Source organism: Chromobacterium sp. IIBBL 290-4, from assembly GCF_024207115.1.
Taxonomy (GTDB): Bacteria; Pseudomonadota; Gammaproteobacteria; order Burkholderiales; family Chromobacteriaceae; genus Chromobacterium.
In genome coordinates, this window is the sequence record NZ_CP100128.1 from 1364432 (window position 1) to 1475761 (window position 111330).

General features: G+C 63.5%; 114 protein-coding genes (2 of these 114 only partly in view). 63 read left to right on the forward strand and 51 right to left on the reverse strand.

Translation table 11 applies throughout. From position 1 onward, the window contains the following. The 6 genes in view from NKT35_RS06335 to NKT35_RS06360 are tightly spaced (at most 60 nt apart) and all read right to left on the reverse strand, a layout consistent with a single transcriptional unit that may run on beyond the window. Positions 1-773: the 5' portion of an EAL domain-containing protein gene (locus NKT35_RS06335; RefSeq protein WP_254299903.1), read on the reverse strand. It extends 7 nt beyond the left edge of the window; 773 of the gene's 780 nt are visible here — the first part of the coding sequence; its start codon is at positions 771-773; its stop codon lies off the left edge, out of view. 60 nt (positions 774-833) lie between these two features. Continuing rightward, entirely contained in the window at positions 834-1604 is a 771-nt protein-coding gene (locus NKT35_RS06340; RefSeq protein ID WP_254299904.1) for a DeoR/GlpR family DNA-binding transcription regulator, read from the reverse strand. Between the two features lie 44 nt (positions 1605-1648). Continuing rightward, complete coding sequence (locus NKT35_RS06345; protein ID WP_254299905.1) at positions 1649-2740, reverse strand: NAD(P)/FAD-dependent oxidoreductase; 1092 nt, start codon at positions 2738-2740, stop codon at positions 1649-1651. Positions 2741-2751: 11 nt separating this feature from the next. Further along, on the reverse strand, positions 2752-3267 hold the full coding sequence (locus tag NKT35_RS06350) for a GNAT family N-acetyltransferase (RefSeq protein ID WP_254299912.1): 516 nt from the start codon (positions 3265-3267) through the stop codon (positions 2752-2754). Further along, positions 3264-4688 (reverse strand): aminotransferase-like domain-containing protein, encoded by a 1425-nt coding sequence (locus NKT35_RS06355; RefSeq protein WP_254299913.1) that lies wholly within the window; start codon positions 4686-4688, stop codon positions 3264-3266. The genes NKT35_RS06350 and NKT35_RS06355 overlap by 4 nt, the downstream gene beginning before the upstream one ends. A 4-nt stretch (positions 4689-4692) precedes the next feature. Then, the gene (locus NKT35_RS06360) at positions 4693-5022 is read right to left on the reverse strand and encodes a DHCW motif cupin fold protein (protein ID WP_254299914.1); all 330 of its coding nucleotides are present in this window, start codon (positions 5020-5022) and stop codon (positions 4693-4695) included. A gap of 134 nt (positions 5023-5156) precedes the next feature. Between NKT35_RS06360 and NKT35_RS06365 the strand changes: the two genes are divergently transcribed. From NKT35_RS06365 to NKT35_RS06395, 7 genes are all read left to right on the forward strand, one after another. Beyond that, entirely contained in the window at positions 5157-6362 is a 1206-nt protein-coding gene (locus NKT35_RS06365; RefSeq protein ID WP_254299915.1) for a benzoate/H(+) symporter BenE family transporter, read from the forward strand. 94 nt (positions 6363-6456) lie between these two features. Continuing rightward, on the forward strand, positions 6457-7845 hold the full coding sequence (locus NKT35_RS06370; RefSeq protein WP_254299916.1) for an aminopeptidase P family protein: 1389 nt from the start codon (positions 6457-6459) through the stop codon (positions 7843-7845). Positions 7846-8104: 259 nt separating this feature from the next. Beyond that, the gene (locus NKT35_RS06375) at positions 8105-9652 is read left to right on the forward strand and encodes a 3-hydroxyacyl-CoA dehydrogenase NAD-binding domain-containing protein (protein WP_254299917.1); all 1548 of its coding nucleotides are present in this window, start codon (positions 8105-8107) and stop codon (positions 9650-9652) included. An 11-nt stretch (positions 9653-9663) separates the two neighbouring features. Beyond that, on the forward strand, positions 9664-10875 hold the full coding sequence (locus NKT35_RS06380; protein WP_254299918.1) for an acetyl-CoA C-acyltransferase: 1212 nt from the start codon (positions 9664-9666) through the stop codon (positions 10873-10875). Between the two features lie 17 nt (positions 10876-10892). Next, entirely contained in the window at positions 10893-12104 is a 1212-nt protein-coding gene (gene hemA, locus NKT35_RS06385; RefSeq protein ID WP_254299920.1) for a 5-aminolevulinate synthase, read from the forward strand. Beyond that, a complete protein-coding gene (locus NKT35_RS06390) occupies positions 12101-13273 on the forward strand; it encodes an MFS transporter (RefSeq protein ID WP_254299922.1) in 1173 nt (390 codons plus the stop codon). Before hemA (NKT35_RS06385) ends, NKT35_RS06390 begins: the two co-directional genes overlap by 4 nt. After that, positions 13266-14000, forward strand: coding sequence for an enoyl-CoA hydratase-related protein (locus tag NKT35_RS06395; RefSeq protein WP_254299924.1), 735 nt, complete (start codon positions 13266-13268; stop codon positions 13998-14000). Before NKT35_RS06390 ends, NKT35_RS06395 begins: the two co-directional genes overlap by 8 nt. A 55-nt stretch (positions 14001-14055) precedes the next feature. Here NKT35_RS06395 and NKT35_RS06400 read toward each other — a convergent pair whose 3' ends face one another. After that, complete coding sequence (locus tag NKT35_RS06400; RefSeq protein WP_254299926.1) at positions 14056-14631, reverse strand: type 1 glutamine amidotransferase family protein; 576 nt, start codon at positions 14629-14631, stop codon at positions 14056-14058. A 229-nt stretch (positions 14632-14860) separates the two neighbouring features. Between NKT35_RS06400 and NKT35_RS06405 the strand changes: the two genes are divergently transcribed. From NKT35_RS06405 to NKT35_RS06430, 6 genes are all read left to right on the forward strand, one after another. Next, complete coding sequence (locus tag NKT35_RS06405; protein ID WP_254299928.1) at positions 14861-15130, forward strand: hypothetical protein; 270 nt, start codon at positions 14861-14863, stop codon at positions 15128-15130. 176 nt (positions 15131-15306) lie between these two features. Beyond that, positions 15307-15720, forward strand: a complete 414-nt coding sequence (locus tag NKT35_RS06410) for a putative periplasmic lipoprotein (protein WP_254299930.1) — start codon at positions 15307-15309, stop codon at positions 15718-15720. 293 nt (positions 15721-16013) lie between these two features. Then, on the forward strand, positions 16014-16631 hold the full coding sequence (locus NKT35_RS06415; RefSeq protein WP_254299937.1) for a glutathione S-transferase family protein: 618 nt from the start codon (positions 16014-16016) through the stop codon (positions 16629-16631). 4 nt (positions 16632-16635) lie between these two features. Further along, positions 16636-17100, forward strand: coding sequence for an NUDIX domain-containing protein (locus NKT35_RS06420; RefSeq protein WP_254299940.1), 465 nt, complete (start codon positions 16636-16638; stop codon positions 17098-17100). Then, positions 17093-17761, forward strand: a complete 669-nt coding sequence (locus NKT35_RS06425) for an O-methyltransferase (protein ID WP_254299942.1) — start codon at positions 17093-17095, stop codon at positions 17759-17761. Before NKT35_RS06420 ends, NKT35_RS06425 begins: the two co-directional genes overlap by 8 nt. 97 nt (positions 17762-17858) lie before the next feature. Continuing rightward, positions 17859-18503, forward strand: a complete 645-nt coding sequence (locus NKT35_RS06430; protein ID WP_254299944.1) for a hypothetical protein — start codon at positions 17859-17861, stop codon at positions 18501-18503. A 137-nt stretch (positions 18504-18640) separates the two neighbouring features. Here the strand turns inward: NKT35_RS06430 and NKT35_RS06435 are convergent, their stop codons facing one another. From NKT35_RS06435 to NKT35_RS06470, 8 genes are all read right to left on the reverse strand, one after another. Further along, entirely contained in the window at positions 18641-19714 is a 1074-nt protein-coding gene (locus NKT35_RS06435; RefSeq protein WP_254299946.1) for an alginate lyase family protein, read from the reverse strand. 72 nt (positions 19715-19786) lie between these two features. Further along, a complete protein-coding gene (locus tag NKT35_RS06440) occupies positions 19787-20608 on the reverse strand; it encodes a class I SAM-dependent methyltransferase (protein ID WP_254299948.1) in 822 nt (273 codons plus the stop codon). A 431-nt stretch (positions 20609-21039) separates the two neighbouring features. Then, positions 21040-21708 (reverse strand): META and DUF4377 domain-containing protein, encoded by a 669-nt coding sequence (locus NKT35_RS06445; RefSeq protein ID WP_254299951.1) that lies wholly within the window; start codon positions 21706-21708, stop codon positions 21040-21042. A gap of 51 nt (positions 21709-21759) precedes the next feature. Next, complete coding sequence (locus NKT35_RS06450; RefSeq protein WP_254299953.1) at positions 21760-22434, reverse strand: META domain-containing protein; 675 nt, start codon at positions 22432-22434, stop codon at positions 21760-21762. A gap of 67 nt (positions 22435-22501) precedes the next feature. After that, positions 22502-23875: an NAD(P)(+) transhydrogenase (Re/Si-specific) subunit beta gene (locus NKT35_RS06455; protein ID WP_254299955.1), complete on the reverse strand. Its 1374-nt coding sequence runs from the start codon at positions 23873-23875 to the stop codon at positions 22502-22504. Positions 23876-23877: 2 nt separating this feature from the next. Beyond that, positions 23878-24177: a proton-translocating transhydrogenase family protein gene (locus tag NKT35_RS06460; RefSeq protein ID WP_254299957.1), complete on the reverse strand. Its 300-nt coding sequence runs from the start codon at positions 24175-24177 to the stop codon at positions 23878-23880. After that, positions 24170-25336 carry a Re/Si-specific NAD(P)(+) transhydrogenase subunit alpha gene (locus NKT35_RS06465; RefSeq protein WP_254299961.1) on the reverse strand — a complete coding sequence of 389 codons (1167 nt, stop codon included), beginning with the start codon at positions 25334-25336 and terminating at the stop codon, positions 24170-24172. The genes NKT35_RS06460 and NKT35_RS06465 overlap by 8 nt, the downstream gene beginning before the upstream one ends. A gap of 391 nt (positions 25337-25727) precedes the next feature. Continuing rightward, entirely contained in the window at positions 25728-26489 is a 762-nt protein-coding gene (locus NKT35_RS06470; protein ID WP_254299963.1) for a substrate-binding periplasmic protein, read from the reverse strand. A gap of 132 nt (positions 26490-26621) precedes the next feature. Between NKT35_RS06470 and NKT35_RS06475 the strand changes: the two genes are divergently transcribed. The 10 genes from NKT35_RS06475 (at position 26622) to NKT35_RS06520 (ending at position 34029) form a co-directional block, all read left to right on the forward strand. Then, positions 26622-27605 carry a sensor histidine kinase gene (locus NKT35_RS06475; protein ID WP_254299965.1) on the forward strand — a complete coding sequence of 328 codons (984 nt, stop codon included), beginning with the start codon at positions 26622-26624 and terminating at the stop codon, positions 27603-27605. A 20-nt stretch (positions 27606-27625) separates the two neighbouring features. Continuing rightward, positions 27626-28216, forward strand: coding sequence for a TMEM175 family protein (locus tag NKT35_RS06480; RefSeq protein WP_254299967.1), 591 nt, complete (start codon positions 27626-27628; stop codon positions 28214-28216). Between the two features lie 63 nt (positions 28217-28279). Next, positions 28280-28459 carry a DUF3460 family protein gene (locus tag NKT35_RS06485; RefSeq protein WP_254299969.1) on the forward strand — a complete coding sequence of 60 codons (180 nt, stop codon included), beginning with the start codon at positions 28280-28282 and terminating at the stop codon, positions 28457-28459. Positions 28460-28519: 60 nt separating this feature from the next. Beyond that, a complete protein-coding gene (locus tag NKT35_RS06490) occupies positions 28520-29185 on the forward strand; it encodes a class I SAM-dependent methyltransferase (protein WP_254299972.1) in 666 nt (221 codons plus the stop codon). A gap of 113 nt (positions 29186-29298) precedes the next feature. Further along, a complete protein-coding gene (locus tag NKT35_RS06495) occupies positions 29299-29712 on the forward strand; it encodes a biopolymer transporter ExbD (RefSeq protein ID WP_254299974.1) in 414 nt (137 codons plus the stop codon). Continuing rightward, positions 29709-30599 carry a cell envelope integrity protein TolA gene (tolA, locus tag NKT35_RS06500; protein WP_254299976.1) on the forward strand — a complete coding sequence of 297 codons (891 nt, stop codon included), beginning with the start codon at positions 29709-29711 and terminating at the stop codon, positions 30597-30599. The genes NKT35_RS06495 and tolA overlap by 4 nt, the downstream gene beginning before the upstream one ends. Before the next feature lie 28 nt (positions 30600-30627). Continuing rightward, positions 30628-31914 carry a Tol-Pal system beta propeller repeat protein TolB gene (gene tolB, locus NKT35_RS06505; protein ID WP_254299978.1) on the forward strand — a complete coding sequence of 429 codons (1287 nt, stop codon included), beginning with the start codon at positions 30628-30630 and terminating at the stop codon, positions 31912-31914. Positions 31915-31929: 15 nt separating this feature from the next. After that, positions 31930-32451 (forward strand): peptidoglycan-associated lipoprotein Pal, encoded by a 522-nt coding sequence (pal, locus tag NKT35_RS06510; protein WP_254299980.1) that lies wholly within the window; start codon positions 31930-31932, stop codon positions 32449-32451. A gap of 121 nt (positions 32452-32572) precedes the next feature. Further along, positions 32573-33319: a tol-pal system protein YbgF gene (gene ybgF / locus NKT35_RS06515; RefSeq protein WP_254299982.1), complete on the forward strand. Its 747-nt coding sequence runs from the start codon at positions 32573-32575 to the stop codon at positions 33317-33319. 158 nt (positions 33320-33477) lie between these two features. Continuing rightward, positions 33478-34029, forward strand: a complete 552-nt coding sequence (locus tag NKT35_RS06520) for a hypothetical protein (RefSeq protein WP_254299988.1) — start codon at positions 33478-33480, stop codon at positions 34027-34029. A 53-nt stretch (positions 34030-34082) separates the two neighbouring features. Here NKT35_RS06520 and NKT35_RS06525 read toward each other — a convergent pair whose 3' ends face one another. Together NKT35_RS06525 and edd are read right to left on the reverse strand one after the other, a co-directional pair. Beyond that, positions 34083-34709 carry a bifunctional 4-hydroxy-2-oxoglutarate aldolase/2-dehydro-3-deoxy-phosphogluconate aldolase gene (locus NKT35_RS06525; protein WP_254299990.1) on the reverse strand — a complete coding sequence of 209 codons (627 nt, stop codon included), beginning with the start codon at positions 34707-34709 and terminating at the stop codon, positions 34083-34085. A 65-nt stretch (positions 34710-34774) separates the two neighbouring features. After that, on the reverse strand, positions 34775-36607 hold the full coding sequence (edd, locus tag NKT35_RS06530) for a phosphogluconate dehydratase (RefSeq protein WP_254299992.1): 1833 nt from the start codon (positions 36605-36607) through the stop codon (positions 34775-34777). A 255-nt stretch (positions 36608-36862) separates the two neighbouring features. Here edd and zwf point away from each other — a divergent pair, with 255 nt between their 5' ends. From zwf to NKT35_RS06620, 18 genes are all read left to right on the forward strand, one after another. Further along, positions 36863-38341, forward strand: coding sequence for a glucose-6-phosphate dehydrogenase (gene zwf, locus NKT35_RS06535; protein WP_254299993.1), 1479 nt, complete (start codon positions 36863-36865; stop codon positions 38339-38341). A gap of 204 nt (positions 38342-38545) precedes the next feature. After that, positions 38546-39223 carry a 6-phosphogluconolactonase gene (pgl, locus tag NKT35_RS06540; protein ID WP_254299995.1) on the forward strand — a complete coding sequence of 226 codons (678 nt, stop codon included), beginning with the start codon at positions 38546-38548 and terminating at the stop codon, positions 39221-39223. After that, positions 39204-40250 carry a glucokinase gene (locus NKT35_RS06545; RefSeq protein ID WP_254299997.1) on the forward strand — a complete coding sequence of 349 codons (1047 nt, stop codon included), beginning with the start codon at positions 39204-39206 and terminating at the stop codon, positions 40248-40250. The genes pgl and NKT35_RS06545 overlap by 20 nt, the downstream gene beginning before the upstream one ends. After that, positions 40243-41091 (forward strand): transcriptional regulator HexR, encoded by an 849-nt coding sequence (gene hexR / locus NKT35_RS06550; RefSeq protein WP_254299999.1) that lies wholly within the window; start codon positions 40243-40245, stop codon positions 41089-41091. Before NKT35_RS06545 ends, hexR begins: the two co-directional genes overlap by 8 nt. Positions 41092-41102: 11 nt before the next feature. Continuing rightward, the gene (gene pgi / locus NKT35_RS06555; protein WP_254300001.1) at positions 41103-42749 is read left to right on the forward strand and encodes a glucose-6-phosphate isomerase; all 1647 of its coding nucleotides are present in this window, start codon (positions 41103-41105) and stop codon (positions 42747-42749) included. Positions 42750-43082: 333 nt separating this feature from the next. Then, a complete protein-coding gene (gene hemL / locus NKT35_RS06560; protein ID WP_254300003.1) occupies positions 43083-44360 on the forward strand; it encodes a glutamate-1-semialdehyde 2,1-aminomutase in 1278 nt (425 codons plus the stop codon). A gap of 136 nt (positions 44361-44496) precedes the next feature. Then, positions 44497-45807 (forward strand): hypothetical protein, encoded by a 1311-nt coding sequence (locus NKT35_RS06565; RefSeq protein ID WP_254300005.1) that lies wholly within the window; start codon positions 44497-44499, stop codon positions 45805-45807. Positions 45808-45965: 158 nt separating this feature from the next. After that, positions 45966-46787, forward strand: a complete 822-nt coding sequence (locus tag NKT35_RS06570) for a CPBP family intramembrane glutamic endopeptidase (RefSeq protein ID WP_254300007.1) — start codon at positions 45966-45968, stop codon at positions 46785-46787. Positions 46788-46912: 125 nt separating this feature from the next. Further along, a complete protein-coding gene (purE, locus tag NKT35_RS06575; protein ID WP_254300009.1) occupies positions 46913-47401 on the forward strand; it encodes a 5-(carboxyamino)imidazole ribonucleotide mutase in 489 nt (162 codons plus the stop codon). Then, a complete protein-coding gene (locus NKT35_RS06580) occupies positions 47401-48531 on the forward strand; it encodes a 5-(carboxyamino)imidazole ribonucleotide synthase (protein WP_254300011.1) in 1131 nt (376 codons plus the stop codon). Before purE ends, NKT35_RS06580 begins: the two co-directional genes overlap by 1 nt. Before the next feature lie 133 nt (positions 48532-48664). After that, entirely contained in the window at positions 48665-49357 is a 693-nt protein-coding gene (locus NKT35_RS06585) for a DNA alkylation repair protein (RefSeq protein ID WP_254300013.1), read from the forward strand. Next, the gene (locus tag NKT35_RS06590) at positions 49357-50235 is read left to right on the forward strand and encodes a phosphoribosylaminoimidazolesuccinocarboxamide synthase (protein ID WP_254301356.1); all 879 of its coding nucleotides are present in this window, start codon (positions 49357-49359) and stop codon (positions 50233-50235) included. Before NKT35_RS06585 ends, NKT35_RS06590 begins: the two co-directional genes overlap by 1 nt. A 217-nt stretch (positions 50236-50452) precedes the next feature. Then, positions 50453-50683 carry a hypothetical protein gene (locus NKT35_RS06595; protein ID WP_254300016.1) on the forward strand — a complete coding sequence of 77 codons (231 nt, stop codon included), beginning with the start codon at positions 50453-50455 and terminating at the stop codon, positions 50681-50683. 50 nt (positions 50684-50733) lie between these two features. Further along, a complete protein-coding gene (locus NKT35_RS06600) occupies positions 50734-51282 on the forward strand; it encodes a CPBP family glutamic-type intramembrane protease (RefSeq protein ID WP_254300018.1) in 549 nt (182 codons plus the stop codon). 53 nt (positions 51283-51335) lie between these two features. Next, a complete protein-coding gene (locus NKT35_RS06605) occupies positions 51336-51917 on the forward strand; it encodes a GNAT family N-acetyltransferase (RefSeq protein WP_254300020.1) in 582 nt (193 codons plus the stop codon). A gap of 67 nt (positions 51918-51984) precedes the next feature. After that, positions 51985-52566: a GNAT family N-acetyltransferase gene (locus NKT35_RS06610; protein WP_254300021.1), complete on the forward strand. Its 582-nt coding sequence runs from the start codon at positions 51985-51987 to the stop codon at positions 52564-52566. Between the two features lie 11 nt (positions 52567-52577). Beyond that, positions 52578-53498: an alpha/beta fold hydrolase gene (locus NKT35_RS06615; protein ID WP_254300024.1), complete on the forward strand. Its 921-nt coding sequence runs from the start codon at positions 52578-52580 to the stop codon at positions 53496-53498. A 19-nt stretch (positions 53499-53517) separates the two neighbouring features. After that, positions 53518-54129 (forward strand): glutathione S-transferase family protein, encoded by a 612-nt coding sequence (locus NKT35_RS06620; protein ID WP_254300027.1) that lies wholly within the window; start codon positions 53518-53520, stop codon positions 54127-54129. A 70-nt stretch (positions 54130-54199) separates the two neighbouring features. Here the strand turns inward: NKT35_RS06620 and NKT35_RS06625 are convergent, their stop codons facing one another. Beyond that, positions 54200-54766, reverse strand: coding sequence for a carbonic anhydrase (locus NKT35_RS06625; protein ID WP_254300029.1), 567 nt, complete (start codon positions 54764-54766; stop codon positions 54200-54202). 210 nt (positions 54767-54976) lie between these two features. Here NKT35_RS06625 and NKT35_RS06630 point away from each other — a divergent pair, with 210 nt between their 5' ends. The 4 genes from NKT35_RS06630 to NKT35_RS06645 all read left to right on the forward strand — a co-directional run bounded on the left by NKT35_RS06630 (position 54977) and on the right by NKT35_RS06645 (position 60197). Further along, positions 54977-56998, forward strand: coding sequence for an NADPH-dependent 2,4-dienoyl-CoA reductase (locus NKT35_RS06630; RefSeq protein WP_254300032.1), 2022 nt, complete (start codon positions 54977-54979; stop codon positions 56996-56998). Between the two features lie 188 nt (positions 56999-57186). After that, positions 57187-58446 (forward strand): deoxyribonuclease II family protein, encoded by a 1260-nt coding sequence (locus tag NKT35_RS06635; RefSeq protein WP_254300034.1) that lies wholly within the window; start codon positions 57187-57189, stop codon positions 58444-58446. Positions 58447-58599: 153 nt separating this feature from the next. Next, positions 58600-59013 carry a carboxymuconolactone decarboxylase family protein gene (locus NKT35_RS06640; protein WP_254300037.1) on the forward strand — a complete coding sequence of 138 codons (414 nt, stop codon included), beginning with the start codon at positions 58600-58602 and terminating at the stop codon, positions 59011-59013. A gap of 188 nt (positions 59014-59201) precedes the next feature. Continuing rightward, the gene (locus NKT35_RS06645) at positions 59202-60197 is read left to right on the forward strand and encodes an extracellular catalytic domain type 2 short-chain-length polyhydroxyalkanoate depolymerase (RefSeq protein ID WP_254300040.1); all 996 of its coding nucleotides are present in this window, start codon (positions 59202-59204) and stop codon (positions 60195-60197) included. A gap of 72 nt (positions 60198-60269) precedes the next feature. Here the strand turns inward: NKT35_RS06645 and aroG are convergent, their stop codons facing one another. The 16 genes from aroG to NKT35_RS06725 all read right to left on the reverse strand — a co-directional run bounded on the left by aroG (position 60270) and on the right by NKT35_RS06725 (position 70999). Beyond that, positions 60270-61334, reverse strand: a complete 1065-nt coding sequence (gene aroG / locus NKT35_RS06650) for a 3-deoxy-7-phosphoheptulonate synthase AroG (RefSeq protein WP_254300042.1) — start codon at positions 61332-61334, stop codon at positions 60270-60272. 144 nt (positions 61335-61478) lie between these two features. Continuing rightward, positions 61479-61889 (reverse strand): RNA polymerase-binding protein DksA, encoded by a 411-nt coding sequence (gene dksA, locus NKT35_RS06655; RefSeq protein WP_043627703.1) that lies wholly within the window; start codon positions 61887-61889, stop codon positions 61479-61481. Between the two features lie 538 nt (positions 61890-62427). Beyond that, on the reverse strand, positions 62428-62733 hold the full coding sequence (locus NKT35_RS06660) for a c-type cytochrome (RefSeq protein WP_254300044.1): 306 nt from the start codon (positions 62731-62733) through the stop codon (positions 62428-62430). Positions 62734-62808: 75 nt separating this feature from the next. After that, the gene (locus NKT35_RS06665; protein ID WP_254300046.1) at positions 62809-63393 is read right to left on the reverse strand and encodes a YggT family protein; all 585 of its coding nucleotides are present in this window, start codon (positions 63391-63393) and stop codon (positions 62809-62811) included. A gap of 9 nt (positions 63394-63402) precedes the next feature. Continuing rightward, positions 63403-64206: a pyrroline-5-carboxylate reductase gene (proC, locus tag NKT35_RS06670; RefSeq protein WP_254300048.1), complete on the reverse strand. Its 804-nt coding sequence runs from the start codon at positions 64204-64206 to the stop codon at positions 63403-63405. Between the two features lie 36 nt (positions 64207-64242). Beyond that, positions 64243-64938 (reverse strand): YggS family pyridoxal phosphate-dependent enzyme, encoded by a 696-nt coding sequence (locus NKT35_RS06675; RefSeq protein WP_254300049.1) that lies wholly within the window; start codon positions 64936-64938, stop codon positions 64243-64245. A gap of 884 nt (positions 64939-65822) precedes the next feature. Further along, positions 65823-65996, reverse strand: a complete 174-nt coding sequence (locus NKT35_RS06680; protein ID WP_254300050.1) for a hypothetical protein — start codon at positions 65994-65996, stop codon at positions 65823-65825. A gap of 70 nt (positions 65997-66066) precedes the next feature. After that, positions 66067-66234: a hypothetical protein gene (locus NKT35_RS06685; protein ID WP_254300051.1), complete on the reverse strand. Its 168-nt coding sequence runs from the start codon at positions 66232-66234 to the stop codon at positions 66067-66069. Positions 66235-66306: 72 nt separating this feature from the next. Next, positions 66307-66792: a hypothetical protein gene (locus tag NKT35_RS06690; RefSeq protein ID WP_254300052.1), complete on the reverse strand. Its 486-nt coding sequence runs from the start codon at positions 66790-66792 to the stop codon at positions 66307-66309. A gap of 1126 nt (positions 66793-67918) precedes the next feature. Continuing rightward, positions 67919-68380, reverse strand: coding sequence for a CYTH domain-containing protein (locus NKT35_RS06695; protein ID WP_254300054.1), 462 nt, complete (start codon positions 68378-68380; stop codon positions 67919-67921). 19 nt (positions 68381-68399) lie between these two features. Next, positions 68400-68855 (reverse strand): hypothetical protein, encoded by a 456-nt coding sequence (locus NKT35_RS06700; protein WP_254300055.1) that lies wholly within the window; start codon positions 68853-68855, stop codon positions 68400-68402. 13 nt (positions 68856-68868) lie between these two features. Continuing rightward, the gene (locus NKT35_RS06705; RefSeq protein WP_254300057.1) at positions 68869-69285 is read right to left on the reverse strand and encodes a CopD family protein; all 417 of its coding nucleotides are present in this window, start codon (positions 69283-69285) and stop codon (positions 68869-68871) included. A 7-nt stretch (positions 69286-69292) separates the two neighbouring features. Beyond that, on the reverse strand, positions 69293-69475 hold the full coding sequence (locus NKT35_RS06710) for a VOC family protein (protein WP_254300059.1): 183 nt from the start codon (positions 69473-69475) through the stop codon (positions 69293-69295). A gap of 162 nt (positions 69476-69637) precedes the next feature. Beyond that, positions 69638-69997, reverse strand: coding sequence for an MmcQ/YjbR family DNA-binding protein (locus NKT35_RS06715; RefSeq protein WP_254300061.1), 360 nt, complete (start codon positions 69995-69997; stop codon positions 69638-69640). A 5-nt stretch (positions 69998-70002) separates the two neighbouring features. Next, on the reverse strand, positions 70003-70830 hold the full coding sequence (locus NKT35_RS06720; RefSeq protein ID WP_254300064.1) for a M48 family metallopeptidase: 828 nt from the start codon (positions 70828-70830) through the stop codon (positions 70003-70005). Positions 70831-70834: 4 nt separating this feature from the next. After that, complete coding sequence (locus NKT35_RS06725) at positions 70835-70999, reverse strand: rubredoxin (protein WP_043627301.1); 165 nt, start codon at positions 70997-70999, stop codon at positions 70835-70837. 74 nt (positions 71000-71073) lie between these two features. Here NKT35_RS06725 and thiD point away from each other — a divergent pair, with 74 nt between their 5' ends. Beyond that, positions 71074-71919 (forward strand): bifunctional hydroxymethylpyrimidine kinase/phosphomethylpyrimidine kinase, encoded by an 846-nt coding sequence (gene thiD / locus NKT35_RS06730; RefSeq protein ID WP_254300066.1) that lies wholly within the window; start codon positions 71074-71076, stop codon positions 71917-71919. Further along, on the forward strand, positions 71903-72523 hold the full coding sequence (gene thiE / locus NKT35_RS06735) for a thiamine phosphate synthase (protein ID WP_254300068.1): 621 nt from the start codon (positions 71903-71905) through the stop codon (positions 72521-72523). The genes thiD and thiE overlap by 17 nt, the downstream gene beginning before the upstream one ends. 4 nt (positions 72524-72527) lie before the next feature. Here the strand turns inward: thiE and NKT35_RS06740 are convergent, their stop codons facing one another. From NKT35_RS06740 to NKT35_RS06760, 5 genes are all read right to left on the reverse strand, one after another. Continuing rightward, positions 72528-73538, reverse strand: coding sequence for an ATP-grasp domain-containing protein (locus NKT35_RS06740; protein WP_254300069.1), 1011 nt, complete (start codon positions 73536-73538; stop codon positions 72528-72530). A gap of 112 nt (positions 73539-73650) precedes the next feature. After that, the gene (locus tag NKT35_RS06745) at positions 73651-73878 is read right to left on the reverse strand and encodes a hypothetical protein (protein WP_254300071.1); all 228 of its coding nucleotides are present in this window, start codon (positions 73876-73878) and stop codon (positions 73651-73653) included. Positions 73879-73959: 81 nt separating this feature from the next. Continuing rightward, the gene (locus tag NKT35_RS06750) at positions 73960-74175 is read right to left on the reverse strand and encodes a hypothetical protein (protein WP_254300073.1); all 216 of its coding nucleotides are present in this window, start codon (positions 74173-74175) and stop codon (positions 73960-73962) included. 284 nt (positions 74176-74459) lie between these two features. Next, positions 74460-74675 (reverse strand): hypothetical protein, encoded by a 216-nt coding sequence (locus tag NKT35_RS06755; RefSeq protein ID WP_254300074.1) that lies wholly within the window; start codon positions 74673-74675, stop codon positions 74460-74462. Continuing rightward, positions 74656-75075 (reverse strand): hypothetical protein, encoded by a 420-nt coding sequence (locus NKT35_RS06760; protein ID WP_254300076.1) that lies wholly within the window; start codon positions 75073-75075, stop codon positions 74656-74658. The genes NKT35_RS06755 and NKT35_RS06760 overlap by 20 nt, the downstream gene beginning before the upstream one ends. A gap of 714 nt (positions 75076-75789) precedes the next feature. On the opposite strand from NKT35_RS06760, the gene NKT35_RS06765 reads away from it, so the two are divergent. Further along, on the forward strand, positions 75790-77055 hold the full coding sequence (locus NKT35_RS06765; protein WP_254300078.1) for an HlyD family secretion protein: 1266 nt from the start codon (positions 75790-75792) through the stop codon (positions 77053-77055). Position 77056: 1 nt separating this feature from the next. Then, positions 77057-79225: a peptidase domain-containing ABC transporter gene (locus NKT35_RS06770; RefSeq protein WP_254300086.1), complete on the forward strand. Its 2169-nt coding sequence runs from the start codon at positions 77057-77059 to the stop codon at positions 79223-79225. Here NKT35_RS06770 and NKT35_RS06775 read toward each other — a convergent pair. Next, positions 79222-80850: a methyl-accepting chemotaxis protein gene (locus tag NKT35_RS06775; protein WP_254300088.1), complete on the reverse strand. Its 1629-nt coding sequence runs from the start codon at positions 80848-80850 to the stop codon at positions 79222-79224. The genes NKT35_RS06770 and NKT35_RS06775 overlap by 4 nt on opposite strands. A gap of 197 nt (positions 80851-81047) precedes the next feature. Between NKT35_RS06775 and NKT35_RS06780 the strand changes: the two genes are divergently transcribed. Further along, the gene (locus NKT35_RS06780; protein ID WP_254300090.1) at positions 81048-81869 is read left to right on the forward strand and encodes an HDOD domain-containing protein; all 822 of its coding nucleotides are present in this window, start codon (positions 81048-81050) and stop codon (positions 81867-81869) included. A 46-nt stretch (positions 81870-81915) separates the two neighbouring features. Here the strand turns inward: NKT35_RS06780 and NKT35_RS06785 are convergent, their stop codons facing one another. Then, positions 81916-83577, reverse strand: a complete 1662-nt coding sequence (locus NKT35_RS06785; RefSeq protein ID WP_254300092.1) for an AMP-binding protein — start codon at positions 83575-83577, stop codon at positions 81916-81918. 344 nt (positions 83578-83921) lie between these two features. Beyond that, positions 83922-84929, reverse strand: coding sequence for a zinc-dependent alcohol dehydrogenase family protein (locus NKT35_RS06790; RefSeq protein WP_254300094.1), 1008 nt, complete (start codon positions 84927-84929; stop codon positions 83922-83924). Between the two features lie 73 nt (positions 84930-85002). Between NKT35_RS06790 and NKT35_RS06795 the strand changes: the two genes are divergently transcribed. The 3 genes from NKT35_RS06795 (at position 85003) to NKT35_RS06805 (ending at position 86957) form a co-directional block, all read left to right on the forward strand. Next, on the forward strand, positions 85003-85362 hold the full coding sequence (locus NKT35_RS06795) for a MerR family transcriptional regulator (protein ID WP_254300102.1): 360 nt from the start codon (positions 85003-85005) through the stop codon (positions 85360-85362). 68 nt (positions 85363-85430) lie between these two features. Next, positions 85431-86015 (forward strand): TetR/AcrR family transcriptional regulator, encoded by a 585-nt coding sequence (locus tag NKT35_RS06800; RefSeq protein ID WP_254300104.1) that lies wholly within the window; start codon positions 85431-85433, stop codon positions 86013-86015. A 78-nt stretch (positions 86016-86093) separates the two neighbouring features. After that, positions 86094-86957, forward strand: a complete 864-nt coding sequence (locus NKT35_RS06805) for an NAD(P)-dependent oxidoreductase (RefSeq protein WP_254300106.1) — start codon at positions 86094-86096, stop codon at positions 86955-86957. 64 nt (positions 86958-87021) lie between these two features. Here NKT35_RS06805 and NKT35_RS06810 read toward each other — a convergent pair whose 3' ends face one another. Continuing rightward, complete coding sequence (locus NKT35_RS06810) at positions 87022-88896, reverse strand: ribonuclease catalytic domain-containing protein (RefSeq protein WP_254300108.1); 1875 nt, start codon at positions 88894-88896, stop codon at positions 87022-87024. 117 nt (positions 88897-89013) lie between these two features. On the opposite strand from NKT35_RS06810, the gene NKT35_RS06815 reads away from it, so the two are divergent. Next, positions 89014-90606, forward strand: coding sequence for a GGDEF domain-containing protein (locus NKT35_RS06815; RefSeq protein ID WP_254300110.1), 1593 nt, complete (start codon positions 89014-89016; stop codon positions 90604-90606). A 95-nt stretch (positions 90607-90701) separates the two neighbouring features. Here NKT35_RS06815 and NKT35_RS06820 read toward each other — a convergent pair whose 3' ends face one another. From NKT35_RS06820 to NKT35_RS06840, 5 genes are all read right to left on the reverse strand, one after another. Next, positions 90702-91490, reverse strand: a complete 789-nt coding sequence (locus tag NKT35_RS06820) for an outer membrane protein OmpK (RefSeq protein WP_254300112.1) — start codon at positions 91488-91490, stop codon at positions 90702-90704. 247 nt (positions 91491-91737) lie between these two features. Then, positions 91738-92055, reverse strand: a complete 318-nt coding sequence (locus NKT35_RS06825; RefSeq protein WP_254300114.1) for an MGMT family protein — start codon at positions 92053-92055, stop codon at positions 91738-91740. Further along, positions 92055-92705, reverse strand: a complete 651-nt coding sequence (locus NKT35_RS06830) for an MBL fold metallo-hydrolase (protein WP_305883468.1) — start codon at positions 92703-92705, stop codon at positions 92055-92057. Before NKT35_RS06830 ends, NKT35_RS06825 begins: the two co-directional genes overlap by 1 nt. A gap of 302 nt (positions 92706-93007) precedes the next feature. Next, positions 93008-94918, reverse strand: a complete 1911-nt coding sequence (locus NKT35_RS06835; protein ID WP_254300117.1) for a B12-binding domain-containing radical SAM protein — start codon at positions 94916-94918, stop codon at positions 93008-93010. Positions 94919-95003: 85 nt separating this feature from the next. Next, on the reverse strand, positions 95004-95360 hold the full coding sequence (locus NKT35_RS06840; RefSeq protein WP_254300119.1) for a carboxymuconolactone decarboxylase family protein: 357 nt from the start codon (positions 95358-95360) through the stop codon (positions 95004-95006). A 138-nt stretch (positions 95361-95498) separates the two neighbouring features. On the opposite strand from NKT35_RS06840, the gene NKT35_RS06845 reads away from it, so the two are divergent. From NKT35_RS06845 to NKT35_RS06860, 4 genes are all read left to right on the forward strand, one after another. Then, on the forward strand, positions 95499-95816 hold the full coding sequence (locus NKT35_RS06845; RefSeq protein ID WP_254300127.1) for an ArsR/SmtB family transcription factor: 318 nt from the start codon (positions 95499-95501) through the stop codon (positions 95814-95816). Continuing rightward, positions 95816-96244, forward strand: coding sequence for a YeeE/YedE family protein (locus tag NKT35_RS06850; RefSeq protein ID WP_254300129.1), 429 nt, complete (start codon positions 95816-95818; stop codon positions 96242-96244). Before NKT35_RS06845 ends, NKT35_RS06850 begins: the two co-directional genes overlap by 1 nt. A 2-nt stretch (positions 96245-96246) precedes the next feature. Next, the gene (locus NKT35_RS06855; protein WP_254300131.1) at positions 96247-96660 is read left to right on the forward strand and encodes a YeeE/YedE family protein; all 414 of its coding nucleotides are present in this window, start codon (positions 96247-96249) and stop codon (positions 96658-96660) included. 91 nt (positions 96661-96751) lie between these two features. Continuing rightward, a complete protein-coding gene (locus tag NKT35_RS06860; protein WP_254300133.1) occupies positions 96752-97954 on the forward strand; it encodes a hypothetical protein in 1203 nt (400 codons plus the stop codon). Between the two features lie 155 nt (positions 97955-98109). Here NKT35_RS06860 and prfA read toward each other — a convergent pair whose 3' ends face one another. Beyond that, positions 98110-99186: a peptide chain release factor 1 gene (prfA, locus tag NKT35_RS06865; RefSeq protein WP_254300135.1), complete on the reverse strand. Its 1077-nt coding sequence runs from the start codon at positions 99184-99186 to the stop codon at positions 98110-98112. Further along, entirely contained in the window at positions 99186-100439 is a 1254-nt protein-coding gene (gene hemA, locus NKT35_RS06870; protein WP_254300137.1) for a glutamyl-tRNA reductase, read from the reverse strand. Before hemA (NKT35_RS06870) ends, prfA begins: the two co-directional genes overlap by 1 nt. 396 nt (positions 100440-100835) lie before the next feature. Here hemA (NKT35_RS06870) and NKT35_RS06875 point away from each other — a divergent pair, with 396 nt between their 5' ends. Together NKT35_RS06875 and NKT35_RS06880 are read left to right on the forward strand one after the other, a co-directional pair. Beyond that, positions 100836-103481: a TonB-dependent receptor gene (locus tag NKT35_RS06875; RefSeq protein WP_254300139.1), complete on the forward strand. Its 2646-nt coding sequence runs from the start codon at positions 100836-100838 to the stop codon at positions 103479-103481. Positions 103482-103833: 352 nt separating this feature from the next. Further along, entirely contained in the window at positions 103834-106473 is a 2640-nt protein-coding gene (locus NKT35_RS06880) for a TonB-dependent receptor plug domain-containing protein (protein WP_254300141.1), read from the forward strand. Positions 106474-106542: 69 nt separating this feature from the next. Here the strand turns inward: NKT35_RS06880 and NKT35_RS06885 are convergent, their stop codons facing one another. Continuing rightward, the gene (locus NKT35_RS06885) at positions 106543-107004 is read right to left on the reverse strand and encodes a GNAT family N-acetyltransferase (protein WP_254300143.1); all 462 of its coding nucleotides are present in this window, start codon (positions 107002-107004) and stop codon (positions 106543-106545) included. A 96-nt stretch (positions 107005-107100) separates the two neighbouring features. Here NKT35_RS06885 and parC point away from each other — a divergent pair, with 96 nt between their 5' ends. The 3 genes in view from parC to NKT35_RS06900 are tightly spaced (each overlapping or abutting the next) and all read left to right on the forward strand, a layout consistent with a single transcriptional unit that may run on beyond the window. Next, on the forward strand, positions 107101-109452 hold the full coding sequence (gene parC, locus NKT35_RS06890) for a DNA topoisomerase IV subunit A (RefSeq protein WP_254300145.1): 2352 nt from the start codon (positions 107101-107103) through the stop codon (positions 109450-109452). Beyond that, on the forward strand, positions 109452-111005 hold the full coding sequence (locus NKT35_RS06895; RefSeq protein ID WP_254300147.1) for a two-component system sensor histidine kinase NtrB: 1554 nt from the start codon (positions 109452-109454) through the stop codon (positions 111003-111005). Before parC ends, NKT35_RS06895 begins: the two co-directional genes overlap by 1 nt. Further along, a protein-coding gene (locus NKT35_RS06900; protein ID WP_254300149.1) for a sigma-54-dependent transcriptional regulator crosses the window boundary here: on the forward strand, positions 110998-111330 show its 5' end (the start). The gene runs 990 nt beyond the window's last position; 333 of the gene's 1323 nt are visible here — the first part of the coding sequence; its start codon is at positions 110998-111000; the stop codon falls past the right edge of the window. The genes NKT35_RS06895 and NKT35_RS06900 overlap by 8 nt, the downstream gene beginning before the upstream one ends.

Here is a 111330-nt window from a genome sequence, read left to right on the forward strand (position 1 = left end):
TGGCGAGCCACGGCCAGCTCGCCCGGCCTGCCCAGGTAAAAGCCCTGATACAGCTCCACCCCGAGCGCGCGCATCGCTTCCAGCTGCTCGGCGGTTTCCACCCCTTCCACCAGCATGCGGCAGCCTATCTGCCAGCCCTGCCCCAATAGCGCCGGCAGGCGCTGGGTTTCGCCCGACATGTAATCGAGCAGCAGGCTGCGGTCTATCTTGAGGATGTCCGGGCACAGCTCGCTGGTTTTGCCATGGCGCGAGCCCAGCGCGCCGAAATCGTCCACCGCCAGGCCGAAGCCCATTTCCGAGGCGTGGCGCAGGCCGTCCAGCAAGGGCTGGCCGTGCTGCTCTACTTCAAACTCAGGGATTTCGAAGATCACCCCGCCGCTGTCCAGCTCCACGCTCTGCAGCAGGCTTTTCAGCATCGGCAGATGGGTGCGGCCGCGATGGTCTTCCTGCACGGTGGCGGCCAGCAGGTTCAGCGTCAGGCAGCACTCCAGGCGGCTTTGGGCGAAATTGCGCACATGGATCAGCCGCGCCAGCCGGTCCGCCACCTGGGCCTGCTCCGCCGAGAGATTGCCCAGGTAACGATCCGGCGGCTGCCATTCTCCCCCTTCGTCCACCACTCTCAGCAAGGCCTCGTAGCCGAACAGGCTGCCGCCCTTATAAAAGATGGGCTGGAAGGCGCTGAAAAAACGGTGGCCGCCCAGGCTGGCGCAATAGCGGCCGGAGGCGTCGCGGAACAGCATGCCGTCCGCCAGAGGAAGCGTGGAAAGTTGCATGAAGCATCAGCCGATGAGGAGTGGAACGATGCTTCAGCATAGTATTGCGGAAAATACTTATCAGTACGATTCGGCGATATGCAGCTGGGTGCCGCACTCCTGCATGATGCGGGCGATGCCGGCCGGCACCGGCTTGTCGGTGAACAGCGCGGCCACCTGGGAGAGCCGGCCCAGCTCCACCAGCGCCGGCCGGTCGAACTTGCTGTGGTCGGCGGCCAGGAACACCTGGCGCGACTGCTGGATGATGGCTTCGGTGGTGCGCACTTCGCGGTAGTCGTAATCGCGCAGCGTGCCGTCGGATTCGATGCTGGACACGCCGATGATGCCGTAGTCGACGCGGAACTGGCGGATCATCTGCACCGTCGCCTCGCCGGTGAGGCCGCGGTCGCGTTTCCTGAGCGAGCCGCCCAGCACGATCACTTCGCAGTCCGGGTAGTCGCACATCTGCTCGGCCACATGCAGATTATTGGTGATCACCCGCAAGCCGCGGTGGCGGTGCAGCGCCTTGGCCACCTCCTCGGTGGTGGTGCCCAGATTGATGAACAAGGACGCGTTGTCCGGGATATGCCGCGCCAGGCAGGCGGCGATGCGGCGCTTTTCCTCTATGCACAGCACCTGGCGCGCCTGGTAGGCGACGTTCTCCACGCTGGACAGCACGCTGGCGCCGCCGTGATAGCGCTGCAGCTGCTGATGCTCGGCCAATAGGGCGATGTCGCGGCGTATGGTCTGGCGGGTGACGGCGAAGTGCTCGGCCAGCTTCTCCACGCTGACATAGCTTTCGCGCTTCACCATATCCAGCAGTTCTTGTTGACGTTGATTCAAGATCAGCATGCTTGTTGTTTTCTCCCTTTGCCGGCGATTGTAAGCGATTTGCTCTAATCCAGCAGCGCGGCCGCCGCGTCGGCGATGGCCAGGCAGCTGGTCAGCCCCGGCGACTCGATGCCGAACAAGTTGACCAGGCCCGTCACGCCATGCGCTGGCGGACCCTGGATGAGGAAATCGGCGTCCGGCTCGCCCGGGCCGGCAATCTTGGCGCGGATGCCGGCATAGCCGGGCGACAGCGCGCCGTCGGCCAGCTGCGGCCACCAGCGCCGCACCGCTTGGTAAAACGCGGCGGCGCGCGCGGGATCGACGCGGTAATCGACGCCGTCCACCCACTCCACGTCCGGGCCGAAGCGCGCCTGGCCGCCCAGGTCCAGCGTCAGATGGCTGCCCAGGCCGCCCGGCTCCGGCAGCGGATAGATCAGCCTGGAGAACGGCGCGCGGCCCTGCAGCGAAAAATACACGCCGCGCGCGTAGCGCGCCTGGGGGATGGCCTCTGGCGGCACGCCCGCCAGCGCGCGGGCGACATCGGGCGCGAACAGGCCGGCGGCGTTGACCACGCGGCGGGCCAGGATCTCCATGCCGGCGATGCGCAGCACGATGCCGTCGGCGGTGATCTCGCCGCCCTCCAGCGGCGAGCCCAGCGCCAGCTGCGCGCCGGCGGCTTCGGCGTCGGCCAGCAAGGACAACATCAGCGCGTGGCTGTCTATGATGCCGGTGGACGGCGACAGCAGCGCGGCGGCGCAATCCAGCGCCGGCTCCAGCGCATGGGCCTGGTCGGCGGAGAGCCGCTGGACATCATTCACGCCATTGACGCGCGCCTGCTTTTCCAGCGCGTCGAGCTTGGCCAATTGCCCTGCGTGGCTGGCGACGATCAGCTTGCCCAGCCGCTGGTGCGGAATCGCCCGCTCAACGCAATAGCGGTACAACCGGTCGCGGCCGGCCAGGCATAGCTTGGCCTTCAAGCTGCCGGCCGGGTAATACAAGCCAGCGTGGATCACCTCGCTGTTGCGGCTGGAGGCGTGCTGGCCTATGGCCTGCTCGGCTTCCACGATCAATACTTCGCGCCCTGCCTCGGCCAACGCCTTGGCGACGGCCAGGCCCACCACGCCGGCCCCGATGATGACGGTATCGATTTTATCCATCAGCCTTCTCCTCAAAGTGAGCGCAAGACGCGACGCATGGCGATGCGCTGGCGCAAACCAGCCAGCGCTTCCGACTTCAGCCGTTGTTCCAGCTGCGACGCAGTCGTCGGCACATAGGGTTCAAAACCATGGCGTCGATAAAACGGCGCGTTCCACGGCAGATGCGCAAACGTGGTCAGCGTGACGGCGGCGAAACCGGCTGCCGCGCCATGGGCGGCCACCTTGGCCAGCAAGGCCGCGCCTATGCCGCGGCGGGCATGCGCCGGGTCCACGTCCATCTCGGCCAGATGCAGCTGGCCGTCCAGCATTTCCGCCAGCGCGAAGCCGGCGGCCTGGCCGTTCCGCTCGGCCACCCACAGCAGGCCGGCCGCGGCCGCCTCGCGCAGCAGCGCCTCCGGCAGCGTCTGCCCGCTGAGCGCCGCAGGCAGATCGTCCGGCGAAAACAGCGCGGCGGCGCGGCGCTCTATCTGCGCCAACAGCGCCAATTCGCCCGCCAGCGGCGGGCGGATCGAGACAGCGTCGCTCATGTCGGCGTCCTCAATTGTTCGGCGGCCAGCTGGCCCAAGCGGGCGATGGCCTGTTGTTGCGCCGCGTTCCAGGGCTGGCCGAAGTTCAGCCGCAGGCAGCGGCTGAAACGCGGCTCGGCCGAGAACAGCATGCCGGGCGCGAAACTGATCGACTCCCGCAGCGCCGCTTCCAGCAGCCGGCCGCTGTCCAGCCCCTCCGGCCCTTCCACCCATAGCAGCAACCCGCCCTGCGGCCGCCGCAAGCGGGTGCCCTTGGGAAAGGCCGCCAGCACCGCGTCCGCCACTTGCTCCATCTGCCTGGCCAATTGCTTGCGCAGCCGCTGGCTGATGCGGGCGTAGTCGCCGCTGGCCAGCAGATCGCTCAGCGCGCCCAAGAGCAGGGCCGGGCTCACCAGGCTGCTGCTGGCGCGCAAGCGTTCCAGCGCGGCGTGGTGGCGGCCGCCGGACAGCCAGCCCAGCCGGAACGACGGCGCCAGGCTCTTGGTGAAAGACGCGCAGTAGATCACGTCGCCGTCGCGGTCCCAGGCTTTCAGCGGCGTCGGCCGCGTCTCGCCGAAATACAGCTCGCCGAACACGTCGTCCTCGATGATGGCGACGCCATGGCGGCGCGCCAGCGCCAGCAGCCGCTTTTTATGGTCGTCCGGCATCCGCGCGCCGGTGGGGTTCTGGAAGTTGGTCACCGTCACCAGGCAGCGCACCGGCGGGCCGTATTGCAGCGCGAATTCCAGCGCCTCCAGCGACAAGCCGGCATCGGGCGTGCAGGGGATTTCCAGCGCCTTCAGCCCCAGGGCGGACAGCGTTTGCAGCAGGCCGAAATAGACCGGCGTTTCCACCGCCACGGTGTCGCCGGGACGGGTCAGGTGGCGCAGCGCTAGGCTGATGCCCTCGGTGATGCCGTTGCAGAACAGGATCTCTTCCGGCTTGGCATCCAGCCCCCAGCCGGCGGCCAGCTGGCGCAGCTGATCGCACAGCCGGTCATGCTGCTTGGCCGGCAAATAGGCGCCGATCAGCTCCGGCCGCTGCTGCAAGGTGGCGTGCAGGCGGCGCGCCAGTTCGGCGGAGGGGTACAGGCTGTGATGGGCTTCGGCCATGTGCAGCTGCACCGCCACGTCGGAAGAAGACAGCGCCAGCAATTGCGACATGCGGCTGTCCACCTGCACCAGCGTGGCCGGCGAGGGCAGCGCTTTGTCAGGCCGGCAGTCGGGTGCGACGGCGGGCAAGGCGGCGAAGAAACCGGCGCGCGGCCGCGCCACCACCCGCTGTTTCTGCTCCAGCCAGCGATAGGCGGCCAGCGCGGTCAGGCTGTTGACGCCGTGGCGCTCGGCCAGTTGCCGCACCGAAGGCAGGCGGCTGCCGGGCGGAAACTCGCCGGCGTCGAGCCGGGCCTGCAATTGGCGGGCGATGTCCTGGTATTGCGGCATGGGCTCAATCGACGATGAACAGCTTGGCGCCGTCCGGCGCGCGGGAACGGTGGGCTTCGGCGTGGTCCGCCACCTGGTAGCTCATGCCGGGCTTGAGGATGAACACGCGGCCGTCGTCCAGCTCGGTGTGCAGCTCGCCTGCCAGGCACAGCAGGATATGGCCCTTCTCGCACCAGTGGTCGGCCAGATAGCCGGCCGTGTATTCCACCATCCGCACCCGGATGTCGCCGAACTGGCGGGTGCGCCAGTAGGCGCGGCCCTGTTCGCCGGGGTGTTCGACGGCGGGAAGCTCGGACCAGTCGGTGATGCCGAAGGGGATATCGCGCAGCTGCATGGAAGGTTCCTGTGGGATTGACTGTTATATAGAACAGATACGCCTCAGCATAAACTGTTTGGCCGGCTTGTGGGAGCGCGCCGGCCATCCGCCGTGGCACGCTGGCGACAATTCGCATTGATAGGAGTTTCGCCATGTGGCAGACCTTGCGGCGCGACGCCGCCCCTTCCGCCCTGCTGGCCGCCGTGCTGGCCTTATTGGTCGGATTTTCCGGCCCCTTCCTGATCATCGTCCACGCCGCCCAGTCGGCCGGGCTGTCTTCGGCGCAGCTGGCGTCCTGGGTGTGGGCGGTGTCCATCGGCTCCGGCGTGGCCGGCCTGTGGCTGAGCCTGCGCTGGAAGGCGCCGGTGATCACCGCCTGGAGCACGCCCGGCGCGGCGCTGCTGCTGGCGGCGCTGCCCGGCGTGCCTTATCCCGAGGCGGTGGGCGCTTTCCTGGCCGCCGCCTCCATCGTCACCCTGGTGGGCGCGAGCGGCTTGTTCGATAAGCTGATGGCGCTGTTTCCGCCGGCTTTGGCGGCGGCTTTGCTGGCCGGCATCCTGTTTCATTTCGTCGGCGAAGTGGTGAGCGAGGCGGCCGGCCATCTGGGCCTGGTGCTCGTCATGGCGGGCCTGTTCTTCATCGGCCGGCGCTGGTTTCCGCGCTATGCCTTGCTGGCGGCCATCGCGGCGGGCGCGGCGCTGTCGGCCGGCGAGCTGCATGCGCCGGCAGCCAGCGCCCTGCCTATCGTCGCCATGCCGCTGTTCACCTGGCCGGCCTGGTCGTGGGCCGCTTTCGTCAATCTGGCCCTGCCGCTGGCGCTGTTGGCGCTGACCAGCCAGTTCCTGCCCGGCATGGCGGTGCTGCGCACCTTTGGCTACGACATTCCGGCGCGCTCGCCGGTGACCGCGCTGGGCGTCGCCTCGCTGCTCACCGCGCCCCTGGGCGGCCACGGCGTGACGCTGGCGGCCATCATCGCCGCCATCTGCACCGGGCCGGAAGCCCACCCCGACCGCAGCCGCCGCTATGTGGCCGGCGTGTTTTGCGGGCTGATCTACATCGTCATGGGCATGCTGGGCGGCGCGCTGGCGGCGTTGGCGCTGGCCTTGCCCAAACCGCTGCTGGTGACGGCGGCCGGCCAGGCGCTGTTCGGCACGCTGGCCTCGTCCTTGAGCGCGGCGCTGGCCGACGCCGAGCATAGAGAATCGGCGCTGCTGACTTTTGTGGTGGCGGCCTCCGGCATCAACTTTGCGGGTTTGGGCGCGCCCTTGTGGGCGATGCTGGCGGGCGGCCTGCTGTGTCGGCTGTTGACCCCGGCCAAACCCATGGCGCGAAAGGCGGAAACGGCGGCGGCGCGCTAGACTCGCGGCTGGCCGGCCGGCGCGGCGCATGATAACTTAGAGAATTGTATACAATGCGCGCGGCCTCGACGCGGCGCGCGGCCAAGGAGAAATCATGTTCGCCCCTTCCGTCTACGCCCAGCGCCGCGCCGGCCTGAAACAAGCGGGTTTGTCCGGTTTGCTGCTGTTTGTCGGCAATGTCGATTCGCCGATGAACTACCACGACAACATCCTGCCCTTCGTGCAGGACTCCAGCTTCCGCTATTTCTTCGGCCTGAACGAGCCGGGTCTGGCCGGCGTGATCGATGCCGAAAGCGGCGAAGCGGTGTTGTTCGGCAATGACCCGGATGTGGCGGACATCGTCTGGACCGGCCCCTTGCCGTCCTTGGCCGAACGCGCCGCGCAAGCCGCCGTGACGCGCAGCCGCCCTTACGCCGAACTGGCGCAGGCGCTGGCCGAAGCGCGCGCCTCCGGCCGCGCCGTCCATTACACCGCGCCGTATCGCGGCGAAACCATGATAGAGCTGGGCCGCCTGCTGGACGTCCATCCGGCCAAGGTGAAAGAAGGCTTCTCCGCCGCGCTGACCCGCGCCGTGGTGGCGCTGCGCGAAATCAAGGGCGCGGAAGAGATCGCCGAGATGGAAGCCGCGCTAGGCGTGACCCACGCCATGCACATCGCCGCGATGCAAAACGCCAAGCCGGGCGTGGTGGAATACCAGGTGGTGGGCATCATGGAAGGCATCATGCGCCGCCACGACTGGCAACTGGCCTACCCGTCCATCTTCTCCAAGCGCGGCGAAGTATTGCACAACCATCACCACGACCACGTGCTGCAACAGGGCGACCTGGTGCTGAACGACACCGGCTGTGCCAGCGGCGCCGGCTACGCCAGCGACATCACCCGCACCTTCCCGGTGGGCGGCAAGTTTTCCACCCGCCAGCGCGAGCTGTATGAAATCGTACTGGAAATGCAGGAAGCCGCCATCGCCGCCGTCAAGCCGGGCGTCAAGTATCAGGACATCCACAAGCTGTCCGCCGCCGTGATGGTGGAGCGGATGGCCGCGCTGGGCTTCTTTAACGGCGACGTGGACGCCATCGTCGAATCCGGCGCTTACGCCATCGCCTTCCCGCATGGCCTGGGCCACCAGATCGGCATGGACGTGCATGATATGGAAGCGCTGGGCGAAGACCTGGTGGGCTACGGCGACGACGCCGAGCGCAGCAAGCTGTTCGGCCTGGGCTATCTGCGCTTGGGCAAGACCCTGAAGGCCGGCATGGTGCTGACCGTGGAGCCGGGCGTTTACTTCATCCCGGCGCTGATCGAAGCCTGGGAAAAGGAAGGCCGCCACAGCCAGTACATCAACTTCGCCAAGTTCCGCGAATACGCCGACTTCGGCGGCATCCGCATCGAAGACAATGTGCTGGTGACGGCGGACGGCAGCCGCGTGCTGGGCGAGCCGATTCCGAAAACCGTGGAAGAAGTGGAAGCCGTGATGGCGGTATAAGCCCGCCGCGCTTGGCCCCCAAAAGAAAACCCGCGCTGTTTTGGCGCGGGTTTTTTCATGCCTGCAGCGCTTTCGCTTAGCTGTCCGATGGCTGGCGGCGCGGCTTTCCCTGCACGCTGATAAGCACATGAAAATTCATTATAAGTAATATATACATTAATTAAATGCTAATGTCAATTAGCCTACCGGACAGTAGCCTGAAAATGCCGAACGAATAGATATTTGTCGTTCGTACATTTCAACCTACATGGTGGCAGCCATGACTGACATTTCGACGCCGGAGGCCTTGGCGGCTTTCAACAGAATCGCCGTGATCGGGGCGGGAACCATGGGGCGCGGCATCGCCTATCACTTCGCCTTGCAAGGCTTTGACACCCTGCTGATCAACCGCGGCGAAACCGGGCTGGCCGCCGCCCGCGAAACCATCGCGCGCGACTTGGAAAAGAAAGTGGGCCAAGGCCGGCTGGCGGCGCAACAGGCCGCCGCCGTCCTGCAGCGGATCGCCTTCACCACCCGGCTGGCGGACGCCGCCGACGCGGGCCTGATCATCGAAAGCGTCGCCGAGGACGCAGCGATCAAGACTGCCTTGCTCGCCGAACTATCCCGCCTCGCGGCGGCGGACGCCGTCATCGCCACCAATACTTCCTCGCTGTCCTTGAACAAGCTGGCCGCCGCGGTGGAACATCCGGCCCGCTTCATCGGCCTGCACTTTTTCAACCCGGCCCAGCTGATGAAGCTGGTGGAGATCATTCCCTCGTTTTTCACCGCCGACAGCGTGATCGCGCGCTGCCAGCGCCTGCTGGCGCAAAGCGGCAAAGCGACGGTGCGCTGCCAGGCCACGCCCGGCTTCATCGTCAACCGCATGGCCAGGCCGTTCTATCTGGAAAGCTTCCGCTTGCTGGAAGAGAACGTCGCCTCGGCGCGGCAGATCGACCGCGCGCTGAAGGCGACCGGGCTGTTCCGGATGGGGCCGCTGGAGCTGACCGATCTGATCGGCCAGGACATCAACTTCCAGGTCAGCACCCAGATCTGGCAGTCCTTGCAATTCGATGCCCGCTATACCCCCGTTTATCTGCAAGGCGCGCTGGTGGATGCCGGCCTGCTGGGCCGGAAAAACGGCCGCTCCTATTTCGCGGCCAGCGGCGATCCGGCGGAAACCGCAGCCGGCGCCGAAGACGCGCCGGACAGCCTGATCCTGTTCGGCCATGACCCGCTGGCGCGCCAGCTGGCCGAGGCGGTCCAGGCCCGCTGGCCCGCGGTCAGGCTTGAGCGCCGCGGCGACGACGCCGAGCTGGGCAGCCATCTGCTGGTGAACCAGGCCTTCATCATCAAGGCCAGCGATGGCCGCACCGCCGCCCAGCTTGCCGCGGCGGCGGGACGCGATGTCTTCGTGGTGGACGTGTCGCTGGACTACGCCGCCGCCGACTATCTCGTCGCCGCCCACAGCCCCGCGCCCGCGCCGGCGCATCTCGCGCTGTTCGGCGCCGCGCTGCGCGCGCTGGCCCCGGTCTTCGACTGGGTCAAGGACTCGCCCGGCCTTATCGTCGCCCGCGTGCTGTGCAGCCTGATCAATGAGTCGGTCGTCATGGTGGAGGGCGGCGTGTGCGCCAAGGCCGATATCCAGCTGGCCGCCACCAGCGGCGTCAATTACGCCAGCAGCCCCTACGACTGGCTGGACGCGCTGGGCGAGGCGCGCGCGCGGACGATACTCGGCCACCTGGCCAGCCAGCTGCACCCCTACCGTTACCGCCCTCATTACGCCTTGCAAAGAAACCCACCCCTCGCCGAACCGGCTGCGGCCGCTTGAAGGATGCCGATATGAGTCTGCATGACGAAAAAATCTACCTGATCGACGGCGCGCGCAGCGCCATCGGCAACTATGGCGGCAGCCTGGCCCTGACCCGGCCGGACGATCTGGCGGCCGCGCTGATCCGCGAGCTGGTCTCGCGCCGCGACGCCATCCGCGACGATATCGACGAAGTGATACTGGGCTGCGCCAATCAGGCCGGCGAAGACAATCGCAACATCGCGCGGATGGCGCTGCTATTGGCCGGGCTCGATCCCAGCGTGCCGGGCATCACCGTCAACCGGCTATGCGCCTCCGGCCTGGACGCTGTGATCTACGGCGCCGCGCGCATACGCAGCGGCGCCAGCGACCTGGTGCTGGTGGGCGGCGTGGAAAGCATGAGCCGGGCGCCATATGTGCTGGCCAAGGGCGAGAGCGCCTTCGACAAAGGCCAGCAGCTGCATGACTCCACGCTGGGCTGGCGCTTCATCAATCCGCGCATGGCCGAACAATATGGTTGCGATCCGCTCGGCGTCACCGCCGAGAACGTGGCGCGCGAGCATGGCGTATCGCGCGAGGCGCAAGACGCCTTCGCCCTGCAGTCCCAACAGCGGGCCGCCGCCGCCATCGCGCGCGGACGTTTCGCCCGCGAAATTGTCCCGCTGGAGGTGAAGATCGATCGCAAGCGCGTCGACCGCTTCGCCCAGGACGAATTCCCCCGCGCCACCAGCCTGGAAAAGCTGGCCGCGCTGAAACCGGCCTTCCAGTCCGGCGGCACGGTGACGGCGGGCAACGCCTCCGGCATCAACGACGGCGCGGCCGTCCTGCTGCTGGCCTCGGGCGCCTATGCGAAACGCCGCGGCCTGCAGCCCCTGGCCGAGATCGGCCCCGCCGCCGCGGCCGGCGTCGCGCCCTCGGTGATGGGCATAGGCCCGATCGCCTCGACCGAGCGCCTGCTGTCGCGGACCGGATTCGCGCTGAGCGATTTCGACCTGTTCGAAATCAACGAGGCCTTCGCCTCGCAAGTGTTGGCGACTCTGCGGCACTGGCGCGTCGCCGCCGACGACGCCCGCGTCAATCCCAATGGCGGCGCCATCGCGCTGGGCCATCCGCTGGGCATGTCGGGCGCGCGCCTGGCGCTGACCGCCGCGCTGGAACTGTCCGAACGGCAGGCGCGCCATGCCCTGGTGACGATGTGCGTGGGCGTGGGCCAAGGCGTATCCCTGATTCTGAAATCCGTCTGAACGACAAGGAAACCCCGATGAGCATTCTGAATATCTTGGAAGCCAAGTTGGATGAAACCAAAAAGCAAGGCCGCTTCCGCGACTATCTGCACCTGGAGCGCAGCGCGCAAGACAAACCCTGGGCCATCCAGCATGGTCCGGCCGGTGAGCGGCGCTTGAATGTGTGGTGCTCCAACGACTATCTGGCGATGAGCCATCACCCCGTGGTGATAGACGCCACCATCGAAGCGGTGAAACGCGTGGGGCTCGGCACTTGCGGCGCGCGCAGCATCTCCGGCACCTCCATCTACCACGCGGAACTGGAGTCCGCGCTGGCCCAGGCCTACGGCAAGGAATCCGCGCTGCTGTTCAGCACCGGCTTCGGCGCCAACGACGCCGCCTTGTCCACGCTCAGCGACGCCATTCCCGGCCTGATCGTCTATTCCGACGAGCTCAATCACGCCTCGATGATCTACGGCATCCGCTACAGCAAGGCGGAGAAGAAAATCTTCCGCCACAACGATGTGGCGCACCTGCGCTCGCTATTGGAGCAGGACGATCCGCAGCGGCCCAAGCTGATCGCCTTCGAATCCTTGTACTCTATGGACGGCGACTTCTCGCCGCTGCAGGACATCATCGAACTGGCAGAAGAGTTCGGCGCGCTGAGCTATCTGGACGAAATCCATTCCGCGGGGATCTACGGCGAGCAAGGCCTGGGCTACGCGGAGCAGCTCGGCCTGCTGGACCGCATCGACATCATCCAGGGCGGCTTCGGCAAATCCTACGGTTCGGCCGGCGGCTATATCGCCGCGCCGCGCGTGGTCACCGAGGCGATACGCAGCTGGGCGCCCGCTTTCGTCTTCAGCACCTCGTCCCCCGCGCCGGTGGTAGCCGCGTCGCTGGCCAGCTTCAACTACAATTTGCGCCACGACACCCAGCGCAAGCACTTGCTGGACATCATCAGCCACCTGAAGGACGGGCTGCGCCGCCTGGGCATCCCGCTGGCCTCAGAAGACAGCCACATCCTGCCGGTTCTGGTCGGCGATCCGCACAAGAACAAGCTGCTGAGCCAATACCTGCTCAAGGAGTTCCACATTTACGTGCAACCGGTCAACGCGCCAACCGTGCCGGCCGGCACGGAGCGGCTGCGCGTGACGCCGACCTCGGCCCACAGCCACGACGATGTGGAGACCTTCCTGGCCGCGCTGGACCAGGCCTGGCAAGCGCATGCGTTGCGGAGAGCGGGATGAGCGCCCTTCAGTCAAACAGCCGCCTGATTCCGCTGGGGCTGATGGCGGCCGGCACCTTCGCCATCGGCACCGACGCCTTCATCGTCGCCGGCGTCTTGACGGAAATCGCGGCGGCGCTACGCGTCGGCCCGGCCGAGGCCGGACAGCTGATTTCGCTGTTCGCCCTGTCCTATATGGTCTTCGCGCCGCTGTCCGCCTGGCTGCTGGGCAATATCAACCGCCGGCGCATCTTGCAGCTCGCCCTGGTCCTGTTCATCGCCGGCAATCTGGCCTGCGCCTGGGCCGACAGCTATCTGCAATTGGCCCTGGGCCGCGTGCTGGCCGCGCTGGGCGCGGCCTCGTTCACCCCGCAAGCCGCCGCGGCCGCCGGCACGCTGGTTGAGGAAAAGCGCAAGGGGCTGGCAATCTCCATCGTCTACGGCGGCATGACCCTGGCCATCGCGCTGGGCATCCCGTTCGGCACCTTCCTGGCCCATGTGATCGGTTGGCGCGACATCTTCCTCGGCATCGCCGCGCTGGGCGGCGTCGCCCTGCTCGGCCTGTCCTGGGTGCTGCAAGACCTGCCGGCGCCGGGCAAGCACAGCTTGCGCGAACGACTCGCCCCGCTGCGGCAAAGAGCGGTGCTGTCGACTTTGCTGATCACCTTTTTCGCGGTCAGCTCGGAGCATATCGTCTACAGCTACGTCAGCGTGTTGCTACGGGACACCCGGCTGGGCGTGGAAGCCATCCTGCCGCTGGCGCTGCTGGTTTTCGGCGTCGGTGCCGTGATAGGCAACGCGGTCTCCGGCGTATTGACCGATACACTGGGCAGCCGCCTCGTGCTGCTGGTTTCGATAGGCATCCAGACGCTGTCGTTGTTCCTGCTGGCCTTCTACGCGCATTCGCCGTGGTGGGTGCTCGGCATCTTCCTGATCTGGGGCGTCACCGGCTGGATGTATCTGGTTCCGATCCAGCACCGGCTGCTGTCGCTGTCCAAACGCTTCGGCGCCCTGACTGTATCGCTCAACAGCGCGGTGCTGTACGCCGGCATCGCCGCCGGCGGCATGCTGGGCGGACTGACGCTCTACAGCCTGTCGGTCACCGTCCTCCCCTGGCTGGCCTTGCCGCTTGGCCTGGCGGCGCTGTTGCTGACCGCGGTGTGCTTCCGCAAGGAGCCCGAGCATGGCTGAGGCCTCGCCTCCGGTTACGCTGGAGCGTCTGGAAGGCGGCGTGGCCCTGATCCGGCTGAACCGCCCCGAGAAGAAAAACGCCATCCACCTGCCGATGGCGCAAGGGCTGCAAAGGCATTTGCGCGCAATCGAAGCCGATGGCGAGGTGCGCGCCGCCGTGTTGACCGGCCACGCCGGCTGCTTCTGCGCCGGCATGGATGTCCAGGCCTTCGCGGCTGGCGAGCTGCCCATCGTCGAACCTGAGGGCTTCGCCGGCATTGTCAGAGCGCAAAGGCGCAAGCCGCTTATCGCGGCGGTGGACGGCATCGCGCTGGGCGGCGGCTTTGAAATCGCGCTGGCCTGCGACCTGATCTTCGCTTCGCGCGAAGCGCGCTTCGCCTTTCCCGAGGCGGGGCGCGGCCTGGTCGCGGCCCAGGGCGGCTGCGCCAGGCTGCCGGCGCGGATTTCGCCCTATATCGCCCTGGACTGGCTGCTGACCGGCCGCCTGGTCAGCGCCGAAGAGGCGCATCGCAGCGGCGCGATCTCCCGCCTCTGCCAGGGCAGCGCGCTGGACGAGGCGCTGGCGGCCGCCCGCGAGATCGCCGCCAAACCCTCTTGGGCGATAGAAGCGGCCAAGGCCATCGTCAGCGGCGAATGCGATCTGAGGGACGCGCCCGCCTTCTCTCGACAAGAGCCCTGGGTGCAATCCGCGCGCAGCCAGGCGCGAGAGGCCCTCGCCCGATCCTGACCGCATCGCCCCCCTCGCGGGGGGCTTCTATCTCGCCTGGTTTGCCCAGGCGCGCCTATTGCGCCACGCGCCTATGCTCGGCCGCATGCTGCGCCAGATAAGCGTCCAGATCCGCCCCGCCAATGCCCAGCTCGCGCAGGATCTCCGCCATGAAACTGACCGGCGCGGTGCCAGACGCCGTCACCACGCCGCGCTCGCCGACCGCGTGCGGCACATCCTGGTAATGGGCGGCGCCGGCATAGCCGGCAACGGCCAGGTTATCCGCGGCATTGGAGGTATGCCGCACCGAATCCAGCACGCCGGCCTGCGCCAGCGCGCGCGTGCCGTCGCAGATGCCGGCCACGACCACGCCTTGCGCATGGGCGGCGGTCACCAACTGACTGACATCGGGCGCTTGCGGCGTGCGCCAGATCGTGCCGCCGCACACGATCAACAGGTCCAGGTCCGACAACTCAATCGCCTCTATCGCCAACTGCGGCGTGACCCTCAAGCCGCCCGATGAGGTGACCGGCGCGCCGCCTGGCGAGGCATATTGCACATCGAAACCGTAATACCCGCGGCAGCAGGAATTGATCAGGGCGGTTTCCCAATCGGAAAAGTTTTCGGTCAGAACTGTAATGGCGCGTTTCATAAGACTCCCAGGCTGTGTCAGTCGTAAACGCCGACTGCGGTGTTTGGAAGTCCGCAAGATAATCCAGCGCGTTGACAGGTCCTGTCAGGAGCATCGACGCAGACCCGGCTTTTGCTTGGGGCGGATGCGCAGCGCCGCTGCCGCGCCCAACACGGCAATCCCTCCGCGATAAACCCGCTACACTCAAATTGACCGTCTGTTTCCGCTTTAGCGACAGGAGGAGGCCGCCATGAACGCGCTCAGCCGTGAAAACCTGCTGTGTCTGGTAGAGGATGTGGAGGCCGAGGACCCAATCGACTATGCCGATCTGCCTTTTGATGAACACAATCTGCGAGAGCTGATTGTCGATTCGCTGCTGGAGCGGGAACTGACTTTCCGCGCCGAAGAGCCGGACGAGGCCAAGCGCATGCTGGTCTACCTGGCCGCCACTGCGCGGCTGACGCTGGAAAATCTGGTGCTGCATGCCCGGCTGCTGCGCATCGGCCGCGAAGAAGGCTAAGTGCCGGCCGGCCGCGCCCACCTGTTGCGCAAACGGGAAAAACTAGTCATTTCAAATACTTGATTGACATTCCAAATTAAGTATCGGCGTCTCCGGTTAGGAAAGTCAGGATAAGATGCGCCCTTTCGCGCCGCGGCTGGCTTGGCCTCGGCGCTTCCTCTTAGCCGTTTACGCCCATGCACAAGATTTTCATCCCCTTATTGTCCGCGCTGGCCCTGGCTGGCTGCGCCGCCCATTCCACCTCCACCATGAGCAGCGCCTCCCTGCATGGCGAAGTGGCGATCTACGACCAGCAGCATGTGACGCGGCAAGCGCTGCCGCACACCCGCGCTTACGACAACACCAGCCTCAGCCGCTACGAATTCAAGGCCAGCGGCGAAGGCAAGCCGGCGCTGTACGGCGTGCTGCCCTTGCAGATCAATACGGCCAATATGGTTTCCGGCGTGCTGCTGTTTCCGCCGGCCTTGCTGGCCGCGCGCGGAGTCTATGCCTTTTACGACTTCGACCTGGATCGCGGCGTCGTCCGCTACCGTGAGCGCGAAGCCGACGCCTGGGCGGAATATCTGCCGCCGGCCGCCGCCGCGCGCTGACCCGAAACAGCGCCGGCGTCTCGACGCCCCGCTCTGAAGACCGCATCCAACCTGACCGCCCGCCTGGCGGCGGTGTGTTGCCAGCGGCGGATCTCTGCCCGCTCCCGCCTTTTCTCCTTGCGCGGCCTGGGGCGGCGCGTCTTGGCTCTGGCTCGTTTCCAGGTTTTATCCGCGACGCGACAACCGCGCCGCGCGGAACCGCACTCCGCAAACGCGCTGCAAAACCAAATGGAATAAACATTTGGCATGGCCGGGATTATACTGTCGCTTCCTCCCACTTTCAGGATGCCGCCATGCTCCGCCTGCTTGGACGCGCCAACTCCATCAATGTCCGCAAAGTGCTGTGGACCTGCCATGAAATCGGCCTGGACTATCAACGCGAAGATTGGGGCCGCGGCGTACGGCCGGTTTCCGATCCGGAATTCCAGGCGCTCAACCCGCTGTCGCTGATCCCGGTACTGGTGGACGGCGACACCCCGCTGTCCGAATCCAATACCATCTGCCGCTATCTGGCGGCCAAGCATGGCCGCCATGATCTATTGCCGGCATCGCCAATCGAGCGGGCGCGCGTCGAGCGCTGGATGGATTGGCAGCTTGGGGATTTGAATCCGGCCTGGGCCTATGCCTTCCATGCGCTAAGCCGCAACAGCCCGGATCATCAGGACCCCGCGCGCATCGCCGAAAGCGTGGCGGCCTGGAGCAAGCAAATGGCCGTACTGGAATCGCAGATCGGCGATGGCTGGCTGCTGGGCGCAACCTTCACGCTGGCCGACATCGTCTTGGGCCTATCCATTCAGCGCTGGCTGCTGACCCCGTTCGACAAGCCCTCCCTGCCGAAAACGGAGGCATATTTCGAGCGGCTGCGCCAACGCCCGGCCTATCGCGCCCATGGCGGCGGCGGCATTGCCTGAGTCCATGATCCATCGCTGCGCGGCTGCCGCCTTGATACGCGGCGGCCAAGTATTGCTGGGTCTGCGCGCGCCGGATCGCGCCTTTTATCCCGGCGTATGGGATGTGTTCGGCGGCCATCTTGAGTCCGGCGAAAGCGCCGAGGCGGCCTTGATGCGCGAGCTGCGCGAAGAGCTGGACATTGATATAGATGATCCGCGGCCGCTCGCCACGCTGCCCTTGCCGGGCGGAGAAGGCGACTGCCGGCTGTTCCTGGTCACACGCTGGCGCGGCGAGGTCCGCAATCTGCAGCCGGCGGAACACCAGCGCATCGCCTGGTTCGCGCCCGAGGAACTGCCGGGCCTGCCGCTCGCCGACCCGGCGTATCTGCCCTGGCTGCTCCCTTTGCTCGCCCCCCGATACGATCCGGATGCCTCTCGCCGCTCGTTTGCGAGCGCGCCACCCACCCTTGAGGAGAAACACCATGACTGACACCAATTGGACCCGCTTGGATGCGTATTACAGCGAACAGCTGGTCAAACAGGACGATGCGCTGCAAGCGGCGCTGGACGACAGCGCCGCCGCCGGCCTCCCCGCCATCCAGGTGCCGCCGAACCAGGGCAAGTTTCTGAATCTGCTGGCGCGCATCCATGGCGCCAAGCGGATTCTGGAAATCGGCACGCTGGGCGGCTACAGCGCCATCTGGCTGGCGCGCGCGCTGCCGGCGGACGGCAAGCTGGTGACGCTGGAATTCGAACCGCGCCATGTGGAAATCGCCGCCGCCAATCTGCGCCGCGCCGGCGTGGCGGACAAGGTGGAGATCCTGCAGGGCGACGCGGCGGCCTCGCTGCGCCGCTTGATCGAACAGCAGGCCGCGCCGTTCGACTTCATCTTCATCGATGCCGACAAACCCAATAATCCGCTGTATCTGGAACTGGCGCTGCAGCTGTCCCGTCCCGGCACCGTCATCGTCGGCGACAATGTGGCGCGCCAAGGCGAGGTCGGCAACGCCGCCAGCGCCGATCCGGCCATCCAGGGCATCCGCCGCTTTATCGAATTGATGGGCGATAACCCGCGGCTTTCCGCCACCGCGGTGCAAACCGTCGGCGCCAAGGGCTACGACGGCTTCGCCCTGGCCATTGTGGAGGCATAGCCGCTGGCCATCCGGCCAGGGACGCGGCTAGCGTTTTGGGCTGAAATGCAAGAGTCGGCCTGAAGGCCGGCTCTTTTCATTTTCAAAGGGGAATCGCATGAGCGGAATCATCGGCTATTGGGCGCAAACCTGGCTGGGCGAACCGCCGCACCCGCCGACCAATGCCAATGTCGGCATCGCGTTCAGCGGCTGGACCAACGTCGACAACGCCTTGTCGGAAAGCGCAGCCATCCATGACAGCCTGCAGGGCGCGAAGTACATCAGCCTGGGCGGCGGCAACGAAAACGGTTCTTTCAGCGCCGCGGCGGTGCAAAACATTACCGCCGCCATCCAGGCCGGCCGTTTCAGCGCTTACGACGGCATCGCCTACGATGTGGAAGAGGGCGAGGGCGGACTGTCGCAGTGGTTTGCCGAATCCTTCTCCGTCGCCAAGGCCAAGGGGCTGAAGGTCATCGTTACGGTCAGCCACTCGGCGCCCTACGGCGTGCCGGATGCCGCCGCGTTGATGCAGTCTTTCTTCACCGACAGCAATATCGACTACCTGTCTCCGCAGCTCTATACCTCCGGCTCGGAAACCGAGAACGACTTCACGCCGGGCGTGGTGCCATGGAGCGACTACGCCAAGTCCAGGGCGCCCATCGTTCCCAGCATCGTCACTGCCAATCTCTACCCCAGCGCGCAACAGTTCTTCGCCGACCTAGGCATCGCCACTGCCGGCTTCATTCAGTGGAATAACGGCTGAGCAGCCCGCCCGGCGGCAGTTCCCAGGGCCGCGAGCAAAAACCCGCGGCATGCCTGCGCCAAGCCGCGCCGACGCGGACCGCAGCCGTGGCGCGGCAAGAAGGCGCAGGGAAGCATCCAGGGTTTTGTGGGCGGCGCTTAGCCGGGCAGCCGTGAAATCAGCCAGCGCAAATGCGGGCGGCCGCCCGACAGCTTGAGCGCCAGATCGGCGTAGCCAGGCTCAAAGGCGGCGGCCAGCTCCAGCGTCGCAGCGGCGTTGCGCGGATCGTAAGCGGCGCCGATCACATGGCCGGCCTCGTGGTGGTCGGAGCGGGCCTTGTCGAAAGGCACGGCGCTGCCGACGAATTCCGCGTGGGTGCGGCTGCCGTCCAGATAGGGCCGCAGAAAGGCCACGCTTTTTTGCAGCGATGCGCCCGACGGCGCTTGCAGCCGGTAGAAGTCCTCGCCGCGCTCGGCGAAGGCCAGGGCCAAGGTCAACAAGGGCTGCAAATCGTAAGTGTGGTAGGACAGCGCGTCGCGCTCCTGAAAATCTATGCTTGAGCCATCCGGCAGCAGGTTGTCGCTCAACTGCTGTTTCAAACCATCGCGCGCATAGCGGATCAAAGCCTGGTCATTCAGCGCGAAGCCGATCAGGCCGACGATTTTCAGCCTGTGACTATGCCAGTTATTGGTGGCGGTTTTGCGCTTCATATTGCGAGAGGCGATTTCGGCCCGCGCCACCTCGCGCAGCCAGCCGTCTATCTTGTCCCGTTGAGCCTTGGGCAGATGATCACGCAGCAAGCGATAGCCAAAGATGGCCGGCTCCAAGCCGGTTTCGTCTATGGGATCGCCAGTGGGGCGGTTAGTCTCGGCCCAGGCCTGCAGATAAGCGCCAGCTTGCTTGAGATAGCGCGCGTCGCCATCCAGCGTCCACGCAATCGCCAGCGCCTGGATCTTGGCCATGTCGCGCAGCGCGGCTTCGGTCTGAACCTTCACCGGATCGCCGGCCAGCCGGCCTTCGGTGGACAAGGCCGCCACCGCTTGCGGCCCATCGCGCAGAGCAGCGTCGGCGATGCGTCGCTGCGCCTGGAAAACGGCGCTGGCATCCGCATCGCTCTCGGTCTGTCGCTGCAAAGCCTGCCATTGCTGGGTCGATGGCCACAACGTTTCAGCAGCGTGAAGGGGGAGTGAGAACGCGCCCAGCAACAGGGCGGCGGCGAGGCGTGGCTTCATGAGCGGCACCGGCGGCGGCGAAAGGCCCAAGTTAAGCCATCGCCGCGCGCCGGTCTAGCGCCGCGGCATGAATCAGTAGGCGAAACGCTCGCGCAGATCCATCAGGTTCAGCTCGTCCAGGATGGCCAGCTGGCGTTCGCGGGCGCTGCTCTTGCCCTTGCCGGTCTTCTTGGCGATGATCAGCTCGTTCTTCATCGAATGCTCCCAGCCCACCAGCTCGGTCACGGTCAGCTGATAGCCGCGCGCTTCCAGCTGCAGGCAGCGCAGCACATTGGTCAGCTGGCTGCCGAACTCGCGGGTGTGGATGGGGTGGCGCCACAGCTCGGACAACGGCGTCTTGCCGAAAGTCTCGTTCTTCTTCTGGCGCAGCACCGAGGCCACCTCGGCCTGGCAGCACGGCACCAGCACGATGTACTGCGCGTCCTTGGCCAGCGCGAAGCGGATGGCGTCGTCGGTGGCGGTGTTGCAGGCGTGCAGCGCGGTGATGATGTCCACCTGCTCCGGCAGCTCGGTGGAGGTGATGGACTGCTCCACCGTCAGATTCAGAAAGCCCATGCGCTCGAAGCCGAGGCGGTCGGCCAGCTCGCGCGACTTGTCCACCAGCTCCTGCCGCGTTTCCACGCCGTAGACGTGGCCGGCGGCCTTGTCCTTCAGGAACAGGTCGTAGAGGATGAAGCCGAGGTAGGACTTGCCGGCGCCGTGGTCGGCCAGCGTCATCGCGCCCTTTTTTTCCAGCACGTCGGCCATCAAGGGCTCGATGAACTGGTACAGGTGGTAAACCTGCTTCAGCTTGCGGCGGGTGTCCTGGTTGATCTTGCCGTCGCGGGTGAGGATGTGCAGCTCTTTGAGCAGCTCCAGCGATTGCTGGGGTTTGATTTCGGGAATCAGGCTCATGGCGGCCTCCTGCAAATTCAATCCAGCGATTGTAGCAGAGCGGCCGCCATGACCTATCTTGCAGACGCTTTAGCCACGGTCATGTCGTGGCTGCGTATTCTCAGGCAATGAAAACACGTATGCGACGCGCCCCATCTCCCCCTTCTGCGCGCGCCGCGAAAAATGCGGCGGGCAAGGTTTTAAGCCGCCGCTCTGTTCGATTGCCGCGCGACGGTAGCGCGCACTGCTGAGCGAATCAAAGATTTCGCACGCATGTAGTTTCGGCGGCGCCTTGCCTGGCGCATGTTTCTCGCGGTTTCGCGTGCGGCAGGGGCGTCCTGGGCTTGCAAGGGGCTGGCCGCGCAGCCCCCTTGTCCGTCCGCCGGGCGGAATCGGCACTCAAATCATCATCCGCGCAGCGGATTCAAAATCTGCCGCGCCGGAACAGCCGCTCAAGGCTTCTTCACGACTTCCTGCTCCACCACCAGATCCAGAATCCAGCGGATGGACGAGGCGTCGGCCGGCGGATTGTCCACCTTCACCTCCTTGATGCGCAGACGGTAGGCCACGCCCGGCTCGGGCTTGAAGCCTTCGATCTCGCCGTAATGGAGCTGCCAGGGCTTGGCTTTGTCGTCGCGCACCTGCAGGCATTGCATAGGCGCCACGCCGCTGCACGGCTTGCGTTCGGCGGCGACATAGATGAACTTGATCTCGCCCTGCGGCTGACGCTCGAAACGCAAGGTCTGCTCGCCGTCCGACAAGCGCAACTCATCGCCGACCAGGCGGGCGCTCATGCCGGCTTCCAGCTGATGCCTGAGCTTGGCGTCGCGCTGCATCGCCTCGGGCGGGCACATCATCAGCGTGGCGGCCAGCCGTTCGGAGCGGATCGCACCCTGGCTCAGGGAGAAAGGCCCGAACATGCCGTTGCAGCCGGCCTTGGCGAACAAGCGCTCTTGGTCGATGCGCAGCAGGATGGCCTGCTCGCCCGCACCGGCCTGCTTCCATTCGCCCTGCAACTGGGCCGCGGTGGGAACCACGCCCTCGGCGACCGGCGTGGAGGAAGTGGCGCAGCCGGCCAACAGCGTGGCGGCCAGCGCAAGCGGGAGCAATCGTTTCTGCATCGTCATGTCCTGATAAATAAGCTTGGACGCGCCGCGCCGGCCAGGGTTCCGTCAATCCGCCAAGGGCGCGACGTTTTCCTGGTACACCACCTTCAGCAATTGCAGCGCCAGGCGGCCGTCATTGGCCTCGCCCTGCAGCTTCAGGTAATAGCTGCTGCCGGCCTCCGGCGCGAAGCCGGCAATGGCGCCGCGGTATTCGCGCCACGGACCGCTCTCGCTCTCGCGCACCTGCAAACAGCCTGCCGCCTGGCCGGCGCAGGGTTGGCTCGCCACATACCAGTACTGTTCGCCCAGCCGCGGCTGCGCCGCTTCGGCCTGCGTCGCGGCGGGTTTGAATGGGGGCGGGATGTCGGCGGTGGGCTGGCTGCGGGCGAAACGGTATTGCTGCTTGCCGGCGCGCAGGGTCAGATGCTGCAGCTTTTCATCCGGCAACAGCTGGAAAGGCGCGGACAACAGCTTGAGCAGCGCATGCTCGCGCTGCATCACTTCCGGCGCGCACAGCTTGCGGGTGGACGCCACTTGATGCTTGCCGTCGCCGTCCAGGCCAAGGGTAAAACGGTTGCAGCCGGAGAAGCCGCTGATCTGGTTGTCGGCGATGCTCAAGCTGGGGCGGGGATCGGGCTGGGAGGGCGACTCCAGCAGCCATTCGGTGTGTTGCAGGTCAGGCATGGCCTGGACGGGCAGCATCATGCTGCCGCTGATCAGAATGGCGCTGAGCGCGGGCATACGGTCTCCTTTATGGATGTGAAGGGCCGGACCGCCAGCCGGCGGCCGGCCCAGACCTGCTGTCCGCTCAATGTACTGCGTTTTTCAGCAAGTCCTCCACTACCTTTTTAGCATCGCCGAACACCATCATGGTTTTGTCCATGTAAAACAGCTCGTTATCCAGGCCGGCATAGCCGGCGTTCATCGAGCGTTTCACCACCACCACATTGCGGGCCTTGTGCGCCTCCAGAATGGGCATGCCGTAGATCGGGCTGGCCTTGTCCTTTTGCGCCGCCGGATTGACCACGTCGTTGGCGCCTATCACCAGCACCACGTCGGTGGTGGAGAAGTCGGCGTTGATCTCCTCCATCTCCAGCACATGCTCGTAAGGCACTTCGGCCTCGGCCAGCAGCACATTCATATGGCCCGGCATGCGGCCGGCCACCGGGTGGATGGCGTAGCGGACGTTGACGCCCTTCTCGTGCAACAGCTCGGCGAACTCCTGCAAGGCATGCTGCGCCCGCGACACCGCCAGGCCATAGCCCGGCACGATCACCACCTGGTCGGCGTTGGACATCAGGAAGGCCGCGTCTTCGGCGCTGCCGCTCTTGTAGGGCTTGGCCTCGGCGGAGACCGCCGCGCCGCCCGCCGCCGCCTCGGCGCCGAATCCGCCCAGGAGCACGCTGACGATGGAGCGGTTCATCGCCTTGCACATGATGTAGGACAGAATCGCGCCGGAGGAACCGACGCAAGCGCCGGAAATGATCAGCACTGGGTTGTTCAGCGTGAAGCCGATGCCCGCTGCCGCCCAGCCGGAATAGCTGTTGAGCATGGACACCACCACCGGCATGTCCGCGCCGCCGATCGGGATGATCAGCGTCACGCCCAAGGCCAGCGCCACCGCCACCATGGCCAGGAAGGCCGCCTGGCTGTCGGTGAAGAAATAGGCCAGGCCGAATCCGACCATGGCCAGCGCCAGGATCAGGTTGAGCGGATGCTGGCCGGCGAAGTGTATGGCCTTGGCGCCGAAGCGGCCGGACAGCTTGCCGTAGGCGATGACCGAGGCGGTGAAGGTGATCGCGCCGATAAAAGCGCCGATGAACAGCTCCACCTTCTGCACCGGCGTATGCTCGACGCCGCCGTGGAAGATGGCGGCCACGGCGATCAGCACCGCCGACAGGCCCACCAGCGAGTGCATCGCCGCCACCAGTTCCGGCATGCCGGTCATTTCCACCGTGCGCGCCTTCCAGCCGCCGATGAGCGCGCCGGCGGCGATGGCGCCGATGATCAGCGTCAGCACCGGCTTGTCCAGGATGGCGAAGGTGGTCAGCACCGCGATGGCCATGCCGACGATGCCGTAAAGATTGCCGCGCCGCGCCGACGCCGGGCTGGACAGCCCTTTTAACGCCAGGATGAACAAAACGGCGGCGACCAGATAAAGAACCGCTGAAACATTCTGCATCGTTATCCCCTGTTCTTTTTCTTGAACATGTCCAGCATGCGCTGGGTCACCAGGAAGCCGCCGAAGATGTTGATGCTGGCCAGGAAGATGGCGATGGCGCCCAGCACCGAGGTGACGGTGATCTGCTGGCCGTTGATGTCCACCACCTGCAGCATGGCGCCGACGACGATGATGCCGGAGATGGCGTTGGTGACGGCCATCAGCGGCGTGTGCAGCGCCGGGGTGACGTTCCATACCACGTGGTAGCCGACGAAGACGGCCAGCACGAAAACGGTGAGGCTGGCGATGAAGGGATCAACCATGTTGCGGCTCCTTGTCTTGTTGAACGGCGGCGGCCGGGGCCGGCGCGGCGCCGAAGCGCTGCTCGCCCTGATGCGTGATCAGGGTGGCGGCCAGCAAATCGTCGCTCAGATCGATGTTCAGCCCCTCCGGCGTCAGCAGCAGGCCGAGGAAAGTCAGCAGATTGCGGGCGTACAGGCTGGAGGCGTCGGCCGCCAGCATGGCCGGCAGATTGGTCAGCCCCACCACGTGCACGCCGTTGTCGGACAGATGGGCTTCGCCCGGGCAGGTCATTTCGCAGTTGCCGCCGGCTTCGGCCGCCAGATCCACGATCACCGAGCCCGGCCGCATCGCCGCCACCGCCGCGGCTTGCAGCAAGATGGGGGCCGGCTTGCCGGGGATCAGCGCGGTAGTAATGACGATGTCGGCGGCGGCGGCGCGCTTGGCCAGCAGCTCGTTTTGCCGCGCCAGGAACTCGGGCGTCATCTCGCGGGCGTAGACTCCGGAGCTGGCCGCTTTTTCCTCGTCGCTCATCGGCACCTCGACGAACTTGGCGCCCAGCGACTCCACCTGCTCGCGGGTGGCGGGGCGCACATCGTAGGCCTCCACCACCGCGCCCAGCCGTTTGGCGGTGGCGATGGCCTGCAGGCCGGCCACGCCTACGCCCAACACCAGCACGCGGGCGGCTTTCACCGTGCCTGCGGCGGTCATCAGCATGGGCATGAAGCGCGGGTAATATTGGCCTGCCAGCAGCACCGCCTTGTAGCCGGCGATATTGTTCTGGCTGGAGAGCACGTCCATGCTTTGCGCGCGGGTGGTGCGCGGCAGCAGCTCCAGAGAGAAAGCCGACACCCCGCGCGCCGCCAGCGTGGGCAGCAGGGGGTTGTGATAGGGGGACAGCATGCCGGCCACGATCACGCCGGGTTTCAGCGCGTCCAGATCAGCCTCTTGCGGCGAACGCACGCACAAGACGATGTCGGCGCTTTCCAGCAGGGCGCGCCGCGAGTCGACCACGCGGGCGCCCGCGTCTTCATAAGCGGCGTCGGGAATGGCGGCCGCCAGGCCGGCGCCGCGCTCCACCGCGACGGCATGGCCGGCGCCGACCAGCTTTTTCACCGTTTCCGGCGTCGCCGCCACACGGTGTTCGCCGGACAGCCGCTCGGCTGGGATGACGATCTGCATCTCAATACTCCTGCTAACTAATGGGATAAGGAAAATCAGGAATCGGAATGGCCGTGCGCGGCTGTGTGTAACGGCCGTTTGAAAAACATTAAAAGCATGTTGCAGTGCATTATGCAAGCCATATATTGACTACCGTATATCGTCGGACAAACCTGTCTCAACTGGGCGATAGGACATGCCAATGCAAGGGCGAACCACTAGCAGGGAATTGCAGCAGAAGCAGATGAAAGGCGTATGACAGTTCATCGACGGCCTTGGAGAAAGCGGCTGGTCCGGACCCGCGACAGCGCCGCGCATTTGTTGCCATGCAGCAACGCTAGCGCGGCGGCAAGCCGGAACCTAGTCGGGAAAACCGCACAATCGCAGGCTGTTTGCGCCAGATCAGCGCCGGCTACTGTCCCATGCCGCTGCCGCGGTACAGATCCAGCCGGAAACGCTCCAGCGTGCCGTCGGCGCGCAGCTTGGCCAGGCCGGCGTTGAAGCGGGCCATCAGCTGGGCATTGGCCGGCGAGCGCCGCATCAGCAAATGGCCGTATTGCACGCTGAAGGGCTTGGTTTCGGTGGTGATCAAATCATGCGCGCCGCGCGGAAACGCGTCGGACGCCAACAGCTGCCAGCCGGTGAACTCGTCAAGCGGAAACAAATCAATTCGTCCCGCCAGCAGCTTGAGCAGATTGACGCGGTCGTCGTCGGCCTCCTCAACGGCCAGCAAACCTTGGCGGGCCAACTGGCGGAATTCGACGGTATAGCTGTAGCCGCGCGTCGAGCCGAAGCGCAGGCTGTTCAGGTCGGACAGCTTTTGCCAGTTCGGCACCGCCCTATCCTTGCGATGAAACAACACCTCCCGGTGCTCCGATATCGGCGCGCTGTACAGAAACTCCTTGGCCTTGACCGGGTCGTCGAACCAGAAGGAGCTGGCCTGCACGCTGCCGTTGCGCAGGGACTCCAGCGCCCGCGCCCAGGGCAGATAGTCGAAACGCACCGCGATGCCCTCACGGGCGAAAGCCTCGCGCACCACGCGGTTGACGAAGCCATCGCCCTGCAGTTTCTCGCCGCTCCATGGCGCGTATTCGCCGGTGGAGATCAATAACTCGACCGCCGCCGCCCAGCCCATCCAGCACAGCAACAGCGCACCCGCCAGCCAACGTTTCATCGAGCGCCTCCCTGGTCTAGCGCCATCAGGCCGCCGGCCAGGCGCAAGGGCCCTCGCCGACACTCCGTTATACACTGCGCCTCGCGCGGCGGCTTGCTATGATGGCCCCATTCCCCAGCCCGCGACTCCATCATGGCTCCTGCCGATGCCCGCCCGTCCACGCTGCCCGATTTCCGCAATCAGGGCATCATGCTGCGCGTCTTGCTGCTGCCTTTGCTCTTGCTGTTCGCGTCCGGCTTGCAGGCCCTGGCCTCGCCCGATCCTTGGTGGCGCTGGCTGCAAACCGCCATGGCGCTGCTGCCCGGCAGCCTGTTGACGCTGGCGGCGCTGGCCTGGCTCTCGCCCTGGCTGGCCCGGCGCAGCCGCGGCCCGCTGTGGGTGGCGGGGTTAACCGGCCTGTGTTTCGGCCTGTGCCAGTGGCGGCTGTCTCTGGACGGCCGGCTGGGCTGGCCCACGCCGGCGCTGGCCATGCTGGCCGCGCTGCTGCTGCTGCATTATCTGGCCTTGCGCCAGCGCGCCCTGTCGCCCGCGCTGGCCGAAGCCCGCCTCACCGCGCTGCAGGCGCGCATCCGTCCGCACTTTCTGTTCAACAGCCTGAATGCGGCCATCGCCCTGATCCGCGCCCAGCCGCAAAAGGCGGAAACCGTGCTGGAAGACCTGGCCGAACTGTTCCGCGCCCAGATGGCCGAGCCCGATCGCGCCTCCACGCTGGCGCGCGAGATCGAGCTGGCCAAGATGTACCTGGCCATCGAAACCGAGCGGCTGGGGCCGCGGCTCAAGGTGGTCTGGCGGATCGACGCCCCGCTGGACGCGCTGCTGCCGCCGCTGATTCTGCAGCCCTTGGCGGAAAACGCCGTCTGCCATGGCGCGGAACGGATGCCCGGCGAGGCGGAGATCGTCATCGCCGCCCGCTTGAAGGCCGGCCTGCTGGAACTGACGCTGGACAACCCGGCCCCGCCCGGCGCCGGCCGCGAGGGCGGTAGCGGCATGGCCTTGAGCAATTTGCGCGAACGGCTGGCCTTGTTCTTCGACGCCGAAGCCTCGATGGAAACAGCAGAAGAGTACGGCCGCCACCTGACCCGAGTCCGGCTTCCCTACCGCCGCGATACGCGCTAAACCGAATAGGGAGGCTAGACATGGAAAAGAACCGGCTGGAGGCGTTCAGCGACGGCGTGATCGCCATCATCATCACCATCATGGTGCTGGACCTGCACATTCCGCACGACACCACGTTCGGCGCGCTGCTGCAGCTATGGCCCATCTTCCTGTGCTATCTGCTGAGCTTTGTCTACGTCGGCATTTACTGGAACAATCATCATCACTTCTACCACGCCACCTGCCGCATCGACGGCCGGGTGCTGTGGGCCAATCTGCACCTGCTGTTCTGGCTGTCCTTGATTCCCTTCGTCACCGGCTGGATGGGCGAGAACCATTTCCAGCCGCTGCCGGTGGCCTTGTACGGCGTGGTGTTGCTGATGTGCTCCCTGGCCTGGTGGCTGATGCAGGCGGCGCTGCTGTGCCTGCCGGGCAACCGCACCCATTTGTCGGAAGCGCTGGGCAATGACATCAAGGGCAAGATCTCGCCGCTAGGCTATTTGCTGGCCATCGCGCTGGCCTGGGTCGCGCCATGGCTGTCCGGCCTGCTCTATCTGGCCGTGGCCCTGCTGTGGCTGGCGCCGGACCGCCGCATCGAAAAGCTGTTGCAGGAAGAACGGGATGCGGCCTAAGCAGCATGGCGGCATGGCCGCGAATCGATTAAAATTGTCCGATCAGCAACCGAGGAGGGTACGATGTACCAGTCCGAATTCACCCAATTCATGAACGGCTTCCTGGAAAAAAATCCGGAAGTGGACAATCAGCGCCGCGAACTGCGCCTTACCCTGTGGGACCGCGATGTGGATCTGGAAGCCCAGCGCCGCTACACGGAATCGCGCGTGCCGCAAAAGCCTTACGTCTACCAGCCGGAATAAGCGCCGGCCAGACCTGATCGACGCCCCTCGCGGGCGTTTTGTCATTTTGAAAGCTCCAGCATGACCCGTCACACCGTCGCGCTCAGCAGCGCCCTTGCCTCCTACCTGTTCGATATCGCCGTCGTCGAGCACCCGGTGCAGCGCGAATTGCGCGAATTCACCGCCGGCCACCGCCTGGCCAAGATGCAGATCTCGCCGGACCAGGGCCAGTTCATGGGCTGGCTGGCCAAGCTGATCGGCGCGCGCCGCTATCTGGAAATCGGCGTATTCACCGGCTACAGCGCGCTGACCGTGGCGCTGGCGATGCCGCAGGACGGCGAGGTGGTGGCTTGCGACGTCAGCGAAACCTTCACCGGCATCGCCCGCGAATACTGGGCCAAGGCCGGCGTCGCCGAGCGCATCGATCTGCGGCTGCAGCCGGCGCTGAATACGCTGCGCGAATTGCTGGAGCAAGGCCGCGCCGGCAGTTTCGACCTGGCCTTCATCGACGCCGACAAGCCGAGCTACCGCGATTATTTCGAAACCTGCCTTGAGCTGGTTCGCCCCGGCGGCGTCATCGCCATCGACAATATCTTCCTGTCCGGCCGCGTGGTGGAGCCCAAGCCGGAAGACCCGCCCGGCGTCCATCTGGTGCATGCTTTCAACGCCAGCCTGAAGACCGATCCGCGCATCCAGATGTGCGTGCTGCCGATAGGCGACGGCCTGACGCTATGCACCCGCCGCTAGCCGCCTCGCATGAACTTTGCCGCCGCCTGGCAGTCTGAAATGTTTTGTCCACCGCATCGGCGGCCGCGCCGGTGCTATGATCACCGTTTGACCGAGCCGAGTCCGAATTCTTCATGCTGAACCGCCGTCCCCGCCGCCAGATGAACCAGATGAACGTCGTGCCCTATATCGACGTGATGCTGGTCCTGCTGGTGATCTTCATGGTCACCGCGCCGATGTTCACCCCGGGCGTCATCGATGTGCCCAGCGTCTCGCAGGCCGCATCCATCGACGTCCGTCCGCTGGAAGTCACCGTGGACGCCAGCGGCAAGATCGAGCTGATAGACGGCGAGCAGAAAACCCGCGTCGATTCGCTGGATGATCTGGCCAGCCAACTCAAGGGCCTGGTCGGCGACGGCCAGCGTCCGGTGGCCATTTCCGCCGACGCCAACCTCAAATACGCCGACGTGCTGAAGATCGCCGATAGGCTGCACCAGGCCGGCATCAAGCGCGTGGCGCTGACCGTGAAGCAAACCGCCAAGCCATGAGTTCGCCGTCCTCCGTTCGCCCTTGGTCGCTGCTGGTTTCGGCGCTATTCCACGCCGCCGTGATCGGCCTGCTGCTGTGGGGCGGCCTGCAAACCACGCCGCCGCAAAATCCGGCGCCGCTGGCGCTGGAGCTGTGGACCACCGCTCCGCCGCCTCCGCCAGCCGTCACCGCCCCCGTCGCTCCCGCCCCCGCGCCGGAACCGGCGCCCGAACCCAAACCGGTGGCGGACATGCCGCCGGCCGACGTGAATCTGGGCAAGAAAGAGCCGCCCAAGCCCAAGCAAGAGGCGCCAAAACCGGAAGCGAAGCCGGCGGCCGAACCCAAACCCGAACCGAAAAAACCGAAACCGGAGCCCAAACCGGCCGAGCCGGAGAAAAAGCCGCACGCCAAACCGGCGGAAAAAGCGCCGGAGAAGAAAGAAGCCAAGCCGGCGGCGACCCCGCCCGCGGCCAAACCGGGCCATAAAACCGCCAAGGCCTATAACAACGAGGCCGACGATCTGCTTTCCAGCCTGGACAGCACGCGCACCAGCGGCAAGCCCAACGCGCGCAGCGACCAGGCCGGCAGCAAGCACGGCGTGGCCGGCGGCGCGGTCAACGGCTCCGGCGTCAGCGCCGGCTGGATCGATCTGGTGAAGGCCAAAGTGACGCCTCTGGTGCAGATTCCGCCGGCCATGGCCGGCAATCCGGAAGCGCAAGTGCGGGTGACGCTGTTGCCCACCCTGGAAGTGAAATCCGTGCAGTTGGTGAAAAGCAGTGGCGTGCCGGCTTATGATGACGCCGTGCAGCGCGCGGTATGGGAAGCCAAAACCTTCCCCCGTCTGCCGGCCGGCGCCAACTTCAACGACGGCTACCGGACTTTTGTTCTGAAATTCCGCCCGCACTGAACGGGCGGCGCGAAGCCTTGAGGAAAACATGTCGAGTCTGAAAGCCCTGCTGCGGGGCGTGCTGGTGGCGGCGATGCTGGTCGCCGGCAGCGCCCGCGCCGAACTGAATATCGAAATCATCGGCGGCGGCGCCAGCCGCCACGCCATCGCCGTCACGCCGTTCAAGGACGAAGGCCCGATCCAGGGCAATCTGACGCCGGTGATCCGCAACGACCTGGAACTGTCCGGCGCCTTCCGCATGGTGGATCCGTCCACCGTCGCCAATGTGCCGTTCGAGCCCGCCGACATCCGCTATCCGCTGTGGCAGGCGGCAGGCGCGCAGTCCATCGCCATCGGCAAGGTGGAAAACGTTGCCGGCGGCCAGATCAAGATCAGCTTCCGGCTGATGGACATTTCCCAGCACAAGCAGCTGACCGGCGGCGAATTCACCGTCACGCCGGACCGCAGCCGCCAGGTGGCGCACGCGATAGCGGACATGATCTATGAAGCCATCACCGGCCAGAAAGGCTTCTTCAACACCCGTCTCGCCTATGTGCTGAAATCCGGCCGCAGCTACGCCTTGCAGATTTCCGATGTGGACGGCCAGCGCAGCCAGACCATTCTGCGTTCGACCGAACCCATCATCTCGCCCAGCTGGAGCCCGGACGGCCGCTACATCGCCTATGTGTCCTTCGCCAGCCAGAAGCCGGTGATCTGGATTCAAGACCTAGCCACCGGCCAGCGCCGCGTCGCCGCCAACTTCAAGGGCAGCAATTCCGCGCCGGCCTGGAGCCCGGACGGCAGCAAGCTGGCGGTGGTGCTGACCACCAGCGGCAACTCGCAGGTCTACATCATCAATGCCGCCGGCGGCTCGCCGCGCCGGCTGATGAGCAATGGCGGCATCGACACCGAGCCGACCTTCAGCCCCGACGGCAGCATGGTGTACTTCGTTTCCGACCGCAGCGGCAGCCCGCAGATCTATCGCGTGCCGCTGTATGGCGGCGACGCCCAGCGCGTGACCTTCGAGGGCAATTACAATGTTTCGCCCAAAATCTCGCCGGATGGCAAAACCTTGGCCTATATTCGCCGCGCCGCGGGCAATTTCAAAGTAATCTCGCAAGACCTTGCAACTAATGACACTCGTCTATTGTCAGATGGTAGTTACAGTGAGCGCCCAAGCTTCGCCCCTAACGGCAGCATGGTGCTGTACTCCAGCGATATCGGCGGCAGAAGCGTGTTGTACGCGGCTACCGCCGACGGCAGCAGCAAGGTGAAACTGGCAGTGCTCAATGGTGATGTACAGGACCCGGCATGGGGTCCATTCAATAATCCTTGATTTGGGAGCCAAACAATGAACCTGAAACAACTCGCCCTCGCCACCAGCGTCGCCACCCTGCTCGCCGCCTGCGCCAGCACCAAGCCGGCTGAAACCCCGGCCGCGCCGGCCGCTCCGGCTCCGAAAGTGGAAGCGCCGGTCACCTCCGGCACCACCGCGCCGCAAGCTGCCATGGATCCGCTGAACGACCCGAACAGCCCGCTGGCCAAGCGCAGCGTGTATTTCGCCTTCGACTCCTCCGCCATCGACGGCGAAGGCAAAACCACCGTCGCCAACCACTCCGATTACCTGAAGAGCCAGGATGGCAAGAAGGTCATCATCCAAGGCAACACCGACGCCCGCGGCAGCCGCGAATACAACCTGGCCCTGGGCCAACGCCGCGCCGAAAGCGTCAAGCACGCCATGCAAGTGCTGGGCGTGAAGGAACAGCAGCTGGAAGCCGTCAGCTTTGGCAAGGAAAAGCCTAAGGCCACCGGCAACACCGACGCCGACTACGCCGAAAACCGCCGCGCCGACATCGTCTACCAAGGCCAGTAAGGCGGGCCTGCCGGTCGGCTGAGCCTGCCCGGCCGGTGCCAAGCCGGATATCGTCGGGGCTGGCGCGAATGCGCCAAACCGCTATGATATCCGGCTGTTCCATTCTACTTTCGGGATACCCATGAAACGCCTCGCCCTCAGTAGCGCGCTGTTGCTGTTCCTGAACGGCTGCGCGTCCACCAGCGATCTGGAAGAGACCCGCCGCCAACTGGCCCAGGTAAACCAGCAAGCCACCAACCGCATCGCCGCGGTGGAAACCAAGCTGTCCAACGACAAACTGTTGGAAATGGTCAGCCAGGTGGACAGCCTGAAGGCTGAAGTCGCCAAGCTGCGCGGCGACGTGGAAGTGTTGAACTACAATCTGCAAACCACGCAAAAGCGCCAGAATGATCTGTATAACGATCTGGACGGCCGCCTGGGCAAGCTGGAAGGCGCGCCGGGCAAACAGGATGCGTCGCAGCCCGCCGCCCAGCAGCAGGCCGCCGTCGCCGGGGACAGCCAGTCCGCGCCGGATTACGACAAGGCGCTGAATCTCTTGCGTTCGCGCGATTTCCCGCGCGCCATCAACGCGCTGTCGCTGTTCATCCAGCAGAACCCGCAAGCGCCGCAGGCCGCCGAGGCCAGCTACTGGCTGGGCGTCGCCCACACCGCGCTGCGCCAATACGATTCCGCCATCGACATCCACCGCCGCTTCGTCGAGCAATATCCCAACAGCCACTTCGCGCCGGAAGCCCTGCGCAATATCGGCAACTGCCAGCGCGACCTGGGCCAGGTGGATCAAGCCAAGGCCACCTACCGCCGCCTGATCAAGCTCTACCCCAAGACCGATTCGGCGCAGAAAGCCAAACAGGCGCTGGCCAAGCTATAACGGTTGCGCCATCGTAGCGCGGGTTGGCCCCAGGCCATACCCGCGACCCACACCGCTTTACCCCCTTCTACTGCGTTGCAGCGCGATTCTGTCGTCCCACGACAATGACAAAGGCATTGAAATTGGATAGCCTGGATATTTTCTGACGAAACCATCCCATGCGTTCCGCTCTCGCCGTCATCACCGTCAGCTTCGCCCTTGCCCACGCCCATGCCCATGCCGAAACCATCAGTAGTCCCGCGCAAACGCTTTACCAACAGGATCAGGCAGACCGTAAGCAACTGAAGTCGCAGCCCTCCGAAAAACAAGACTGGCCCGCCTTGCGGGCGCGCGACCAACAAAGGCGCGAAACCATGCTGCAGCTGCTGCGAGAAGCAAAACTACACTCCTCGGCCGATTATTTCGCCGCCGCCATGGTGTTTCAACACGGCGACAGCGCCGACGACTACCGGCTCGCCTTTTCCTTGGCCACGCTCGCCCAGACGCTAGACGACGCCAAACCGGAAACCCGCTGGCTCACGGCGGCAAGCTGGGACCGCTTGCTGCTGAAACTGGGCAAACCGCAGTGGTACGGCACCCAGTTCGAGCGCGACGCCGCCGGCAAGCTGAAGCTCAGCCCGATAGACGCCGCCGCCGTCGATGATGCGGAACGGGCGCGCCTGAATGTCCCGCCCTTGGCGCAAGCCGGCGCGCCTGCCAGCGCCAAATAAGACAAAAAAAAACAGGCCGCATCGCGGCCTGTCTTGTTTGGCGAAGGTCGAGATCAACCCGCCGACAATTGGCAGGCTTCGCGCGCCAGTTGGGTGATGCGGTCCCAGTCACGGGCGGCGATGGCGTCGTCCGGCGTCAGCCAGCTGCCGCCCACGGCCAGCACATTCGGCAGCGCCAGGTATTCCGGCGCCTTCTTGATGTCGATGCCGCCGGTCGGGCAGAAGCGCAGGTCCGGGAAAGGGCTGGCCAAAGACTTCAGCAGCTTGACGCCGCCGACGGCTTCGGCCGGGAACAGCTTCAGCGTGTTGAAGCCTTCGTCTTGCGCCCACATCGCTTCGGACGGGGTAGCGATGCCGGGGATCAGCGTCAGGCTGGACGCGCGCGCCGCCGAGGCCAATTCGCCGGTGAAGCCCGGGCTGATGCCGAACTGCGCGCCGGCGTCCACAGCCGCTTCCAACTGGGCGCGGTTGCGCAGCGTGCCGGCGCCGACGATGGCTTCCGGCACTTCGTCGCGCATGCGGCGCATCGCCGCCAGCGCGGCCTTGGTGCGCAGCGTCACTTCCAGCACCTTGATGCCGCCGGCCACCAGCGCGTGGGCCAGGTCCACCGCCACGGCGGCGTCGTTGACGATGATCACCGGAACCACCGGGCCCTGGCGCAGTACAGTCAAAGCATCCATTTTTTTCTCCTGTTAGCGGCCGACGCGCCTGAAGCGCGCCGTCCTGCCGAATCGTTCAAGCCAGTTCAGTTCCAGGCCGGATGGCGGAAGCTCATCGCGCCGGCCTCGGCCTCGTCGGCCAGATGGCGGAACACCGAGAACAGCTCGCGGCCCATGCCGTACTCATTGTGCGACAAATCGGCCTGAACCTGTTCGCGCGCGGCCCATTCGGCGGCGTCTACCCGCGCGGACAGCTCGCCGGTTTCGGCGTCGACGCGGATCAGGTCGCCGTCCTTGATCTTGCCGATGGCGCCGCCGGACAACGCTTCCGGCGAAATGTGGATGGCGGCCGGCACCTTGCCGGACGCGCCGGACATGCGGCCGTCGGTCACCAGCGCCACCTTGAAGCCGCGCTCTTGCAGAATGGTCAGCGCCGGGGTCAGCTTGTGCAGTTCCGGCATGCCGTTGGCGCGCGGGCCCTGGAAGCGGATCACCGCCACGAAGTCTTTTTCCAGCTCGCCGCGCTTGAACGCCGCCAGCATGTCGTTCTGGTCGTGGAACACCACCGCCGGCGCTTCCACCACGCGATGCTCCGGCTTCACCGCCGACACTTTGATCACGCCGCGGCCGATATTGCCGGCCATCAGCTTCAGGCCGCCGTCGGCGGAGAAGGGGTTGGACGCCGGACGCAGCACGCTGTCGTCGCCGCTGACCGCCGGGGCATCGCGCCATTTCAGCTCGCCCTTGTCCAGCCACGGTTCCTGGGTGAAATGCGACAGGCCGCGGCCCATCACCGTGCCCACATCCTCATGCAGCAGGCCGGCCGACAGCAGTTCGCGGATCACGAAGCCCATGCCGCCGGCGGCATGGAAGTGGTTCACATCGGCCTTGCCGTTGGGGTAGGCGCGCACCAGCAGCGGGATGATGGCCGACAGCTCGTCGAAATCGTCCCAGTTGACATTGATGCCGGCAGCGCGGGCGATGGCGACGATGTGCATGGTGTGGTTGGTGGAGCCGCCGGTGGCCAGCAGGCCGATGATGGCGTTGACGATGGATTTTTCATCGATCATCTCGCCCACCGGGGTGAACTGCTCGCCCTGGGCGGCGATCTTGGCGGCCTGGCCGGCGGCGGCGCGGGTCAGCGCCTCGCGCAGCGGCGTGTTCGGATTGACGAAGGCGGCGCCCGGCAGGTGCAGGCCCATGATCTCCATCAGCATCTGGTTGGAGTTGGCGGTACCATAAAAGGTACAGGTGCCGGGGCCGTGGTAGGACTGGCACTCCGACTCCAGCAGCGCGTCGCGGCCGACCTTGCCTTCGGCGTACAACTGGCGCACCTTGGCCTTGTCGTCATTGGCGATGCCGGTGGTCATCGGACCCGCCGGCACGAACAGCGCCGGCAGATGGCCGAAAGTCAGCGCGCCTATCATCAGGCCCGGCACGATCTTGTCGCACACGCCCAGGTACAGGGCGGCGTCGAACATCTGGTGGCTCAGCGCCACGGCGGTGCTCATGGCGATGACGTCGCGGCTGAACAGCGACAGTTCCATGCCGGCCTGGCCCTGGGTCACGCCGTCGCACATCGCCGGCACGCCGCCGGCGAACTGGGCGGTGGCGCCGGCCGCCAGCGCGGCCTCTTTCAGCCAGGCGGGAAAGGCTTGCAGCGGCTGGTGGGCCGACAGCATGTCATTGTAGGAAGACACAATCGCCAGATTAGGACGGTGCTCTTCTTTCAAGTGGATCTTCATCGCGTCCGGCATCGCCGCAAAAGCGTGGGCGAGATTGGTGCACGACAGATGGGCCCGCTCCACCCGGCCTTGTTGTGCGGCGGCGCGCACGCGCGCGAGATAAGCGCTGCGGCGCGACTGGCTGCGCGCGACAATGCGGTCGGTAACGGCGGACAGGGTGGGATGCAAAGCCATGATGACGTTCCGTGTTGAATTGGGTTTGATAGTAGTTTTACTACACGCAAAATGCAAGGCGGACTACGCGCCGCCTGCGGCGCTTAAACGCGAATATCCACTATCATCCGCAGATTTTCCAATGTATTCCTCCAAATTTTGAGCCAAGGCAAATGGTGTTGCAAAAGCGGCCACAGCGCGCGCGCGGGCATAGACAGCGCAACATCCGATGGTAATATAACTACATCTAATACACTGCAAAGATGGAAGATCAGGATGGAGACTCGTTCTACCCCTACCCCGGCCTTCGACATGGTGCTGTTCGGCGGCGCCGGCGATCTGGTGATGCGCAAGCTGCTGCCTTCCCTGTATCAGGCGCATGCCGCCGGCCTGCTCAACGAGCAAGGCCGCATTCTGGCGCTGGGCCGCAAGGACCTGAGCCGCGACGACTACCTGGCTTCCGTCGAAAAACAATCCCGCATCCACATCAAGAGCCACTTCGACGACGCCGCCTGGCAAAGCTTCTGCGCGCGCATCGACTATCTGAAAGTGGATGCCTCGCAAGCGGCCGACTTCCCGGCGCTGGCGGAAAAAATCGGCGCCGATAGCGACAAGGTGGTGGTCTGTTATCTGGCCACCGCGCCCCATCTGTTCGCCGGCATCTGCGACAACCTGGCCGCCGTCGGCCTGAACCGCGACAACGTCCGCGTGGTGCTGGAAAAACCGCTGGGCACCGATCTGGAGTCGTCCAACGAGATCAACGACGATGTCGCGCGCTTCTTCAAGGAAGAACAGCTGTACCGGATCGACCACTACCTGGGCAAGGAGTCGGTGCAGAACCTGATGGCCATCCGCTTCGCCAACGCGCTGTTCGAGCCGCTGTGGCGCCGCGAATGGATACACGATGTGCAGATCACCATCTCGGAAGAGCTGGGCGTGGGCAGCCGCGGCGACTTCTACGACGGCACCGGCGCGTTGCGCGACATGGTGCAGAACCACCTGCTGCAGCTGCTCTGTATCGTGGCCATGGAGCCGCCGGCCAACCTGGAAGCCGACGCGGTGCGCGATGAAAAACTGAAAGTGCTGAAAGCGCTGCGCCCCTTCACCGAACAAGAGGTCGCCACCAAGACCGTGCGCGGCCAATACAAGGCCGGCGCCAGCGGCGGCCAGCCGGTGGTGGGCTATCTGGACGAAACCGGCATTCCCGAGCACAGCCAGACCGAAACCTTCGTCGCCATCAAGGCCGAGATCGATAACTGGCGCTGGGCCGGCGTGCCTTTCTTCCTGCGCACCGGCAAGCGCATGCAAGAGCGGCTGGCCGAGATCGTCATCAATTTCCGCGATGTGCCGCACCAGGTGTTTTCCGGCCCGCTGGGCGGAAACCATCACGCCAACCGGCTGGTGATCCGCCTGCAGCCGGAGGAAAGCATCCGCCTGTACTTCCTGGCCAAGGAGCCGGGCGACACCATGCGCCTGCAGCCGACCTACCTGGACCTGGACTTCTACAAGGCCTTCAAGGTGCGCCGCGCCGACGCCTACGAACGCCTGCTGCTGGACGTGATCCGCGGCAAACTGGCGCTGTTCATGCGCCGCGACGAGCTGATCGAAGCCTGGCGCTGGGTGGAGCCCATCATGGACACCTGGGCCGCCAGCACCAACAACCCGCCCAAGCAATACACCGCCGGCAGTTGGGGCCCGGCAGCCTCCAGCGCGCTGCTGTCGCGCGACGGCATCAGCTGGCACGAGGAGTGCTAAAGTAGGGCGGAAGCCCCCACGGGGGCGTTCCGCCTTTTTCATCTTCAGCGCCGCATATGGCGGAACGCCCGCCAACAGCAGCGACAAGACAGGATCGCGGCGGAACGCCCCTCAGGGGCTCCCGCCCTACGAAAATACCGTCAGGGATGGAAAAAGCCCTAAGCCGTTTTCCCTCCCCATCCAAGAAACAACCGAGGTACGCGCATGAACTGGCTGGAATTCTCCGATGCTACGCAACAGACCAACGCCCTGGCCAACAGCGTGGCCTCCCGCCTGTCCGCCGCGATTGAAAGCCGCGGCCAGGCGGTGCTGGCCGTGTCCGGCGGCAAATCGCCCATCCCGTTTTTCCAGCTGATGTCCGAAATGGCGATAGACTGGGCGCGCGTCACCGTCACCCTGGTGGACGAACGCTTCGTGCCGCAGGACCACGCCGACAGCAATGCCAGCCTGGTGCGCCAATACCTGCTGCAGAACCGCGCCGCGCCGGCCCGCTTCCTGCCGCTGGTGGGCGAAGCCGCCGACATCGCCGCCGAAGTGGCCGCCGCCTGCCGCGACTTCGCCGCGCCGGACGTCGCCATCCTGGGCATGGGCGAGGACGGCCACACCGCCTCGCTGTTCCCCGGCGCGCCGGAACTGGCAGCCGGCCTGAACCCTGCCGGCCTGGCGCCGCTGTTGGCCGTCACCCCTCAAACCGCGCCGCACCGCCGCGTGTCGATGAGCTACGCCGCGCTGCTGCAAGCCGGCAGCCTGATCCTGTCCATCCAGGGCGCTAAAAAACGCGAGGTGCTGGACCAGGCCGCCCGCGGCCCGAACGACGCGCTGCCGATCAGCCATTTCCTGGCCCAAAACAAGGTGCCGCTCGATGTCTACTGGTCTGCCTGAAGCCTGGCCGCGCCTGCTCGGCGATATCGGCGGCAGCAACGCCCGCTTCGCGCTGGAGACCGGCCCGGGCGTCATCGAGGACATCCTGACGCTGCCCACCTCGGCCTATCCCGGACTGGCCGAAGCCGCCGCCGACTACTTGGCCCAAGTGGGCGCCCGCCGCGTGGCCCACGCGGCCATCGGCATCGCCAATCCGCTTAACGGCGACCAAGTGAAAATGACCAATTGCCATTGGTCGTTTTCGATTGAGACGACGCGCCGCGCGCTGGGCCTGAGCACGCTGCTGCTGCTCAATGATTTCACCGCGCTGGCCTTGGCCTTGCCCAAGCTTGCGCCGGCACAGCTGCTGCAAGTCGGCGGCGCCGCGCCGCGCGCCGGCTCGCCGTTGGCGCTGATCGGCCCCGGCACCGGCCTGGGCGTCTCCGGCCTGGTTCCGCATGCCGACGGCTGGACGCCATTGTCCGGCGAAGGCGGCCATGTCTCCTTCGCCCCCGCCGACGAGCGCGAAATCCAGATCTGGCGCTACGCGGCCGCCCGCTTCGGCCATGTTTCCAATGAAAGGCTGCTGTCCGGCCCCGGCCTGGCGCTGATTCACCAAGCCCTGAAGGCCCGCGACGGCGAGCCGGATGCGGCGGAAGAGCCCGCCGACATCTGCGCGCGCGGCGCGTCCGGCCGCGACGAACGCTGCCGCGAAACGCTGGAAATCTTCTGCGGCCTGCTCGGCTCCGCCGCCGGAAATCTGGCCTTGACCCTCGGTGCCCGTGGCGGGGTATACATAGGTGGTGGTATTGTGCCGCGTATAAGCGGTTTTTTTGAACAATCCCCATTTCGCCGCCGCTTCGAGGACAAAGGACGATCGTCGGCCTTTCTGTCGGACATTCCGGTTTATTTGATCACTAGCGCCTATCCGGCCCTGCCGGGCGTGGCCGCCCATCTGGCGACCCACCTGGCGGCGCGCGGCGGTGTCGATCCAGTGCCCGCGTCCGCGCCTCCACGCGGCGGCTCAGCAGGAGACATGCATGCTTGATCGCATCCGCGGCCAGCTGGAATTGCTGTCGGCGGCCGAGCGCAAGGTGGCCGAGCTGGTGCTGGAACAACCTTACACGGTGATTCAGGCGGCGGTGGCCGACATCGCCAAGAGCGCCGGCGTCAGCCAGCCCACGGTCATCCGCTTCTGCCGCACCGTCGGCTGCTCCGGCCTGCCCGACTTCAAGCTCAAGCTGGCCGGCAGCCTGGTGACCGGCGTGCCCTATGTGCACTCCAGCGTGCGCCCGGAAGACCCGACCTCCGAGATCGTGGCCAAGGTGTTCGACAACACCGTGTCGGCGCTGCTCAAGTGCCGCAACGACGTCAATCCGCAGGCGATTGAAGCCGCGGTGCAGCTGCTAGCCGACGCCAACCGCATCGAATTCTACGGCCTGGGCAACTCCGGCATCATCGCCGCCGACGCCCAGCACAAGTTCTTCCGTTTCGGCATTCCCACCGTCGCCTATTCCGACACCCACATCCAGATGATGGCGGCGTCGGTGCTGGGCCCGGACGACGTGCTGGTGGCCATCTCCAGCTCCGGCCGCACGCTGGAATTGCTGGAAGCGGTGGACGTGGCCATCGCCTCCGGCGCGCGGGTGATCGCACTGACCACCAGCGGTTCGCCCTTGGCGCGCCGCGCCACCGTATCGCTGATCGCCGACACGCTGGAAGACAACGAAACCTACAGCCCGATGATTTCGCGCATCGTGCATCTGGTGCAGATCGACATCCTGGCGGTCAGCGTGGCGCTGCGCCGCGGCCCCGGTCTGATCCGCCAGCTGGAAAAGACCAAGCACAGTCTGAAAAACCGCAGGCTGGACAATAAACAACCGGAATAGGACGAAACATCATGAGTGAACTGACCGAACTGCCGGCCTGGCAAGCCCTCTGGGACCACTTCGCCGAGGCCAAGCATCTGCACATGCGCGAGCTGTTCGCGGCGGATCCGGAGCGAGCGGAGCGCTACTCGCTGGAAGTGGGCGGCCTGTTCCTCGACTATTCCAAGAACCGCATCACCGACGCCACCTTGCTGGGCCTGATGCAGCTGGCGCGCGAAGCCGGCCTGCCCGCCCGCATCAAGGCGATGTTCAAGGGCGACAAGATCAACCGCACCGAGGAGCGCTCGGTACTGCACGTGGCGCTGCGCAACCGCACCAATTCGCCCATCGTGGTGGACGGCGAAGACGTGATGCCGCAGGTGAACTCGGTGCTGGAGCGGATGGGCCGCTTCGCCCACGCGGTGCGCTCCGGCGACTGGCTGGGCTACACCAACCAGCCCATCACCGACATCGTCAACATCGGCATCGGCGGCTCCGACCTCGGCCCGCTGATGGTCTGTAGCGCGCTGAAGCCCTTCGGCCATCCGCGGCTGAACATGCACTTCGTCTCCAATGTGGACGGCGCGCAGCTGAAGGAAACGCTGAAGAAAGTGCACCCGGAGACCACCCTGTTCGTGGTGGAATCCAAGACCTTCACCACCCAGGAAACCCTCACCAACGCGCTGACCGCGCGCGAGTGGTTCCTCAAGTACGCGCGCGAAGAAGGCGCGGTGGCCAAGCATTTCGTCGCCGTCTCCACCAACCAGAAGGCCGTCGCCGAGTTCGGCATCGACCCGGCCAATATGTTTGAATTCTGGAACTGGGTGGGCGGCCGCTACAGCCTGTGGTCGGCCATCGGCCTGCCCATCATGCTGTATCTGGGCGAGGAGAACTTCACCGAGCTGCTCAACGGCGCCCACATCATGGACCAGCACTTCATGAACGCGCCGTTCGAGCAGAACATGCCGGTGCTGCTGGCCATGATAGGCGTGTGGTACATCAACTACTACGGCGGCGGCAGCCATGTGATCGCGCCTTATGACCAGTACCTGCACCGCCTGCCGGCCTTCATCCAGCAACTGGACATGGAGTCCAACGGCAAGCAGGTGACGCTGTCCGGCCAGCCGGTCAACTACGAAACCGCGCCCATCATCTGGGGCGAAACCGGCATCAACGGCCAGCACGCCTTCTTCCAGCTCTTGCACCAGGGCACCCACATCTCGCCTATCGACCTGATCGCCTCGCTGGAGAACCGCTCCAATCTGCCGGGCCACCATGAAATCCTGCTGGCCAATGTGTTCGCCCAGGCCGAAGCCTTCATGCGCGGCAAAACGGCCGAGGAAGTGCGCGTCGAGCTGGCCGAGCAGGGCCTGCAAGGCGAGGCGCTGGAAGCGCTGGTGCCGCACAAGGTGTTCGGCGGCAACCGCCCGACCAACACCCTGCTGATGAGCCGGCTGGACCCGCGCAACCTGGGTTCGCTGATCGCGCTGTACGAGCACAAGATCTTCGTCCAGGGCGTGATCTGGCATATCAACAGCTTCGACCAGTGGGGCGTGGAATTGGGCAAGCAACTGGCCAAGACCATCCACGCCGAGTTGACCGGCAAGCTTGAACACGCCGAGCACGACTGCTCCACCCGCCGCCTGATCGAACTGTATCGCCAGACCAACGCGCGCTGAGCCTCGTTCGCGGGTAGGGCAAAGCCAACCCGCGCTTCGCGCCGCATGGCCGATGCAGGGCGGAAGCCGCAAAGCGGCGTTCCGCCTACAACTGGGTAAAAAGTCACGACGGAACGTCCTAAAGCTTCGGCGGAACGCCCGATAAAACCGGGCTTCCGCCCTACCGCTGCCCAGCAGCGATAGGCGCCTTATCCACAACCATCCCCTTTTCCGATAGTTACCCACAGCCACCCGGCTAGCCCGCGCATGCGGTAAAATGCCCCATGATGCGGCCATGTCTTCTGCGCCGCGCCCTCATACCCGCGGCCCGCGCCGCCAGACAAGGAAATCCTCATGTCCCGCAATCTGGAACTGTTCGAACGTGGCAAGAAAGTCATCCCCGGCGGCGTCAATTCGCCGGTGCGCGCTTTCGGCCAGGTAGGCGGCACGCCGCGCTTCGTCGCCCGCGCCGAAGGCGCTTACTTTTGGGACGCCGATGGCAAACAGTATCTGGACTATGTCGGCTCCTGGGGCCCGGCCATCGTCGGCCACGCCCACCCGGAAGTGGTGAAGGCGGTGCAGGATGCCGCTGTCGGCGGCCTGTCCTTCGGCGCGCCGACCGAGGGCGAGGTGGTGATCGCCGAGGAAATCTGCAAGCTGCTGCCGTCGGTCGAGCAAGTGCGGCTGGTATCGTCCGGCACCGAGGCGACCATGACCGCGATCCGCCTGGCGCGCGGCTTCACCGGCCGCGACCTGATCGTCAAGTTCGAGGGCTGCTACCACGGCCACTCCGACAGCCTGCTGGTCAAGGCCGGCTCCGGCCTGCTCACTTTCGGCAACCCGTCCTCCGGCGGCGTGCCGGCCGATTTCACCCAGCACACGCTGGTGCTGCAGTACAACGACGTGGAGCAGCTGTCCCGCACCTTCGCCGAGATCGGCGACAAGATCGCCTGCGTGATCCTGGAGCCAATCGCCGGCAATATGAATCTGATCCAACCGTCGCGCGAGTTTGTGCAGGCTTTGCGCCAGTTGACTGAAAAGCACGGTTCGGTGCTGATCTACGACGAGGTGATGACCGGCTTCCGCGTGGCCAAAACGTGTGCCCAGGGCCTGCACGGCATCACCCCGGACCTGACCACGTTGGGCAAGGTGGTGGGCGGCGGCATGCCGCTGGCGGCCTTCGGCGGCCGCGCCGACATCATGGGCAAGATCGCGCCCTTGGGCACTGTCTACCAGGCTGGCACCCTGTCCGGCAACCCGCTGTCCGTCGCCGCCGGCATGGCCACGCTGAAGCTGATCCAGCAACCGGGCTTCTACGAAACGCTGGGCGGCCGCACCGCCCGTCTGGCGCAAGGCTTGGCCGAGGAAGCCAAGAAGGCCGGCGTCACGCTGTCCACCGACAGCGTCGGCGGCATGTTCGGCTTCTATTTCAGCGCCCAGGCGCCCAAGTCCTACGCCGAGGCCACCGGTTGCGACATCGAGCGCTTCAAGCGCTTCTTCCACGCCATGCTGGACGAGGGCATTTACTTCGCGCCGTCGGCTTACGAAGCCGGCTTCGTCTCCATCGCCCACAGCGATGAAATGATTGAGCAGACCATCGCCGCCGCCGGCCGCGCCTTCGCGCGCGTTTGAGTCCGCGCGGCAGCGCAGCGACAAGGAGCTTCGGCTCCTTTTTTGTTGCGCTGGATAAAACAAGGCGACTTGATAGAATGCCCAAGGTATTCAAAAAACTATACGGACCCATGAGGTCTGCGGGACATTGCGGCAGTTGAGAAACAAGGGACTAAACAGAAAAACCGGCCTGCTTCTGGCCGCCGGCATAGGCGCGCTGGCCATCGGGGCCTGGGCGGCCTGGGCGCTGTGGGACAAGAACGGCGTCAAGACCGAACACCTGGACCTGGCCGGGAGGGAGGGACGCGCGCTGGCTGCCGCCGTCATGGACCAGGCCTACGGCAGCCCGCAGCATGACGCGAAGCTGAACTGCTGGCACTACCTGCGCGAAAACGGCGGCGATTACTGCCTGAAGCCGCTGACGCTGGACCGCGTCTCCGCGAATGGCCGGCGCAAGCTGTACCTGCTCGCCAGCGGCAACCGGGAAGGCGCGAGCGACGAGGACTTGAGCGGGCTGATCGGCGCCTTCGTCGTCAATGCCGACACCCTGGCGCCCATCGCCGGCAGCCGCGAGCTGGACTTTTTGAATCGCCGGGCAGCAGGCCCGGATCAAGCCCAGTTGCTGCAATTGTCCAGCGACGGCTATATGGGCTGGTTCGCCATCGGCCGCTCGGCCGGCGGCGACGCGCCCGAAGAATTTCCCTATATGTACGCGCCCAAGGGCGACAAGATAGTGGAAATCGGCGGCGATATCTTCGGCCCGGACAGCGAAACCGCCGCGGGGCTGAAGTTCGCCTACCAGCTCGACTCCGGCAAAAGCAAAGCCGCCGCCTATCCGCTGTCGCTGACCGTACGGGACGGCAAGGACAAAGAACTGGCCGGCTTCGACTTCCGCTTCGACCGCAACCGCTGGGAATATGTCTGCGCCGATATCGACTGCCGAGCGCGCGCCGGCTTGCCGATGCGGGCCGACAGCGCCAGCCGCGCGCCAAGGCCGGAAACGGCGACCGACGCCAATGAGGCGCTGTTCGGCCAGGGGCGCAAGCTGTCCGAGACCGATCTGCGCGACGTGCTGGGCCAATTGGGCGTGAGCTATGTGGCGCAAAACGGCGCAGCCGGCTTCGTGGACCAGCGCGGCTGCGACCAGCCTTACCCGCTGGATGCCCATTTCGAACGCGACGGCGGCCAGGAACAGTTGTGGGTGCGCGGCGGCGACAGCTGCACCTCCGGCGATGCCGGCAGCTCGGTCTGGGTCTTCGTCCGCGATGCCAATGGCCGGCTGCGCGCCAATCTGGGCATTCCCGCCGCCGAAGTGCGCCGCACCCGGGACATGTCGGTCGGCGTGCGCGACCTGCGCGTCGGCTCGGCGAATTTCTGCGACCGCATCTGGCGCTGGAACGGCAAGGCTTTCGTCCACCTGCTGACCCTTCCCAGCCAAACAGGCGGCTGCGACAGCGAGAGCGCGTAGTCAAAAAACGGCGGCGCGGCAGGAGACGGCGAACCGGCTCGGCCGCGTCGCTCCCAAAGCCGGCAGGCTTGCGAAACGCATATGCGACTTGCCAAGCAACTGGCCCGGCATTTTGCCGGCAGGTATCATCGCAAGCATGCCTTGATGACGGAGACCCCATGCTGAGCCTGCCTACCCTCACTCTGGCCGCCTTCGCGCTGCTGGCGCTGGGCCTGGTCGCTTCCAGCCTGCGCCAGGAAGCGCCGGGCTGGATCGCTCTGATCACCAGCGCCATGCTGGCGCTCGCCTCCGGCCTGCTGCAGCCGGTGGGCGCGCTGGCGCTGCTTGCCGTCGCCAGCCTCACCGCCGCGCTGCGCCGTTATCCCAGGCCGGAACTGTATCTGGTGTGGATCGCCGCGCTGCTGGCGCTGGCGCTGCATGCCTTGCCGGGCTTCGACAATCCCTTGCTGTGGCAGGGCAAGGCCAGCCTGGACAGCGCGCCCTATCGCTTGTTCTGGAGCTACGACAAAGGCTTGGCCGGGCTGATGCTGTTGCTGCATCTATGCCGCTCGCCGCAGCCGGAACGCCGATTGGGCTGGCCGGCGGCGGCCGTCGGCGCCTTGTCCCTGCTGCTGGTGCTGGGCGTGGCCGCGCTGACCGGCATCATCGGCTTCGCGCCCAAATTGACGGCCTGGCTGCCCGCCTGGCTGCTGGCCAATGTGTTCCTGGTGTCGCTGGTGGAGGAGGCCTTCTTCCGCGCCGGCGCGCAACGCTGGCTGGAGCTGCGCACCGAACCCTTCGCCGCGTTGATGGCGGCCTCCTTGCTGTTCGGCCTGGCGCATCTGGCCGGCGGCTGGGCCTGGGTGGGCTTGGCCACGCTAGCCGGCATAGGCTACGGCCTGATCTACGCCGCCCGCCGCCAATTGTGGCTGGCGGTGCTGGCGCATGCCGGTTTCAATCTGCTGCATCTATTGTTTTTCACCTATCCGAAACTGGCGTGAAAGCTTCGATTTCAGACAGCTATATTCGCTAACTGTCTTGATCTGAAAATAAAAAACCATAACGGGTAAGCCGCGGCATCGGTTAAAATCGCCGTCTTCGTTCACCATCCGCGAGCAGCATCGCCATGATTGAAGTCGGCATCGTGATGGGTAGCAACAGCGACTGGGAAGTGATGCAGCACGCCGCGAGCATGCTGAAGCGCTTCGGCATCGCCTGCGAAACCCGCGTCGTCTCCGCCCACCGCACCCCGGACCTGTTGTTCCAGTATGCCGAAGAAGCCGCGCCGCGCGGCCTCGCGGCCATCATCGCCGGCGCCGGCGGCGCCGCCCACCTGCCGGGCATGCTGGCCGCCAAGACCCACGTGCCGGTGCTGGGCGTGCCGGTGCCGTCCAAATATCTGCGCGGCGAGGATTCGCTGCTGTCCATCGTGCAGATGCCCAAGGGCATTCCGGTGGCCACCTTCGCCATCGGCGAAGCCGGCGCCGCCAACGCCGCGCTGTTCGCGGTGGCCATGCTGGCCACGACGCGTCCGGAGCTGGCCGAGAAGCTGGTGGCCTTCCGCCGGGAACAAGAACAAACCGTGTTGGCGATGACGCTGCCGGAGGTCGAATAATGGCCGCCATCCTGCCGCCGGCCATGCTGGGCATACTCGGAGGCGGCCAGCTGGGCCGCATGTTCGCCGTGGCCGCCAAGACCATGGGCTACCGCGTCACCGTGCTGGACCCGGACGAAAACGCGCCGGCGGCAGCCTTTGCCGACCGCCACATCCGCGCGCCGTACAACGACCCGGCCGCGCTGCGCGAACTGGCGCAAAGCTGCGCCGCCGTCACCACCGAGTTTGAAAACGTCAACGCCGACGCCATGCGCGAGCTGGCCAAGACCACGCGCGTGTCGCCGTCCGGCGACTGCGTGGCCATCGCCCAGGACCGCATCGCCGAGAAAAGCTGGATCAACAAGGCCGGCCTGCCAACCGCGCCCTATCTGGCCATAGAAAGCGTGGAAGACATCCAGGTCGAGCTCACGCCCTATCTGCCCGGCATTCTGAAAACCGCCCGCCTGGGTTACGACGGCAAGGGCCAGGTGCGGGTAAAAACCGCCGCCGAAGCGCGCGCCGCCTACGCCAATCTGGGCGGCCAGGCCTGCGTGCTGGAAAAGATGCTGGACCTGAAGCTGGAAGTGTCGGCCATCGTCACTCGCGTGAGCGCGGCGCAAAGCGCAGTGTTCCCGGTGGCGGAAAACATCCACCAGGACGGCATACTCGACGAATCCATCGTGCCGGCGCGCATAGCCCCGGCGCTGGCGGCGCAGGCGCAGGACATGGCCCGGAAGCTGGCCGACGCGCTGGATTACGTCGGCGTGCTGGCGGTGGAGTTCTTCGTGCTGGCCGATGACAGCCTGGTGGTCAACGAAATCGCCCCGCGGCCGCACAACTCCGGCCACTACTCGCTCACCGCCTGCCTCACCGATCAGTTCCAGCAGCAAGTGCGCGCCATGTGCGGCTTGTTGCCGGGCCGCACCGACCTGCTCAGCCCGGTGGTGATGGTCAACTTGCTGGGCGATGTGTGGAAAGAGGGCGGCGGCGAGCCGAACTGGGACGTGCTGATGGAAGCGCCCAACGCCCAGCTGCATCTGTACGGCAAAAAAGCCGCACGGCCGGGCCGCAAGATGGGCCACTTCAATGTGATGGCCGCCAGCGCCGATGAAGCGCTGGAGCAGGCCAGGGCGTTGAAGGACACCTTGTAAGCCCCAAATGTCCCATGTATAAGCAAGCGATCCCGCCCCTGTCAGTAAGCCTGTTCACCCATCCCGAACTGAGCCGAACCCTGGGGCTTTTTACTTTGTTGCCGCGCGATGCCACGGCCCGGAAAGCCCGCGCATGAACGTTGAAGTCGTCTCCTTGCGCGCGGCGCTAAGCACTGTCGCAGACCCATCGCGCGCGCCGGCGATGCGCGCCTATATGCGCGAGCAGTTCGATTTTCTCGGCGTCGCCGCGCCCGCCCGGCGCAAGGCCGCCGTCGCCTGGATCAAATCCCACGACACCGCCGGTCCTGATGTGTGGCTGACCTTGGCCGAGAGGCTGTGGCGAGAGCCTGAGCGCGAATTCCAGTACGTGGCGGTGGACCTGCTGGATCGCCATGCCGCCAAGCTGCCGGCCGCCGCGTTGCCAAGACTGCTGGCGCTGGTCGCCGAAAAATCGTGGTGGGACACCGTGGACGGCCTGGCGGCCTGGGTCGTCGGCAAGCTGGTTCACGCCCATCGCGAACTGCAGGCCGACATGGACCGACTTTGCGGCGACGATAACTTCTGGCTGCGCCGCGTCTCCATCCTGCACCAGTTATATTGGAAGCGCGAAACCGACGCCGAGCGACTGTTCCGCTACTGCGCGGCCAACGCCGACGACACCGAATTCTTCATCCGCAAAGCGATAGGTTGGGCCTTGCGCGAATATGGCTATACCGACGCCGATGCCGTACGCGGCTTCGTCGCCTCCACAGCGCTGTCGCCGTTGTCGCGGCGCGAAGCGCTGAAACGAATCCAACAGAAACCCCTGCCCGCGAAGGAAGCATGATGACCGGACTGAACACCACCAACCTGACCAGCCTGAAAAAGATCTACTCCGGCAAGGTGCGCGATCTGTACGAGATCGACGACAAGCGCATGCTGATGATCGCCACCGACCGGCTGTCCGCCTTCGACGTGATCCTGGACGACCCGATCCCGGCCAAGGGCCAGATCCTGACCGCCATCTCCAATTTCTGGTTTGAAAAACTGAAGGACGTGGTGCCCAACCACCTGACCGGCGACCAACCGGAAGACGTGGTGGCGGCGGCCGACCTGCCGCAGGTGCAAGGCCGCGCCGTGGTGGCCAAGCGCCTGAAGGCGGTGCCGATCGAGGCGGTGGTGCGCGGCTATCTGGCCGGCTCCGGCTGGAAAGAATACCGGCAATCCGGTTCCATCTGCGGCGTCGCCCTGCCGGCCGGCCTGCGCGAAGCCGACAAGCTGCCGGAACCGATCTTCACCCCATCCACCAAGGCGGCGGTGGGCGACCACGACGAGAACATCAGCTTCGCCCGGTGCGAGGCCATCGTCGGCGCGGAACTTGCAGCCAAGGTGCGCGACACCGCCATCCTGCTGTATAAAACCGCCGCCGAATACGCGGCCACGCGCGGCATCATCATCTGCGATACCAAGTTCGAGTTCGGCCTGGACGAAAACGGCACGCTGACGCTGATGGACGAAGCGCTGACGCCGGACTCCAGCCGCTTCTGGCCGGCCGACAGTTACCAGCCAGGCAGCAACCCGCCGTCCTTCGACAAGCAGTTCGTCCGCGACTGGCTGGAAGCTTCCGGCTGGAACAAGCAGGCGCCGGCCCCGGCCGTGCCGCTGGAGGTGCGCGAGAAAACCGCCGCCAAATACCGCGAGGCGCTGGAACGGCTGGCGGACTGAGCCTCATCAGTATCTTTCCCACTCCGCCGCCGGCTTCCGCTGGCGGCATAGGGCCGACATCAGGCTCCTCCGCATCATGTCAATATACCAAGCATGACAATCGCAGCAATTGCCATTTTGATTATGGCTTTATAATTACATCCAATTTACAAAAAACAACAGTTTATTCCATTGGGATTCTGATAGCATTTAAGCTCAATCAAAAAAGGAAATAATAATGAATGAACTTAATTCAATGGAATTAGAGCAAATCTCTGCTGCAGGACGTGCGCCTGTAGAAGCTATCAAGCGTCTTGGCGCAGAAATTGGCATCGGCGTTGTATCTGGTATGGTTTGGGACGGTATCAAAGCGGCTGCGGGAGCAGCAGAGGGATGGCTAAATAACCAGAATGGCAACTATGACTCCAGCAGTTGCGCTAATGGCGGTTACTGTGGCGGCGCAAGGTAATTAGGCGCGCAAGCCATTCGGCAGCAGCGGCTTCCGAATGGCCTACTTTCGTGTATCCGAACAACAAAATTATGCCTTCTCAAATCCTGGCTTATTTACGTAAAGCCCATGATCGTCTTGCGCGTTGGCCAAGAGCAAACTTCTGCATCGCCTTAGCTGTTGGTAATTTTGTCTTGGTGGTGCTTTTTGCCATACCGATAGCCATATATGTCGGCTCAACCTATCCCAACCGCGTCGTTCCATTTCACACAGTATGGGATAGCGAGTGGTGGATGTATTTTCTTGACTCGGTAATTATGGCGCCGCTGATAGAAACACTGCTGATTCAAGTCTTGTTTATCGAACTAGCTCTCCGCTGGCGGCTGAGTCTACGCTATCAATACGCACTGTCAGTCGTCCCATTTTTTTTACCACATGCCCTACGCGCTTTTCCCTACGGTGTGATTTCTGGCATCTGTATGGGTTTTTCTCTTGCCTACTGTTATCTGCGCTGGCGCAAGCACTCTCGCCGCTCCGCATTCTGGAGCACGGTAACCACCCATGCGCTATACAACGCCTTGGTGATGGCATCATTGACCGCCTCCATCACCATCGGCTAGAAATGTCATCGACATTTTGATAGCATTTTGCCCTTTGTCATAAAAACTGCGCCATGCCATTCGATCTTCCCATCCTGGACACTCCGCGCTTGCGTCTGCTGCCGGCCGCGCCGGCGCTGGCCGCCGCCATGCTGAGCCATAGGCAACGCAATCAAGAGCACTTTGCGCCGTGGGATCCCAAGCCGGGCCCGGACTTTTTCACCGAAGGCTATTGGGAAACGCAGCTGGCGCAGCGCGCGCAAGCGTGGCGCGAGGGCCGCGAAGCGCGCTATGTGCTGACCTTGCGCGGAGCGCCGGAACGGATCATCGGCACAGCCAGCCTCAGCAATATCGTCCGCGGCGTGTTCCAGGCCTGCCATCTGGGCTACGGCATAGATCAAGACTGCGAAGGCCAGGGGCTGATGCGCGAGGCGCTGCAAGCGCTGATCCGCTTTGCCTTCGACGAGCTGAAGCTGCATAGGATCCAGGCCAATTACCAGCCGCAGAACGTCCGCAGCGGCGCGCTGCTGCGCAGGCTGGGTTTCATTGAAGAAGGGCTGGCCAAAGATTATTTGTTCATCAACGGCGGCTGGCGCGACCACACGCTGACCTCGCTGCGCCACCCCAGTTTCGACGCCGCCTCGCTGTTGATCTGATCCCAGGCTTGAGCGCCGCTTCGCCTTAAGACTACTATCTAGGCTGTCGTCATCAAGATCCGCTGCGATGAGCCTGCTCCAGCCCACTCTCGACACTCCGCGCCTGCGCCTGTTGCCGGCCCAGCCAGACTTGGCCGCGGCCGTATTGGATTACCAACGGCGCAACCACGCCCATCTGGCGCCCTGGAACCCAAGTCCGGGGCCCTTGTTTTACACCGAGGCTTATTGGGCGATGCAGATGCGCCAGGCGGCGCGCTCCTGGTCCGAAGGCCGCAGCGCGCGCTTCCTGCTGACGCCGCCGACCGAGCCTGGGCGGGTGATCGGCACCGTGAGCTTCAGCAATATCGCGCGCGGCGCTTTCCAGGCCTGTCACCTCGGCTATGGCATAGACCGGGCTTGCGAGGGCCGGGGCTTGATGCGCGAAGCGCTGGAAGCCGCGATACGCTTCGCCTTCGATGACTTGCAGCTGCACCGCATCCAGGCCAACTACCAGCCGCACAATGTCCGCAGCGCTGCCTTGCTACAACGGCTGGGCTTCGTGATCGAAGGCCAGGCCAAGGATTATCTGTTTCTCGACGGCGCCTGGCGCGACCATGTGCTGACCTCGCTGCACAACCCGGATTTTGACAGCCGCGTCTTGCTCGGCTAAGAGGACCCCGCATGCAACGCACCACCCTGACCGCCGACGACGGCCAAGCCATCCCGCTATGCCAGTGGCTGCCTGAGACGCCGCCGCGCGCGGTGGCGCTGATCTCGCACGGCATGAGCGAGTACGCCGCCCGCTACCACCGCTTTGCCCAGGCGCTGGCCGCGGCCGGCTACGCCGTGTACGCGCACGACCACCGCGGCCATGGAGATTCGCCCGCGCCGCGCGGCTTTTTCGCCGCCAAGGATGGCTGGAACAAAGTAGTGGATGATGTAGAAACGGTGCGCCGCCACGCCGCCGCCGAGCATCCCGGCCTGCCCATCGCGCTGTTGGGCCACAGCATGGGCAGCTTCATCGCCCGCGCTTATTTCCTGCGCTACGGCGGCCAGCTGGCCGGTCTGGCCCTGTCATCGACGGGCTATCGCCAACGCCCGCTGGCGCGGCTGCTGGGCGCGCTGGCGCGTTTTCTGGGCCGGCTCCAGGGTTGGGACAAACCCAGCCGGCTGATGGCGGCCCTGGTGTTCGGCAGCTTCAATCTGGGCTTCCCGCCCTGGCGCACCGGCATGGACTGGCTGAGCCGCGACGCGGCCGAGGTGGACGCTTATATCGCCGACCCGGACTGCGGCTTCGACCCGACGCCGGGACTGTGGGTGGATCTGTTCCGCGGCATCATCGCCATGGAAGACGATGAGGCGGATGGCGGCGGCGTCAATCGCCAATGCAAGATGCTGCTGTTCGCCGGCAGCCGCGACCCGGTCAGCCTGGGCAAACTGGCGCTGGGCCAGTTGGAAATCCGCTACCGCGACGCCGGCGTGTTGGATCTGCGCAGCCTGGTCTATCCCGGCGGACGGCATGAGATGTTGAACGAGACCAACCGCGCGCAAGTGGAAAGCGATATCCTCGCCTGGCTGGCGCGCGTCGCGCCCGCCGCCTGAATTCCCACCTGGAGCCGCCATGATAGAAGTCCACCACCTGAACCAATCGCGCTCGCGCCGCATCACCTGGCTGCTGGAGGAGCTGGGCCAGGAATATGCCGTAGTGCGCTATGAGCGCAACCCGCAAACCCGGCTGGCGCCGCCGGAGCTGCAGGCCATCCATCCGCTGGGCAAGGCCCCGGTGCTGCGCGACGGCGAGCAGGTGCTGATCGAATCCGGCGCCATCATCGACTACCTGATCCGCGCCTACGGCAATGGCCGCTTCGCGCCGGACACCGCCTCGCCCGACTACAACCGCTACGTGCAGCTGATGCACTACGCCGAAGGCTCGGCCATGCTGCCCATCCTGCTGCGGCTTTACGTCGGCACCTTGGGCGAAGCCGGCGCGCCGCTGCACCCGCGCATCCACAGCGAGCTGGACAACCATCTGGGCTATCTGGAGCGCGAGCTGGAAGGCCGCGACTACTTTGTCGGCAACGAGCTCAGCGGCGCCGACGTGCAGCTGTCCTTCGTCGCCCAGATCGCGGCCCAGGGCGACGGCCGCCAGCGTTATCCCAATCTGGCGCGCTTCGTCGACCGCATCGAAGCCCGCCCGGCCTACCGCCGCGCCGCCGAGAAGCACGGCGAATAAACCAGCCCGCCGTCAGGCGGGCTGAGTGCTGCAACTCTGCCAAGCAGGGCTAAGCCCGCATCCGGATTGATCAGGCCGGAATCGCTTCCGTCTTGCCGTCCAGCGCCATCAGATAGGTGTCCACCGCCAGCTGCGGATGCTTGGCCTGGATGGCCAGCCTTAGCGCCGTCAGCGCCTTGGCGTGGATGGCCGTCTCCTTGGCCGGATCCTTGGCGAAGTCCTCGCCGAACACCACCTTGTAAGCGCCGCAATCGCGGTGATCCAGCAACACCACCTTCTTGATGTGGTGCAAATCTATCGCCACGCCCAGGTGCTGCCAGAAAGTGGTGTTCCAGGCCGGGAACTTGTCGGTGATGGAAATCAGCGAAGCGCCGGCCAGCACGATGTGGTCGTAATTGTCGCGCAGGCCCAGGCCATCCATGAAGGCGGCCGTTTCATCGACCAGCCGGTAATCCATGCAGGACAGCAGCAATACGTCGGTGCCGCCGGCGGCCCAGGCCGTGCGCGGCACGAAGCTGCCCAGCAGCGCGACGCCGCCGCCCAGCGCGGCCAGTTTCAGGAAGCCGCGGCGGGCCAGCGGGCGCTGTTGCAGCGGGGTCAGGCAATCGGTGTGAGCGTGGTGCGTTTCTTGGCACATCTGTTGTTCTCCTTTGTAATGGCAGTTTCAAGCTGCCTATCGCGATTATACGAAGCGTTCGGCGCAACATGCCAAGCGGTTTCATGGCAGCTGCGTTGACAACTTACTTACCAGTAAGTATCTTGGCCGACAGGGTTGACATCGCCAGACGAATCAAAGGCTTGGACGCGCCCCGCCCGAGCCGCTACATAACGGACACGAGGAAGAAACATGAGCGCTTACCCGCACCTGCTGGCCCCGCTGGACCTGGGCTTCACCACGCTGAAAAACCGCGTGCTGATGGGTTCGATGCACACCGGCCTGGAAGAATCCCCGAACGGCTTCGAAAAAATGGCCGCCTTCTACGCCGAGCGCGCCCGCGGCGGCGTGGCGCTGATCGTCACCGGCGGCGTCGGCCCCAATCCGGAAGGCTGCGTGGCGGAGGGCGCGGCCCAGTTGTCCGACGAGCACGAAGTGCCGCAGCACAAGCTGGTCACCGACGCCGTGCATGCGGAAGGCGGCAAGATCGCGCTGCAGATCCTGCACTCCGGCCGCTACAGCTTCCAGGAAAAGTGCGTGTCGGCCTCGCCGCTGATCGCGCCGATCAACTTCTACAAGCCGCGCGAGCTGTCCGACGCCGACGTGTGGCAAACCATCGCCGACTTCGCGCGCTGCGCCAAGCTGGCCCAGCAGGCCGGCTACGACGGCGTGGAAGTGATGGGTTCGGAAGGCTATCTGATCAACCAGTTCATCGCCCGCGCCACCAACAAGCGCACCGACGACTGGGGCGGCAGCTTCGAAAACCGCATCCGCTTCGCCATCGAAACCGTCAAGGCGGTGCGCGAAGCGGCCGGCCCGGAATTCATCATCATCTACCGCCTGTCCATGCTTGACCTGGTGCAGGACGGCAGCAGCTGGGATGAAGTGGCCCAGTTGGCGCGCGAAGTGGAAAAGGCCGGCGCCACCCTCATCAATACCGGCATCGGCTGGCACGAGGCCCGCGTGCCGACCATCGCGACCATGGTGCCGCGCGGCGGCTTCGCCTGGGTGACCAAGAAGCTGATGGGCGCGGTGAAGATCCCGCTGATCACCACCAACCGCATCAACACGCCGGAAGTGGCCGAAGACATCCTGGCCAGCGGCTGCGCCGACATGGTGTCGATGGCGCGCCCCTTCCTGGCCGATCCGGACTTCGTCAACAAGGCGGCCGAGGGCCGCGGCGACGAGATCAACACCTGCATAGGCTGCAACCAGGCCTGCCTGGACCATATCTTCCAAGGCAAGCTGACCTCCTGTCTGGTCAACCCGCGCGCCTGCCGCGAGACCGAGCTGAACTACGGCAAGGCCACCCAGGCCAAGAAGCTGGCGGTGATCGGCGCCGGTCCGGCGGGTCTCGCCTTCTCCACCGTCGCCGCCGAGCGCGGCCACGCGGTGACGCTGTTCGACTCGGCTGCGGAAATCGGCGGCCAGTTCAACGTGGCCAAGCAGATTCCGGGCAAGGAAGAATTCTACGAAACGCTGCGCTACTTCAAGCGCCGCCTCGAAACCACCGGCGTGGCCGTGCAGCTGAACACCCGCGTGGCCGCGGCCGACCTGGCCGGCTTCGACGAAGTCATCCTGGCCACCGGCATCGCGCCGCGCCTGCCGGCCATTCCCGGCGTCGATCACCCCAAGGTGCTGAGCTACCTGGACGTGCTCAAGCACAAGAAGCCGGTAGGCAAGAAGGTGGCCATCATCGGCGCCGGCGGCATCGGCTTCGACACCGCCGAATACCTGACCCACGAAGGCGAATCCACCTCCTTGAACACCGAGGCCTTCATGCGCGAGTGGGGCGTGGACATGACGGGCGACACCGCCGGCGGCCTGGCGCCGCAAGGCCCGCAGCCGCACAAGAGCCCGCGCGAGGTCTACCTCTTGCAACGCAAGACCAGCAAGGTGGGCGAGGGCCTGGGCAAGACCACCGGTTGGATCCACCGCGCCAGCCTGCAGATGAAGCGCGTGCAGATGCTGTCCGGCGTCAGCTACGACAAGATCGCCGACGAAGGCCTCTACATCACCGTCAAGGGCGAGCAACGCCTGCTGGACGTGGATAATGTGGTGATCTGCGCCGGCCAGGACCCGCTGCGCGAGCTGCAAGCGCCGCTGGCCGCCGCCGGCAAGCCGGTGCACCTGATAGGCGGCGCCGATGTGGCGGCCGAACTGGACGCCAAACGCGCCATCGACCAGGGCTCGCGCCTGGCCGCCGCCATCTGAGTTCGACGCGATCCGGCCTTGAAGCCCCCGCCCAGCGGGGGCTTTGCATTTCCATGCCGCGATTGCATTAACAATTGTTTCCACAAGCAGCGGTTTAACAATCCATACACATTATTCAATCAGCATGGCGCGCGGCCATTTATTTGGCACGTTCAATAGGTCTACATAACAAATAACGGAGAAACGCCATGACTGTACCCACCACTTTACGCCGCGCCGCCCTGGCCGCCGCGCTGAGCCTAGCCGCGCTGCAAGGCGCGGCCCACGCCGCCCCCTCGCCGCTGCTGGACGCCAGCCACCCGGTCAACTGGTGGTTCGCCTTCAAGTTCAACGCCGCTTCCTTTCCCGGCTGCGGCGGCTCGACCCCGGTGAACAGCTGCCAGTTCGGCGGCAGCCCGCAAAGCTACACCAGCGGCAAAAGCTTCAGCCAACAATACGTCTACGCCAGCAGCAGCCAGCCCAGCCTGAGCCAAGGCGGCGGCTGCGTCGGCGACACGCCGGCCGATCCGGTCGGCGCCACCTTCAGCCAGATCTACAACGGCACGCTGAACTACGTGGTGTGGAACGACCAGTTCTACGATGATCCGGCGATTCCCTCCTGCTCCGGCAATGCCTGCAACGCGCCCTGGGGCCACTCCAAGGGCGTGCTGGCCTGGGACGACCAGGGCAATGGCGTGGTGATGCAGGTGAGCACGCCGTCGTGGCCGGCCTCCGGCAGCGCGCAATACCCGCGCACCAGCGACGGCAACACCCTGGGCTGCGTGCAGGACAACGACGTCGAGGTCAGCCAGCACTTCTTCTCGCTGAAACTCAGCCACAACGATGTGCTGGCGGTGCTGCAGGGCCTGGCCAACGCCAGCGCCGTGACCGATCCGGGCAACCCGCAGATCGTCAAGAACGGCGGTCCGGCCGACATCCAGAATGCGGTCAGCCAACTGGGCCAGCAATCGGCCAGCACCACTCCGCAAGTCAGCCAGCTGTCCAGCGGCGTCACGCTGATCGCCAAGCCATCCGCGCTGCAGGTGCCGCCGTGGCAGCTTGTTTCCGCCGAGCTGGGCGGCATTCCGCTGCGCGCCGCCACCTGGTGGGAGGCCAGCAAAAGCTACGCCATTCCCAGCACTAGCCAGGCCGGCGCGCCGGCTTGCTGGGACAGCAGCCTGCCGACGCCGGGCCCGGTGGCCATCGCCACCTCCGGCAGCTGGGCCGGCCAGACCTTCTCGCTGAAGGGCGGCCTGGGCAAGAACTTCAACCACGCCAAAATCGGCGTCAGCACTGGCGGCGCCGCCCCTTATGCCATCTTTGGCGACATGAATCAGGAAGGCGCGCTGTCCGGCAATTGCGCCAGCGCCCAGAACGGCCGCGGCGGGCTGTTCTTCGCCCTGCCCAACGCCGCGCTGGCCCAGTCCATCGCCAAGCTGATCGGCGGCTCCACCGCCGCCGCGCGCTAAACCGGCGGATGGCGGAGGCAACGCATCTGCCAGCCTTCGCCATTTCAAACCTGGAGTTTCGACAGCTCATCCGCGCGCCGGCTTAATCTCTCCGCCGATTTTGGCGACACTGCATGCCAGATGCATCGGCATCGACCCACAAGGAGAGCAAGCATGATTCGCCAAGACGCGCAGTATCAACAAGGCCTGGAACTGATCGAACGCCTGCATGGCGGCCACACCGGCGGCGAGCGGGTAGCCGCGGTGGCGGAAGTCAGCCCCGATTTCGCCGACATGACCATCGCCTGGGCCACCGGCCACATCCTGACCCGTCCCGGCCTGGATCTGGCCACCCGCGAGCTGATTCTGGTCGCCGCCTGCGTCACCCAGGGCTTCGCGCTGGTGCAGCTGGTGGCGCACGCCGAAGCGGCCTTGCGGGTCGGCGCCACCCGTCAGCAGATTCTGGAAACCGTGCTGCAGCTGACTTTCTACGCCGGCGGTCCAGCTGTCAGCAACGCGCTGGTCGCCTTGAAGGATGTATTGGCGGAGCCCGCGACGGCGCCGGCCAGCGAGAGCCTTAACGCCTGACGGCAGGCCCTGCCTCGGCCCGCTTGAAATCCGCCTGCCGCTTCCCTGCGGCGGGCATCTCCCCGGCCAAACGGCCTATTGCCATTCTCCTATCCATTTGCCATTTTCATCTTGAACCATCCTCTTGGAACAGCTTTCGCAGTTTCCCTTAATGCCGGCCTTGCCGGCCTCATCTCGAGGAGTGTTGGATGAAATCCCCCACCTTGCTCAGCATCATCGCATTACTGGCCATGCCGGCCCTGGCCGCCGACCCGCTGCCGGCCTTCCGCGGCGACAAAACGCAATCGTCGGTGTCCGGCCTGTCATCAGGCGCCTTCATGGCCGCGCAGTATCAGGTCGCTTATTCCGCTTCGGTGGTGGGCGCCGGCGTGGTGGCAGGCGGACCCTATTACTGCGCCAAGGGCACGCTGGCCGGCGCCGGCCCATGCATGAATGTCGGGCAGCCGCCCGCGGTCGGCCCCTTGCTGGCCACCGCGCGCCAGTTCGCCCGCGCCGGCCAGATCGACCCGCTGGACAAGTTGGCCAGCCGCCGCGTCTACCTGTTCAGCGGCAGCAACGACAACACGGTGAAAACCCAGGTGGTGGATGTGGCGGCGGAGTGGTTTCGCCAAGCCGGTGTGCCGGACAAGCAGATCGCCTATGAGCGCAGCCTGCCCGCCGGCCATGCCCAGATCACCCCGGCCTACGGCAATGATTGCGCCGTCACCAATACGCCCTATATCAATCATTGCGAGTCGCAGGGCAAGGGCTATGACCAGGCCGGCGTGATCCTGCAGCATATCTATGGCCCGCTGCAGCCTAAATCCCAGGCGCTGACCGGCAAGATCGTCCGCTTCGATCAAAGCCGCTACGCGCCGGCAGGCAGCAGCCTGGCGACGGAGGGCTTTGTCTATGTGCCGCGCGCCTGCGCCGAGGGCGAGGCCTGCAAGGTGCATATCGCGCTGCACGGCTGCCAGCAATACGCCGGCAAAGTCGGCGACGCCTTCTACGCCCACACCGGCTACAACAACTGGGCCGACAGCAACCATATCCTGGTGCTGTATCCGCAGACCACGACTTCCACCGCGAATCCGCAAGGCTGCTGGGACTGGTTCGGCTATACCGGCCCGGCCTATGCCTGGAAGAGCGGCGCGCAGATGAAGGCGATCAAAGAGATGGCCGACCATCTGGTATCCGCCCACTAAGCGCGCATCCGGCGCGCTTGGAAACGACAATGCCCCGCCAAGGCGGGGCATTGCTTTTGGCTCAGCGGCGGCTTATTCGGCGGCCCGGGCGCGACGCGCCTTGACCGCGTCGGCCAGCTGGCTCAGCAGCTTTTCAGTGTCGTCCCAGCCCAGGCAGCCATCGGTGATGCTCTGGCCGTACTTCAGCTCGCAGCCCGGCTTCTGGTCCTGGCGTCCTTCCACCAGATGGCTCTCCACCATCACGCCGAAGATGTTCTGGTCGCCGGCGGCCATCTGGCTGGCCACATCGGCGCTGACCTCCATCTGGCGGCGATAGTCCTTGCGGCTGTTGGCGTGGCTGAAATCCACCATCAGCTTGTGCGGCAGGCCGACGGCGGTCAGCTCGGCGGCGGCGGCGCTCACGTGCTCAGCCGAGTAGTTGGGCTCCTTGCCGCCACGCAGGATCACGTGGCAATCCGGATTGCCGCCGGTGGAGACGATGGCCGAATGGCCGGTCTTGGTCACCGACAGGAAGTGGTGCGGCACGCTGGACGAGCGGATCGCGTCCACCGCGATTTTCAGATTGCCGTCGGTGCCGTTCTTGAAGCCCACCGGGCAGGACAGGCCGGAAGCCAGCTCGCGATGCACCTGGCTTTCGGTGGTGCGCGCGCCGATGGCGCCCCAGCTGATCAGATCGGCGAAATATTGCGGCGTGATCATGTCCAGGAATTCGGTCGCGGCCGGCATGCCCAGATTGTTCAGCGTCAGCAGCAGGCGGCGGGCGATGCGCAGGCCGGCGTTGATGTCGTAAGACTCGTTCAGGTGCGGGTCGTTGATCAGGCCCTTCCAGCCCACCGTGGTGCGCGGCTTCTCAAAGTAAACCCGCATCACCACCACCAGCTCGTTCGCCAGCGCGTCGCGCAGCGGCGCCAGCTTTTGCGCGTATTCGATGGCGGCATCGGTGTCGTGGATGGAACAGGGGCCGATCACCACCAACAGACGATCGTCCTCGCCGCGCAACAGCGCCGCGATGTCGCGACGGGTGTTGTAGATCAACTCGGAAGCCTGTTCGCTGATAGGCAGCTCGTACAGGTGGGCGATCGGAGGAAGCAGTTCTTTGATCTCGCGGATTCTGACGTCGTCGGTCTGGCGTTGCATGCGGGTGTCCCTTGGCTAACTTGTTTTTTGCATAGCAACAAGATAACCGGATTTATCCGCAGCCGACAACTGCGGCGGCGAAACGGCAAACAAAAAGCGCCACGGCCTCGCGGCTATGGCGCTTCTGTTTGGAATACCGCCGGATCAGTCGGCGTATTGGCGCTTCATGCGCTCGCGGCGTTCCTGAGCCTCCACCGACAGGGTGGCGGTCGGACGCGCCATCAGGCGCTTCAGGCCGATCGGCTCGCCGGTGTCTTCGCAGAAACCGTAGGAACCATCCTCGATCTGGCGGATCGAGGCCTGAATCTTTTGCAGCAGCTTGCGCTCGCGGTCGCGAGTGCGCAGCTCCAGCGCGTATTCCTCTTCCAGCGTGGCCCGGTCGGCCGGGTCAGGCGTGGCTTCCTGTTCTTGCAGATGGTTGGCGGTAGCGTTGGCGTTTACCAGCAACTCCTGCTGCATCTGCAACAACCGGTCCTTGAAAAACTCAAGGTGGTCGGCGTTCATATAATCATCGCCTTCCCAGTTGAGGATATCCTGTTCGGTCAGCTTGGCCATATTTGGTGCTTCCAGCATAGAGTTGGCAACAGGCGGAGAAGATTACCGGTGGGCCAATATTTGCGCAACTGTCTTGGACCTGAATCCAAATAATCACCCGCTGCCGCTAACAATTGATATAGCCCCCATTTACAACGATAACAAGTCCGCCCTGTGAATAAAATTGAATAGGCGCGGCTTCTTCGACCCTTTTCTCCGCGACAAGTTCAGCGCCGGCTAGTAGCCGGCTCAAGCCGCGGACCAGGCGCCGCGAGTCCATTCCTGAAGAACCAGCATCAAAAACGCCACGCTTAAACGATTGATTTATCAGTCTTCTGAATGCGCTTTGATTCTTCGCCCGGCGCAGCTGGATCTGGCCCGCGCAGGCGTCGGCGCCATGCGCGCAGCCATCATTCCGCTCACGGCGCGCGGGGCTCGCCGGCAGGCTTAGGCCCGGAGGCTGCAAACACAGCGGCGCCCATAATCTGAAAGGCGGCCCAAGGCCGCCTTCGCAGGCAAGTCGTGTTGCGAACTTGCCTCATACAGATCGTTTATGTGCTTATTTCTGGCTCAGCACCCATTTCACCAGCGCGTGCAGATCGGCGTCCGGGATATTCGGATGCGGGGTCATCGGCACCGGGCCCCATACGCCGGAGCCGCCGTTCTTCACCTTGGAAACCAACATAGCCTCAGCGCCTTTCTGACCGGCGTATTTCTTGGCCACATCCTTGTAAGCCGGGCCGACAATCTTCTTGTCTACGGCGTGGCACGCGGTACAGGCGTATTTCTGGGCCAATTGCATATTAGCCATGGCGGGCGTAGCGACAAAGCCAGCGACAAGCGCGGCGAGCAGGATCTTTTTCATCTTGTTTCTCCGTTTCGATTCACCATGCCGCCAGCGAAAACGCCGGCGGCGTCAAAATATGACAAATATCCCGGATTACTGAATGACCACCTTGAGTTGGGTCAAGAATCCTGCTTCCAGCATGCGAACCGGCAGCATCAGAATCACCTGGACGATCAGCAACAGCACCAGCGGCGACAGATCGACGCCGCCGACCACCGCCTTGCGGAAAGGCCGCAGGAAAGGTCGGGTCAGGCTGTCCAGCACCGGCGCGATCGGATTATAGGGGTTCACCCAGCTGAGCACCGCCTGGACGATGACCGCGCCCATCAGCAGCGTCAGCGATTGCTTGAACACCTCCAGCAAGGATAGCAAGGCCAGCGCCACCCATACCTGCGGAAACGCGAACACCTCGGGCAAGGAGCCCAGCAGCAGCATCAGAATGTTGGCCAGAAGACACACCAGCCAGGCCAGCAACATGGTGGCGGTATCGTAATTGCGCACCGACGGCACCAGCTTGCGGGCCGGCAGCACCAGGAAATTGGTGGCGGCCATCACGAACTGGCACACCGGGTGCTTGAACGGCGCGCGCGCCACTTGCAGATAGAACCGCAGCAGCAGCACCAGCACGAACAGGCCGGACAGGGTCTTGATCAGGAACTGCAGGGTATCGACAAACATGATGGCGGTTTACTCCTGGCTAAGTTGTTGGCCCATTTCGATGGAGCGGTCGCGGCAATCCATCGCGCCGGCGACGATGGCGGCCTTGACGCCCTCCGCCTCGAAGCGCTGGATGGCGCGCTCGGTAGTGCCGCCCTTGGACATCACGTTCTGGCGCAGCGTGGCCACCGGCAGCGGGCTTTGCCGCGCCAACTCCACCGCGCCGTCGAAGGTGGCCAGCACCAGTTCGCGCGCCTGGGCTTCGCTGAAGCCGGCCTTCACGCCGGCCTCTATCATGCTCTCGATGAAGTAGAACACATAGGCCGGGCCGCTGCCGGACACGCAGGTGATATCGTCGATGCCGGTTTCGTCCCGCAACCACACGGTCAAGCCCGCCGCCCGCATGATGGTCTCGGCCGCCTCGCGGTCAGCCGCGGACGCCGCCGCATCGGCATACAGGCCGGATACGCCCTTGCCGACCATGGCCGGGGTATTGGGCATCACGCGGACAATGCGCTCCGCGCCCAGCCAGCGGCGCAGGGCGTCCAGACGGATGCCGGCGGCGATGGACACCACCAGCGCGCCATTCAGCCGCGGCGCCAGTTGCAGGCACAGCTCGCGCAGTTGCTGCGGCTTCACCGCCAGCACCACCACGTCCTCTGCCTCGAAACGCTCCGGCAGCGCCTGGCCGCCGCTGCAGCCGAAGCTGGCCGCCAGCTGGTCTATCTTGTCCTGCTGGTGCTCCACCACGTGAAGGCGGTGGCCGCCCTGGCGGGCCAGTCCGCCGATGATGGCGGCGGCCATATTGCCGCCGCCGATGAAGGTGATTTGCATAGTGTCCTCTGGACGCGTCGCTGCGCGCCTAAAAACTCAATTGGTATAGCTTCGGTGGCCGAAAATGGCCGAGCCCACCCGCACCAGCGTGGCGCCTTCGGCCACCGCCAGCTCCAAGTCCGCCGACATGCCCATAGACAGCGTGTCGAGCGCCAGGCCTTCGGCTTGCAAGCCGTCGCGCAGCTGGCGCAGCAGCGCGAATTGCGATGCCAGGCTGGCTGAGTCCTCGGTTGGTTCCGGGATACACATCAGGCCGCGCAAACGCAGGCCCGGCAATGCCGCCACCGCCCGCGCCAATGACGCCGCCTCCGCCGGCGCGCAGCCGCTCTTGCTGTCCTCGCCCGACACATTAACCTGCACGCAGACATTCAGCGGCGGCAAGTCCGCGGGGCGCTGCGCCGACAAGCGCTCGGCGATCTTCAAACGGTCGATGGAATGCACCCAATGCGCGCGCTCGGCGACGATGCGGGTTTTATTGGACTGCAGCGGGCCGATGAAGTGCCACTCCACCGCCAGATCGGCCAAGGCCTCGCTCTTCTGCTGCAGTTCCTGCACATAGTTTTCGCCGAAGGCGCGCTGCCCGGCCTCCCAGGCCGCGCGCACATCCTCGGCGGGAAAGGTTTTGCTCACCGCCAGCAGGGTGGCGGCATCGTCCGGCCTGCCGGCCTGGCGACAAGCCTGCGCCAACCGCGCCCGCACCTCAAGCAGCCGCGGAATCAGTCCATCGTTCATGTTTACGTTCACCAGCCCATTGTTGATCGCTTCGGCCTTGAGATGGGCAAGACTCCTCGCTCCATGCCTATACCTCAGGATCATTGATGATATTCTGCAAATTGTATTGGAAAGGCATCCATGATCACAAATCGCCTTGAAAAAAGGCGACGTCTACAGATATCCAAACCCAATCAAGATCCGCATTTTTCAGAAACGACTTGAACTGATGAATAGCCCTTCAGGCTGATGATGCTTGCTCTCCCACCACGGCGGCAATGGATATCGCCAAAAATGCTTAATGCATTATTAACAAACGCCACGGACCGACAATAGTAAAGGGCCCTCATCCGCAACTCGACACAAGCTGATGATATTAAAAGGAATACATCAACTCATAGCCATGTGGATTGGTTTGCTGGGGGCTCAGGCAAGTAGAAAGCTCAAAGATGGGAAGCGACACTGATCGCCATATCTAAACTCAAAAAGACTCTAGAATCACGGATATCCATTAGAAAACTCCCTAGCAGCCACATTGCGCACAGCCCAAGCGCAGTGCGCTGCCTGAATAAGCCTGCTCAGGCCTTCACCGGAGTGCCGTTTGAGTCAGATCAGGACGTTATGCTGACGTTCCCATTTCAGGATGATGTCGATGGTGACATTATAGCGAGTAGCCAGATCGGCCCGCTCGGCCTGCGACTTGCTGAATCTCTTTGCGAAGAGTCAGCATGCGCTTGTTCGTGCTATGTGACAATCATATTGTCTTGGCCTGAAACGTTTCCAGAAGCTCACCCAAGCCCTAGCCGACGAGGGTAAGCTTCCAGATACGTTTACTCAGATAATTGCTTGGGAGGCAACAGGTAGATACCTGCTATGCAACGCTTCGTGCTAATGTTTCCAGCCAATCAATAATCTCTTTTTGGATTATAAACAATCCCATTGTTGATGGTATTTCCCGGAGGATGACCACCATTTACTAAATCTTCCTCTTGCTGGCTCAGGCGAACGAGATTGGCTATTTCCAAGCTAGCTTGCAACTGCTGATCAAACTCTGCTGAGCATATAACTTGTTGTTTCATCACAATGTCTCCTTTTGCGGATGTATAACCTCAAATTAAAATCAAGACATCTTTATTTTCACAAAGTAACTTAATTCCGTTCCACCGGTAAAAAACCTGTGTCGATCTCACCTGGACGCCCTGCACCTGCTACATGCTCTGCTTCTGTTGCACTCAATCGCACCAGCCCTGCGATTTCGAGACTCTCCAGCAACTGCGAGTCAAAATTTTCTTTAACAGCGCTTTCTTGCTTCTTCATGAGTTTTCTCCTTCAGGTTAGAGCCCAGAACCCTTCTTCTTAGGCCAAAATCATAAAATTTCTCGATTTGTTTCAACCACCCGACTGAACAGCGCTAGATTGCGTGTTTATATCGCTAGATATATTTTGCCGATTTGGAGGTATCCTGGCCTCGGCCAGCTCCTCGCTGGGCATCAAGTCTCGCGACACCACTTGTGAACACCGTTCACAGGCACTTCTGCCATGCTGCCCCCACCAAACACAACTATGGCGAATAGCGCAATACGCCAGTTCTGATGTAACAACAGGCGCTTTTTCAACAATCCGGTTAACCAATGAGCATTGCTGGCTATCTCCATCATGATGCGCGCAATTATCTTTTGCGCATGTACCCGCTACCCGGAAAACTTCGCCAGGTGTAATGCCATTCAAACGTGAAATATCAACCTGTTCGATAGGCACTGCCTGCCGCAAGTAAATGACGCGTCGCTCCTGAGCTGAACCGCCGACCATTCCAAAAACAACCTCTCCATTCAGCTCAAACTCTGCGCTCGGACATAAGCTATGATCAGTTCTCATTTTGGTAGATCCATTCAGGCAATCATCTTTAAACGAACGTGCATGATGATAAAACCAATAAATATGCCAAAAGCATAAATTTAAAAAAAGAATCCCTCTAAAACTTGCGAAGGGTAGGCACTACCTATCACTAAAAGAGCATTTACTGCTTAACCCGTATCGGTGGCAACACCCTGGAAAATTAAATGACAAAGTCATTTATGTATCATATTCCCAGCAGCAACGGAAATAGTCAATATAATCAAGATGTCCTTTTACTTCCCTCTGTTTTCTGTGGTCATATCCCAACAGGTGCTGACATCCCCCCCCATAATCCGTTAAATCCCGCTCTATTCGCCCAATAAAACCCCTGAATACCAGATAAGTGTGTCCGAGATGGAGAGAATTATCAGTCAGAAACTCCAAAAAACATTATCCTCCGCCTTCCACGGAGGCGTGCCATGGCTAGCTAACTCAGCCCATCAATAGACTACGTTCTATCCTTAGATAGGCGCTAGGGAGCTTTGCTCTGGAAAAGCGGAGTGGCCTACAGACGAAACTGGAATGAAGAATAAGCGCGAAGTGCGCGATAGCAATTGCGGATAAGCTGGCAGAGCAGTTGCGCCAGCACGATCATGCAGGCGGGAACCGGATCTTAGATGTGCAGCAAACATCCCCTGCCCCGCAGACAGAAAACCCGTCCGAATGCCCTGTGCAAAGACAAGGCAGGAACGCGCGACACATCATCGTGGATTGAAAAGAGGATCCAACAACGCGCAGCTTGAGCAGAATCTATCATCGCCAAGCTCCAAGCTGTTGGACTTTGGCGAACCCGCCCCCGCCATTCTTGGCGTACCGATTCAGCCCAGTAAGCACTTGGAACAGAGGGGGGAGTTCAAGCAGAAATGTCCATCCCAGCGCGCGAGAGTAGGCTGCCGCCACTCGGTTGCCGAGCAACCCTATGCTTTGATGGCGGGTTCAGGTGCTCGCATCCGTTTCGAGCATCAATATGCAGCGAAGTCGACCGACTCTTGAATCCACCCGTGATTTGTCGACAAAAATAGCGGCTGCCAAGCCAAGGCTTCTAAACCAAACCTTGGGATAAAACGCTCTCAGCATTCAGCCACCCAAGATTTCGTCTTGCCTGCTACCAGCTGCGATACGGCTGCTTGGACAGATAGGCATTGGTGTAGCGTCCGTCCAGCGTCACCTCCTCGCCCACCCAGGCCGGCTTGTCGAAAGGCGTGTCCTCGGCCGGCAACTCTATCTCCGCCAACACCAGGCCGGCGTTGTCGCCGAAGAACTCGTCCACCTCCCAGACAAAACCGGCGTATTCGATGCGGTGGCGCAGCTTGTCCACCAGCATCGGGCACATATTGGCCATGATGGTTTGCGCGTCGGCCAGCGGAATCGGGTATTCGAACTCATGGCGGCTGATTTCGCTGATATTGCCCTTCAGCGTCAGCCAGGCCTGCTCGCCCACCACCCGCACCCGCACGGTGCGCTCTTTCTCCACCGACAGATAGCCCTGGCGGTACTGCACGCCCGGCGCCAATCCGCGCCACGCGTCGCCGCTCACGACAAAGCGGCGCTCGATTTCCAAAGCCATGCGGCCTCCTTGAAATGTCTTATTGCGGAGCCGACGGCGGCGGACAGGCCTTCCGCGGCTCCAGATAAAAGCTCAGACTGCTGGTTTGCGGCTCCACCCCCGGCGCGCGGCCATAGGGGTAGACCTGCTGCGGCAAGCTGCCCAGTAAGGTCGGTTCCGCCTCCTCCAGCTGCAGTTGGCTGGCCAGCTTGCGTTCGCCATCGGCGTCGCGCCAGCTCAGCTGAAAGCTCAATACGGGCGCAAGCTTGCCCTTGAGCGGCAACAGTTGGCCGCGCATGGAAAACGCGGCGTCGTCCTGCTTGCCCTCTCCGCTGAACTCGCCGCCGGCGGCGACGCATAAAGGCAGCCGGGCCAGCGTCTCGCCATCGCGGGTCACGCTCAGCGCCAGGGCGGCCGGCTGGGCAGGCGCTGCCATCGATGCGCCCAGACTGCAAATCGGCCAAGCCAGCGCGGCGGCCAAGATCCACGGTTTCATTTGCGCCTTTCGCTCAAAACGGCTTCACCACCACCAAGATCACCACCGCCAGCAAAACCAGCACCGGCAACTCGTTGAACACGCGGAACCAGACATGGCTCTTGCCATTTCGCCGGGCGGCGAAATCGCGGTACAGCTTGCCGCAATAGCCGTGGTAGCCCGCCAGCACGGCCACCAGCGTCAGCTTGGCATGCAGCCAGCCGCCGGCAATGCCGAACCCCAGCCACAAGCCCAAGCCGGTAGCCAGCGCCAATACGCCCAACGGCGTCATGAAACGGTAGAGCTTGCGCGCCATCAGCAACAGGCGGTCGTACTCCGCCCTTTCCTCGGCCATGGCCAAGTTGACGAACAAGCGTGGCAGATAAAACAGGCCGGCGAACCAAGAGACGACAAAGAAAATATGGAAGGCTTTGAGATATAGGTAGGTCACGATGGCCTTATCCAATAGATGATGAATGGCCGCGCAGGCCGATCAAATTGCCCCAAGGGTCTTGCAACTGGCACATGCTCAGGCCGTTCTCGATCACCATCGGCCTCGCGCCCAAGCCCTCCAGCTGGAGCATGCGCGCGGCCAGGTCGTCGCAACGCCAATACTCCACGGTGCCGCGGCGATTGGGCATCGGACTGGACCACCTCCAGCCGGATGCCGTCCCACGCCAGGCAAGCGAAATCAAACGCCGGCAACTCGATGCAGCGGGCTTCGGGAAAGGCCAGGCCATACCAAGCCAAACCGGCTCGCCAATCCGGCACCGGAATCCATACCGCCGCGATCGGGCCCGCGCTCATGCCGGCGCTCCATACTTGAGCCGCGCCACCTTGGGCAGCTTGGCCAATACCAGCTCGCGCGAACGGGCGATGCCGGCGCGCAGATCATCCGCCGTCAGCGCTTCCAGTGTCAGCGTCTGCACCCAGCGCGCCCGCGCCAGATACGGGGCAGGCCGCACGCCGGGCAGACCGGACAGCGCCAGGAAATCCTCGTCTGGCACTTTGTAGCTCACGCCCTGCTCGCCGCAGAGCAGAAACATCTTGCCGCAAATGCTGACCACCCGCGCGCCGCCCCACTTGATGTCGAACTCGGCGCCGGGCAGGGCGCAGGCATACGCCAGCAGCGCGCCGATCAGGTCCTCAGGCAAGGCGTTCACGCGGCTCATCCTTTGGCCGCAACCTGGTACAAAGGCCAGACCTGCGGAATGCGCGCCTGCAGATCGCGGATGCGGGTTGGGCCGGACGGGTGGGTAGACAAAAATTCCGGTCCGCCACCATTGCCGGCCGACTGCATCTTTTTCCACACATTGACGGCGGCGTTGGGGTCATAACCGGCGCGCGCCATCAGCTCCAGGCCCATGATGTCGGCCTCGGACTCCATGGTGCGGCTGTGCGGCTTGTTCAAGGTCACATCGGTCACCATGGACGCCAGCTGCATCTGGTCGGCGCTCAGGCCGGCCAAGGCGCCCACCAGCGACAGGCCCAGCTGCTGCGCGTAGGCCTGGCTCATGTTCTCGCGGGTATGCTCACGCAGGGCGTGGGAAATCTCGTGGCCTATCACCGCCGCCAGCTCGGCGTCGCTGAGCTTGAGGCCGTTCACCAGGCCGCTGTACACCATGATCTTGCCGCCCGCCATCGCATAAGCGTTCATATCGTCGGTGCGCAGCACATTCACTTCCCAGCGCCAGTTGCGCGCGTCCGGCCGGAAGGTGGGCGTCTGCGCGATCAAACGCTGCGAGATGCGCCGCACCCGCATGGTCAGCTCGGCGTCGGTATTCAACTGTCCCTTGGCGCGCGCCTGGCCCAACTGCTGAGCATAGGACTTGGCCGACATCTGCTCCACTTCCTGGCTGGACAGCAGCATGGTCTGGCCGCGGCTGATGCCCACCGAGCCGCCGCCGGTGGTGTTGACTTGAGCGCAAGCCGCCAGCCAGACGGCCAGCAGCGCCGCGCTCAGCCGGCGCGGCCAACGGGATTGCTTGCCGGCCATAAGACTAGATTTCCACCATCTGGAAATCGTCCTTGCGCGCGTCGCAGTCCGGACAGGTCCAGTTGGGCGGCAGATCTTCCCAACGGGTGCCCGGCGGAATGCCGTCTTCCGGCCGACCGCTCGCTTCGTCGTAGATGAAACCGCAGATCAGACACATCCAGGTACGCATGGCTTCGCCCTCAGGTTCGGATAAAATAGGTATTCTAAATCCTGCCACCGCAATAAAACAAAAGAGGTTCGCCCTTGAACACGCCTCCCTCCCCGCCAACCGTGCTGACGCTGGCCGGTTCCGACCCCTCCGGCGGCGCCGGCATCCAGGCCGATATCCTGACGCTGGCCAGCCTGGGCTGCCACCCGCTGTCGGTCATTACCGCCATTACGGTGCAAGACACCGTCGGCGTCAACGACCTGATGGTGCTGGATTCGGACTGGGTCAACGACCAAGCCCGCTTTCTGATGGAGGACATGCCGGTGGCGGCGTTCAAGATCGGCATGCTTGGCAGCGTGGAAAACGTGGCCGTGGTGTCGCAGCTGATCGCCGATTACCCCGACATCCCGGTGGTGCTGGACCCAGTGCTGGCCAGCGGCGGCGGCCATGATCTGGCGGACGAGGACGTGATTTCGGCGATGCGCGACATGCTGATCCCGCAGGTGTCCATCCTCACCCCCAACAGCCAGGAGGCGCGCCGGCTGGCCAGCAACGACCCGGACGAAGACGAGGAATTGACGCTGGACCAATGCGCCGAACGCATCCTGGCGCTGGGTTGCCCCTATCTGCTGATCACCGGCACCCACGAGAATACCAAGGAAGTGGTGAACAGCCTGTACGGCCAGGACGGCGTGGTGCGGGCGGACCACTGGGAACGGCTGCCCGGCAGCTACCACGGCTCCGGCTGCACGCTGGCCTCGGCCATAGCCGGCATGCTGGCCACCGGCCTGTTGCTGCCGGAGGCGGTGCGCGAGGCGCAGGAATACACCTATCAGACCCTGCTGAACGGCTTCCGCCCCGGCATGGGCCAGTTCTTGCCGGACCGGATGTTCTGGGCGCGCGCCTCGGACGAGGAGGAAGGCGATGCCGCCAAGGGTTGAGGGCTTGTATGCGATCACGCCGGACGGCTGGGACAGCGCCCGCTTGTTCGACGCCGTGGCGGCCGTGCTGAAGGGCGGCGCCCGCGTGTTGCAATATCGGGACAAAAGCGGCGATCCGACGCGCCGGCTGGAGCAAGCTTCCACCTTGCGGCAGCTGTGCGCCGACGCCGGCGCGCTGTTCATCGTCAATGACGATGTGCGGCTGGCCATCGCCACCGGCGCCGACGGCGTGCATCTGGGCCGCGACGACGGCGACATCGCCGCCGCGCGCGCGGCGCTGGGACCGGACGCCGTCATCGGCGCGTCTTGCTACAACCGGCTGGATCTGGCGGAAAAAGCCATCGCCGCCGGCGCCGGCTACGTGGCTTTCGGCGCGGTGTTTCCCTCGCCGACCAAACCCGGCGCCGTCGCCGCGCCGCTGTCGCTATTCCGCGACGCCGCGTCCTTGGGCGCGCCCACGGTGGCGATAGGGGGCATCACCGCCGCCAATGCCGGCCAAGTCGCCGCCGCAGGGGCATCCGCCATCGCGGTGATAGGCGGGCTGTTCGAGCAGGATGCGCCGGAGCAAGCGGCTGCCGCGCTGGCAGCCGCATTCCGCCACTGACAACTCAAGCGCGCGGCGTGCCGAAACGGTAGGTTTCGCGCCGCGGCGCCTTGCCCAGCAGCACCTCGGCCAATGCGTCGGCGATGGGGAAGCCGGTGCACGTCTGCATCCAGACAAACTCTCCGGCCGGATTGATCTCCAGAAACACCAGTTCGCCCTGCGGCGTCAGGATGAAATCCAGCGCGCCGTAATTGAGCTGCAGAATGTCCATCAACCGTAAGATCTTGCGCTCGACGTCCATTGGCAGCTGATACGGCGACCAAGCCGTCTGCAAGGTCAGGCCATCGCGGCGCCAGTCAGTCTGACTTTTTTCGCTGCCTTGCGAGTCCACCGAGGCGGCGAAGATGCGCTCGCCCACAACGGTGACGCGCAGTTCCAGCGCCTTGGGAATCAGTTGCTGAAAAGTAAGCGGCCCTAGCGCCAGCCGGTCCAGCTCGCCTAAATGGGATTCCTGCAGCCGGTTGGTGTACATCACCATTTCGCGGCCTTCTTCCTGGATAGAAAACGCCTTCAGCACCTTGGCCACGATTCCGTCCGGATGGCGATGGAAAAAGGCGCGCACCTCTTCGGGATCGTTGCCGCTCAGCGTTTCCGGCACAGTGAAACCCAATTGCTGCGCCAACTTCAATTGCAGCGGCTTGTTTTCCGCGCGGCTGACCACGTCGTAAGGATCGAGCTGGAAGGTATCGCTGCAGGACAGCATGCCCAGCAAAGTGGCGTAGGACTCGCGATGCACGGTGCGCTTGTACTGGATGTCCATATCGTCGGGCAGCTTGCCGGCGGGCGAGAAACGCCGGCAATAAATCGCATCCAGCTCATCCAGCTCCACGTCGCCGTCCGCCGTCTTGAAGAACATCCGTCGTTCAGCGCCTCGATACGACAGATTGATTTTCACCTCGGTCGGGAAACAGTCGGTATCCAGCCGGATGGCCTGCGCGCCTTGCTTCTGCAGCGCCTCCATCACCAACGGCGGGCAATATTTGTCATTGCTATGCGTTACCACCAACACTTTCATTTTGTTCCATTCCCAATAAAACCAGCCAACAATCCCAAAAGCATCTGTCGGTCATGAATGCAAAAAAGAGCCGGGCTCATGCCAGGCTCTCGTCCCTACCTCAAATCAATGCTCAGACATTCGGGTCGAAATGCACCGGACCTTCTTCGCCCACCGCCATGGTGGACATATGTATCAGGTCGTTCAGCGGCGAAGTGGTGGCTGCGTCCGGCTTCAGCCAATCCGGAATGCCATGGCCTTCCTCGCCGACCGCCAAGGTGGTGTATTGGCCGGCACCGCCCACTTGGGCAATTTCATGGTCTTCCAAAAAGCTGACAAACAACGGTTGCTGTTGCGACATGCTAAACACTCCAAATATCAAAAATAGGCAAAAAACGCTTATCCAAAATGAAACTGGCGGCCAATGGCGCCAGAGCAAAGCTTATGCGCCGATGAACGGCGGCACATGCTCCTCCTCGCCCACCACCATGGTGGTGAAGTGGTGCTGATCCACCAGCGGTGTGGTGTTCGTGCCATCGCCCGGATTGCTGTGGCTTTCCTCGCCTACCACATAGGTAGTGACTTGCCCCGCGCCGCCAACCATGGCGATTTCATGCTCTTCCAGAAATGCGGCGAACAATGGTTGCTGCTGTTGCATGGACTGCTCCTTCAAATCAAAAATGAATCAATCAATATGTTGTACTGCCATTCCGATAGCGTTGCCGCCATCGCCCTCTGACCGCCTCCCCGATGGGAAACGATCAAAACGCTGCTGCGCGCGCCAGCTTGGCGCGCGACGGACGCGGCTGAACCAAACAGCTATTGACTGAGGAAGGATGCAAAAAACGCTGTTTGCGGCATTCGCCTGTACAGCTTGTTGTCAGTGAGGAATCTACGGCCGCCTAGCCCCAGCGGGACGACGGCCGCGCAAGCCGAACCGGCTTATTTACCGGCTGTCGGGACGACGATCTTGCCGGTCAGCGGCGGCGGCAGCACCACCTTGCCGGTCAGCGGCTGGCTAGCGAACAAGCCGGCGATCTCCTTGGCATTCAAACCGCCGCTGACTTGTTCGACTTCCGCGGCGTCCAGACGCACAGCCTTGGCGATGTCCAGGCTGGCAGCCAATTGCGTTTCAAAATCACAGTTTTGTTGTTTCATCACGGTCTTTCTTTTCAGGTCCAAAACAAAGAGCCTTTCGGCTCTGGATATATCCCGTGGGATATTCAGCAATCCGCGCCGAGAGGCGCTTCCAATATTCGGTGCCTTTTTCTGCCTGGTCGAAACCGGCAGGATTCGCGCCTCGGCGATAGCCTCGCCGGCGAGAGGCCGTGCGATACCGCCTGGGCGCCACGAGTGTCGGCATGACAGCCATGCAGCCCCCCAAACGAACGTAGGGCGCCGCCAACATGCGGTTCATTTCGCTTGCACCCAGCCTTCTGCCAGATAGCTGCCGACCTGCAGCAAGGAGTGGTGCGCTGATGCCGGCGCAAATACTCAAAATGCATTTATATCCATTTTGCATTGAATTGACAGTCAAGTCAATCAAATTGACTGACATGGATGGGTCACGCAGCGTCGTTGCGCATCAACGCTGAGGCATTTAGGAATTATCCAATGCTCACGTTGTCACTCCCATCCCGGAATCAGATCGCTATGAGCGATGGCTTCAAGCCCTTCGTTCAGATCAAATCCTGATCAAGTCAGCATGAAAATGTCTATTCCCCTTTTTTGCAGACTGTATTTCCCACTCAAGAGCAACTAGACACATCGAGAGTATTACCTTCTCCAAAACAGCTCCTGATTGCTGCACGATTTAATCTGCTAATATTTGCTTTTACGTTTGAACCGGAAGCAAAAATATTCAAATTGGCAACCGCACGAATTTAATTGAACCAATCAAGCCCCACGCCATTGCCATCTATGAAAAAAGGCTTAGCTTGACGCAATTTCTTATGATTGATCACGTCAAAATATCACTCCATATCAATTTATCAAATGCACTCGCCGCAATATTACAATCTCTTTCTCAACTTCCACTGTTCTTAAAAGGCGAAAAAATCTCCAATAAAAATCTCGCAAATCACTTCGCTTTGGTGACCATATTCAATGCCATAGCAACGATACCTTCCTTACTCGCTCCTACCCATCCTGATACAAGCATATTTACTCACGTCTAAGATTTTCTGGCGGTTATACAACAATTTGCCATTGACCACCTAACCATTAAATGCCATTATCATTTCAAGTCTCATTGCCAGTGTAAGAAAGCTCAATGTCCACCCCACCCACGCCCCTGTTCCGCGCCGAAGCGCTGGCCCATGTCGGCACCCGCCAGTTCGGCAGCATCGTGCTGGCCCGCCCGGTGTCGTTCCGCTGGCTGACTGGCCTGTTCACCTTGCTCGCGCTGTGCATCGTGTTGTTCTTCGCCCTGTTCAGCTACTCCCGCAAAGCCCAGGTGCCCGGCATGCTTGCGCCCACCCAGGGTTTGATCCGGGTGATGCCGGCGCAGAGCGGCGTGGTGTCGGTCGTCAAGGTGCAGGAAGGGCAGATGGTCAAGGCCGGTGATGTGCTGTTCGAACTGTCCAATGAGCGCGCCAGCGCCACCCGCGGCGACGCCGAGCGCACCATCACCGCCTTGCTGCAAGCGCGGCGCGACAGCCTGGCCTCGGACCAAGGCGTGCTGCGGCTGCAAGCGCAACAAAAAATAACGGCGCTGCAACGCCGAATCGAGGACCTGGACAAAGAAGTCGCGCGCAGCGACGAGCTGATCGCTCTTCAACAGCGCCGCATCGCGCTGGCGGAACAGGCGGTGCAACGCAACCGCAAGCTGCAGGAGGCCAATTTCATCTCCGCCGCCGGCTTGCAGGACAAACAGGCCGAGCTGCTCGATCAACAATCCAGACTGGCCGACTTGCAGCGCAGCCGCGCCGCCACGTTGCGCGATCAAGACAGCAACCGCGCCGATTTGCGCGACCTTCAAATCCAGTCCGAACGCGACCAGGCCGCGGCTAAGCGCAATGTCGACTCGGTGGAGCAGGATCTGACCGAGAACGAGGCCAAACGCAAGCTGCTGATCCGCGCGTCGCAGGCCGGCATGGTCAGCGGCATCACCGTGCAAGCGGGCCAGACCGTGGCCGCCAACCAGCCGCTGGCCAATCTGTCGCCCGCCGGCTCGCCGCTGGAGGCGGAGTTGTACGCGCCTTCGCGCTCAGCCGGTTTCGTCAAACCCGGCATGACGGTGCTGATCCGCTATCAGGCCTATCCCTATCAGAAGTTTGGCCAGTTCCACGGCACGGTCAGCGAGGTATCGCATACCGCGCTGCGGCCGGACGAACTCAGCATGCCGGGATTGGCGCAGACCAATAATGAAACCTTGTACCGGGTGAAAGTAAAACTCGATACCCAGAGCGTCACCACCTATGGCCTGCAACAGCCGCTCAAGGCCGGCATGATGCTGGACGCCAGCGTGCTGTTGGAAAAACGCAAACTGTACGAATGGGTGTTGGAACCGCTGTACAGCATCACAGGGAAAGTCTGAAATGAGCCACAAGCAGCCCATCCTGAAGTTTTGGGGAAACAAACGACTGCCCATGCTGCTGCAAACCGAAGCCGCCGAATGCGGCCTGGCCAGCCTGGCCATGATCGCCGGTTACTGGGGCCATCACATCGACTTGGCCAATATGCGCCGCCGCTTCTCGGTATCGCTGAAGGGCGCCACCCTGAAAAGCCTGATCGCCATGGCCCAAGGCCTGGGCCTGCAGCCGCGGCCGCTGAAGCTGGACATGCAGCACTTGCCGGAACTGAAGCTGCCCTGCGTGCTGCATTGGGACATGAACCACTTCGTGGTGCTCAAGCAGGTCAGCCGGCAATACATCGTGATTCACGACCCGGCGGTGGGCGAGCGCAAGCTGCCGCTCGCCGAGGCATCCAAGCATTTCACCGGCGTGGCGCTGGAGCTGATACCCGGCGCGTCCTTCCAGAAGGCGGAGGAAAAACAGAAGTTTTCCCTGCTGTCGCTGATGGGGCGGGTGGAAGGGCTGGGCCACGGCATGTCGCAACTATTGCTGCTGGGCCTGGCGCTGCAGGTATGCGCGCTGGTATCGCCATTTTATCTGCAGTGGGTGGTGGACGAGGCGCTGGTGGCGTCCGATCATGACCTCGTCACCGTGCTGGGCGTGGGCTTTTTGCTGCTGGTGCTGCTGCAAACCGCCATCGGCGCGGTGCGTTCCTGGGTCACCACCGTGCTGGCCACCAATCTGAACTTCCAATGGCTGGGCAACGCCTTCGCCCACCTGCTGCGGCTGCCGCTGCCCTGGTTCGAGAAGCGCCACCTTGGCGATATCGTGTCCCGCTTCGGCTCCATCCAGACCATACAAAAAAGCCTGACCACCCAGTTTGTCGAAGGCGTCATCGACGGCATTCTGGTCATGGCCACGCTGGGCGTGATGTTTCTGTACAGCCCATCGCTGGCTGCAGTCAGCCTGATCGCGGTGGCGCTGTACGTGCTGTTGCGCTGGTCCATCTTCCGCGCGCTGCGCGAAGCCACCGCCGAACAGATCATCCACGCCGCCAAGCAGAACACCCACTTCATCGAATCGGCCCGCGGCGTGCAAAGCGTGCGGCTGTTCGGCCGCCAGGAAGAGCGCCGCATAGGCTGGCTCAACGCGCTGGCCGACCAGTTCAACGCCGATCTGCGCATCGCCAAACTGTCCATCTCCTTCCAGACCGCCAACACCCTGCTGTTCAGCGGCGAGCGGGTGATCGTGGTGTGGCTGGCGGCGCTGGCGGTGATGAACAACCAGTTCTCAGTGGGCATGCTGTTCGCCTTCCTCAGCTACAAGGACCAGTTCAGCCAGCGCATCGCCGCGCTGATCGACAAGCTGTTCGAACTGCGCATGCTGCGCCTGCACGGCGAACGGGTGGCCGACATCGTGCTGACCGAACCGGAGCAGGAGTTGAACGATGTGGAAATCGATCCCGCCACGGTCACGCCGACGATAGAGGTTCGCAACGTCGCCTTTCGCTATTCAGACAGCGAACCCTATGTGCTGAAAGACATGAATCTGACGGTGCCGGCCGGCCAGTGCCTGGCCATCACCGGTTCGTCCGGCTGCGGCAAGACCACGCTGCTTAAACTGATGCTGGGCTTGATGGAGCCCACCGAGGGCGAAATCCTGATCGGCGGCATTCCGCTGAAGCAACTGGGCCTGGGCAACTACCGCCAGCTGCTGGGCACCGTGATGCAGGACGATCAGCTGTTTGCCGGCTCCATTTCGGACAATATCTGCTTTTTCGATCCGCAACCCAGCCAGGAACGCATCCAGCGCTGCGCCCAGTTGGCAGCCATCCATCAGGAAATCATGGCCATGCCCATGACCTACAACACCCTGGTCGGCGACATCGGCTCCGGACTGTCCGGCGGACAGAAACAGCGCATCCTGCTGGCGCGCTCACTGTACAAGCAGCCCAAGCTGTTGGTGCTGGATGAAGCCACCAGCCACCTGGACGTGTGGAACGAGAAGCTGGTCAACGCCGCCGTGCGCGACATCGCGATGACGCGGCTATTGGTGGCGCACCGTCCGGAAACCATCGCCATGGCCGAACGAGTGGTGGTGCTGGAGCAAGGCAAGATCGTCCATGACGCCATTCCGCGGCAGCCTGAGGCCCATCCTCAGGCTGGGTCGGAAAACGTGGAGCAAGCAGGCTAGAGCCGGAAACGAGCGGTCACCGCCTGCAGGTTGTGCGACAAGGCGTTGAGCTGGCTGGAAGTGGTGGCCAGCTCCTCCACCGTCGCGCTGTTTGACTCCGCCATCTGCGACACCTGCTCCATGCTTTGCGCCAGGCTCAGGCTGGCGGTGCGCTGCTCGGTCAGCGCGCCGCTGATATTGCCTATGGTGGCGACGATGCCGCGGGTGCTGTCTTCGATCTCATGCATGGAGTCGCTGGCCTCATGCGCGCTGCCGGCCACTTCTTCCACGCTGTTCCGGCTTTGCTCCATGCTGCCCACCACCCGGTCCGCGCCATGCTGGATGGAGGTGATCATCTGGGTGATCTCCTGCGCGGAACTGGCTGTCCGCTCCGCCAGCTTGCGCACCTCGTCCGCCACCACGGCGAAACCGCGGCCCATCTCGCCGGCCCGCGCCGCCTCAATCGCCGCATTCAAGGCCAAGAGATTGGTCTGGTCGGCCACGTCGCGGATCACGGTGACGATATTGCCTATCCTTTGCACCTCGCCGCTCAGGCTGCGCATCTGCTCGGAAGTGGACGCCACCGCGTCGCTGACCGACTGGATGCGGCCCGCCGAGGCCTGCACCGTCCTGCCGCCCTTGCCCGCCAGCTTGCCGGCGTCCTCCGCCTGCTCGGCCGCGGCGGTGGAATTATCGGCCACATGATTGATGCTGACCGTCAGCTGCTCGATCGTCGCCGCGGCGGAAGAGGTGGCTTCGGACTGTTTCTGAGCGCTTTGCGCCACCTGCTGGGCCATGCTGGACAGCTCATGCGCCGAATCCGACACCTGATTGGCGTTGTCCTGGATATTGGATACTACTTCGCGCAAGCCCTGCCGCATATTCTGGATATGGCGGGCGATCTCCACCGCCTCGTCGCGCGAGGGCGGCAGGTGTTCGTCCTCGCCGCTCAAATCGCCCTCCTGGATATGGCGCACCAGCTCCACTGATTTGCGTAGCGGCGTGGTCACCAGATTGGAAATGAACAGCGCGATGGCGATCGCCACCGCCAGCGCGATGCCCGCCGCGGTCAACACCACGGAAACCGCTTGGTTGTAAGCGGCATTGCTGGCCTCGACCGCTTCTTTGACCTTGCCGTCCTGATACGCTTTCAATTCATTGAATTTCTGCGAGAAGGTCTCAATGGCCGGCGCGAAGCGCTTCTGCAAGAAAACCTTGGACTCCTGGTCCTTGTTGGCGCGTATCAGCTGATACAAGGGCGCATACAAGTCCGACAAGGCGGAACGGGCCTGCAGCGCCTGCTCCAGGATGCCGCGCCCTTTCACCGACACCAGCGTCTTGTCCAGCTCGTTGAGACTGGCGGTGTTTTCGGCGCGCAAGGCTTCCACCTTGCTGATGTTGGATTCGATCTCCGAAGGGCTGTCCGAAATGACTGCGTCGCGAATGCGTTTGGATACCTCTTGCGTGGCGACGACGATCTTGTTGCACAGTTCGGCCTTGGGATAGCGGTTATTGGTGATTTCGCGGCGATTGGCCTGCATCTCGCTGAGATTGGCCACCGCCGTCGCCACGATCACCGCCAGGATGACGATCAACAAGCCATATCCCAACAGCAGCTTTTGCTTTACAGACAATTGGTGCAACATCTTGCGCCTCCGCAAGTTCGAACCCGTACGTTCGCAGGCTCCTCACGCTGAAAAATAGTCCGCATCCCGACTCAGCGCAAAATTCAAAGTAAAACGATAGCCTTGCATATCAGTGACTTGCCAACGGCAATGCGGGTTTCTCTTTCCGCCGCGGATTGCCTAAGCTCAAACCTGCAAGGCCAGCGGGGAAAAAACAGATGCAAGTGGCGGAGATTTTCGACAAGGCGTCGGGCAAATTGCCGATGGTGCCCAAAGTCGTGCAGGAGCTGGTGGCCAGCTTCCATCGCACCGATGTCAACAGCGACGAGATCAGCGACAAGGTGGGCCACGATCAGGTATTGACCGCGCGCGTGCTGCGTTTGGCCAATAGCGCGCGCTTTGGCAGCAGCCGCAAGGTGGGTTCGCTGGACGACGCGGTGCTGCTGCTCGGTTTCGACAATCTGCGGGTGCTGGTCATCGCCTCCGGCATCACCGGCGCCACGCTGGGCATTCCGGGCTTCGACATGAAAGCCTTCTGGCTGCGCTGCTTCGCCATGGCCAATACCGCCAAGCTGCTGGCCAAACTGGCCAAGCTGGACGCGCAGCTGGGCTATACCTGCGGCCTGCTGGCCAATATCGGCGAACTGGTGCTGTATGTGGCGGTGCCGGAACAGGCGCTGCAGATAGACAAGATCGTCGCCGGCGGCGCCGACCGCATCGCCACCGAGCGCATGCTGCTGGGCATGGACTTGACCGAGCTGGGCGCGGAGCTGGCACGGCGCTGGAATTTCCCGGACGAAATCCAGGAGGCGATCTACAACCAGCACGATCTATTGAACGAAGACGCCTCGCCCTACGCGCTGCTGATAGGCCTGGCCACCTTCCTGGTCTCCGGCTTTCGCAACGAGATGAGCGTCGACGAGATGCTGGTCAGCCTGCCGGACCGGGTGCTGGAGCGGTTGAACCTGGCCAGGGAAACGCTATCGGCTGAAATGGAAAATCTAAAAGAAACCGCCACGCGCACCGACGACTTGTTCTAAGCCCCGGCCGCGGGAGGAAAACCAGGCTCTCCTCCCGCCTGCCCGTTCAGGCCGTCTGGCCCGCGCGCAGCTCGCGCCGCAAAATCTTGCCGACATTGGATTTGGGCAGCTCGTCGCGGAACTCCACGTGGCGCGGCACTTTGTAGCCGGTAAGATTCTCGCGGCAGAAGCGCAGCAGCTCGTCGGCCTGCAAGGCCGCGTCCTTGCGCACCACCACGATCTTCACCGCCTCGCCGCTGCGTTCGTCAGGCACGCCTATGCAGGCCACCTCGCGCACGCCGGGATGCTGGGCCACCACGTCTTCGATCTCGTTCGGATACACATTGAAGCCGGACACCAACACCATGTCCTTCTTGCGATCCACCAGTTTCAGCATGCCTTCCGCAGTGCGCACGCCGATGTCGCCGGTGGCGAAGAAGCCGTCGGCCTGGAACACCTTGGCGGTCTCCTCAGGCCGCTGCCAATAGCCGGCCATCACTTGCGGGCCGCGCACGCACACCTCGCCCGGCTCGCCATCGGCCGCCGGCTGGCCGGCGTCATCGCGCAGCTGCACTTCGGTGCCCGGCACCGGCAGGCCTACCGTGCCGGTGTAATAGCCGGTCGCCAAGGCATTGACCGACACCAGCGGCGAAGCCTCGGTCAAGCCATAGCCCTCCAGCAGCGTCAAGCCGGTGATCTTGCTCCAGCCCTCCGCCACCGCGCGCTGCACCGCCGCGCCGCCGCCGATGGCGACTTTCCACTGCGAGAAATCCAGCTTGGCGAAGCCCGGATGGTGCACCAAGGCATTGAACAGCGTATTGACGCCAGTGAAGGCATTCACCGGATGCTTGGCCAGCTCGGCCACTAGCCCGTCCAGATCGCGCGGATTGGTGATCAACAGGCAGTTGCCGCCCAGGCGGGTGATCAGGAAACAATTCACCGTCAGCGCGAACACGTGGTACAGCGGCAAGGGCGTAGCCACTACCGCCCGTCCCTCCGGCAAGGCGTCGCCCAACACCAGCCTGGCCTGTTCGACATTGGCCAGCAGATTGCGGTGGGTCAGCATCGCACCCTTGGACACGCCGGTGGTGCCGCCGGTGTATTGCAGAATCGCCAGATCATCCAAGGTTCGCGGCTCGTCACACCAGCGTTCGGCCTGCCCCCCCGCCAGCGCGTCGCGGAAGCGGAGAGCGCCGGGCAGGCGGTAGGGCGGCACCAGCTTTTTCACATGCTTGACCACGGCATTGACCAGCCAGCGCTTGGGCGGCGGCAGCAAATCGCCCACCGCGGTCAGAACGACGTGCTTCAAAGGCGTATCCGCCTTGGCCTGTTCCACCACCGAGGCGAAATTCTCCAGCGCCACGATGGCGGCGGCGCCAGAATCGGCTAATTGATGATGCAGTTCGCGCGGGGTATACAGCGGGTTGACGTTGACCGCCACCAGGCCGGCGCGCAGCACGGCATACAAGGCCACCGGATATTGCAGCAGATTGGGCATCATCAAGGCCACCCGGTCGCCCGGCGCCAGTTTCAGCGTCCGGCGGAAATAATCGGCCAGCTTGGCGCTTTGACGGTCCAGCTCGCGATAGCTCAGATCGCGTCCCATATTGTGGAAAGCGGTCTGCCTGGGATATCGGGCAACGGTCTGCGCCAGCATCTGGCCCAGAGACTGGGCCGGCAAAACATCGACGCGATCCGGCGTTCCCGGGTGACGGGCAAAGTCCTGCATGTTTCTCCTCCTGTCGCCGCAGTGGCGGATACGCGGCGAATGACTGTTTTTATCGTGGGAATGCGGGTGTGGCGGCATGCGGTGAGACGGGATTGCAGCCTCGACGTTAATTCATTGTCATTGCTATTTCAATCAAACGTCTGAATCCATTCATTCAAGATCGTGATCATCCCCACGGGAGAAGCCTGTGAAGACGCCCGCGCCAGACCCACACTGACGCGCGAACGCAACAGTCGGCGTCCGCCTGAGCGCCGTTCACAAAGCCGGCAAAGCGCCAGAGACAAGACGCGCCGACGCAGCCCGAGCGGTCGGCGCAGCGCCGCATCAGGCCTTCGCCAACGTTTCTAAGCGCCGACGCGGATCGCCACTTTGCCGAAGTGGCTGGCGGCGCGCAGATAGTCATAAGCGGCATCGGCCTGCGCGAAATCGAATACCCGGTCGATCACCGGCCGCAGGCCATGCCGCGCCATGAAAGCCGCCAATTCGGCCAGATGCGCCGCCGAGCCGACAGTGACGCCGACGATGTCGGCATTGATGGACTGCAAGCGGCCCAGATCCGGCTTGGGGCCAAAGCCGCTGAGCACGCCGACCTGCGCCAGCACGCCGCCCGGGGCCAGCGCGGCCAGCGAGCGCTGGAAAGTCTCCGGGCCGCCCAGCTCCAGCACATGGCTCGCGCCTTCGCCGCCGGTCAACTCCCGCACCGCTCTATCCCAATCCGGCGTTTGGCGATAATTGATTCCCTCGCTGGCGCCCAGGGCTCGCGCTCGCGCCAGCTTGTCGTCGGACGAAGACAGCGCGATCACCCGCGCCCCCAGCGCCACCGCCAGCTGCAAACCGAACAAAGCCACGCCGCCCGTCCCTTGCGTGAGCAGGGTATCGCCCGCCGACAAACCACCGCGCGCCGCCAAGGCATGCCAGGCGGTCACGCCGGCGCAGGGCAGGGCGGAGGCCTCGATCAGGCTCAAATGCTCGGGAACCTCCGCCAGCGCCGCCTCCGGCGCGACGATGTATTCCGCCAGCACGCCATCCTGCGACTGCCCGCCCCAAGCGGAGGCCATGTAGCGCGCCTGGAAGCGGCCCGCTATCCAATCGCGGAAAAACGACGCCATCACCCGTTGCCCGCTCCGCCAGCGGCTCACGCCCTCGCCAAGCGCGTCCACCACGCCGGCCGCGTCCGATAGCGGCGTCCGGCCGGGCAAACCGCCCTGGCGCGCCGCATCGCGCACCAATAAATCGCGATAGTTGAGGCTGGCCGCCGCCACCTTGATCCTGACCTCCCCCGCCGCCGGTTGCGGCATGGCGACGCCTTCCAGGCGCAATGCGCCTTGCGTGTCAAAACGATGAGCTTTCACATCAACCCCTTGCTTGAACTTGACATTGGCATGATAAGCTGTGACAACAGTGTCAGAGTCAATGGGGGAAGCGATGAAAATCGGAGAACTGTCGCAACGCTGCGGCATCAGCATACGCATGCTGCGCTATTACGAGCAGCATGGCGTGCTGGCGCCGCGCCGCACCGCCTCCGGCTACCGGGAATACGAACCGGGGGCGGAAGAAACCTTGCGCCGCATCGCCCTGCTGCGCGAAGCCGGACTGACGCTGGAGACGGTGCGCGAGCTGCTGCCCTGCCTGCAAAGCCGCGGCCATTTCACGCCTTGCGACAAGCTGAGCCGGATTCTGCGCGAGGAGCTGTCGGCGCTGGACGCCCGCATCGCCGCGCAAAACCAAAGCCGCGCCTTGCTGGCCGGTTTTCTGGCCGGACTGCCCGCCCCGGCGCCGGTTTAAGCAGGCGGCATTGCCCGGAAGCGGAAACCCGCTTATCATTCCGGAACATTCATTCCACAATATACCCCATGCGCCCCAAGGAATTTGAAGAAGACGCCGTCGCCGAAGCCGCCATGCGGGTGTTCTGGCAACGCGGCTATGCCGCCACCTCGATCCAGGATCTGGTGGACGGCACCGGCTTGTCGCGCAGCAGCCTGTACAACGCTTTCGACAGCAAACAAGGACTCTATCTGCTGGCCCTGCGTCGCTATGGCCAAGTCGGCGCGGCCAACGCCGCGCGGCTGGCCGGGACCGAACCGTTGCGCGAGCGCTTGCGCGCGCTGCTGATGCGGGTGGTGGAAGACGAAGCGCTGGAGCAAGCCAGCCCTGGCTGCCTGGCCGCCAATGCCGCCCTGGAAGCCGCAGGCCGCGACGAGGCGGTCAATGCGGCGCTGGCTCAGCATTTCCAGCAACTGGAAACCGCCTTGCTGCGCGCGCTGGCCGAGGCCCGCGCCAGCGGCGAACTCGCGGCGAACCGCAACCAGCAAGCCCTGGCCCGCTTCCTGATGTGCGCCATCCAGGGCCTGCGCGTGCTAGGCAAAGGCATGGCGCGGGAAAACCGCCGCGCCAAGCTGGCCGAAGTTGTCGAAGTCGCGCTGTCCTGCCTGGATTGATCCGGCGGGCGGCGTTTTTTTTGCGCCAGTTTTGAACTGAACATTCCATAATTAACAGGCCGCTAAACAGGAGAAAACATGAGCCCCAATCCCACCCCCTCCATCGCCGTGCTCGGCACCGGCATCATCGGCTCCGCCATTGCCCGCAACCTCGTCCGCAAGGGTTTCGCCGTCCGCGCCTGGAATCGCACGCCGGATAAGGCGCAAGCGCTGATGGCCGACGGCGCGACAGCATGCGGCTCAGCGGCCGACGCCGCGCGCGGCGCCGACGTGATCATCACCGCCGGCAAAGACGGCGCCGCGGTGGCTTCTGCCATGCGCCAGGCCGAGGCCGGACTCAAGCCGGAACAGATATGGCTGCAACTGGCCACCATAGGCCTGGAGGCGACCGCCGAACTCAGCGCCTGGGCGGCGCAACGCGGCCTGATTTTCTACGACGCGCCCGTCGTCGGCACCCGCCAGCCGGCCGAAGCCGGCCAATTGGTGATGCTGGCCTCCGGACCGCTGTCCCGCCGGGATCAAGCGCAAAACGTGTTCGACGCCATCAGCCGCCGCGCCATCTGGATTTCCGAACAGCCCGGCGACGGCAGCCGGCTGAAGCTGGTGATCAACAACTGGGTGCTGGCGCTGACCCACGGCGCGGCGGAAACGCTGGCGCTGGCGCAAGGCTTGGGACTGGATCCCGCGCTGGCGCTGGAAACCATCGCCGGCGGCCCGCTGGACGCGCCGTATCTGCAATTGAAGGGCAAGGCGATGCTGGCCGGCGATTACAGCGTCAGCTTCAGCGTGGACAACGCAGCCAAGGACGCCGGCCTGGTGCTGGCCGCGGCCGAAGCCGCCGGCGTGCGGATGGACGGCGCGGCGGCCGGGCTGGCCCGTTTCCAGCGCGCCATCGCCGCCGGCCATGGCGGCAAGGACATGGCCGCCACCTTCCTCGCCTGAGCCCGGGCAAACAAAAACCGCCGGGCCTCGCGGCGCGGCGGTTTCATCGGAAGGCGAAGCAGGCTTAGCCTTCCTCGTGTTCCAGGTCTTCCTCGGCATGGTCCAGACGGCCGGTGTAGCGCAGCTCCACTTCCTGGGTCAGCAGGTCCACCTTCACCACCGACAGCTGGATGCGGTCGCCGCGCGCCAGTTCCGGCAGGCCCGGAATGCGCAGCCGCAGCGGCAGGCCGTCGATGCGCACCAGGTCTTCCTTGATCACCGCGGCGGTCGGCTCGGTGATGTTTTCCTGCAGCAAATACTTCAGGCACCAGTAGTATTCCATCTTGTCCTGGAAGGACAGATAGCCGCCATAAGTGGCGTCGAAGTCGCGCAGGATGGCGAACAACATGGCGTCGCCCTGGGCGAACTGCGGCTTCTCGCCGCGTATCATCGCCGCCAGCTGGCGCTGGTTGATGAAGTCGCTGGCGCGGCGCAGCGGCGAGGTGCTCCAGGCGTACTGGGCCACGCCCAGGCCCATATGCGGCTCGGGGCGGGTGGTCATGCGCACCTTGCCCATGCTCTGGGCGCGGTACATGGCCGGGATGTCGGCCTCGGCCAGCATGCGGCCCCATTCGCTATTGGCCAGGATCATCAGCTCGGACACCAGCTTGTCCATCGGCGCGCCGCGTTTGCGGATGGTGATGGACACTTTGCCGTCGGCCACGTCGATATTGTAGTCGTGCTGCACCGGGCGGGTCGGATCGTACTTGCCGCGGCGCTTCTCCAGCGCTTCGGCGAATTGCCACAGCCAGGTCAGCTCGCGCTTGAACGGGTAGTCGACGCCCGGATCGTTGGCCAGCGTCTCCTCGTTGAACACTTGCTCCAGCTCGGCATGGCGCAGGTTGGCGGCGATATGCACCTTCTCGATGCGGTTTTCGAAGGCCACCGGCTCGAATTCCGGCGTCACCTCGGCGTACAGCGAGAACGCCGGGCAGGCGCGGCCTTCCTGCAGCGTGAAGGCCTGCACCACGTCGTCCGGCAGCATGGTGATCTTGTCGCCGGGGAAGTAGGCGGTGGACAGCCGCGACAGCACCATCTTCTCGATGTCGGAATCCAGCGGCACGCCCAGCGTCGGCGCGGCGATGTGGATGCCGACGCGCTTGTTGCCGTTGGGCAGGTCTTCCACGGAGAGCGCGTCGTCGATCTCGGTGGTGTTGGCGTCGTCGATGGAGAAAGCCTGCGCCGACGAAACCGGCAGCTCCGGCGCGTCCAGCGGCGGCGCGTACTTGCCGAAACCTATGCCCTTGGGGAAGAACTCCATCTGGAAGCCGGCCATCAGGTAGTCCGGCACCGAGGGAACGCCGCCCACCTTGTCGGCCAGCCGCAGCGGCGGCAGGCCGGTTTCGCGCGAGGCCTGGTCGAAAGCCTTGAATTCCAGCGTGTTCTTGTCGGGTTTCCACAACAGCTGCATCAGCTGCGAGCGGATGGCTTCCGGCAACTCGCCGGCCTTCAACTGGCCCACCCAGCCGTCGATCTGCTCCTGCTCGCGCTTCTTGCGTTCGATGCCGGCCAGCGCGGCTTGCAGCGCCTCCTGCGGGGCCTTCTTATAGCAGCCCTTGCCCTTCTTGTAGAAGTACATCGGCGCGCCATGCAGACGGGTCAACAAGGCGGCGGCCTGGAATGGCGACGGCGCCTGGCCAAAGTAATCGGCGGCCAGATCCTGATAGGAGAACTCGTCGTCCGGACTGCATTCCCAGAGGAAGTCCAAATCGATATCCGCAGCCAGACTGTCTACTGCCGCCAGAAAATCCGCCAATGGAGAACTAAACTCCAGAAAGACGTTGGCGCTCTTGAGCTTGGCGCGCTTGCCATGCTGGGTATCCACCTGCAGGCTGGCGTCGCTGCGCGAGACTATGCTGCCAACCTTGAAACTGCCGCTCTCTTCGTAAAAAACGTTCATCAAAACATGCCAGGCCGTTGAATTTAAGGGCGGATTATAGCAGTTCGCCCCGCTGACCGGCGTCACAAACTTGCAGCCGAAGCGAGCGTAACCGCAACGGAGGGGAAACACCCTGTCATGAAACAAGCTGTGCCTATTCATCCCAGCCAGCGCGCCCATCTGGCCAGGGAAATCGACCGCATCGGCTATATGCTGGTTTCGCGCTGGGAGCGGCCGCTGGCCGCCCACCTGCTGTCGCTGGTGCTGCGGCTGGAGGAATTGGTCCGCACCATAGGCCTGGGCGACATCGCGGCCGAGGCGCACACGCTGGCCCGTTTGTTGCAGCAATGGCTGCAACAGCCGCTGAGCGTGCCGTCCGAGCAAGAGCGCTACGGCCAGTTGCGCCATCATCTTGGCGTGGTCAGCCAGCTGGGCTTGATGGAGCGGCAAATTGCGATCCAGGGCGCGGAAGTTCGCCCGCCGGACGGCGGCTATGCGCCGCTCTACCTCTGGCTCCCCCCCAACCTGGACGCCAGCACGCTGCAGCGGCAATTAGCCTGCTTCGGCTACGAGGTCACGGTGCTGTCACAGGCGGCCAAGCTGGCGAAAGCGCTGCAAGAAGCGACGCCGGCCGCAGTGGTGGCCTTCACCGACTTCGCCGAAAGCGATCCCATCGTGCAACTGGCCCCCGCCATCAGCAGCTCCTGCCCCCTGGTGCTGACTTCGGCGCGGCGCGACTTCCCCTCCCGCCTGGCCGCGGCGCGGATGGGCGCCAGCGGTTTCCTGGACTGGCCCTTGCAAGCCCATCAACTGGTGGACTTGCTCAGCTTCGGCGACATCGGCGAGCGGCGCGACCCCTTGCGGGTGCTGATCGTCGAGGACATGGCCTCGCTGGCCGGCCTGTACACCCGGGTGTTGGCGGCCCATGGCGTGGAGGCCACCAGCGAGACCAATCCGGAAAACGTGCCGGAGTTGATCGAGCGGCTGAATCCGGATCTGATCCTGATGGACATGTATATGCCGCAGTGCAACGGCATCGAGCTCGCCAAGGTGATCCGCCAGCAGCGAATGCTGGACGGCATCCCCATCGTGTTTCTGTCGGTGGAAAAGCGCCAGGCGGTGCAGCTGGACGCGCTGACGCTGGGCATAGACGGCTTCCTGACCAAACCGGTGGCGCCGGAAGAGCTGGTGGTGACGGTGATGAACCGGGCGCGGCGCTATCGCAAGCTGCGCTCCTACATCGCCAACGACAGCCTCACCGGCCTGCTCAACCACTCGCATCTGCATGGCCAGATGGACAGCGGCATCGTCCGCGCGCGCCGGGACCAGCTGCCGTTGTCGCTGGCGATGATAGATCTGGACTACTTCAAGAAGATCAACGATACCTACGGCCATCAAGCCGGCGACCAGGTGCTGCTCAATCTGGCGCGCTTCTTGAAGGAGCGGCTGCGGCGCTCCGATCTGGTGGGCCGCTACGGCGGCGAGGAGTTCGCCATCGTGCTTCCCAGCACGCCGGTGGACAAGGCGCATCAGATGATGGATGCGCTACGCCAGGACTTCAGCCAATTGGAACAGCGCGCCGAAGAGCGCTCTTTCCGCCAGACCTTCAGCGCCGGCATCAGCTCGCTGGACACGGCCGACAACGCCACCAGCCTGGTGCAGCAAGCGGATGAAATGCTGTACCGCGCCAAGGCCAATGGCCGCAACCGGGTGGAAAGCCGCGGCGACTGAGCGCCCCAAACAAAAAGCCCCCGCGGGGCGGGGGCGTCGAGTCGGCGGAAGCCTCCGCCAGCCTGCCCGCTTGCCGCGGGCGAGGTTTCTTCTGCTTAGAAGTTGTACTTGACGGTGTAGATCGTCGCGTATTCGTTGCCGGCGGTGCCCAGCTTGTTCACAGCGTAACGATATTGAATGCCAGTGGTCAGCGACTTGGTCGGGTTCCACCACAGCGAAACGGCGCCGTTTTGGCCGGTGCGCTTTTGAACCAGGCCTGCGAAACCACTCGGCTGAGCAACGGTGGTGAAATAGTGCGAACGATCGAATTCGGTCTCATGCCACTGAGTTACCGAGAACGGTTGGCCAAAAGCCGTGAAGTCGAAACCCGCTACATAGCCAGCCATCCAACCATTGCGGTGCGCGCCGACTTGATACTTCAATTCTTGATGCATGCCCAGGAACGGCTTGAACCATACCTTGCCGAAGGACAGGTCCGTACCCAGACCCAGTACACGGTTCTGGTCGAAGAAATTGAAGCCACGAGTGTCATAGACGTGGGTGTACAACTTGACCGGCACGCCGCCGATGTCGGTGATGTTGAAGCGAGCTACCACCTTGGTGGTGTAGCGGCGATCGCCAGCCGGCATCTCGGTGTCGTTGCGGTTCCAGTTCTCCAGATCGAAGAAACCGTACAGATCGCCCCAGGAACGACCCATGCCGCCTTCGGCTTCCAGGTATTGGAAGTTGCGCTTAGCGCCGAACAAGGACGCTTGGGTTTTGTTCAGGGTGCTATCCGACCAGTTCAGCTGGTTGAAGCTGACATTGCTGAAAGTGTAATCAGCGTGAGCCAGAGCGGAAGCGGCCATCAGGGACAGGGCCAGCAGCGACTTGCGAGTATTCATTTGTTTCACCAGACTATTTTCGTGTAGTAAGCAACCGACAAGCGTCGGCGAGCGCCGCGCAGATTAGACGTGAAAATGGCCTTATGCAAACAATTTGTCACGCTTCTGTCGCATTTTTGCAAAGATTCTTTGCCTTGTTGTAGTAAAATGACAATAGAATTACACAGTGTTGTCAAAATGCCACATGGAAATGTCTTCACATGGAGATAAGTATCTGATCAAAAACCGATTCCCGGCTTGTTTCAGATCAAGATTCCCTATCCGTCCAACCGTAGCGCGCCAGGCTGACTTTGCCGTTGGCATTGAACTCCACATCCTCTTCTTCCAATAGCAATTTCTGCCAATCGGCATGTTGAGAGCCCGGCCGGGACAGCCGTCCGCCCGCGCCCAGCACGCGATGCCATGGCGCCTGGACGCCGTCGGGAAGATGGCCAAGCAAGCGGCCGACGTGGCGGGAATGGCGGGGGAAGCCGGCCTGCGCGGCCAGCTCGCCATAGGTGATGACGCGGCCGGCCGGCACCTGCGCCAGCAAGGCCAGCACGCGGCGGGCGAATTCAGGCGGCATCAGCGGTAGCGCGGATCGGCGACGTAGGGATTGCCGCGTTTCTCCGCGCCTAGGGTGGTGAAGGGGCCATGGCCGGGAATCACCGTGATGTCGTCCGGCAGGACGAACAGCTTTTGCTGGATGGCGTCTATCAGCTGCTGGTGGTTGCCCATGGGGAAATCGGTACGGCCTATCGAGCCTTGGAACAAGACATCGCCGGCCACCAACACTTTGGAGGACGGGCTATAGAACACCACATGGCCAGGCGTGTGGCCGGGGCAATGGATCACTTGCAGCGTCTCCTGGCCGATGGAGACGGTATCGCCCTCTTCCAGCCAGCGCTGCGGCGTCAGCGGCTCGCTGCGCGGGAAGCCGAACATCTGGCCCTGGGTGGGCAGCTGATCCAGCCAAAAGCTTTCGGCGCGCTGCGGGCCTTCGATCTCCACGCCCAGCTCCTCGGCCAGCTTGGCCGCGCCGCCGGCATGATCGATGTGGCCATGGGTCAGCAACAGCTTTTCCACCGTCAGGCCCTGTCCCTCCACCCAGGCGCGGATGCGTTCGATGTCGCCGCCGGCATCGACAATGGCCGCCTGACGGCTGACGCTGCACCACAGCACGCTGCAGTTCTGGGCAAACGGAGTGACCGGAATCACGTGGTATTTCAAGGCCATGACAGGGCTCGCGCTAAAAAAACGTAATCCGACATTCTGGCATGGCCGTGGCGGTTTGGGGAGGGGTGGCGGAGACGGTGCGCACGGGATAAGGCGGGCAAGGCCTGCCCTCCCTACGAGATGTGGCATGCCAGAATGGTTTGGGAAGGGCCGCCCTAAGGCGGATGCTCCGCCCGCTGGGCGATCCGCCGTGCCGTATCGACAAGGCAAAGGCGGAATAAGGGCTTAAAGCCGGGATTCCGCCCTAGGGGAATAAGGGCGCGACGGGATGGCGGATCGCCCGGATTGGCCGGGCATCCGCCCTACGAATACAACGCCCGCTCGATGAACTGGCGCGGCACCTTGGGCTTGGGCACCCGGACGTCGAACCAGCCGCGCACGTCGCCATCCAGCCCTATGCCGTGCATGAAGTTGTACAGCGCCTTGTTCAGGCCGCGGCCCATCAGCTCGTGGTCGGTGCCGGTGGGATCGATGAAGCCGACATCGTTCTTGGCGAAGTCGCCCGCCGGCAGCGGCACCAGCTGCACGCCGTATTCTTCCGGATTCTTGCCCACCGGCGAATGCACGGTGCAGGCGAAGCGGTGGAAGAAGCCGGACTGGATGCAGCCGCTGTCGAACAGCTGGCGCACGTACTCCAGCGCGTCCACCGTGTCCTGCACCGTCTGCGTCGGAAAGCCGTACATCAGGTAAGCGTGCACCAGGATGCCCGCCTCGGAAAAACCGTGGGTGACGCGCGCCACCTGCTCCACCGACACGCCCTTCTTCATCAGCTTGAGCAGCCGGTCCGACGCCACCTCCAGGCCGCCGGAGATGGCGATGCAGCCGGATTCGGCCAACAACTGGGCCAGTTCCGGCGTGAACGATTTCTCGAAACGGATATTGCCCCACCAGGAGATGGACACCTTGCGCCTGAGCAGCTCCTCGGCCAGCGCCTTCAGCATCTTGGGCGGGGCGGCCTCGTCGACGAAGTGGAAGCCGGTCTGGCCGGTTTCGGCGATGATGGCCTCAATGCGGTCCACCAGCACTTCGGCCGAGGCGGTTTCGTAGCGCGAGATATAGTCCAGCGTCACGTCGCAGAAGCTGCATTTCTTCCAGTAGCAGCCGTGGGCGATGGTCAGCTTGTTCCAGCGGCCGTCGCTCCACAGCCGGTGCATCGGGTTCAGCATGTCCAGCAGCGACAGGTAACGGTCGATGGGCAGGCCGTCCCAGGTCGGCGTGCCGGATTCGGAGAAGGGCACGTCCGCTTCCTGCATGTTGACATAACGCACCGCGCCGTCCTGGCGCAGGAAGGTGCGCGCGAGCCGGCTGACGCCGCGCTTGCCTTCGAGATGCTCCATCAACGCCAACAGCGGTTTTTCGCCATCGTCCAACGTGACGTAGTCGAAGTAATCGAACACCCGCGGTTCGGCCAATTCCCGCAGCTCGGTGTTGGCGTAGCCGCCGCCGAGACAGGTTTTGACCTCGGGCCAGTGACGCTTGATGGTCTGGGCGATGCGGAAGGCGGCGTATACCGCGCCGGGGAAGGGCACCGAAATCAACACCAGCTGCGGTTGATGCTTGTCCATCGCTTCGCGGGTCAGCGCGTCCAAGCTGTCGTCCACCCAGTTCGGCGCCGCCGCCAGGGCCTTGGCCAAGGGATCGAAGGTCGGCTGCGACAAGGCCAGCGATTCGGCGTAGCGGACGAACTCGAAGCGCGGGTCCACCGCCTCGCGCAACACGTCGGCGATATCGTTCAGGTACAGCGTGGCCAGATGGCGGGCGCGGTCCTGGGTGCCCAAGGCGCCGAAGGCCCAGGCCAGCGGATCGCCGCCGTCCGGATCGTCCGGGTCCACATACACATCCAGCGAGGCGAAGCGCGGCCCTTCCGGCAGATAGTTGCGGCCGGCGATGCGGTAGGACAGCGTGGCGTCGCGGCCCTGCAAGAAGCCGATCACCGCGTCTATCGTCGCGGCGTAGCGATCATAATCAATATCGAACTGCATCATGCAGTCCGTGCGCTGGCGCATTGGAATGCGCTGCACATGCTCGCGCAGCGTCTGCATGCCGGCGCGCGAGAACAATTTCAACACCAGCGCCAACGCCAGGTCTTCCTGGAAAGCCGCCACGCCGCGCGAGCGCAGGAAGCCGGTGAGATAGGCGGTGGATGGGTAGGGCGTGTTCAGCTGCGTCATCGGCGGGATGAGCGACAGCACGCGCAGGGAGCTGGCAGACATGCGAAAAATCCGGCGGGTGGTTCAAAAAGCATAGCCGGGCATAAGCCCGGCCGCGCGTGATTGTCCCACAGCAAGCGATGCGAGACTAGGCAGTCTTGGCGCTGAACTGCTCAAAGGCCTCTAAAGCGTTGGCGGAATACATCAAGGACGGCCCGCCGCCCATATACACCGCCATCGCCAGCGTCTCCTCCACTTCCGCCTTGGTGGCGCCCAGCTTGACCAAGGCCGAGGCATGGAAGCCCAGACAGCCGTCGCAACGCGCGGCCACGCCCAGCGCCAGCGCGATCAGCTCCTTGGTTTTCTTGTCCAGCGCCCCGTCGCGGGTGGCGGCGCGGGCCAGGTCGTTGAAGCCTTGCATCACCTCCGGCACGTCGGCGCGCAAGGTGGCCAGGTGCTTGGAAATAGCGTGGGTCAGTTCCGGGTAGTTCACTTCACCGCTCATGGTTTGGCTCCAGTTGAGATAGGGATGCGAATGCGCGAAGTCATCACAGCAAACGGACGACGCCGGCAATGGATATGTTGATTTATATAATATCAATTGATATATTGAAGTCAAGACACACCGCAATCGAGCATCGCCATGGATACCCCCTCCCTTTCCCTCGCCGACATGCGCCAAGCCGCCAGCCAGGCCTGCGGCATGCTGCGCGCCCTGGCCAATGAAGATAGGCTGCTGCTGTTATGCCAGCTCAGCCAGGGCGAGAAATCGGTAGGCGAGCTGGAAGAGATGGTCGGCATCCGCCAGCCTTCTCTGTCGCAGCAATTGGGCGTATTGCGCAACGAGGGCTTGGTGGCCACTCGCCGCGACGGCAAACGCATCATCTATTCCGTGGCCGATCCCAAGGCGCTGGCCGTGCTGACCGCCTTGCATCAGTTGTACTGCCCCAAGGAGGAGTAATGTTTCTGGATTGGAACCACTTCACCCCTTGGCCCTCTCTGGCCGGCGGCGCGCTGATCGGGCTGTCCGCCGCCGGGCTGATTTTGCTGAATGGCCGCGTGGCCGGCATCAGCGGCATCGTCGGCAGCCTGTTAAGGCCGGGCGGCGACAGAGGCTGGCGGCTGGCTTTCGTCGCCGGCCTGCTGCTCTCGCCCTGGCTATATCGACTATGGGCCGCCCCGCCGGAGATCACGATCAACGGCCAGCCTTGGCTGTTGGTCGCCGCCGGCTTGCTGGTGGGATTCGGCAGCCGCCTGGGTTCCGGCTGCACCAGCGGCCACGGCGTCTGCGGCCTGGCCCGGCTGTCGCCGCGCTCCCTGGCCGCCACGCTGACCTTCATGGCCGCCGGCTTCGCCGCCGTATGGCTGACACGCCATTTCTGGGGATGACGATGAAACGGATCGCAAGCGCGGGCCTCGCCGGCCTGCTGTTCGGCCTGGGCCTGATCACCGCCGGCATGGCCAATCCCGCCAAAGTGCTGGGTTTCCTGGATATCGCCGGCATCTGGGACCCGTCGCTGGCGCTGGTGATGGCCGGCGCCATCGCGGTGGCGTGGCCCGCTTTCACACTGGCCAAACGCCGCGAGAAGGCGCTGTTGGGCGAAACGATGCGATTGCCCGCCGCTCGCGCCATCGACCGACGCTTGCTGCTCGGCAGCTTGTTGTTTGGAACAGGCTGGGGCCTGGCCGGCATTTGCCCTGGCCCCGCCCTGGTGCTGGCCAGCGGCGGCCCGGCCAGCGCGGCGCTGTTCCTGGCCGCCATGCTGCTCGGCATGAAAGCGCAGAGCTGGTGGCCTACGCGCTAGATACAAGCGGTTACCCGGACATTGTCATTCCTGTGACAGAATTCTGCTCAAAAATCGAATTCGCACAACAATAAAACCGTGATGAATGACAATGTGTAAACCGCGCTTGCTACTGGCCGCGGCCCTTGTTTCGCCCGCCATGCTCGTCCAGGCCCAACCGGACGCGCAGGGTTGCGCATTGGGCCAGAGCGCCACCAATGCCCTGCCGGCCCAAACGCAAGCCGTCTTGCCTGACAGTCATTCAGACTTCCCTCTCGACCACCCCGTGATGATAGACGGCAACGGCCTGCCTACGCATGCGGCCCTGGCGCGAATCGGCTCCCTGCCTTTCCAGCACGCCGCCGTCGAAGCCAACGCCCTGGACAACGACGCGCCCGCGGCGGAAGAGGACGAGAGTTTTCGCCTGGCCGCCTTGTTCTGGACGCCTGCAACGCCAATAGAATGGATGCTGTCCTACAGCGACGCTCCCCTGCTGCAGGATCACTGGGACTTGCCCTCGTCCCCCCGCGCCCCCATCTGGCAGGCTCTGCCTGCGCAATGGGGCATATTGCCGCCCGCCACTTTGCTGGAGGCCGGATTCGCGCCCCAGACCATGGGCCCGAGCGCTCAAGTGTGGCTAGGCGCCAACTGGCATCTGGAAGCCGCGGATTTACACTATCAAGGCACTTCCTTGTCTTTGTTCGGCGCAACTGGCAGCGAGCTCAATCGCGTGCAAGGAGAGGCGCCGTACTGGCGGCTGTCTTTCGCGGACAACTGGGGCGGCCGCGCCTTGGAGCTGGGCATATTCGGCCTCCGCGCCCACCTCAGCACCGACCCGTTCAGCGAAGATGCATCCAGCGATCTTTATCGCGATGCCGGCGTAGACATGCAATTCACCTGGGGCGACGACGCGCGCTCGATCTCCACTCAAGCCTACTGGATTCGGGAACAGGTGAATTGGGATGCCGCGCACCTGGGCTATGACCACCAATCGCCGGTCAGCGAACAAACATCGTGGCAGTGGAAAACCGCCTACTGGTATCAACAGCGTTATGGCGCGGCGCTGTCATGGTTTCGCGTGGACGGCTCGGCCAATAATCTGATTTACACCCGCCACGGGCGCCCCCGCCTGCGCAGCCCGGCCACATCGGGCTATGTCGCGGAGCTGGACTATGCGCCCAGCCGCGACTGGATGATAGGGCTGCAACATACCGCGTATCGAAGCTTCATGGGCGCCAGCCGCAACTACGACGGTTTCGGCCGCGACGCCAGCGACAACAACTCCACCTATCTGTTCATCGCGCGCGCATTCTGAGCGCCGGCCGAAAAAAGAAAAGGCCACCGCAGGTGGCCCAAAGTTTCGGAGAAAAACGCGTTCCGGCCTGGGCCGGAAACATGAGCCGGCAAGCGGCCGTCTCGTTTTTCCAATGTTGATTCTATCGCCGACGATGTCGCGCGGCAATGGACGGTTTATTCGCCCAACGCCGCCAGCAGTTCCGCCTGCTGTTCGGCGATCAGCGCGTCGGTCAGCTCCTGCAGGTCGCCGTCCATCACGTAATCCAGCTTGTACAAAGTCAGATTGATGCGATGGTCGGTAATGCGGCCCTGCGGATAATTGTAGGTGCGGATGCGCTCGGAACGGTCGCCGGAGCCGATCAGGCTCTTGCGCTCGGCCGCTTCCTTCTGGTTCTTCTCGCGCAGCTGGATGTCGTAGATGCGCGCCGCCAGCACCTGCATGGCGCTGGCCTTGTTGGCATGCTGCGAGCGGCCATCCTGGCACTCTGCCACAATCCCCGTCGGAAGATGGGTGATGCGCACCGCGGAGTCGGTCTTGTTGATGTGCTGGCCGCCGGCGCCGCTGGCCCTGAACGTATCGATGCGCAGATCGGCCGGATTCAGCACCACTTCGGCGATTTCGTCGGCCTCGGCCATCACCGCCACCGTGCAGGCGGAGGTGTGGATGCGGCCCTGGGTTTCGGTGGCCGGCACGCGCTGCACCCGGTGGCCGCCGGACTCGAACTTCAGCCGCGAATACGCGCCCTGGCCCACCAGCCGCACGATCACTTCCTTGTAGCCGCCCAGATCGGACTCGCTGGCGGAAACGATCTCCACCTGCCAGCGATTGCGCTCGGCGTAGCGGGTGTACATGCGCAGCAGGTCCGCCGCGAACAAGGCCGCTTCGTCGCCGCCGGTGCCGGCGCGCACCTCCAGGAAGATGTTCTTGTCGTCGTTGGGATCCTTGGGCAGCAGCAGCTTCTGCAGCTCCACATCCAGCGCGGCCAGTTTGTCCTTGCCCTCAAGCATTTCCGCCTGGGCGAATTCCTTCATTTCCGGATCGGCCAGCATCTCTTCCGCGGCGGCGATGTCGCCCTCGCACTGCCGGTAGGCGGAGAAAGTCTCCACCACCGGCGTCAGCTCGGCATGCTCGCGGGTGAGTTTCTTGAAGGCCTCCATGTCCTGGGTGGCCGTTTCGCTGGCCAGCAGATGGGTCACTTCTTCCAGACGGTCGGCCAACTGGGCGAGCCTGGCCGCGATAGACGCTTTCATTACGACTCCGGGTGTAAACGGTAAAGCCGCGCGATGGCCTGCACCTGCGCGTCATGCTCCGCGCCGCTGCCCGAGGACAAGGCCTGGGTGGGCGGATGCATCAGTTTATTGGTCAGTTGGACGGACAAGGCCTCCAACACTTTTTCCGGCGCGTCGCCGCGCGCCAATTGTTTCATCGCGCCTTCCAGCGCATGGCGGCGAGTACGTTCGGCCTCGTCGCGCAAAGCGCGGATCAAGGGCACGGTCTCGCGCTTTTTCAACCAGTCGTTGAATTCGGCCACCCGCGCCTGGATGATGGTTTCGGCTTCTTCCGCGGCGCTCTGCCGCGCCTCCTTGCCGACCTCGACAATGCCGGCGATATCGTCGACGCTGTACAGAAACACATCGTCCAACTTGCCCACTTCCAGTTCGACATCGCGCGGCACCGCCAAGTCCAGCATGAACATGGGCCGATGGCGGCGCGCCTTGATCGCCCGCTCCACCATGCCCTTGCCGATGATGGGCAGTTGGCTGGCGGTGGACGTCACCACCACGTCGTAGCGCGCCAGCGCGTCAGGCAGCTCGGACAAGGGAATCGCGTTGCCGCCGAATTGTTCCGCCAGCTTCAAGCCGCGCTCCATGGTGCGATTGGCCACGGTGATACAGGATGGATTGCGCGCGGCGAAGTGCGTCGCCACCAGTTCTATCATTTCGCCCGCGCCGACAAACAGCACGTTCAGCTCGGCGATGGACGGGAAAATCTGCTCGGCCAGCTTTACCGCCGCCGCCGACATCGACACGGAACTGGCGCCGACCGCGGTGCTGGAACGCACTTCCTTGGCCACCGCGAAAGTGCGCTGGAACAGGCCGTTGAGCAAAGTCCCCAGCGTGCCGGCGCTCTCGGCGCTGCGCACCGCGTCCTTCAACTGCCCCAGGATCTGGGTTTCGCCCAGCACCATCGAATCCAGCCCCGACGCCACCCGGAAAGCATGCCGCGCCGCATGCGCCGCCTCCAGACGATAGAGATAGGGCTCCACTTCGGCCCGGTTCAGGCCGTGAAACTGGCATAGCCAGTCCAGCGCGGAATGCGGATCCGTGCTCAGGCAGTAAATCTCGGTGCGATTGCAAGTGGAAACGATGGCCGCTTCCCGCGCGGCCTGCGACGCCACCAGGCTGTCCAGCGCGCGCGGCAAAGTCTCGGCCGGAAAGGCCAGCTTTTCCCGAATCGACAGTGGCGCCGTGTGGTGGTTGAGTCCGAAGGCAAGCAGATGCATGGGCGGAGTGTGCCGCAGACGAAAACAGGACATTTTAGCCTAACTGGGCGGCGGCGTCCCAAAACGCTGCGCCGACCCGCCTCGCCCTACCGTCCCGGCCTTGTCGCCCGCTCTTATAGCATCAAAATTGTTGCAATTCCGTAACAAAAAATTCTCAATCCAACTCAACTGTTTACATTTATTTACATTCAAAAACAGTAACTTACAATTACGACAGCATTAAAATTTAAATTCAATCGCCTTTTGTGTTTGATTTGAAATAGTACAAATGTCATTTTAATGGCATGTGAAAGGGTCTTGCTCCATGACCGCGCATCACAGTCGATACGATTCAGCAGTAATCGGCACGGAAGTTGCGCCATCGCAGCGCAAATAAAAATACATAAGGATGAATAGATGAAGATGAAATTGCTCGCCCAGGCGATCGCCGCGATCGGCCTGCTGGGAAGCGCGGTCGCGCATGCCGACGATAATGGCGGCGACCAACTGGAACGCGTCACCATCACTGGCTCCAACATCAAGAGCATCAATAAAGAAGGCGCAACGCCTGTCCAGATCATCAAGAAGGAAGAAATCGCCAAAACCGGCGCGTCAACCGTTGCTCAGCTACTGGATCATCTGACCGCCGTCTCCGGCGTAACGGCCGGCACCGACGCGAATAGCTTCACTCCTGGCGCAGCCAGCGCCGGCCTGCATGGCATGGATGCGAAATACACGCTGATTCTGCTCAATGGCCGACGCCTCCCCACGTATGCCCAATTGGCCGGCGGCACAGATAGCTTCACCGACCTGAACACCTTGCCGCTATCTGTCATCGAGTCGGTGGAAATCCTGCGTGACGGCGCTTCCGCCATTTACGGTTCCGATGCAGTTGCCGGCGTGATCAACTTCAAGACCAAACGCAACTACCAGGGTCTGAACAGCTACGCCCGGTACGGCCAAACCTCCGCAGGCGATGGCATGGAACAATCGGCTGGCATTTCCGGCGGCGTCGGCGACCTGGACAAAGACGGCTATAACGCGCTGTTCTCTTTGGACACGTATCATCGCGAGCCCGTGTTCTACAGCAAGCACGATGCGACCAAATCGCGCGACTACCGCCGTTTCGGCGGCGCGGACAACCGCTACCAAGCCACCTGGGGCGGCTGGACACTGGACGACGGCGCTCCCCATCCTTTCTCAGTCATGCCAGACTGCGCGACCGCGACCGTCAAAAAGCCGAATGGCAATACCATCTGCCCGATTGATTATGATCAGGTCGACAGTCAATTGTCGCCGCGCACCACCCGCCTGGGCTTGTTGAGCGTGCTCACCCGCAAGCTGGATGCGGATAGCCAGCTATATGCCGAACTTGGCTTCAATCAGACTCGCACCAGCCTAAGCAGCGGCAACGCCTTCATCAATGATTACGAGCTTTCTCCCGGCAATGCGTCTTATCCGACCGACCCCGCCCTGCTCGCCAAGCTGAAAGCGATCAATCCGGCATTCAAACCGGGCGTATCCTCCGTAGACGTGTATCGCAGCATCAACGAAGGCCGCGAAAACACAACCGATGCGGTCAGCAATACCGCTCGCGCTGTCTTCGGTTACTCCACCACCTACAAGAACTGGGACTACGACGCCTCGGTCAATTTCAGCCAGAACACGGTCACCAACCACAATCTGGTGGTGATGAACACCTTCCTGGACTCGCTGACCAACGGCAATCCATCCGGCCCGACCTATAACCCATTCATTCACGGCAATCCGGCCTCTAGCGTCACACCCTATGAAAAACAGCAAACCATAGAGGGCACTTCCGGCTTCCAAGGGCTGGAGCTGAAAGCCGCGCAGAGTAATCTGTTCTCGCTGCCAGGCGGAGAAGCGGGCTTCGCCGCAGGCGTGCAATGGTGGCGAGAGACGCTGGAAAACAATCCCTCCAGCGATATGCAAAATGGCCTGATCATGAACCAGGCGCCGCAAAGCTACTTCACGGCAGCCCGCAGCATCTTCGCCGTCTATAGCGAGCTGAACCTGCCCGTCATCAAGAATCTGGATGTGAATCTGGCGGTACGGAACGACCATTACAATGATCTTGGCAGCACCTTCAATCCCAAGGCCAGCTTCACCTATCGCCCGGTGAAGGAAGTGCTGTTCCGCGGCTCGGCCACCTCCGGCTTCAAGGCGCCGTCGTTCACCCAGATGTATCTGACCAATACCGGCTTTAACAGCGGCCCGGACTTGGCAAAGTGCGCCCAGCAAGGCATTGCCGCTCAAGACTGCACATCCGAGAGTTTCAAGCTCATCAGCGGCGGCAATCCTCACCTGACCCCTGAAACCAATAAGAGCTTCAGCTTCGGCATGGTCCTGCAGCCAACCAAGGAACTATTCGCGTCGGTTGACTTTTATCGCATCAATCAGAAAAATGTCATCAACTCGCTGAGTCTGGAAGATGTGCTGGCCAATCCGGGCAAGTACCCGGGTGCCATTGTTCGCAAACCCTCCGACCCCGGCGTGCTGGGCGATATCGATCATATCAATTTGCCGTATGACAATATCGGCCGCAGAGTGGTGGCCGGTCTGGATATCGAGCTGAAGTACGATTTGTCCCTTGGCGAGTATGGCAAACTCAAGTTCTCCAACGAGCAAAACCGCGTTCTGACCTACCAGGACTCGACCCAGAAGACAGATCCGCTGCGTGAAGAAGTGGACTATGCCACGATGCCTCGCTGGAAAAACGTGTTCACCACCGAGTACAGCTATGGCAAGTACTCCGTTGGCCTGACCGCACGCTCCTACTCCGGCTTCAAGAACCTGACCTCCGCGATTTCCGATCCAGCCACCATTGGTAAGAAATCTCCGCGCATTCCGTCTTACACTGCTTGGGATCTGGACGTCAGCGCTCAACCGCTCAAACAGTTAAGCGTTTCGGCAGGAGTGAAGAATCTGGGCGCAAAGATCCCTCCCTACATCTCCAACTACACCGACCCGGGAGTCTTCTCCGGCTCAGATACCGACCTGTGGGGCCGTACTTACTACGTGAATTTCAACTACAAATTCTAAAATATCCCAGTTCATCCCTCCCAAACCCGCCTTCCGGCGGGTTTTTGCATTTGACGGACGCAGCACACGTTCATTGCCTGCGCCTCCAGATGGCTGCGCCCCTATCCACTTAATAAAATTTGACAATTTGCACAAAAACAACAGTCATTTTCCGCAGAATATTCAATAACTTAACAAAAAAGAAACAATGTTGACGGATGTCAGACCACATAAAAACGCGGTCAGATAATTGATTTATTGAAAGAAAAATGTCAATTTCATGATTGCATTGGCATGATCCATGCGATGCCAAATCAAAAATAGTCTCGCGTCGACAGCAACGCAGACACGTGATGAATACAAAGGAAAAACAATGAGACTGACCATCCTGGCCCAAGCTATCGCGACGATAGGCTTGTTGGGCAGCGGCATCGCGCATGCCGCCGACAGCGCCGACCAACTCGAACGCGTTACCATCACCGGCTCCAACATCAAGCGCAGCATCAACAAGGAAGGCGCGCTGCCGGTCGAGGTGCTTAAAAAAGAAGACATCGCCAAAACCGGCGCATCCACAGTTTCCCAGTTACTTGAGGGCATCGCCTCCATCACCGGCGTCACGCCCGGCACCAGCAGTACCAGTTTTGTGCCCGGAGCCTCCTATGCCAGCATGCGCGGCATGGACGCAAAATACACTCTGGTTCTGCTCAATGGCCGCCGCTTGGCGACATATGCGCAACTGGAAGGCGGCACAGATGCCTTCAATGACTTGAATACTCTGCCGCTCTCCGTTATTGAATCCGTTGAAATCCTGCGCGACGGCGCTTCCGCCATCTATGGATCCGATGCGGTTGCCGGTGTGATCAACTTCAAGACCAAACGCAACTATCAAGGCACGGACAGCTACGTCCGTTATGGCCAAACATCTGCCGGAGATGGTTCTGAGCAGGCGATGGGAGTCTCCGCTGGCATCGGCGATCTGGATAAAGACGGTTACAACGCGCTGATCTCGTTTGACGCCTACCATCGCGAACCGGTGTTTTACAGCAAGCACGACCCTATCAAGTCTCGCGATTTTCGCCGTTTCGGCGGGGATGACAATCGCTTCCTAAGCACTTGGGGCGGCTGGCGGATCAGTCCAAAGCAGCAATACATCGCCATGCCATACTGCCCAAGCCCCTTGGTCACCAAGGCTACTGGCCAAGTCATCTGCCCAATCGATTATGATCAGGTTGACGATCAGAAATCCCCCCGTACCAGCCGCTATGGTTTGCTGTCGGTTGGCACCAAGAAACTGGATGCCAATAGCGAAATTTATGCGGAATTGGGACTGAATCAGACGCAGACCATGCTGCGCGGCGGAAATAACTTCCTGAACGCCATCACACTGTCTCCCAAAGACGCAGCCTACCCCAAAGATCCTTCGTTGATCGCGGCTCTCCAGGCGATGAATCCCAATTTCGTGCCTGGCACCAGCAATATCACCATCTATCGGGGTCTAAACGAAGGCTGGGGGCGCGATCGCGACGCCACTAGCACGACGTATCACGCAGTCGTGGGTTACAGCACTTCGCGCTGGGATTGGGACTTTGACGCCTCCATCAATCTGAGCGGCAATAAAGTTGTCAACAAAAATCAGGACTACCTGACTACGCTCGAGGACTCACAATCCACAGGCAACCCATCTGGCCCGACCTACAACCCGTTCATTCACGGCAATCCGACCAACAGTCTAAGCCCCTTCCAGGCCTTGGACCAAAATAAAGCCACTAGCGCCCTGCAGGCACTGGAGCTGAAGGCATCAAAGAGCGAACTATTCAATCTGCCTGGCGGTGCCGCAGGTTTCGCCACCGGCCTGCAATGGTGGCATGAAAGCCTGGAAAGCGAACCGGATGCCAATACCCAGCAAGGCCTGGTCATGAACTCCGCCCCGCAGTCCTATCTCAAGGCCAGCCACAGCATTCTAGCGGCTTACGGGGAGTTCAATCTGCCGATCACCAAACAGCTTGAGGTGCAACTGGCGCTGCGCGGCGACCACTACAACGATTTCGGCAACACCGTCAATCCCAAGATCGCATTCGCTTACCACCCATGGAAAGAAGTATTATTCCGCGGTTCCGCCTCCTCTGGCTTCAAAGCCCCGTCCTTCACTCAGCTACACCTGACCCGCACGGCCTATAGCTCAGTTAAGGATTATGATCTGTGCGCTCAGCAAGGTATTTCAAAGAGCAAGTGTCAAGCCAACAGCGTCAAGATCATCAGCGGCGGCAATCCCAATCTGCAGCCGGAAACCAGCGACAGCTTCAGCCTGGGCATGGTATTCCAGCCCACGAAGGAGTTGTATGCATCGGTTGACTTCTACCGCATCAATCAAAAGAAAGTCATCAACGCCATCGATACTGAAGACGTAATGACCAACCCTGCCAAATATCCTGGCGCGATTGTGCGCAAACCGGCGCAAAATGGTTTGCTGGGCGATATTGATCATATCAATACCCCATATCAAAATACCGGTGGTTTGAGCACCTCCGGTCTGGACATCATCGCTCGCTATGATTGGTCGCTGGGCAGCTATGGCAAGCTGAAATTTGAAAACCAGCACAGCCGTATTTTGAGCTACAAGGACCATAAACTGGCCGATGATCCCTGGCTGGAGGAACTGGACTATGCAGTCGAAACTCGCTGGAAGAACGTGTTTACCACTGAATATAGCTATGACAAATACTCAGTTGGCTTGACCGCGCGCAGCTATGCCGGCTTCAAGAACCTGACTCAAGCGATTTCCAACACCAGCTCCTTGCAAGGCAAATCCGAACGCGTGGCCTCCTATACCGCTTTCGATGTCTATCTGAGCGCAACGCCACTCAAGAAACTGAAAATAGAAGGCGGAATTAAAAATATCGGCAATCGTGTTCCGCCATATTTCAGCAACTCCTCCACCCCAGGCACATTCAATGGCCCGGCCACAGACCTGTGGGGTCGCACCTACTATATGAACGTGAATTACAAGTTCTAAGCGCCGTCCCGATTCACGCTTGTTGCCAAACCGCGCCAGTCAGCTTGCTGACTGGCGTTTTTCAAATAATTAGCCCTGCAAACGCATATCCACATGCAGTATCCCGCCATCGTCATACGGCTCGGATACCGGCTGGAAACCAAACGCTTCATATAAACCGCTGGCGTCGCACTGCGCGGACAGCATCAACGTCTGGCCGGGGTAATGGGCATGGCACTGCGCCACCGCCTGCGCCATCAGCGCCTTGCCCAGGCCCTGCCCGCGCGCTTCCGGCGCCACCACCACCCGGCCGATGGCGACGGCGTCGGGGTATTTTCCGCCCGGCCCGATCAAGCGCGCGTAGGCCAGCAGATTGCCAGCCTCGTCGCGTCCGGACAGGTGCAGGCAGTGCATGTCGACGCCGTCCACATCGCCATAGATCGACTGCTGCTCCACCACGAATACCCGGTCGCGCAGTTGCAGCGCCTGATACAGAGCCCTGGGCGTAAATCCATCAAAACCGTGGCAATGCCACGCTATCCTGTTTGCCATAGTAGAATCCCTCCATTCCGGTAGCCCGTCCTGCCATGCTATACCATCGCAGCCTGCGGTCTACCCTTACTCAGATCAAGACACTAGCATTAGAACATGAACGATCTCGACCTCTTCGCCACGCCGGACGCCGCCGGCAACCTCACGCCGCCGCCCCCGGCCGCGCCGCAAGCCCTCGGCGGCGACTGGATTCCGCTGGACCTGTACGCCGAGCGCGCCTACCTGGAATACGCGATGAGCGTGGTGAAGGGCCGCGCGCTGCCGGAGGTGGCCGACGGCCAGAAGCCGGTGCAGCGCCGCATCCTGTACGCGATGCGCGACATGGGCCTGGCCCACGGCGCCAAGCCGGTGAAATCGGCCCGCGTGGTCGGCGAAATCCTCGGTAAATACCACCCGCACGGCGACAGCTCGGCTTACGAGGCGCTGGTGCGGATGGCGCAAGACTTCACGCTGCGCTACCCGCTGATCGACGGCCAAGGCAACTTCGGCAGCCGCGACGGCGACGGCGCGGCCGCCATGCGTTACACCGAGGCGCGGCTGACGCCGATCGCCGAACTGCTGCTGTCTGAAATCGACATGGGCACGGTGGACTTCGTTCCCAATTACGACGGCGCCTTCGAAGAGCCCGCCCTGTTGCCGGCCCGCCTGCCCATGGTACTGCTCAACGGCGCCTCCGGCATCGCGGTGGGCATGGCGACGGAAATCCCGCCGCATAATCTGACCGAAGTGGCCAGCGCCTCCGTGGCGCTGCTGGACGACCCGACGCTGGATATCGATGGCCTGATGCAATACATCCCCGGCCCGGACTTCCCCGGCGGCGGCCAGATCATCACCCCGGCGGCCGACATCCGCTCCGCCTACGAAACCGGCCGCGGCAGCGTGCGCGTGCGCGCCAAGTGGGAAGTGGACAAACTGGCGCGCGGCCAGTGGCGCGCCATCGTCACCGAGCTGCCGCCGGGCTCGTCGGCGCAGAAGGTGCTGGCTGAGATTGAAGAAGCCACCAATCCCAAGCTGAAGGCCGGCAAGAAACAGCTGTCGCAGGACCAGCAGAATCTGAAGAAGCTGATGCTGGACCTGCTGGACCGCGTCCGCGACGAATCCGACAGCGAAAACCCGGTGCGCCTGGTGTTCGAACCCAAGTCCAGCCGCCAGGACCCGGACGAGTTCATGAACATCCTGCTGGCGCAGACCAGCCTGGAAGGCAACGCCTCGCTGAACCTAGTGATGATAGGCCTGGACGGCCGTCCGGCGCAGAAGGGCCTGAAGCCCATCCTGAGCGAGTGGATAGACTTCCGCCGCAGCACCGTCACCCGCCGCCTGGCGCACCGCCTGGCCCAGGTGGACAAGCGCATCCACATCCTGGAAGGCCGGATGATCGCCTTCATCCACATCGATGAAGTCATCCGCGTCATCCGCGAATCGGACGAGCCCAAGCCGGACCTGATCAAGGCCTTCGGCCTGACCGAAATCCAGGCCGAGGACATCCTGGAAATCCGCCTGCGCCAATTGGCGCGGCTGGAAGGCTTCAAGCTGGAGAAGGAACTGTCGGAGCTGCGCGAGGAGCGCGAGGGCCTGCGCCACATCCTGGACACGCCGGACGCGCTGACCCGCCTGATCCGCGACGAAATCCAGGCCGACGCCGCCAAGTACGGCGACAAGCGCCGCAGCGAGATCAAGGCCGCCGAGCGCGCGGTGCTGACGCAAACCACGGCCGACGAGCCGGTGACGCTGATCCTGTCGCAAAAGGGCTGGATCCGCGCCCGCGTCGGCCACAATCTGGAGCTGGAAACGCTGAGCTTCAAGGATGGCGACGCTCTGGCCGCCGCGGTGGAAACGCGCACCATCTGGAACGCCGTGGTGCTGGACCACAACGGCCGCGCCTACACCATCGATCCGGCCACGGTGCCGACCGGCCGCGGTGACGGCGTGCCGGTGGCGTCGCTGGTGGATCTGCAGGACGGCGCCAAGCCGGCGCAGCTGATCTCCGGCCGCGACGAAGACCGCTTCGTGGTGGCCGGCAGCGGCGGCTACGGCTTCATCGCCAAGATCGGCGACATGGCGGGCCGGGTGAAGGCCGGCAAAGCCTTCATCACCCTGGACGCGCAGGAAACGGTGCTGGAGCCGGTGCGCCTGCCCGCCGCGCCGCTGGAGCAGCTGCAACTGGTCGCCGCCAGCGACGCCGGCCGCCTGCTGGCCTTCCCGGCGGCGGAGCTGAAGGAGCTGGCCAAGGGCCGCGGCCTGATGCTGCTGGCGCTGGACGAGGGCGCGCGCATGACCGCCATCGGCCTGGTGGCCGGCGACAAGGCGCTACTGGCCACGACCTCCGTCCGCGGCAAAGTGGCGGATGAAAAGATCGCGCTGGAAGAGTTCATCGCCAAACGCGCCAAGAAGGGCAAGCTGATGCCGAAGAAATGGCTGGTGAGCGCTATCCGGGATCTGCCGATGTGATGCGCCGCCCAGCCCAGCAGCAGACGCTCAGCCCTCGCGCCGCCCTGTTGTTCTTCAACGGCTTCCGCGCCGTCTTGCTGCTGGTGCTGTTTTCAATGTCGCTGATACCCGGCACCGACGGCCTGCCCTTGATCGAGGGCGGCCGTCATTTTTATTTCTGGGCCGGCGTCTACGCCTTGCTGATCAGCGGCTGGTTCCTGTTGCGCGAAGGCTCGCTCGGCCACACGCTGCAACTGACGCTGGCCATCGCCGCCGACATCGCCATGATGGTGTGGCTGATGGCGATGAACGACGGCATCCACGGCGGCTTCGGCCTGCTGCTGCTGCCCTACCTCGCCGCCGCCGGCCTGTTGTCCACCGGCCGCTACGCGCTGTTCTACGCCGCCATCGCCACGCTGATGCTGCTCGGCTATGTCGGCGCGGCGCATCAATTGGACCAGGCCCGCTCCTCAGACTTGTCCTATGGCGCCTTGCTGGCCGCCGGCTGTTTCGTCACCGCCATCGCCACCTGGCATCTGGGACGCATGGCGCGCGCCTCGGAGGCTTTGGCGGCCCAGCGCGGCGGCGAGATCGCCAACCTCAACCATCTGAACGAACTGATCCTGCAGAGCCAGCGCGACGCGGTGGTGGTGCTGGACGAAGCAGGCCATCTGCGCCAATTCAATCTACAGGCCGAACGCTATTTCAGCCGCCTCTGCCGCGGCCAGCCCATGCCGGAGCTGCTGCCCTTGGTGCGGCGCTGGCAGCAAAGCGGCTACCCCGCGCTCTCCACCTTCGTCGAACACAATGTGCGCGGCCGGCTGCTGCTGGGCCGGCTGGTGCCGGTTCCGGTGCCGGAGGGCGAAGTGCGCGGCGTGGTGCTGTTCATGCGCGACATGGCCGATATGGCGGAAGAATCCAAACGGATGAAGCTGGCGGCGCTGGGCCGTCTCACCGCCAACATCGCGCACGAAATCCGCAATCCGCTCGCCGCCATCAGCCATGCCGGCGATCTGTTGGCCGAGGATGACGACGATCCGGCCCGGCAACGGCTGCTGCGCATCGTCCGCGACAACACCCGCCGCATCAACGGCATGGTGGAGGACGTGCTGATCCTGGGCCGCCGCGACCGGGTCAAGCGCGAGACGATAGCCCTTGGCCCCTTCATCGAACAGCTGCTGGAGCATTTCGCCATGTCGCAGCCGGAAGCCGCCGGCGCCGTGCTTTGCCAGCTGCCGGACTGCCGGCTGCTGTTCGACCGCGGCCATCTGACACAGATTCTGGGCAACCTGCTGGCCAATGCCTGGCGGCACGGCAGCCGCGCCGTCGGCAGCGTCCGGCTGGAGGGCGGCGTGGCGGAGGGCGCCTTGATCCTGCGGGTGATGGACGACGGCCCCGGCGTGGCCGAGGCTGATCAGGCCCATTTATTCGAACCCTTCTTCACCACGGAAAACGCCGGCAGCGGACTGGGCCTTTACATCGCGCGGGAATTGGCCGAAGCCAACGACGCGCGCCTGGACTACATCCCGCCCGACGGCGTGTTCCGGCTGATAGGACACCTGGCCCATGACTAAGTCCGCCCACCGCGTCCTCATCGTCGACGACGAGCCCGACATCCGCGAGTTGCTGGAGCTGACGCTGCTGAAAATGGGCTTGCAGCCGGTGGCTGCGGGCAGCGTAGGCGAGGCGCGCGCCGCGCTGCAGGCCGGCTCCTTCGACCTGGCGCTGACCGATATGCGGCTGCCGGACGGCGAGGGGCTGGAGGTGGTGCGCCATATCGCCGAGCAAGGCCTGGACCTGCCCATCGCCGTGCTCACCGCCTTCGGCAGCGCCGACAACGCGGTGCAGGCGATGAAAGCCGGCGCCTTCGATTATCTGCAAAAGCCGGTCAGCCTGGCC

Excerpts from the sequence above, each read along its gene's own strand:
- NKT35_RS06820 (WP_254300112.1), bottom strand. The coding sequence starts at position 91,490 with ATGAATACTCGCAAGTCGCTGCTGGCCCTGTCCCTGATGGCCGCTTCC.
- NKT35_RS06390 (WP_254299922.1), top strand. The coding sequence starts at position 12,101 with ATGAGCGCCCTTCAGTCAAACAGCCGCCTGATTCCGCTGGGGCTGATG.
- NKT35_RS06370 (WP_254299916.1), top strand. The coding sequence starts at position 6,457 with ATGTTCGCCCCTTCCGTCTACGCCCAGCGCCGCGCCGGCCTGAAACAA.
- NKT35_RS06590 (WP_254301356.1), top strand. The coding sequence starts at position 49,357 with ATGACCGGACTGAACACCACCAACCTGACCAGCCTGAAAAAGATCTAC.
- NKT35_RS06340 (WP_254299904.1), bottom strand. The coding sequence starts at position 1,604 with ATGCTGATCTTGAATCAACGTCAACAAGAACTGCTGGATATGGTGAAG.
- purE (WP_254300009.1), top strand. The coding sequence starts at position 46,913 with ATGATTGAAGTCGGCATCGTGATGGGTAGCAACAGCGACTGGGAAGTG.
- NKT35_RS06825 (WP_254300114.1), bottom strand. The coding sequence starts at position 92,055 with ATGCCGCCTGAATTCGCCCGCCGCGTGCTGGCCTTGCTGGCGCAGGTG.
- NKT35_RS06680 (WP_254300050.1), bottom strand. The coding sequence starts at position 65,996 with ATGAAACAACAAGTTATATGCTCAGCAGAGTTTGATCAGCAGTTGCAA.
- NKT35_RS06375 (WP_254299917.1), top strand. The coding sequence starts at position 8,105 with ATGACTGACATTTCGACGCCGGAGGCCTTGGCGGCTTTCAACAGAATC.
- aroG (WP_254300042.1), bottom strand. The coding sequence starts at position 61,334 with ATGCAACGCCAGACCGACGACGTCAGAATCCGCGAGATCAAAGAACTG.
- hexR (WP_254299999.1), top strand. The coding sequence starts at position 40,243 with ATGCTTGATCGCATCCGCGGCCAGCTGGAATTGCTGTCGGCGGCCGAG.
- NKT35_RS06610 (WP_254300021.1), top strand. The coding sequence starts at position 51,985 with ATGAGCCTGCTCCAGCCCACTCTCGACACTCCGCGCCTGCGCCTGTTG.
- hemL (WP_254300003.1), top strand. The coding sequence starts at position 43,083 with ATGTCCCGCAATCTGGAACTGTTCGAACGTGGCAAGAAAGTCATCCCC.
- NKT35_RS06485 (WP_254299969.1), top strand. The coding sequence starts at position 28,280 with ATGTACCAGTCCGAATTCACCCAATTCATGAACGGCTTCCTGGAAAAA.
- NKT35_RS06580 (WP_254300011.1), top strand. The coding sequence starts at position 47,401 with ATGGCCGCCATCCTGCCGCCGGCCATGCTGGGCATACTCGGAGGCGGC.
- NKT35_RS06450 (WP_254299953.1), bottom strand. The coding sequence starts at position 22,434 with ATGCCCGCGCTCAGCGCCATTCTGATCAGCGGCAGCATGATGCTGCCC.
- NKT35_RS06725 (WP_043627301.1), bottom strand. The coding sequence starts at position 70,999 with ATGCGTACCTGGATGTGTCTGATCTGCGGTTTCATCTACGACGAAGCG.
- NKT35_RS06620 (WP_254300027.1), top strand. The coding sequence starts at position 53,518 with ATGATAGAAGTCCACCACCTGAACCAATCGCGCTCGCGCCGCATCACC.
- NKT35_RS06810 (WP_254300108.1), bottom strand. The coding sequence starts at position 88,896 with ATGAACGTTTTTTACGAAGAGAGCGGCAGTTTCAAGGTTGGCAGCATA.
- NKT35_RS06860 (WP_254300133.1), top strand. The coding sequence starts at position 96,752 with ATGTGTAAACCGCGCTTGCTACTGGCCGCGGCCCTTGTTTCGCCCGCC.
- NKT35_RS06395 (WP_254299924.1), top strand. The coding sequence starts at position 13,266 with ATGGCTGAGGCCTCGCCTCCGGTTACGCTGGAGCGTCTGGAAGGCGGC.
- NKT35_RS06570 (WP_254300007.1), top strand. The coding sequence starts at position 45,966 with ATGCTGAGCCTGCCTACCCTCACTCTGGCCGCCTTCGCGCTGCTGGCG.
- NKT35_RS06445 (WP_254299951.1), bottom strand. The coding sequence starts at position 21,708 with ATGCAGAAACGATTGCTCCCGCTTGCGCTGGCCGCCACGCTGTTGGCC.
- NKT35_RS06365 (WP_254299915.1), top strand. The coding sequence starts at position 5,157 with ATGTGGCAGACCTTGCGGCGCGACGCCGCCCCTTCCGCCCTGCTGGCC.
- NKT35_RS06740 (WP_254300069.1), bottom strand. The coding sequence starts at position 73,538 with ATGAAAGTGTTGGTGGTAACGCATAGCAATGACAAATATTGCCCGCCG.
- NKT35_RS06765 (WP_254300078.1), top strand. The coding sequence starts at position 75,790 with ATGTCCACCCCACCCACGCCCCTGTTCCGCGCCGAAGCGCTGGCCCAT.
- NKT35_RS06475 (WP_254299965.1), top strand. The coding sequence starts at position 26,622 with ATGGCTCCTGCCGATGCCCGCCCGTCCACGCTGCCCGATTTCCGCAAT.
- NKT35_RS06430 (WP_254299944.1), top strand. The coding sequence starts at position 17,859 with ATGAGCGGAATCATCGGCTATTGGGCGCAAACCTGGCTGGGCGAACCG.
- pgl (WP_254299995.1), top strand. The coding sequence starts at position 38,546 with ATGAACTGGCTGGAATTCTCCGATGCTACGCAACAGACCAACGCCCTG.
- NKT35_RS06640 (WP_254300037.1), top strand. The coding sequence starts at position 58,600 with ATGATTCGCCAAGACGCGCAGTATCAACAAGGCCTGGAACTGATCGAA.
- NKT35_RS06355 (WP_254299913.1), bottom strand. The coding sequence starts at position 4,688 with ATGCCGCAATACCAGGACATCGCCCGCCAATTGCAGGCCCGGCTCGAC.
- NKT35_RS06845 (WP_254300127.1), top strand. The coding sequence starts at position 95,499 with ATGGATACCCCCTCCCTTTCCCTCGCCGACATGCGCCAAGCCGCCAGC.
- NKT35_RS06635 (WP_254300034.1), top strand. The coding sequence starts at position 57,187 with ATGACTGTACCCACCACTTTACGCCGCGCCGCCCTGGCCGCCGCGCTG.
- NKT35_RS06545 (WP_254299997.1), top strand. The coding sequence starts at position 39,204 with ATGTCTACTGGTCTGCCTGAAGCCTGGCCGCGCCTGCTCGGCGATATC.
- NKT35_RS06415 (WP_254299937.1), top strand. The coding sequence starts at position 16,014 with ATGCTCCGCCTGCTTGGACGCGCCAACTCCATCAATGTCCGCAAAGTG.
- NKT35_RS06665 (WP_254300046.1), bottom strand. The coding sequence starts at position 63,393 with ATGTTTGTCGATACCCTGCAGTTCCTGATCAAGACCCTGTCCGGCCTG.
- thiE (WP_254300068.1), top strand. The coding sequence starts at position 71,903 with ATGCCGCCAAGGGTTGAGGGCTTGTATGCGATCACGCCGGACGGCTGG.
- NKT35_RS06345 (WP_254299905.1), bottom strand. The coding sequence starts at position 2,740 with ATGGATAAAATCGATACCGTCATCATCGGGGCCGGCGTGGTGGGCCTG.
- NKT35_RS06360 (WP_254299914.1), bottom strand. The coding sequence starts at position 5,022 with ATGCAGCTGCGCGATATCCCCTTCGGCATCACCGACTGGTCCGAGCTT.
- parC (WP_254300145.1), top strand. The coding sequence starts at position 107,101 with ATGAACGATCTCGACCTCTTCGCCACGCCGGACGCCGCCGGCAACCTC.
- proC (WP_254300048.1), bottom strand. The coding sequence starts at position 64,206 with ATGCAAATCACCTTCATCGGCGGCGGCAATATGGCCGCCGCCATCATC.
- NKT35_RS06400 (WP_254299926.1), bottom strand. The coding sequence starts at position 14,631 with ATGAAACGCGCCATTACAGTTCTGACCGAAAACTTTTCCGATTGGGAA.
- hemA (WP_254299920.1), top strand. The coding sequence starts at position 10,893 with ATGAGCATTCTGAATATCTTGGAAGCCAAGTTGGATGAAACCAAAAAG.
- NKT35_RS06815 (WP_254300110.1), top strand. The coding sequence starts at position 89,014 with ATGAAACAAGCTGTGCCTATTCATCCCAGCCAGCGCGCCCATCTGGCC.
- dksA (WP_043627703.1), bottom strand. The coding sequence starts at position 61,889 with ATGGCCAAGCTGACCGAACAGGATATCCTCAACTGGGAAGGCGATGAT.
- NKT35_RS06585 (WP_254300013.1), top strand. The coding sequence starts at position 48,665 with ATGAACGTTGAAGTCGTCTCCTTGCGCGCGGCGCTAAGCACTGTCGCA.
- NKT35_RS06690 (WP_254300052.1), bottom strand. The coding sequence starts at position 66,792 with ATGAGAACTGATCATAGCTTATGTCCGAGCGCAGAGTTTGAGCTGAAT.
- NKT35_RS06490 (WP_254299972.1), top strand. The coding sequence starts at position 28,520 with ATGACCCGTCACACCGTCGCGCTCAGCAGCGCCCTTGCCTCCTACCTG.
- NKT35_RS06615 (WP_254300024.1), top strand. The coding sequence starts at position 52,578 with ATGCAACGCACCACCCTGACCGCCGACGACGGCCAAGCCATCCCGCTA.
- hemA (WP_254300137.1), bottom strand. The coding sequence starts at position 100,439 with ATGCATCTGCTTGCCTTCGGACTCAACCACCACACGGCGCCACTGTCG.
- NKT35_RS06750 (WP_254300073.1), bottom strand. The coding sequence starts at position 74,175 with ATGCAACAGCAGCAACCATTGTTCGCCGCATTTCTGGAAGAGCATGAA.
- NKT35_RS06595 (WP_254300016.1), top strand. The coding sequence starts at position 50,453 with ATGAATGAACTTAATTCAATGGAATTAGAGCAAATCTCTGCTGCAGGA.
- NKT35_RS06405 (WP_254299928.1), top strand. The coding sequence starts at position 14,861 with ATGAACGCGCTCAGCCGTGAAAACCTGCTGTGTCTGGTAGAGGATGTG.
- NKT35_RS06520 (WP_254299988.1), top strand. The coding sequence starts at position 33,478 with ATGCGTTCCGCTCTCGCCGTCATCACCGTCAGCTTCGCCCTTGCCCAC.
- NKT35_RS06700 (WP_254300055.1), bottom strand. The coding sequence starts at position 68,855 with ATGAAACCGTGGATCTTGGCCGCCGCGCTGGCTTGGCCGATTTGCAGT.
- NKT35_RS06795 (WP_254300102.1), top strand. The coding sequence starts at position 85,003 with ATGAAAATCGGAGAACTGTCGCAACGCTGCGGCATCAGCATACGCATG.
- NKT35_RS06350 (WP_254299912.1), bottom strand. The coding sequence starts at position 3,267 with ATGAGCGACGCTGTCTCGATCCGCCCGCCGCTGGCGGGCGAATTGGCG.
- pal (WP_254299980.1), top strand. The coding sequence starts at position 31,930 with ATGAACCTGAAACAACTCGCCCTCGCCACCAGCGTCGCCACCCTGCTC.
- NKT35_RS06480 (WP_254299967.1), top strand. The coding sequence starts at position 27,626 with ATGGAAAAGAACCGGCTGGAGGCGTTCAGCGACGGCGTGATCGCCATC.
- NKT35_RS06410 (WP_254299930.1), top strand. The coding sequence starts at position 15,307 with ATGCACAAGATTTTCATCCCCTTATTGTCCGCGCTGGCCCTGGCTGGC.
- NKT35_RS06800 (WP_254300104.1), top strand. The coding sequence starts at position 85,431 with ATGCGCCCCAAGGAATTTGAAGAAGACGCCGTCGCCGAAGCCGCCATG.
- NKT35_RS06840 (WP_254300119.1), bottom strand. The coding sequence starts at position 95,360 with ATGAGCGGTGAAGTGAACTACCCGGAACTGACCCACGCTATTTCCAAG.
- NKT35_RS06525 (WP_254299990.1), bottom strand. The coding sequence starts at position 34,709 with ATGGATGCTTTGACTGTACTGCGCCAGGGCCCGGTGGTTCCGGTGATC.
- ybgF (WP_254299982.1), top strand. The coding sequence starts at position 32,573 with ATGAAACGCCTCGCCCTCAGTAGCGCGCTGTTGCTGTTCCTGAACGGC.
- NKT35_RS06880 (WP_254300141.1), top strand. The coding sequence starts at position 103,834 with ATGAGACTGACCATCCTGGCCCAAGCTATCGCGACGATAGGCTTGTTG.
- NKT35_RS06710 (WP_254300059.1), bottom strand. The coding sequence starts at position 69,475 with ATGCCCAATCGCCGCGGCACCGTGGAGTATTGGCGTTGCGACGACCTG.
- NKT35_RS06855 (WP_254300131.1), top strand. The coding sequence starts at position 96,247 with ATGAAACGGATCGCAAGCGCGGGCCTCGCCGGCCTGCTGTTCGGCCTG.
- NKT35_RS06675 (WP_254300049.1), bottom strand. The coding sequence starts at position 64,938 with ATGAACGATGGACTGATTCCGCGGCTGCTTGAGGTGCGGGCGCGGTTG.
- NKT35_RS06785 (WP_254300092.1), bottom strand. The coding sequence starts at position 83,577 with ATGCAGGACTTTGCCCGTCACCCGGGAACGCCGGATCGCGTCGATGTT.
- NKT35_RS06720 (WP_254300064.1), bottom strand. The coding sequence starts at position 70,830 with ATGGCCGGCAAGCAATCCCGTTGGCCGCGCCGGCTGAGCGCGGCGCTG.
- NKT35_RS06645 (WP_254300040.1), top strand. The coding sequence starts at position 59,202 with ATGAAATCCCCCACCTTGCTCAGCATCATCGCATTACTGGCCATGCCG.
- prfA (WP_254300135.1), bottom strand. The coding sequence starts at position 99,186 with ATGAAAGCGTCTATCGCGGCCAGGCTCGCCCAGTTGGCCGACCGTCTG.
- NKT35_RS06685 (WP_254300051.1), bottom strand. The coding sequence starts at position 66,234 with ATGAAGAAGCAAGAAAGCGCTGTTAAAGAAAATTTTGACTCGCAGTTG.
- NKT35_RS06805 (WP_254300106.1), top strand. The coding sequence starts at position 86,094 with ATGAGCCCCAATCCCACCCCCTCCATCGCCGTGCTCGGCACCGGCATC.
- NKT35_RS06605 (WP_254300020.1), top strand. The coding sequence starts at position 51,336 with ATGCCATTCGATCTTCCCATCCTGGACACTCCGCGCTTGCGTCTGCTG.
- NKT35_RS06885 (WP_254300143.1), bottom strand. The coding sequence starts at position 107,004 with ATGGCAAACAGGATAGCGTGGCATTGCCACGGTTTTGATGGATTTACG.
- NKT35_RS06775 (WP_254300088.1), bottom strand. The coding sequence starts at position 80,850 with ATGTTGCACCAATTGTCTGTAAAGCAAAAGCTGCTGTTGGGATATGGC.
- NKT35_RS06895 (WP_254300147.1), top strand. The coding sequence starts at position 109,452 with ATGCGCCGCCCAGCCCAGCAGCAGACGCTCAGCCCTCGCGCCGCCCTG.
- NKT35_RS06435 (WP_254299946.1), bottom strand. The coding sequence starts at position 19,714 with ATGAAGCCACGCCTCGCCGCCGCCCTGTTGCTGGGCGCGTTCTCACTC.
- NKT35_RS06760 (WP_254300076.1), bottom strand. The coding sequence starts at position 75,075 with ATGTCAGTCAATTTGATTGACTTGACTGTCAATTCAATGCAAAATGGA.
- NKT35_RS06835 (WP_254300117.1), bottom strand. The coding sequence starts at position 94,918 with ATGTCTGCCAGCTCCCTGCGCGTGCTGTCGCTCATCCCGCCGATGACG.
- tolB (WP_254299978.1), top strand. The coding sequence starts at position 30,628 with ATGTCGAGTCTGAAAGCCCTGCTGCGGGGCGTGCTGGTGGCGGCGATG.
- NKT35_RS06630 (WP_254300032.1), top strand. The coding sequence starts at position 54,977 with ATGAGCGCTTACCCGCACCTGCTGGCCCCGCTGGACCTGGGCTTCACC.
- NKT35_RS06770 (WP_254300086.1), top strand. The coding sequence starts at position 77,057 with ATGAGCCACAAGCAGCCCATCCTGAAGTTTTGGGGAAACAAACGACTG.
- NKT35_RS06780 (WP_254300090.1), top strand. The coding sequence starts at position 81,048 with ATGCAAGTGGCGGAGATTTTCGACAAGGCGTCGGGCAAATTGCCGATG.
- NKT35_RS06425 (WP_254299942.1), top strand. The coding sequence starts at position 17,093 with ATGACTGACACCAATTGGACCCGCTTGGATGCGTATTACAGCGAACAG.
- NKT35_RS06755 (WP_254300074.1), bottom strand. The coding sequence starts at position 74,675 with ATGAAACAACAAAACTGTGATTTTGAAACGCAATTGGCTGCCAGCCTG.
- NKT35_RS06455 (WP_254299955.1), bottom strand. The coding sequence starts at position 23,875 with ATGCAGAATGTTTCAGCGGTTCTTTATCTGGTCGCCGCCGTTTTGTTC.
- NKT35_RS06745 (WP_254300071.1), bottom strand. The coding sequence starts at position 73,878 with ATGTCGCAACAGCAACCGTTGTTTGTCAGCTTTTTGGAAGACCATGAA.
- tolA (WP_254299976.1), top strand. The coding sequence starts at position 29,709 with ATGAGTTCGCCGTCCTCCGTTCGCCCTTGGTCGCTGCTGGTTTCGGCG.
- NKT35_RS06380 (WP_254299918.1), top strand. The coding sequence starts at position 9,664 with ATGAGTCTGCATGACGAAAAAATCTACCTGATCGACGGCGCGCGCAGC.
- NKT35_RS06465 (WP_254299961.1), bottom strand. The coding sequence starts at position 25,336 with ATGCAGATCGTCATCCCAGCCGAGCGGCTGTCCGGCGAACACCGTGTG.
- NKT35_RS06695 (WP_254300054.1), bottom strand. The coding sequence starts at position 68,380 with ATGGCTTTGGAAATCGAGCGCCGCTTTGTCGTGAGCGGCGACGCGTGG.
- edd (WP_254299992.1), bottom strand. The coding sequence starts at position 36,607 with ATGGCTTTGCATCCCACCCTGTCCGCCGTTACCGACCGCATTGTCGCG.
- NKT35_RS06875 (WP_254300139.1), top strand. The coding sequence starts at position 100,836 with ATGAAGATGAAATTGCTCGCCCAGGCGATCGCCGCGATCGGCCTGCTG.
- NKT35_RS06495 (WP_254299974.1), top strand. The coding sequence starts at position 29,299 with ATGCTGAACCGCCGTCCCCGCCGCCAGATGAACCAGATGAACGTCGTG.
- NKT35_RS06830 (WP_305883468.1), bottom strand. The coding sequence starts at position 92,705 with ATGGCCTTGAAATACCACGTGATTCCGGTCACTCCGTTTGCCCAGAAC.
- zwf (WP_254299993.1), top strand. The coding sequence starts at position 36,863 with ATGGAGACTCGTTCTACCCCTACCCCGGCCTTCGACATGGTGCTGTTC.
- NKT35_RS06420 (WP_254299940.1), top strand. The coding sequence starts at position 16,636 with ATGATCCATCGCTGCGCGGCTGCCGCCTTGATACGCGGCGGCCAAGTA.
- NKT35_RS06850 (WP_254300129.1), top strand. The coding sequence starts at position 95,816 with ATGTTTCTGGATTGGAACCACTTCACCCCTTGGCCCTCTCTGGCCGGC.
- NKT35_RS06660 (WP_254300044.1), bottom strand. The coding sequence starts at position 62,733 with ATGAAAAAGATCCTGCTCGCCGCGCTTGTCGCTGGCTTTGTCGCTACG.
- pgi (WP_254300001.1), top strand. The coding sequence starts at position 41,103 with ATGAGTGAACTGACCGAACTGCCGGCCTGGCAAGCCCTCTGGGACCAC.
- NKT35_RS06440 (WP_254299948.1), bottom strand. The coding sequence starts at position 20,608 with ATGAGCCTGATTCCCGAAATCAAACCCCAGCAATCGCTGGAGCTGCTC.
- NKT35_RS06460 (WP_254299957.1), bottom strand. The coding sequence starts at position 24,177 with ATGGTTGATCCCTTCATCGCCAGCCTCACCGTTTTCGTGCTGGCCGTC.
- NKT35_RS06625 (WP_254300029.1), bottom strand. The coding sequence starts at position 54,766 with ATGTGCCAAGAAACGCACCACGCTCACACCGATTGCCTGACCCCGCTG.
- NKT35_RS06470 (WP_254299963.1), bottom strand. The coding sequence starts at position 26,489 with ATGAAACGTTGGCTGGCGGGTGCGCTGTTGCTGTGCTGGATGGGCTGG.